Here is a 98,011-nt window from a genome sequence, read left to right as displayed (position 1 = left end):
GATCGGGCCGATGCCGTATCGGCTTACCTTGGCAGCAAGGGCATCGATAGCGGCCGGGTGAAGGAAGCCTGGTTTGGAGAAGAAATACCCGTGAATGACTGCGCTGATGGAGCGCCNTGCGCCGAATGGCAGTACCAGCTCAATCGGCGAAGTGAATTGGTGTTGATGGCTTTTAGTGAGGAGGGGAAGGAGTACGAACTACCAGCAGACCTAATGGACTTATGTGATATTCCTAATTTAGGCGTGAGCATGGATGTGCCCACGGTCTATTTTGATTTTGATCGATCGACCTTACGTCCGAAGAGCATCAGCCAGCTGGATCGGGTGGCGCTACTACTTCATGAGCGTCCAGAGATGGGGCTGAGCCTGGGAGGCCATACCGATATTCGTGGCTCAGAAGGCTATAATGAAGGACTGTCGGAGAGACGTGCAGAGGTGGTGCGAGATTATCTGGTGGGTCGGGGAATAGAAGCCGATAGGATTAGCTATGAGTGGTTTGGCAAAACCCGTCCGGTACACGACTGTACTTCGACACCCTGTACCGAGTCGGAGCATCAGCTAAACCGTCGTACGGAAATTCGACTGATGGTAAATGGCATCAATATTAATAAATAAGACATATAGGTGCAGGGGACAAAAAGCATATGGGAATAGTCACCCACTCGATGCTTAGGATTCTGTATCGACATACATTATAATCAGGGAGGGAAGGTAAAACTTCCCTCTTTTCATTGGTAAGAATACTTAGAAGGTGGATTGATGTCCGCTTGATTAGTCAACTTATGAAAGCTTGTAATAGGGAGTAGTTGGTGGTTTTGATGCCCTAATATTTTTCTGGTTTTAGAAGTGAAGTTTAGCGCATTCCCAATTAGCAATTAGCATCCTATCCTAAACAATTGGAACATTATTTGGTTTAATGGGAGTACTGGTTAGTTAAACTTTATTATTTATGGAGACCATTTTAGGAGTTCAAAAAGAGAAGATCAATTGGATTCACCTCATTTTATGTATCGCAGGGATCGTTATCATAGGAAGCATTTCTGGAATAGCCAATATTGGTAATATTGAGACCTGGTATTCTACACTTGAAAAGCCGGGTTTTAATCCTCCAAACAACTTATTTGGTCCGGTATGGACTATATTATATGGTTTGATGGGACTCAGTCTGTATTTAATATGGGTTTCCCCAGCAGGAAAGGAAAGAAGGGATGCGCTAAAAGTCTTTTTCATTCAGTTAGTTTTTAATTTTTGCTGGAGCTTTATCTTTTTTTATTTCCACCTCATAGGCCTTGCTGCCATAGAGATTCTCATATTATGGGGGATGATTATTTATATGATCCGTTCGTTTGCCGCTATCAATAAATGGGCGGCTTATTTGCAAGTCCCCTATTTGGCTTGGGTGTCCTTTGCTTCAATATTGAATATTAGCATTTGGTGGCTTAATGCTTAAGCTCGCTGTACTTAGTTATCATTTTGGCTTTGGTCATGCTGGCGAAGCGTTAGCTAAAGGAAGGGTAACTATTTGGAGCGCATAGGCTAGGGCGTATCTCAGGTGACAATTCACCGTTTACCAATAATTGTATAATGGTAGGGTTTTAGGAATCCAGAGGGGGAAACAATTTGCAGGTTTACCAGTTATGGAAGGGTCAGGGATGACTATTTAATTTATTGGACTTGGCGTTTGTTTCTTTAGGAGATTGACTTATAAATTTATCGACCAATGGGGCATTATCAATTATTTACCACACAGAAGATTCCGGCGTCCGTGACGGAAGTTTGGGATTTTATTTCCTCTCCACAAAACCTCCGTAAAATCACTCCAGAGCATATGGGGTTTGATATCACCTCCACTAAGCTAGCGGATAAGATGTATCCCGGGATGATTATCAGTTATAAGGTAAAACCGCTGCTGGGGATAGGCTTGGATTGGGTGACGGAAATTACGCATGTTAAGGAAGGGGAGTATTTTGTGGATGAGCAGCGAATAGGGCCTTATTCCATCTGGCACCATCAACATAGGATCAGCCCGATTAAGAATGGTGTATTGATGGAAGATATTGTGACGTATCAGCCGCCCCTAGGGATTTTAGGTGATTTGGCCAATGCACTATTTATCAGAAAACAATTGAAAGACATTTTTCAGTACCGTCACCAGGCGGTGGAGAAGGAGTTTGGCACCTTCCAATAAGTCGCGAAGCGAGCATGGCTGGAGTACTAGCAAGGTATCTTTATTGAAAATTTTAACCAATGTTGGTGCTGTGATTTTAATTCAAGCAATATAAAAAATGAAAGGATTTGAATGAAAATGAAATTGAGGAAATGCTATTACAAACCTAAAACCGCGCTAGAACAGATGTACTATAATAGAGAGGTTCAAAATTCTTAAAGATTAGATCAATATAAGAACTGAGGACAGGGAAAATATAAGACAGAATGCAGAGGTAATCAATAATAATTATTGGAGTGATCAGCGACTCAGAGGTGCATATGCTAGCTGCAGAATATTACCTCAATCAAGGACAAGATGCAATGGCCAAGTCTCACTATGAAGAAGCTATTATCCTATCCATAGATTTCTATCAATACTTGAGAAGTATCAGTAATAATGCTGATGCGGATGCACCAGTGGTTCCTACCGAAAGCTCCATCAATGCTTATCTCATGATGGATAATGTGGCCTGGGACGGCGCAAGTACTTCTGAGGATAGGTTGGGATTAATAGCAGAGCAAAAATGGCTACATTTCAATGTGGTCCAGTCAAATGAAAATTGGAATGAATTGAGAAGGCTCGATGTATTACAATTGGATTTCTGGGTGGATAACTCTAATCAGCAATCATTACCTCCATCAAGATGGATGTATCCGGGGTCTGAGCAGACCTATAATACAGAAAACTATGCTCAAGTACAATCCTCTGATAAATTGTCCAACAGTTTATTTTGGGATGTAAATTAATGTGGATTGCTTTATATATGTGAAAAGCCCTTCGACCACTGGTCGAAGGGCTTTTTTGATTTATTCTTTTGCTCGCTTATTAGTGCTGCTGCGCTTTATTCTGCATAGCGAAGTGATATTACACTGTGCGATGCGGTGAGCGTATATTTTTTCACAGTTTTGTGCCGCGGATCATCTCTTTTTTGCCGGGAGGTCCTGGGAGGGTTTCCACCTGGAGTCCACAGGCTGCAAGATCTCGCTTTACCTGGCCTTTGGCACAATAGGTCACGAATACCCCGCCCGGGTTTAGTGCATCCACCACCTTCTGAAGAATGTCCTTGGTCCATAGCTCCGGCTGTTTGCTCGGTGCAAAAGCATCGAAAAACACCATATCCGTTGGGTATAGCTTTACTTCCTCCAAGGTGGTCTTGTCTTTCTTCATATTAAAATAGGGGGTGACCGAGTCTCCTTTATCCCATTCGGCTCTGTGGAGCTCCTCAAAATACCCTTGGTAGTGACTGATGTCCTCATCCAATTTTGGGTAGTTAAGCTGAGTATAAAGCTCTTCCTCTATTGGGAATGGCTCTATGCTATGATATAAAACTGGGATTTTGTTCTGCTCTGCCCAAACCAAGGACAGCCAGGCATTTAATCCTGTGCCAAATCCTACCTCAAATATCCTGATCGGCTGCTTGTGTGGATGGTGCATATACCAGTGATCCAGTCCATAAAGGAAAAAAACATGGATGGATTCTCGGTATGCTCCGTGGAAACTATGATAGGTTTCATCCAATTCGGGGACATATAAGGAATGCGATCCATCCTCTGTCTCGATGAGCTTTATAGCCTTTTCCATTGTATTATTTTTTATAGATTAAGGCGTTGCAATAGGCGGACACCCCTTCTTCCCGGCCCACAAATCCTAATTTCTCAGTGGTGGTTGCCTTGATGCTAATATCGTCTTCGTCAATTTCCATTACCTCGGCTAGGCATTTTTTTATGGCCTCAATATGAGGGTTTACCTTCGGTAATTGCAGGCAAACTGTGCTGTCTATATTGCCGATCTCATAGCCCTTCTCACGGAGAAGTTTCATGACCTGCCTCAGAAGAATCTTGCTGTCTATGCCTTTGTATTGGGGATCTTGATCAGAAAAGTGGTAGCCTATGTCCCGAAGGTTGGCTGCTCCTAGGACCGCGTCACAGATGACATGAATGAGCACATCGGCGTCCGAATGTCCCACCGCTCCCTTGCTATGGTCAAGCTTAATTCCTCCCAACCAAAAATCGTATCCTTCTTGTAGTTGGTGTACGTCGTATCCAAATCCAATTCTAAACTTATTCATGCGGTGAAGATAATAGATTTATCTCTATTTTGGGAATGCTGTGGGCTCTTTGCTTAGGGAGAATTGACGGGTGGATTTTTCTCAGGGTCAGGCGACTTTTAGACGGTCTGACTTTTATAATAAATTACCGAGCTATTTTCTGGTATGAGCACCTTAGCAGCAGTATCCATGATCTTTTCCCCAGTGATGCAGGTTTTTCGATCATACTCTAGCTGGTAGATGTCCGGGGTGCCCAGGGCAGCAAAATACGCCAAGGTCATCGCTCGATTGATAAGTTGTATCGATTCGTAGGTCTTCATGGCTTCGGCCTGATTCTTCACCTTTTCGATGATGGAGGCTTGGATGGATCCTTGCAAAAACTCACTGACCACCTCGTCCAAGGCCTGTTCTGCCTCCTCAGCGGACTTGCCCTTTTCCATCTTTCCACTGAAGATCATCAGACCAGGGTCCAGCGATCCTGTGATATAGGCATTGCAGGAGGCAAATAGATCAGTATTTTTTACCAGTCGCTGCTCCAGCAAGGAGGAACGGCCAAAACCAAGTATATCAGTGATCAGGTCGCATTCGAGATAGCCCTCATCCATTCGCCCAGGCATATGATAAGCCTTGTATAAAGCATCTGTAGGCACCTCAGCCTCTATTTTTTTGGTTCTTTTCTCAGTTTGAACAGGCTCCTTCTTTACAGAATGACGCTCCTGTGAGGATGGCGGTATTGGTCCAAACCACTTCTTGGCCATCAGCAGGATCTCATTGGGGTTTACATCCCCAGCCACCACCAGGATGGCATTGTCTGGTGCATAATGCTGCTGATAAAACCCACGAATATCTCCCTCGTCAAAAAGCTCAATATCCCTGATCTCCTTGCCTATCGTAGGCCAATGATAAGGGTGCTCCTTATAGGCCATGCTGCGAAGGTGATGCATAGCATCTCCATAGGGTTGGTTTAGATACCGCTGTTTGAATTCCTCAATGACCACCTTACGCTGAGTTTCTATAGACTTCTTGCCTAGATTTAACTGCAGCATACGGTCGGACTCCAGCCAGAATGCAGTTTCGATATTGCAGGCTGGAAGAGTGACATAGTAATTGGTGATATCTGTATTGGTGAAAGCATTGCATTCCCCGCCAACGCGCTCCAGGGCATTGTCAAAGCTCTTCACATTCTTGGAACCACCAAACATCAAATGCTCAAAATAATGGGCCAAACCTGTCTTTCCTTCCACTTCATTGCGCGAGCCCACCTTATAGATGATATTACAGACAGCCATCTTGCTGCTATGATCAGGGTGTATGATTACCCTTAACCCATTTTCTAACACATGTTGTTCGTATTGGATCATGAATATTTTGTGGTTGTTTCAAGGAACTACGATCCAATTCACGAATTGGACTTAGGACGATAAAAACAAGTAAGTAAAATTATTATTTTAGTAAATATCTGTTCCTCTTAAGGTGTTGAGTGGAGGAAGTAACAAATCTAATAAAATCTGCCAATATTCAAGGCATTAGTCCTAAATGGCTTCTGCCGTATAACCCGCTTTTGCTAGGGCGCCTTTCACTTCCTCTGCAGTGGCCGCTCCCTGAAGGCTCAGCACACGCTCGGGATCCTTTAGATCGACCTCCCAGCTGTCAATGTCTAATTTTTCAAGCTCTGGCTTTACCGCATTTATACATGCACCACATTTCAAATTTGTCTTAAATTTCTTCATCTCTATTTCTGTTTTATAGCGTTTATCAATTTCATTTTTTGCTCCTTTTAGGACTTCAACACTTTATTTCTGGTCTCCTACATCCTTTAAAGCTTACACTTACCCTCTGTAATTGTGCCAAAACTGGTAATTTTTTATGTACCTGCTTCGTTCTACCATGATTTACAGATATATGTGTATGATCTCCGCTACTGCAGGCTGGGCCTTGTCATAGCGGAGATCATATAGCTGTTGAGAATGCCTACAATCTGGGTTGATCCATCTCCATAGTAGGGATAATTACCCTCCTAAGGGGCTTTCACATTGGCCTGCCCTCCTTATTTTCTTAATCGTAAGCTGTTAGTAACTACCGATACGGAGCTCAGGGCCATCGCTGCACCTGCGATCATAGGATTGAGCATAAAGCCAAAGGCTGGGTAGAGGGCGCCTGCGGCAATGGGGATTCCGATCACATTATAGATAAATGCCCAAAAGAGATTCTGTCGTATTATTTTGACTGTTTTCTTGGAGAGCTTTATGAAGGACTCCAAAGCGGGCAGCTGCCCATGAATGAGAGTTACCGTCGCCACATCCATCGCGATGTCTGTCCCCTGGCCCATCGCAATACTAAGGTCGGCTAGGCTCAGCGCCTCGCTGTCATTGATCCCATCCCCGACCATGGCCACCTTATGACCTTCCGCCTTCAGTTCGCGGATTTTGCTGGCCTTATCTTCCGGGAGCAGATTAGAATATAACTCATCTACACCCACCGCTTTAGCCACTTTTTGGGCGGAGGCTTGCTGGTCTCCCGTAAGCATGATCACCTTTATCCCCGCATCTTGCAAGGATCGGATGGCCTTGGCGGAGCCTTCTTTCACAGGGTCTTCAAGGCTCAGCATGGCGATCAGCTCCTGATCCTGGGCCATATAGATAATGGTGGCTCCAGCTTGCTCTGCCTCTGCTTCTTTTTGGCTGATCCAGTCGGGGGATGTTACGCCTCGCTCCTCCAGCCAGTTTTTCTTGCCTATGGCAAATGTAACTTTCTGACCTTCCGGTATACCAGAGACTCCCTTGCCAGTGTGAGACTGGAAGTCCCGGATAGAGAGGTTTTTCACTTCCTCCAGCTGATCACAGATGGCCTTGGCCAAGGGATGCTCACTCAGCAATTCCAGGGAGTAGATAATATTTTTGATCTGCGCGGGGTCCTTTACGGCTGGGGCAAAGGCGATGGATTGCAGAGTAGGCTTGCCCAGTGTTATGGTGCCCGTCTTATCCATCGCGATATAGTCCAGCTTGGAGCCGTTTTGGAGGGCTTCCGCATCTTTGACCAGGATGCCCATACTGGCGCCTTTTCCTATTCCGGCGATGATGGCAGTGGGCGTGGCTAAGCCCAGCGCACAGGGGCAGGCGATGACCAGCACCGTAATGAAGGCGAGCATCCCTTGCAGCCAGCTGTTTTCCACTCCACTCAGTCCCCATACCACCATGGCCAAAGTGGCGATCGCCAATACCGCCGGGACAAACCAGGAGGTAATCTTATCTACCAATTTTTGGACCGGAGCCTTGGAGCCTTGCGCTTCCTTCACCCTTTGTATGATCTTTGCCAGGACCGTTTCGGAGCCTTCCTGCTCCACCAGCATCTGGAAACTTCCCGTTTGGTTGAGCGTACCGGCAAAAACTGCGTCTCCCGGGGCCTTCTCCACTGGAATAGGCTCCCCAGTCAGCATACTTTCATCGATGATGCTATTCCCTTGGCTCAGCTTGCCATCGAGGGGGATTTTTTGCCCGGGACGTACCAGCACCGTCTGTCCGAGCTTTACCTCAGCAGTGGCCATGGTGATCTCTTTGCCGTCCACCAGCACAGCCACTTCATCGGGCTGGAGGTTCATCAGCTTCCTTAGCGCCTCTCCCGTGCCGGCTTTTGCCCCTGCCTCTAGCAGCCTGCCTAGCAGGATGAGGAAGATGATGACGGCTGCCGCCTCAAAATAAACATGTGGTACGAGGCCACGACTACTCAGCCACGAAGGAAAGAAGGTGTTGAAAGTGCTATATATATAGGCTACCCCAGTACTGAGAGCCACTAATGTATCCATATTGGCGGTCTTGTGCTTTGCTTGTCGCCATGCTCCAATGAAAAACGTCCGGCCAAAATATAAAATCACCGGGCTGGTAAGCAAAAAGAGGATAAGTGGGGCATGGGGCATTCCCATCATAAACATGCCAATGATAAATACGGGCACCGCAAAAATCCCTGCCGCAATCGTGTTTCTCTTTAGCTTTTTATATTCCTCCAACTGATGCTTCTCGCTGGCTTCGGGTGATTGATCAATGAGTAGGTCATAGCCAGCGTCCTGCACTGACTTACGGATAGATTCCAAATTGGCCTCTGGCTTTAGTGTGACCAATGCTGTTTGGGTGGCAAAATTTACCTGCGCTGAGGAGATTCCTTCATGAGACTGCAAGGCCTGTTCCACGCTGCTCGCACAGCCGGCGCAGCTCATGCCGATTACGCCTATTTCAGTTTTATTACTCATACTATTTCCTTTTTTCTGGGTCCTGATATAAATTTCTTATTATCCAAAACATGCTTTGCCGATTTCCCGGAGCTTGCTTTGTTTTTCTTCTTACAAAATTACCAAGAAGATGCACTGGCCTGTTTATAATATTATGGATACTATTAAACAGGAATAATTCTCTTCCCAAACTATATATTTACCGATTATGGTTTTTGAGGAAAAATGCGAACTTTACCCTTTATAATGGAGTTTAAACACCTAAAGCCCTTTTCAGCCCAGTAAAAATTTTCAATTTATATGTTAAAGTCCACTGTAGAGCCCGAGTGTACCGGACAGTTTTCTTCTTTGTTTTTGGATTATATCGCACAGAAGGATCAGCTCATACCTTTTTATAATGTGTTTCCTACCTTGGAAAACTTCCAAGAACTGATCCAGCAGAAAAACATGGAGGGAGCTCAGCGGGAAGTACTCGCAAAAGCCCTTAAGGACCAATACCTTGATATTAGCTGTCAAGAGGTCACCCTCGCCAATATCGACAGCCTGAGAGATTCCAAAACCTTTACGGTGACCACCGGACATCAGCTGAATTTGTTTACGGGGCCACTTTACTTTATCTATAAAATCGTAAGTACTATCCGCCTAGCGGAGCAGCTCTCACAGCAGTATCCCGACTATCATTTCGTTCCAGTATATTGGATGGCTACTGAGGATCACGATTTTGAAGAAATCAATTATTTCAATTACCAAGGTAAAAAATACCAATGGAATTCCCTCCAAACTGGGGCAGTTGGAGATTTCACCATTGATGAGGAGCTAAAATCCCTGCTGAAAGAACTTAGCTTTGCCCCTGATTTTTTCAAAACTGCCTATAAAAACACCAAAAACCTTTCCACTGCCGTTCGGCATTATGTCAATCACCTCTTTGGAGAAAAGGGCTTACTTATTGTAGATGGACATGATTCAGCTCTGAAGCGCCTGTTTGTCCCTGTAATTAAGGAAGAGCTAAGTGCTCCCGTCGCCAATGACCTGGTGCAGCAGCAAAGTGAAAAACTGGAGGCGCTGGGCTATAAAAGCCAGATTTACCCGAGAGAAATCAATTTCTTCTATTTAGACAAGGGCTTAAGAAGTCGCATATTGAAAACCGATGAGGGCTTTGAGTTGGTGGATAATGGGCAGACTTTCACTAAGGAGCAGATGCTGGAATTGGTGGAAAATGAGCCATGGAGATTCAGCCCCAATGTGGTGCTGAGGCCACTATACGAGGAAGTGATCTTACCTAATATCGCCTATCTGGGAGGTCCTGCAGAGGTGGCCTACTGGCTGCAGCTGAAGACAGTATTTGATCATTACCGGGTGCAGGTGCCGGCGATTATGCCTAGAAACTTTGCTATGATCCTTCCAAAAGGAACAAAACATAAAATCTCTGAATTGGGATTCGAATATCCTCAGCTTTTTGAATCGTATGAAAGCCTAAAGAAGGCTTATGTGCGTGAGCATGCGCAGTCTGATCTGGACTTAGAAGAAGAAAAGAAAGCCTTGGCTGCCATTTTTGAGCGATTGGCGCAGAAGGGTGCTCCTATCGATCCGACATTGAAGAATTCGGCGGAAGCCGCAAAAGTCCGTGCTGGCAAGGTGCTGGATCACTATGCGGTCAAACTGAGAAAAGGCGAGGAGAAACATATGGATATCGCGCTGCAAAGAATCCAGGACGTGAAAAAAGTGCTTTTCCCCGGAGGTACCGCCCAGGAAAGAAAGGTGAATTTCCTGGAGTTTTATCTGGCGGATTCCTCTTTTATCGATAAGTTATACCCTCATTTTGACCCGCTGGAGTTTACCTATATTATCCTGCATGAAGATGAAGGATAAGCAGAGCTTAAGAAATCTCTATAAACAGCGGCGGAAGCAGCTGGGCGATTCCGAGCGTCTCCGCCTGTCAGAGGAAATTACAAGGCAAGCCTTACAGCTGCTTAGTGAACATGCAGAATGGAAGCATATCCATGTTTTTTTGCCGATCAGGCGCTTATATGAAATTGATACTTTAGCCTTGATTGAAGAATTGATTGGGCTTCAAAAGAAGGTATATACCTCCATTGCAGATTTTGCGGATGGAGGGATGTCCACAGTGAAAATCGGCGACCAAACGACTTTTCACGAGGACTCCTGGGGCATTCCTATCCCCGTCCAGGTGGAAGAACTCTCCGATCCCAAATTGCTGCAAGTGGTCTTCATCCCCTTATTGGCCTATGATCGCAGTGGCAATAGACTGGGTTATGGTAAAGGATTCTATGATCGATTTTTGGCTGATTTGTCTCCCTCTACCGTCAAAATCGGCCTGTCCTATTTCCTCCCCGAAGAGCAGTTGGAGGTGGAGGATCATGATGTCCCCTTAGACTACTGCCTGACGCCAGCGGGGATTTTGACTTTTTCATAGCTGACTCGTTAAAAGCGAAATTTAGCTCATTTTTATTATCTCATCGGCAGTATAAGTGAGGCCTCCCTGCCCGATATTGCCATAAGTTATATAGCACCAAAGACCGGTTTCGAGGGATAGATTTTACCCCTGAATAGGACAATTTGTCTTTTTCCCTGGCTAGGGTTGCACTTGTCCTTGAGCAAAACTTTATCGAAATTAGCTGATGTGGATAGCTTCCATCCTTAGGGGCAGATTCTTCCCTGATCACCCATATCGGGTTAATAGTCATGATAATTGCCCACTTTATTTTATCTTGTGGCATAATAAAAACCAACTATGAAAAAATTAGGAATCTTATTATTGCTATCCATAAGCTGGATGCTGTATGCCCCCGAGGCTCAGGCACAGACCTATGGGACAGGCGTGGGCTTACGTGCTGGCGTGACCACAGGACTGTCGGTAAAACATTTTCTAACCGCTGAAGGGGCGATTGAGGGGATCATCCATAGCCGGTGGAAGGGCTTGATCGTGACGGGATTGTATGAATACCATATGGATATTCGCGAGGTCCGTGGTTTGAGGTGGTTCTATGGAGGAGGGGCTCATCTGGGCACCTGGGGAGACCGAAGTGATCCGCCCTTTGATGATCCCGATGAGAGCTATACCGTATTTGGGATAGATGGGATTCTGGGCCTGGATTATAAGTTTGTGGATGCCCCCATCAATATTTCCCTGGATTATAAGCCTGCCTTTAACCTAAACCAGGATGTGGGATGGTGGGGCGATGAAGTAGGGATTTCGATCCGCTATACCTTCCATTGATACCACCGCTTTTCCGAATTTATCTTTTAATTTATTGATTTACTAAAAGTGAAAAATATGCACAGCCCGATATGGATAATGACTTCCGCCTTTGATCAATTGACACTAGACCAGGTGATCCAAAAAGCCCAGCTGGTAGGGGTGCAAGGTTTGGATGTATGTGTTTTCAGAAAGGACGGCACTCGTGATGATTTTGTAGCTACGCATTTGGATTATGATCATTTTTCGCCCGACAGGGCAAAGGAAATTCTCGAAAAATTTAATGCTGCTGGATTACGCCTTTCCTTAGGGGCATTTGACAATATGATAGGTGGTGAGCCTTCGCAGAGGATAAAGAACCAAAACCATATTCTTAAATTGATTCGCATGGCTCATTTGTTGGGAGGCGATGACAATGACGTGAATGTGGGGACTTTTGTGGGCTATAATCATGAACTGGGAAATCAGGAGAATGGTTTTGAGAAGAATCTGGAAGAATATCAGCGGGTTTTTGCACCTATTGTACGTTATGCGGAGGATTTGGGAGTTACGCTTCTGTATGAAAATTGCCCGATGGAGGGCTGGAGGTCTGTGGGATATTCGGGGACTTTCAATAATCTTCCGGGGGTGCTGGCTGCTCGGAAGCTTATGTATGAGCTCGTCCCTAGTGCCGCTCATGGGGAGATCTATGATCCCTCGCATGATGTGTGGCAGCAGACGGACCCTGTGGAGGTGATCCGGCATACTGATATGAACCGGCTAAAACGGGTCCATGTCAAGTCCACAAGGAATAATTCTGACCCTTTCTGGGGCAATATGTACCCTACCCAGCAGGTCAATGCCACATTGGCCGCTAGTGCAGGGGTGCCCCTTCCTCAGAGCGAATGGGACCGGCATCATTATGAAGCGACTTTACCTGGCTTTGGCCTTGGGGACAGCATGGATTGGAGGAAATTTATAAATGTCTTGCAAGAAAGAGGCTTTAGAGGTCCATTTGAAATAGAAAATGAGGCCGCCCTATCCAAGGGAACGGGTAATATGGCTGCGATCATGCAGGGGTATTTAGCCACGGTGCTCAACCTAAGCCCCATCTTATGGCCGCTTACCGAAGAGGGGTACCAGTTTCCAGTAGTTGAGTATAAAGAATTGAAGGCCGCTGCTGCTAAGGATGTTCCAGTGGTGACGATGGAGGATTTATGAAATAATTCAACAAATGTCCTAAGCGTTTTATAGTAATGGTCCAAGGCGGAAGTCCTGGACCATTGTTTTTTATCTATACTAATCCGATAATATTATTTAGTGAATTGAAGAAATTAGACTGCATTGATTTTAAGAATCAATTTTCTTTGCCTATGTATTTTGGTGCTCTATTAAATGGGGGAATATGGCTGGTGATAGGACGTATTATTAAGAACACAAATTTGACGTTTTTTGCGGCAATAGTGATATTCTTAATTGCATCGGGGAATTTCTTTTCCCAAAACCATGATCTGAAGTCGGTAGAAATCAGGACGAGGCCGGATATAGCTGTACCCTTACTACCAATTGCTTTTGCCTTTGTGGTAAATATACTGGGACGCTTGAAGGTACTGGGAAAGAATGTGAAAGAGCTTTGAAATATGCAAGTGAGGGTAGAAGAACAGGCTAAGTGATCTAAAAGAGTTTTCTGATTTTTTTCAAAGTGATAAGAGGCCGCTATTAGGCTTTATTAATACTTAAGGGATATGGAAAGGAAATATAGAAGCTGCATAATTTTTCTGCTTGATCACAATTTTTTATTTTCAATCAAAATTTTTCAGAAATAGACAAAAAAAAGCCCCGCTATGCGAGGCCGCTAACTTCAAGTAAGCTTTACAAAATATTTATTGAGTACCCCCAGATAAATTTTTGCAAAAGTCTTGTAGCACCATATTCTAAATTCCTGAACCTCAGGAGGCGTCAACATGTTGAGGCCTTTCCTTAACTCTTTCTCGAAAAGTTTCTTGTCAAAACTCACCTTGAGCAAAATGGTTTTAACATATTCTATCATGGCTCATACTAATTATTATAGTGAAACAATCTTAATTTTGGCTATGACAATACTTTGAATTTGTTACGTTTAAAATATACTCGTTAATTTGCAATCTAAAGTATGTCGCTTACCTATGAAAATAACGAAAATTTTCTTCTCCCTAGTATTTATATGGACTGCTGTTTTTTCAAATTCCTTTGCTCAGGAAGTGAAAATAGAACTAGGCCCAGATGAAATAGGGTTTAATGAAACGTTCAGTATAAAAATAACTATTTCTGACGAAAAAATAAAGTCCTATGACTCTTTCCCGGAAATCCCCGGTTTCCAGAAGCAGGGGATTTCCCAGTCTTCTTCCATGAATGTGATCAATGGGCAGATGAGCAGTACCAATAGCATCGTGCAGTACTATAAACCTGCCAAAAAGGGTACGTTTAAATTACCTAATTTCACTATTCAGATCAATGGGGAGGCGGTTTCCAGTCCTGGGAAGGCCATCACGGTGGTGGAGCCTAGCCAGAGCAAGTCCAATTCCCAAAAGAGCACCGATCCTTTTGATGAATTTTTTGGGCGGAATAAAAGTGAGGATCAGGAATTTGTAGAGCTTGATGATGAGGCATTTTTTGCGATGAGCGTGGATAAGGACAGCATCTATATTGGTGAGGGCTTCAATGTCAGCCTGGCTTTCTATATGTCCGAAAACAACCAGGCGCCATTTGACTTCTATGAGCCTAGCAAGCAGCTGGAGGCGATCGTCAAAAAAATCAAGCCAACGAATGCCTGGGAAGAGAATTTCAATATTACTAATATTCAGGCTGAGCGAGTGACCATAGATGGTAAAAACTGGACTCGATTTAAGGTCTATGAATCCACCTTTTACCCCTTTAATGAAGGGGCTATAAAGCTTCCGAGTATCAACTGGGAGATGATCAAATATAAAGTAGCGAAGAATCCTTCTTTTTTCGGCTCCAACCGACAGGAGGATTTCAAAACGTTTCATGCCCCGGGCAAATCTGTTTTTGTAAAGGCTCTTCCTCCGCATCCATTGAGGAATGAGGTAAGTGTGGGGAATTACCGCTTGCGTGAGAATTTTGAAACCAAGAAGGTGGAGACAGGTGAGGGACTTACTTATACCTTTGGGATATCTGGAGAGGGCAATATCAATACCATCAAGCCACCGAGGAAGATCAATATTCAGAAATTGAACACTTATGACCCCAATGAGCGCCAGCAGGTCAACCGAGGGCGTGGTCAGGTATCAGGGATCAAGCAATACGAATATTATATTACGGTCAATGAGCCCGGTGAGGTGCGCCTAAGGGATCATTTTGAGTGGATCTATTTCAATACAGAAAAGGAAACCTACGATACCTTGCGGCCACAGGCGGTATTGGATGTGGTAGGGGAGAGCAAAATAAATCAGTCCATTTCATCGACAAGGCTTGGCGGAATATACGATTTAATAGAACTAGCGGATAATAATCTTTTAAACCAGCGATTTAAGTATTATTTTTCGGCTTTTATCAATTTGTTACTTATCGGCGCAGTGATTTTACTGCTCGTGATGATTATTAAAAGGAAGTAATGGGTAATTCATTTGGAAGAGTATTTAGGATAAGCACCTTTGGTGAATCACATGGAAAAGGGCTTGGCGTCATTATAGATGGCTGCCCTGCAGGATTGCCAATAGACGAGGAGTTTATCCGTCAGGAACTGCAGCGGCGTAAGCCAGGGCAGTCAAAGATCACTACGCAGCGGAAGGAGGAGGACGAGTGTCAGATACTTTCAGGGGTGTTTGAGGGGGTAAGTACCGGGACACCTATCGCCATAGTGATCATGAACACTGATCAAAAGAGCAAGGATTATTCACATATAGCTGATAAATACCGTCCTTCCCATGCGGATTTCACCTATCAGGAGAAATATGGCACGCGGGATTATCGTGGTGGAGGCAGGAGCAGTGCCAGAGAAACTGCCGCCAGAGTGGCAGCAGGGGCTGTAGCGAAGCTTTACTTGAAGCATATTGGTGTAGAAATCAATGCCTATGTTTCTCAGGCTGGACATATAAAATTAGATAAACCCTACCAAGAGCTAGATTTTTCCGAGATTGAGAAGAATATCGTAAGATGTCCAGATCCCATCATCGCTCAGGATATGATAGAATATATCGATGAAATCCGAAAAAACCGGGATACGGTAGGCGGAGTGGTGTCTTGCGTGGCCAGACAGGTGCCTGTAGGCCTTGGCGAGCCGGTATTTGATCGGCTGCACGCTGACCTCGGCAAGGCGATGCTGAGCATCAATGCGGTCAAGGGCTTTGAATATGGAAGTGGTTTTGATGGCGTGACCATGTTGGGATCGGAGCACAATGACGCGTTTTATATGGATGAAGGGCGTGTAAGGACCAGGACCAATAATTCTGGGGGCATACAAGGTGGTATTTCGAATGGAGAAGATATATATTTCAGGGTGGCTTTTAAGCCAGTGGCGACCATCATGAAGGATCAAGATAGTGTAAATGAAGCAGGAGAAAATGTGACGGTATCTGGAAAAGGCCGCCATGACCCTTGTGTAGTGCCACGTGCCGTACCGATCGTGGAAGCTATGACTGCATTGGTCCTAGCGGACTTTCTTTTACTGAGTCGAATGAATAAATTGGATGTTTAGGAATTTAACCCAAATAGTATGCTGAAAAAGATACCCCTTCACACCCAGATCATCATAGGATTGATTTTGGGATTAATAGTTGGCCTAGTGGTGGTCAAGGCAGAGCTTTCACCGGATTTTGTTATAGATTATATCAAGCCTATTGGTACGATCTTCATTAATGCCCTAAAGATGATAGCGGTGCCTCTGGTTCTGGCCTCTTTGATAGTCGGGGTGTCTAATTTGGGTGATATTACTAAACTTAGCCGTATCGGTGGCAAGACCATCGGAGCATATATGATCACCACGGTCATCGCCGTGAGTCTTGGCCTCGTTCTGGTTAATGTATTTGCCCCGGGCAAAAGCCTACCGCCAGAGACCCGTGAAAACCTCATGACCATGTACGATGATGTGGTGGGGGATAAGAGCAATCAGGTCGCTGAGCTCCAGGAGCAAAGCCCACTGAAGCCTCTGGTGGACATCGTCCCTCAGAATGTTTTTCTTGCGGCTACTGATAATGCCAGCATGCTGCAGGTAGTTTTCTTTGCTATCATTATGGGGATAGCCTTATTGGAGATTCCCAAGTCCAAAGCCTCCCCGGTCATCGCCTTTTTTGATGGGCTGAATGATGTCATCATTAAGATCGTGGGATATATTATGCTGATCGCTCCCTATGGGGTATTTGCCTTGATGGCTTCTCTGATAGTGGAGATCGCAGGGGATAATCCCGACTCGGCGATAGAATTACTCCTTGCCTTATTGAAATACAGTCTTCTGGTAGTGGCGGGCTTGCTCATCATGATTTTGGTGGTGTATCCAAGTATTCTGAAGCTGTTTACCAAGGTGACTTATAAGGATTTCTTTGCGGCTCTTAGACCGGCTCAGCTTTTAGCATTTTCTACCAGCTCGAGCTCCGCGACTCTGCCAGTCACCATGAGGCAGCTGGAGGAGGAGATAGGGGTGTCTGAGGAAGTGAGCAGCTTTGTATTGCCACTAGGCGCGACCATAAATATGGATGGCACCAGCCTCTATCAAGGGGTCGCAGCCGTATTTATTGCGCAGGCATTAGGCTTAGACCTGAGCCTTTCTCAGCAATTGATGATCGTCCTTACCGCTACCTTGGCGTCCATAGGGACAGCAGGGGTGCCTGGTGCCGGACTCATCATGCTCTTGATTGTATTGGAGTCGATCGGTGTTCCTTCGGCGGGCTTGGCCTTGATCTTGGCTCCAGATAGAATATTAGATATGTTCCGTACTGTGGTGAATGTCACTGGTGATGCCACGGTATGTACTGTGGTGGCGAGTACAGAAGGGGAGCTGCCGGATGGATTGATCCGAAAGTCAAACCCGCTGACCAGCACCGAATAATAAATTGTGGAGAAATAGGAACTAATAATTAGTTCTTATGTTTGAATTGCTATATAGCTAAAATTACCAAACCATGTTACAAGCACAAAAGAGACCAGTTCATCTATATATGGAGGCCAATCCTAATCCAAATTCATTGAAGTTCGTAGTGAACTTTATGCTGGCGGATGAGGGGGTGAGTTTTGATTACCCTACGGCCGAGAGTGCTGAGAATTCTCCCTTAGCTCAGGAATTATTTAATTTTGAGGCGGTGGAGCGAGTATTTATAGCTTCCAACTTCGTCACTGTGACCAAGAAGGAGGAGTTGGAATGGCCTGAAATACAGGATTTCATCAGAGATCATATCAAGCAATACCTGGAGGCGGGCAAGCCTGCGGTGACAGTGGTGCTGGACAGTGATCCATTATTTGATGAAAATGACAGCGAAACGGTGAAGAAGATCAAGGGGATTTTGGATGAGTATATCCGTCCGGCTGTGGAGCAGGATGGTGGAGCCATTACTTTCCATAGCTTTGATGAGGGAGTCGTAAAGGTGCTCTTGCAGGGTTCTTGCTCAGGCTGTCCTTCCAGTACGGTGACACTCAAGGCGGGGATAGAAAACCTGCTGACACGCATGCTTCCTGGAGAGGTAAAATCTGTCGAGGCTGAAGGCGTTTAATTTTCTTAAAAAACTTTAAAAGGTCATTCATCAAGGTGAATGGCCTTTTTTTTTGCGTATATTTTGCCGAGATTTCTATCCAAAAATTATGCTGAAGAGAAACTGGACCTGGGCAGCACTTGGAGTAATATGCCTGGTGATCCGATATTTTGCGAGTCGCGCACCCGAAGAGACAGAAAGGGTGTATTCAAGGGATTTCTTTCCTGCGATCCGTAATATTATTGATATGAGTATCGCTAGGATTCCCTTTCCTACCGTCTATATTTTCTTTGCCTCCATCATCATAGCTCTAGGCTATTATTTCTACCGACTCTATAAGAGCCATGGCTGGAAACAAAAGCTGATTTATACCCTTCAGAGTTTATTGAACTTTGCCGGACTGATGGTATTTGCTTTTCTGATGCTATGGGGTTTTAACTATCAGCGCGTGCCGATTTTCCAGCAACTCGGACTGAAGCCTGTGCCTTTGGATAAAGAAACACTGGTCCAGCAGCTCAGCCTGACCAGAGATCTATTGCATCAAACAAGAAACGATATCTCAGACGACACCCTAGCCATTGGCAGCACCCTTCCCTATACCGAATTGGAGAATGTCGTTCGGGCCAATATCCGTGAAAATCTGTATATGATGGGCCTGAATTTTACGGGTAATCCACGGACCAAGGAGATCATGCCCGGTGGAATGCTGAGAAAACTGGGGATATTGGGAATTTATTTTCCCTTTGTGGGCGAGAGCTATATCGACCCTACGCTGCATCCGCTGGAAAAGCCCTTTACTATCGCTCATGAAATGGCTCACAGCTATGGTGTGACCAATGAAGGAGAAGCAAATTTTATTGGCTGGGTGATCTGCAGCCATAGCGATAATGCTCTGCTCAAGTACTCTGGGCAATTAAAACTGCTCAATTATCAGCTGAATGACCTGTATCGCTTGGACCCCGCTGGCTATAGGCAGTTCCTGACCACCTTCAGCATAGGCCTCAGGAATGACCTGATCGATATGGCAAAAAACCACCGTGAAATAAAAGCATATTCTCTGGAGCTTTCCCGCAAGTCCAATGATATATTCCTGAAATCCCAGGGGGTCAAGGCGGGGGTGCAAAGCTATGCCCAGCTGCCGATGTTAGCCTATGCCTGGCGAAATAAAATCAATGGGCAGCAGTAATGGGCTCTTTCTTCCCCTTCTTCTTCTTTTTGTTTCCTATCCATACGCCCACAATTACGATCAGCATACCAATATAGTGTCCGGTATATAGAACTTCTCCATCCAGAATACCCCAGAATATGGCGACCACCGGAATCAGATAGGTCACCATGCTGGCGAATACCGGGCTGGCTAACTTCACTAGTTTATTGAAGATGATCAGGGCCATCGCCGTGCCTAATACCCCGAGAATACTAAGGTATCCCGCCGCAATTTTGGCATCAGTGCTGGATTTCACCTGATCGACGAAGTCCGTAAAACCAATCAGGTAAATGATGCCAATCGGAAGGACTAAGACCAGGGAAATTGCCGTGATCTCTAAGGGCTTCAATTTCACAAACCAATGCTTAATGAAGTTGAGATTAAAACCATAACATATAGTGGCAAATACTACCAGAAATGCATAGGCATTGATGTCTTTGATAGGGTTAAAACTGCCCTCTGCCTTGCTTCCAATAAGGATGAAAACACCCAATAATGCCAGGATTAAGCCCAGACCATTCTGTTTGGAAATATTTGCCCCGAAAAATAAGGCTCCAATAAGAACAACGCATAAGGGGGTAAGGGCATTCAACACACCGGTGATGCTGCTGCTAAGCTGGGTCTGAGCCGTGGCAAATAGGAATGCCGGGATCAGGCTGCCCGCTAAGCCTACCACAAATAGATTGGCCAGCTGCTTTCGGTTCAGCTTTGAGAGCCGAGGAAGGGCGAGTGGTAATAATACCAAACCGGCACTGACGATCCTGAAGGCTCCCACTTCTCCCGGTGAGAAGACGACCAAGCCTTTTTTGATCAAGATAAAAGAACTCCCCCATACCAGGGAGAGAAATACCAATAGTAGCCATTCTCTAAGACCGGGGTCCTTCTGGACCGTATTTTCCTGCTCTTTCAATTGCTCAAAAATTAGTTGAAATAAAGTAACATGGCTTCCGTGAATATAGTTGCCATGCTGCCTGATATTCTATTTTAGCTTTTTGATGGCGCCCCTTCAGGGCAAAATAAAAGAAATCAAGCCATTGCTATTTTCTCCTGACCAAATGAAGGTCGCACATCAGGCTGTAATCTACTTATTTTAAATCGAAATATGATTTACGGAGTGCAATGACAATAGAAAATGCTAAAAGTCGATGGGTTTGTAAAAATGCATAGTCCTTAGAAAGTAACTTATATATACCATGTCTAGTAGGGAGGAGGTATAGGGTATAAGTCTAACGGACTATAGTTATGCGCTAGGGGAGGTGGATTATGGCTAGGGGCTGCACGGCGTATGAGGCATTACTTTTGGGAGCAGCCAGAAATAAAAACAGGTAAGGGATTCCTCTCTTACCTGTTTATTTATTTTTGTTATGAGTCAGATCTATTACTCTACCGTCACCGATTTGGCTAGGTTTCGAGGTTGATCCACATTGCAGCCTCTCATCACAGCGATGTGATAAGATAGTTGCTGAAGAGGGACCACGGAGATCAGCGGCACAAAAGCCTCATGAGCAGGAGGGATTTCGATCACATGATCGGCCATTTTCTTGACGGTTTCATCCCCTTCAGTGACCACGGCGATGATGATTCCTTTACGGGCTTTCACTTCCTGGATATTGCTCACCACCTTGTCATAGGAGCTGTCCTTGGTAGCGATGAATACCACGGGCATTTCTTCATCTATCAGTGCGATAGGGCCGTGCTTCATTTCTGCAGCTGGGTATCCTTCCGCATGGATATAGGAGATTTCTTTAAGTTTTAGTGCTCCTTCCAGTGCCACAGGGAAGTTATAGCCCCGGCCTAGGTAGAGGAAGTTTCTGGCGTCTTTGTATTGCGCAGCGATTTCTTCTACTTTCTTATTCAGCTTAAGGGCTTTTTCGACTTTGGCAGGGATGGCTTCCAGTTCGCTAAGCAAGGTCATGTATTTGCTTTCTGAGAGGGTACCTCTTTGGTAGCCCAGCATCAGAGCCATCATGGACAATACGGATATCTGGGCGGTAAATGCCTTGGTAGAGGCCACGCCGATTTCTGGTCCTGCATGGGTGTAAGACCCTGCATGGGTAGCTCTGGCGATGGAGGATCCCACCACATTACATACGCCAAAGATCGTAGCTCCTTTTTCCTTTGCCAGCTCTATGGCGGCAAGGGTATCGGCAGTTTCTCCAGATTGGCTTATTGCTATCACGAAGTCTTTGCTGCTAATAACCGGATTCCGGTACCTAAATTCCGAGGCGTACTCGACTTCTACGGGTACACGGGCAAATTCCTCGAAGAGGTATTCTGCCACGAGTCCGGCATGCCAGCTAGTCCCGCAGGCGGTGATGATGATGCGGTCGGCATTTTGGAACTTGTTCATATAGTCCTGCAGACCGCCCAGGATCAGTCGGCCAGAGCGAGCATCAAGTCTCCCTCGCATACAATCGGCAATGGATCGTGGCTGCTCATTGATTTCCTTGAGCATGAAGTGATCGTAACCTCCCTTTTCTATGGCTTCCAGCTCCATATCCAGTTTATTGATATAGGGGTGGGTTTCCACATTCTCGATGGTCTTGATCTGCAATTTGGCGTCGCGGATTACTGCGATTTCATAATCATCAAGATAGACCACCTGGTTGGTGTATTCCACGATTGGGGTGGCGTCAGAGGCTAGGAAGAATTCTCCCTCACCCACGCCGATTACTAAAGGTGATCCTTTCCTGGCGGCAATAAGCGTGTCAGGCTCCTCCCTATTCATCAATACAATAGCATAGGCTCCTACTATTTTGTGTAGGGCCAGGCGCACGGCTTCTTCTAAGCTGCAGTTATTGTTTTGATAAATGTCCTCGATAAAATTGATAAAAACCTCGGAATCTGTTTCACTGTGAAAAGTGTACCCCTTATTGATCAGGTCAGTCTTGAGTACATCGTAGTTTTCAATGATCCCATTATGGATCATCGCAAAGTTTTCAGAGGAGGAGTAGTGAGGGTGAGCATTGACGTCATTGGGTTCACCATGGGTGGCCCATCTTGTATGCCCGATACCAATGTGAGAATGAAGGTGAGGATTGCCCGCCATAGAGGCTTCTAATTTGGCAACTTTCCCCTTCTTTTTGTAAATATTTAGGCCGGCTTCATTTAGTAAGGCCACACCGGCACTGTCATAGCCCCGATACTCGAGGCGTTTAAGGCCTTTTATGATGACAGGCAGGGCTTCCTGCTTGCCAACATAGGCAACAATTCCACACATAAAAATTTATTATTAGGGTCCGAAATTAATTTTATCGCTAAATCATAAGATTAGTTAAGTTTAGAATAATATATCTTGAGTTTGATAGAGTTCTGGTTTACCTCATATTCTCTCATCGAGCGGATTATGTCGTTGGAGTAAGGTGGGGATGCACTGCTGTTAGGGGTACGCGGGTATAAGAGTAGATCAGTGCGCATGACATCATTACGATATAAGCCATCCACATAATCGGTTATTATTTGGAAATAAGTGAATTTTTCGGAGTTAAATATCAGTGGGTTGGTCGTGGTCGTGCCTATATATGGGAGAACATTTCCATCCTCATCGGTCACCACCTGGAAGGATCCACTCTGAATGCTATACAAGGCACCATCAGATTCTCTGGTAAGGATTTTATTGGTGTCATCGGTAAAGTAGGCGATCATATAGCTCGGCACATACTTGCTTTCAGGGAAGTTTTCTACTGGTCCCAGGGATATCTCCGCATAGTTGAATACCACTTGTTGGACGGTATCAAGGAAATTGGAGAGTGGCTCCATATCCAGTTTTACAACCAGTCCACGGAGGGATTTACTCCCTTTTATCTGACCGGGGTCATAGGCGGTATTTTTCTCTTTGATGATCTCGGTAGGCGTGCCTGTGGCATCGTTTACCATGCCATTGAAGTGCCTGGAGTTGCTGGAATAGATAGTGTAAATGCTGCTTACGGTATCTTCTGAGCTATTTCTATAGTAGAATTTGATTCCTGTGGAGACTCCAGGTCTTACATTGATGGTCGTCTGCTGTTCGGGAGCTCCCTTTAGGGCGAAGCCCGGGAAATAATTTCTAAAAGAAAATATATCATGAAATACCGGATCATCAGATTTAAGCTTGGTAAACATATCGTTTGCCAATGCTTCGTCCATATTCATCAGCAGGACGGTATCTGAGTTTTCTTTCAACATAAAACTTCCGGTAGCGAAGGGGCTTTCCTGGTAAGGGATATGGTCAAAGTTATAATAGGTAGTATCCAGGATCTGCTCGGTAAGCATATGAGCCGAGAAGGTCTTGGCATCATCGAGGTCCTCCGCGGTGAGGGAGGTGACATCCACGCTAAATCGGGCAGAATCCAATAGGGCATCCTCATCGGGTACGATGGCGGAGGTGCTAAAGTTCAGCCTGGAATAAGCGGTGGCCTCGGTGGTGCCAAAATAATCACTGATATCTCCCCCTGCGGTAAACACATAAGGGTTGGTAGTATTTAAGCTATCTATATCCACCAAAGAAGCAGAAAGGGGTATTTCTGCATAGAAAACCCCTATTCTGTTAGCATTTGGATCAAGTATTAATCCGATATCAGACGGATCTGCACATGAACTGATAATTGACGTAGATAATACTAAAGCCCCGGCTAGCTTAGCCTGCCAGGTCTGTATAGATGTTGTAATAACTTTCAAAAAGTTGTTCGTCTTCGTCTTCGTTGTTAATCTCACACTTTTTATCTTTAGAGCACTCTTCAATAATTTGATTCAGACTGTCAGAGATTTCGCCTCCTTTGATGACTAGGTCTGCGTATTCCATACCTATCTTAAGGAATCCTTCGAAGTCTTTGGACTTCAATGGGGCCAAAATGCTGTCGTCGATATCCACCATCTTCACCTTTTCTAACAAGTCATCGCCAAATTTATGATTAAATCCGTTATTATAAATAGTGAATACGGATTTTGTATTTTTAAATAATGGCTCGTTTTTGTAAGTGGTCTTCAGATAGAGAGGAATAAGACTGGTCATCCAGTCATTGCAGTGTACCACATCGGGTGCCCAGCCTAGTTTTTTGACCGTTTCTATCACGCCTTTGCAGAAGAAAATGGCTCTTTCGTCATTATCTTCATAGAACTTCTCCTGCTTATCATGGAAAACGCTCTTGCGCTGAAAATAGTCTTCATTGTCAATAAAATATACCTGAAGTTTTGCATTAGGTATTGAGGCTACCTTAATGATCAGGGGCTTCTCTTCATCCCCTACGGAAATGTTGATTCCTGAAAGCCTTACTACTTCATGCAACCTGTTCTTTCTTTCGTTTATCAAACCAAATCTCGGAACAAGAATACGGATTTCCATTCCTTTTTCCTGCATTGCTTGTGGCAAAGCCCTAACGAAGTTAGCGACTTCCGAGGTTTGAAGAAATGGGTTGATTTCACTTGCTACGTAGAGAATACGAAGTTTGGACATATCTTGTTTTTTTTGTTGAGGGATAATACGGGACTACAAAGATACAAAAAAAAATACAAAAACCCGTTGATATTGTCCAGAATAATTTACTTTTGCTCCTATTTTGTCAGTAGTAATCCAAAAATCTGTGAAAATACTCCATACCATTCAAGCGCTTAATACGCAGCTTGCCCAGCCGCGTAAGGAAGGCCTCAAAATAGGACTGGTACCCACCATGGGTGCCTTGCATCAGGGCCATATCAGCTTGGTGAAAGCAGCAAAAAAACAAGTGGATATCGTGTTGGTGTCCATTTTTGTCAATCCCACCCAATTCAATAATCCTGAGGATCTTAAGGCTTATCCCCGCACCATCGAGGAGGATACTGCCCTGCTCCTGGAGGCAGGGGTGGATATTGTTTTTGCGCCGGAAGCTGAGGAGATGTATCCCCTAGCCCCGATGTTGAAATTTGATTTTGGATATTTGGAGTCCATATTAGAAGGAGCGTTTCGCCCCGGGCACTTCAATGGAGTAGGCGTGGTGGTCTCCAAATTATTTAATATTACCAAGCCTGATTTTGCTTTTTTTGGCCAAAAGGACTTACAGCAGGTGGCCATTATTCGTAAAATGGTGGAAGACCTAAGTTTCCAACTGGAGTTGGTCATCGTCCCAACGGTCCGCGAAGAGGATGGCCTGGCTTTGTCCTCCCGCAATAGACGCCTGAGCATGGAGGATCGTGCCAAGGCAATACTCCTGAGCCAGCAGCTGAGGGTAGCCCGTGTGGAACTTTTGGCCGGCAGATCATGGTTTGATATACAGATTGAAGTGACTCATAAGTTTGATCAATGCTCTGGTGTGCGGCTGGAATATTTCGAATTAGTAAAGACAAATAGCCTTGAAATAGCCTCCGAAGCCAATATAGAGCAGGTTGATCTGAAAAATTACTCATTATGTACAGCTGCTTTTGTAGGAGATGTGAGGTTGATCGATAACTTACCAATATAAATCCTTAAATTTGTGGCAAATTCAAAAAAGCGATGCAAATTCAACTATTGAAATCAAAGATCCATCGGGTGAAAATCACTCAGGCGGAGCTTCATTATGTGGGTAGCATTACCATTGATGAAGATTTGATGGATGCTGCTAATCTCATTGAAAATGAAAAAGTGCAGATTGTCAATATTAACAACGGTGAAAGGCTAGAAACCTATGTGATCAAAGGCGAAAGAGGCAGTGGTAATATATGCCTCAACGGTCCTGCTGCCCGCAAGGCGCAGGTTGGCGATGTGGTGATTATTATTTCTTATGCTTCCATGGACTTTGAGGAAGCTAAGCAGTATAAGCCCGTGATTGTATTTCCTGATGACAACAATAAATTGTAAAATTTGAAACTTTCACTAAAGCAGTGGATTCAAGTGGGGATTTCCCTAGGGGTGGCCATTTGGATCTTTTGGTTTTTATATAAAGACGTCAAGATGGACAGCCTGCTGGAAGCACTTCAGCAGGCTTCTCTTTTTTGGATTTCCATGTCTTTTCTTATTTCCATTCTTGGGTTTTATATCCGTGCCTGGCGGTGGAGCCTGCTGATCAATGCAGACCTGCATCATAAGGTGAGTTCTCTCCGAGCCATGTGGGCCCTGATGATTGGCTATTTGGTCAATATGCTAGTGCCCAGAGCTGGAGAGGTGGCCCGGTGTGGGGTGCTCAAGAAAACTGATGGACTGCAGGTGAGCAGCCTGCTGGGAACCGTGATCTTAGAGCGTTCGGTAGATCTGTTATTTATGCTCTTTGCGATGGCCTTGGCTTTTATTTTGGAGCGAGAGGTATTTGTAAATCTCCTCAGCGATCTAGTGTCCATGGATATGCTGCTGCAGGCGGCCAGGGAATATTTGCCCCTGCTCTTGGGTGGACTGGTCCTGATCGGCATCCTTATATACTGGCTGGGAATGCGCTATAGGGACCATGGCATAGTAAAGAAGCTGCAGCATTTCCTTCGGGAGATCATGTTTGGCCTGAGAAGCGTGCAGCGGATGGACAATAGGAGGGGTTTCTGGGCATCCTCGATAGGCATATGGATTATTTATTATTTGATGATGTATTTCGTAGCTTTGGGAATGGTGAGTACTGCCGATCTGTCAGCATCCTCAGTGCTCATGGTGATGGTGATGGGCAGTATTGGCATGATAGCGCCAGTACAAGGCGGAATTGGCACCTTCCATGCCTTAGTTGCTTTTATTTTGATGACCTATGGGCTGGCAGAAGAGGAGGGCAAAATATTTGCTGTTATCGTCCATAGCTCCCAAGTTTTGATCGTTTTGGTCGCCGGTGTCATTAGTTTATTAGCAGTGGCAAAAATATCGGTAAGCCAACAACCACAAAGCTAATTGCTACGTATTAATAAGCGTTTAAACTTAAGAAGAATATGTTACTGATTTTAATTGTTGTAGTATTTGCCATCATGGGTTTTGTCGTAAGCAGAAGACTCAAGAGCAAATTTAAGAAATACTCTCAGACGCCCTTGCAGGCCAATCTTTCTGGTAAGGAAATCGCAGAGCTGATGCTGGCCGATCATGGCATTCACAATGTCACGGTAAACTGCGTAGAAGGCAAGCTCTCCGATCATTATAACCCTCAGAATAGAACTGTAAATCTTAGCCCTGATGTATATTATGGCCGCAATGCCGCCGCTACTGCAGTATCCGCTCACGAATGCGGTCACGCCGTGCAGCATGCCCAGGCCTATACCTGGCTGAACTTACGCTCCACCCTGGTACCCATTCAGAATGCCAGTGGTAAGATATTGAATGTCGTGTTGATCGCCTCTCTTTTTGGTGGCTTGGCCTTGTTCAACCTTCCCCTTCAGGTAGTCGGCGTCGTAGTGGTAGGAGCTTATGGTATGATTACCCTCTTCACTTTGGTGACCTTACCAGTCGAGTTTGATGCCAGCCGCAGAGCCTTGGCCTGGGTTCAGGACCGCAATATCGTGACCCCCGCAGAATACGCCATGTCCAAAGATGCACTCAAATGGGCCGCCATGACCTATGTGGTAGCAGCCTTAGCTTCTCTGGCCACCTTAGCCTATTATGCTTCCATCTTCTTTGGCGGAAGAGACTAAAATTTACATTATTCTATCATTGAATATATCCATAAGGGGATTTGCAGATCAGCTGTAAATCCCCTTTTTTGTTTATTTGCGGATGATTTTCAGTTTTTCACAAAAAATATTTTGGAAGTTAAGAAATCCCCAAAGGAATGGTAGTTCTTAATAATTTGGTGGCTAGCAAAAATAATATTGACCGAAGGTAAATCATATTCGATCGTCAAAAGGATTTTATAAAAGGTAAAAATCCAATTCTATTACCCTATCAGAAATACGTTTATCGATTTCTTGAATTGACACCCTCGGTTTGATGGATTGAAGCATTTTTAAATGGTTATTTCATGATGCTTTCAATAACTTTTTAAGGCGTTTATTCCTTCGATCAAAAAAATGATACCTCGTGCATCATTCCTCTCAGCCGAAGCTTTTCTTCTCAATTTCCCATCACTGTGTCTCACGCATCGCCCAGGAGTCACCCGATGCCGGTAAAAGTCGCTTTTGGTACAATAAGGCCGGCCAGCTGAGGCTATCCCAGGTTGCCAGACAATACGACCAGGCCTCCTATAGTTTCACTAAATATGATGAGCAGGGGAGGATTACTGATGCAGGAGAGATGCTAACAGTGATCAACCCGGACAGTTTACAGTTTTATGTAAACTACCCTCGCTTTCCAGATGCTGCCCAATATAGACTACGTGACCTGACCCTAACCCGATATGATGAGCCTATAGTAAATGCGGACAGTAGCTTCATACAGGAAAATCTACGCAGTAGAGTTTCATGGACGGCTTTAATAGAAGAAGGTGCACAGGATACGGTCCATACTATATATAGCTATGACCCACATGGCAATGTCAAATCCCTGCTTCAGGAACTACCAGGCATCGGTTATAAGCGTACTGACTATGTATATGACCTGATCAGTGGCAATGTAAACTTTGTACTCTATCAGTATAATGAACCTGATCAATTTATCCACCAATACAGCTACGATGCAGATAATCGCATCCAAGAGGTAAAAACCAGTACGGACGGTTTCATCTGGAATAGTGATGCCCGATATATCTATTATCCCCACGGCCCGCTGGCACGCGTGGAGCTGGGCGAGTATAATGTACAAGGCATCGATTATTACTATACGCTCCAAGGCTGGCTGAAAGGCGTAAACATGCCTGTAAATGGCGATCCGGGCACAGACGGACAAGACGGCCTAAGGACGGGGACTGATGCCATGGCCTTCACGCTGGGCTACTATGAAGGGGATTTCAAGTCCATAGGCCAGAATAGTCCCCTTCCTGACCAGCGCGACCAGCTATGGGATCGGTACCGTGAACAGAGCAGTAGCACTGGGCTGTACAATGGCAACATCGCATGGATGGAGACTGACCTGCCGGGATTGGCAAGGGACAATCGCGTGCAGGCCATGTTGTATGGCTATGATCAGCTTCATAGGATCGTACAGGCACGTAGTCTTACAGAATACAGCTTGGAGTCAGGCTTTGCGGCTAGAGGTAATGATCCATCTCCCTATGATGTGGATTATAGCTATGATCCCAATGAGGGCCAAACGTTAAGAAAATGTCCAGAGGACATTTTTAGCTTGGAGCCAGGCTGCGGGTTGATTAACTTTACAGCGTAGGGATCAGGCAGGGGCTATGCAGGAGGACTTCCAGTACAGCTACTACCATGGTACCAACCGCCTATGGCATACGGCCAAGGATGATGGAGACAACTACCAGTACGATCCCATCGGGAATTTGACAAAAGACCTCAAAGAAGGGGTGGACATTACTTGGAACCCATACGGAAAAGTAAGACAGGTTTCCAAATCAGATAATTCCACAACCGGGTTTCGCTACGATGCAGCGGGAAATAGAATCGCCAAGCTAAGCAGAAGCGACTCCAGCGTGTACGTGCGGGATGCCAGTGGGAATGTGATGGCCATCTATAAGAATGACAGTCTGGTGGAGCATTCTATCTATGGCAGCAGCCGTCTGGGTCTTCACCTTAGATCGGCCAAGCCGGGCTATAGGACACTTGGACATAAGACGTATGAGCTTTCCAATCATTTAGGGAATGTGCTTGCTACGGTAAGGGATAGGATTCAACTATCAAGCGATAGCACTTGGGCCGAGGTGAGCAGTATTTCGGACTTTTATCCGTTCGGCTTGACAATGCCCGGCAGGAGCCTTTCGGACAGCACTTACCGCTATGGGTTTAATGGCAAGGAAAACGACAGCAAAGGAGAATGGGGCAACCAGAACCATTACGACTATGGGTTTAGGATTTATAATCCAAGTTTAGGGAAGTTTTTGAGTGTGGATCCGTTGGCTAGTTCATATCCGATGCTTACTCCGTATCAATATGCCAGCAATACTCCAATTGCAAGTATTGATTTAGAAGGAGCAGAAGGATTGTGGTATGTATATGCAAAATCCGGAATGTATGGAGAAAAAACCTCCACAATAATAAATGCGACAGAAGATGGTGTTAAATTGACCGTACTAGAAGCATATGAATTTTTAACAAAGGATGCTTATAAGATATCAACTTGGAAACAGCTTGGATATTTATTAGAGGAAGTTATACTGTCTTCTTCTCCTTATAGCGGGATATATAATCCAAACACTCCACAATTAGATGCTTTGGTAAATAATTTTGAAATTAATGTAATTAATGGTGATTTGTATTCAAGGACTAAGGTATTATCTTCATTTTCTACAGGCTTAATTATTTCTGCATTAAGTGATAAAGGATTAGGGAAACTTTCAGAATTAAGTCATTTGTCAAAATTCAAAAATGGAGCTTCTAAATTAATGTCTACTGGACAGCTTGATGATATCGCCAGACGATTTCCTGATTCTGAATTCTATGGAGATCCAAGAGGAACATTTGTAGCTCCTGCTAGTGAAATTGATGAATTATTAAATTCAGGAGCATCAAGAGTTGAAATTGCAGAGAGATTAGGCATTACGGATGATTTGTTTTTGGAAGGAGACTTAATAAGAATTGATGTATCTCCAAAGGCTTTCGAAAATCTTAGAATCCCAACAGGTAGTGAGAGTGGTGTGAATAATATGTTTAAAAGCGGTGGTAGAACATCAGGGGGAGTACGAGAAGGCATTTTAAATAATATTAGAAAAAAATCAAGTAATATTAATACCAAAATCGTAAATGAAGAATAATCATACGTATATTGAGTTTTGCAAAAAGCTATATTTAGAAGGTTTTACTCCAGCTAATATTCGTTTCAGGGAGCATCCAAAGTTTGAGGAATTTTTAAGGATAGTAAAGCAGGAGGTTTATGAAACAAGCTATGAGATGTTTTATGAGTATACTAAAGAACATAACTATTTTACTAATTTATGGACTTCGCATTTATTGATTGAATATTTTAAAGTTTCAAAAGAAATCAAATCTAGTTGCTTAGAAATAATTGTTAGATATTCAGAAGGAAGGTTAAATCCAAAAGTGGCAAGGGAAGAGCGTGATTGGCTTGAGATGAATAGGTTACTCTATGTATAAATTAATATGCTTTATTTCAATAGAAATTAAGCCTGGACAAGTTTCCTTGCAAATCAAAAAGAAATGTAAAATGTTCAAGTACTTCTTTTTTAGATATGCAGAATTTTCTTAATAATTACTAAGATATTATTTTATAGGAAAATGCCATTCTTATGGAAGAAGTCTTTATATTTTAGTGGGTTAATCTTTCATTTTGTAATGTAAGTAAAAGTGATACAATCGAATACCTTTGCCAACGAAAATGCAACGGCATTTTGGTAGCGTTCTTTGACTGGAAAATGGTGTAGAGAAAAGTGAGCCTAGGGTAAAAAACCGTACAGAGGTTTTAGAGTGTGGATCCGTTGACTAAGTCATTTCCTATGCTGACTCCATTTCAATATGCATCTAATAATCCTATTTTAAATATTGATCTGGATGGATTGGAAGGTATTCCTGCCCCCGTAGCAGAATTTGGATATTATATAGAGCAAAAGACCTTGAATGCCTTTGAGGTAATTGAAGAGAATTCATGGAAAACTTGGCATATTGTGATGGGTGTAGGAAAGGGTTTATATAACGTACTCGGTTCAATTGGCCCACAAGCACGTGTAGTCAATATTAATGACCCATCGCCTTCCCTTAGAGAAGAGTTTATCGATCCAATTGTGAATTTTCCTGCACAGGTTCAAGACGTTTATGAAAACGGAACATTAGAAGAAAAAGCTCAATTGACTACTGAGCTTGGTTTTGCAGCCTTGACAATGGCAAGAAGTGTAAAGGGATTTAGTCTCAGAAATTTCCCTAATTCTAAAGGAATTAGCCTTAAAAATAATACTCCTCAAGTAGGAGCTGCTTTCGAGTCTTTTGCTGCCAATATTAGTAAGGGTAGAGTAAATCTTTCGGGGAGGGCGGTAACCAATGGTACATTTGATTTTGTAATCACAAATTCAGGGGAATTAAAGGTTGGTTTTGGCCACTCTCATTTATCTGGGGGAGCGGAAAGCGTAAAAGCTGCTGGTCAATTAAGTTTCTTTAAAGGAAAAGTTCAGACAATTACGAATAATTCGGGACACTATAAGCCAACTGTTTCAGAAGGACAAGGTTTTGGAGAGCTGTTAAAGCAAGGTGGTGTTGATGTGAGTAATACAAAATTGAAAGTATACAATAGTAATGGAAGTTTAGAAAGTACTAGGATACTCAAATAAAAATTGTAGGGATGACTGAAATTGAAGCACTTTCGGATAAGATAGTTTACAGGGCCATTCGGGAAGCATTAAATGCTCCAATCGATAGGTTTTTTCTTGAAAAGTATCTGCATGAGATTTTAGAGTTAGACTCAGAAAAATTTTTACTATATAATCTGGAAAATGTTAATAATACATATAGTGTTCGCTTATTAGCATGCTTACCTGAATTATGGGAGAATATAGGATTTGAGGAAATGAAAAAGTTGATAGATAGTTTCACAAATGTTTTTTCGTTTTATGCCTTTGTACAATTTACTTACAAATACTTACAAGTAGATATTTTTGAAATGATCTATGAAAATGAAAATGTAAAACTAAGTTTTAAGAAGGAGATTAGTGAGTATTTGATTAATCAATGTGCTAACCTAATCATGGATGAAGATGATTATTTTGAATTTGAGGAGGGGCAAATTGGAGTTAATTTTCAAGAATGGAACTACATAAAGCAGAAACTTCTGTTAGATTCTCGAATCAAGCCCGCTACAAAGTCACTCAATGAGCTTTATATCCGACTTAAATTTTACAATGAAAGATATAATGAGGGTGATAAGACACCCCATTGAATGCTTTATTTCTTTAAATATATTCTGAAATTTATCGTTCAATTCAAAGACCAGGTAAAATTCTTGAGAGAAAGTTCCAACTAAACATAAAGCGTCAAACTGATTAAATTATATCTTGGCCAACGGAAGTGCAACGGCATTTTGGAAGCGTTCTTGGACCGGTGAGCAGTGTAGGGAAAAGTGGGGTTGGGTTGAAAAACTGTACAGAGGTTTTAGAGTGTGGATCCGCTGGCAGATGACTATCCAGAATTGACGTCGTATCAGTTTGCGAGTAATACACCAATTTGGGCAATTGATATAGATGGACTGGAAGCAGGATACACTGTGTCTTATAATGTTGTTGTTGACAAGAGAGGCAACTATGTAACAAATAGAATGCATGAACCGGTTTTAACAACAGTAAAAGGAGATTGGTCTGGAATAAAAACTGCGTACCAATTTTTCTTTAATAATGAAAGATTTACGAGCCAGGGCCAGATTCCTGGCTGGTCCTCTTGGCAACAAATTCAGCAAGCAAAATTTAATAAAAGAGTAGGTTCAATTGGAAAAATTGGGTTAGGGGTAGTTGCAATTGGTGCTGCCATACCGTCGGCAGGCAGTTCTTTATCATTATTTGGCTCATTTGGAGCAGGATTAGCTATATCTTCAGCATCATATTCTGTGGTAAGTGGACTTACTGATTTTACTATTTCATTTACCAATAGGCCTGAAATTTCTGAACAAATTCCAGGCGGAGTTCTGAGTGCAATTGTTGGCTTAAGTATTACTTCTACAATTGACGATAAGGAGATAAATGAAGTTATAAATGCAACTTTAAATGTTGTAGAAGGCGCAGTACAATTAAGTTTTAAAAATGCAACTGATTTAGAAAAATTTGATGCAGCTGCTGGAAATATCAAATTACTATTTGATACTAAATCTTTGATTGATAAGTCAAATAAAACAACCAAACATGATGAAAATTAAAATTCCTTATATGAGTTATAATAAAAGGTTACTATTTCATTTATTTGATTGGGGTAGTTTATATTTTTCATTGTGCGTTTTCGCTTCATGGTATATTCATTTATCAGTTTTTATTTTTTCAATTTTTTTCTTTCTGTATTACTTTTATCGTAGGGCAAAAGAATCATTTATTTACATTACTAGTTGGGGTATAAGTGGTGAATTGATTGAAGTCGAATTGTACAATAGGAATATGGGCCCAAAACTTAATAATTATAATTTAAAAGATATTGATGTTGAGTGTTTTGGTTCTTCACAGGGACAAATCGCTTCTGATAGACTTATTTTGTCTGTCAAGGGGGAAAATAAATTAGTTCAATATGCATGTGGTTATTGGTCTGTAAAATTAATGAAGAGAATTAGTGATTGCACTTTGGATGAATTTCAAAAATCTATAGGAGAAGGCCGTCTTAATAAGTAAAACCTTACAGAGGTTTTTGAGTGTGGATCCGCTGGCACGGGATTTTTCTGATTGGTCACCTTATAATTATACTTTTAATAATCCAATTCGATATATAGATCCGGATGGAAGAGCTCCAGAGGATTGTCCTTCATGTTGGAAGAGACTATGGGGCGGGGTGCAATTTTTAGGAGGAGCCACTGAGAGTGTAGGAGGAGTCGCTTTATTAGTAACCCCAGAACCAACTCTATTAACAAAGGTTGCAGGAGCTGGATTAGTTGTACATGGATCAGATATGATGTCAACTGGTTTGCAGCAGCTTTGGACTGGCAAATCAGAAATGTCTTTAACTCAACAAGGATTATTGTCAATAGGCCTCTCGGAGGATCAAGCAATGATTGCAGATGCGTCCCTTAGTCTTGTAGCCGGAGGAGCAGGCGCTTATTCTAAGGTCGATAGAATGTTAAAGTTAGGCTCAGTAACGAGAAATAGCTATCATGAGGGATTAGGTGCTTTACGGAAAACAGCTGACGAAATGATTTCAAATGGATATTCTTATGAGGAAGTTTTAACTCAAATGGTTCCAGCTAGGAATAATTTAAAGGGTATGGTAAGATTGGCTGATGATGGATTTAATAAGGGGATTGCTGAGTTAAGAAATTATTTTAAGTATGGAAATAAACTAGGGCCCTCGGTAGATGATGTGACTAAGAATTTTACCCAAAATGGTAAAGTTGATTGGAAATCGGCTTTTGATAATCTTTGGAAAACAAGTGCTGATTTTGATAAATTTAAATAAATGAAGATAATTTCGCTTAAATCGATTTCTGTGGATGAAAAAAGCTCCCAAATTATTATTGAAAATAAAAGATTTGACCTTAACGAAATTGATGTCAAATACAGTGAGTCTAAACTGTTTTCATACCTTGAAATAAAAGCTGATGCCGAAACATTTATAATTAAGGGTTTGAAATCTGTTTGGGAACATTTAAGATTGTCAACCTACGATGTAATAGAAAAAAGAGAAGACAATAAGGTTTATAATTTTTATTGTTATTTTAAAGATATTAGATATACTGATAAAAGATTAATTTGATTATTTCAATCATTTAAAAGTAGGTATTTTTGATTTAGTAAATGGTCTTTCAATAAGCAGTCACCTTCAGATAAAAGTGGCTGCTTATTAAATCCATATTTTGGACAAAGGAAGTGCAACGGCATTTTGGAAGCGTTCTTTGACTGGCTGGCCATGTAGGAAAAAGTGTGGTTGGGGTAAAAAACTGCACAGAGGTTTTTGAGTGTGGATCCGTTGACTGCCTCGTATCCAATGCTCACGCCGTATCAATATGCCAGCAATACGCCTATACAGGCAATAGATTTGGATGGTTTGGAGGCAGTCAGGTATCCAGGAGTGGGGACCACAACGGAAATGCTCCAGAAGCCGACCGAACAGGAGGTCAAGGAAGTATACCGGGCATACAGGGGGATTGCTTTAGGTGTCTATGACTTCTTCAACGCTTTCCGTCCCCAGGCGGCTATGGGACCGGGTGATCCCAATTATGTACCCATCTATTCAGAGGCAAAGGAAGCTTATAGGGGAATCACAAATACAATCGAAAACGGCTCGACCGAGGACAGGTTCAGGCTGGGGACAGTAGCTGCATTGAGTATTTACGGAGGAGTTGAGGCACTTTCAAGAATTAAAATACCATCGATTACTTCTCCCAGTAAAATATTGCCTAGTGGTGAGTTTTATTCTGTAACCTTTGAGAGTAATCTCCCAACCAATTTATACCCGGGTGGTAATTACCGAGCACACTTCCAGGCTGCAAATACTTCATTAAGCAACGCACTGTCTTCTGATGCTACTTTTGCAAATTCTATGACTAAATTAGGGATTTCTGTTCCACGTTCATCAACAGGAAGTATTTTAGGTAAGTCACCAAGAAATTGGGTTTGGCATCACGATGTGAATGCTGGGGTTATGCAATTAGTGCCTAAATTCCAGCACCCCAGTATTCCCGGTGGAAAATTTTGGAATACTATGCATCCTGATGGAAAGGGAGGAATGTCAATTTGGAATAAATAACTTGTAATGAATATTATTGAATTAATCCCATACTTAAAAAACCTTCATAAAGCAGAATCAGTTAGCCAGGTTTTTCTTCCTGATATAGAGTTTGACTTAGTTGAGCTTTATGTGAAAGATAAACTGGCCTTAGATTCAGAAGTGGTTTTTCTTGATGCCGACTCGATTCCAAATGAATTGAAAATTGAATTGGACGGAGTTCTACATGAAAACCTATTCCCGTTGTATTTGGCACAGGAAATGGTTGAAGAATATGTGAAAACATATAACGACGAACTATCAGATATAGAAATTGCCAAACGGCTTTTAGAATATAGAATAAATGATGCTTAGACAAAAGCCCCGGTTAGTATTTTTTATTGCAAAAACCTTGTCCACCCGGCCATGCAATTAGTGCACGGGCTTTCTTTTCTTCTTTCGGGGAAGTGACTGTTGAATGGAATGGGTTTTTTCTTCAAATGAAAACATGTTCAAATGAAAGTAAGAAGTTGTTAAATCAATATCCTTGTGAGCTGAGATGCAAAGGCATTTTGGAAGCGTTCTTTGACCGGAAAGCCATGTAGGGAAAAGTGAGTCGGGTTAAAAAACCGTACAGAGGTTTTTGAGTGTCGATCCTTTGACCAAGAGCTATCCCATGCTGACGCCGTATCAGTTTGCGAGCAATACTCCAATACAGGCAATAGACCTGGATGGTTTGGAAGCGTTTTATGTTCAATATGGATTTAGAGGATCGGTTCCACTTTTGGCAAATGGACTTGGAGTAACGGCTAGTTACAACATTGGTGTTGCTTTTGATCTGGACAAAAATATTGGAGTTTACCAAACTCTTTCACTCGGTGGGCAACAAGGAATAGGTTTAACTTTAGGTGGTTCAGGTGGTATAAATTGGCAAGTCAACAATATTCAGGATATGGAAGGGTTAGGGGTTAACGTCGGTGGTTTTATAGGCGGTCCTCCTGGAGTATCCCTTCCATTTGAAGCAAGTGCTGAACTCACGTTGAATCCAAAAGCAGAAAAAGTTTCAGATCTTTTAAGTGGGTTTAATTTTGGTATACCTTCTATTCCTGGAATAACATATGATGCTTCAATTTATGGAGAAGGAGCGTATACAAATTTTTCAGGAATTACTAATTTAGGAGATGATTATCTCGAGTTTTCAAAATCATTTAATAAAATGATTAATGATTTTGAACTGAACTTAGACCATAAATTGAAGAATATCAATCTTGATAGTAAGAAAATTGGATTTGATTCTAAAAACTTCTCTAATCAGATTTATAATTTGTTATATGAAGCAAATCTCGTTCCCGAAATAGATTTACCTGAGGTGATTGTTAGACCCGAAAAATGAAAAAAACAATGATGGTTAAAATCATATTATTAGTTGCTTGTATTTCGATGTATTATATTTTAATAAAACACATAATTTATCTCGCTACGAAAAAAGAGGGTAGGTTAGTGAGGGTTTATCGGTTTATAATAACATTATTTGTGATATTTTCTATTTTTCTTTTTTATTATTTATTTCGAAAATAGCTAAGTCATTTAAATTTTGATCTAATCATTAAAACCAAATTTGAAAGCTGAAGTGCAACGACATTCTGAAAGAGTTCTTTGAGCGGTGAGCTGTGTAGGGAAAAGGAGTTCGAGGTAAAAAACCGTACAGAGGTTTTAGAATGTGGATCCGCTGGCTCATTTGAGAACATGGGTATCACCGTACAACTTCGTCCAGAACAACCCAATAATGAGAACCGACCCGACAGGGGCTTTGGATGACCATTATATAAGTAATAATGGTTTCATTAGAACGGTGCAAACTGAGGATAGTCTTGACAGATTGTACGTTCAGAATAATGCCAGTGAAACAGGTTTTAGGCTAGCCGGACAATTAGATAAAAATGATGTAGGGTTAGTTCAGTTTCCAGCGAGCGGAGAAGGGTTTAGTAGGTATGGCTCCTCCGATGCAGGAGGTAATTCAACCTCCCCATTGGAAACAGTGGGACAGGGAGATCACTTTTTGCAAGCAGAGACAGCGGCCGCATTGTTCGGACTCGTAAATAAATTAAATACAGAGTTCGGGTTTAATTTAAGTTTAGGTGACATGTCATCTTCAAATGGTAGTGACCCTTGGCAACCAAGTTTTCAATCAGCTACAAGTTCAGGGCACCATGCAGGTCATGGGCATTTAGGAAAACTAGTGGATTAGATGTTGACTTTAGATATTTAAATACTGATGGAAATAGTTTTCAGAGTGCAAATGCTTTTGTTAGCAATTCTTTTAGTTCTGTAAAAAATCAAACAGGATATGATGCTGCCGCAACGTTCGGGTTTACCAAAAATTACCAAGGGAAGAGCGGTAATTTAAATGGTGTAACCAAAGTAGGTGGGGCATAATGACCACGGACATTTAGGCTTGCAGTACGGAAAGCTTGATTGGAAGTATGTACCAGTTGCACCTACAAGGCAGTCTAATATTGATTTTAATTGGCTAAATAGATAGGATTATGAAAAGTATATGTTTGTTTGGTTTATTTCTATTAATGTCCTGCCATTATGAAAAAGCAGGTAAAACAACTTCCCTAGGCAGTGTCTTCAAGGAAGGAGTAGAATCTAAAAGTTCTCAAATAGAGCAAGGCGTATTAGAAGGAGCAATAGGTTTGATTAGCACAAGTGAGAATTATCAGTTTGGAGATACGATATTTGTTTTTGACAAAGAAGGAAAAGTGCAAAATCATATTGTTTTTGATGATGAGTATGAGGTGCTTTCACTAAAGTGTTTATCAAAAGACAACTCATTTTATAAAGTTAAGTCTGAAAATAATGAAATAGGTTTTATCCCAAAAGGTGAAAAAGGAGTAATATTCCAAACTTGGGAAGAGCATGTTTTAAGTGTGTTTTCGATAGGTTTTAATGAAGTAAGTAATCCATTATTGGACTCCCCTTTAGAGAATTCCAAAAAAGTCTATTATGACAAAGATGAGTTTTACCATCCTAGTCAGATAAAAGGAGATTGGTTACAGGTGAAATGGGGTTCAGAGGAGGATTGGAAATATGGATGGATAATGTGGAAGGATAGTGAAAAGCTACTCATTGAATTATATTACTTCGCATAAAAACACAAACAAGGCCAGTCCAGACTCTATCCCGCAAAGTGTGTAAATGAATTTTAGGGTTGGTTAGAATTTTAGACGGTTTTCAAACATAATCATAAATTGGTTCAGTTTGAATGGCTTAAGGACGTATTCGAAAGAATCCAGAGCCTAAAGCAAAAAAAAGAATTCTGTCAACTTGCCTTCTAAATGAGGGGTACAACCCTAAATAGTTACCCAAAACATACAAACCTACAAGTCCAAAATTAACTATATGGGTTCGTCGGATGCTTACCTTTAAATGGGCCAAAAAATTCCAGGACAACTTTTCTACACTTACACACCTAATGGGACGCTACCTTTAATATTCGCCAAAAAGCATTTTAGTTTAATAGACACTTTTTGGGATAGTGTCGTTTTTGGCCGAACGCCTGTTATGGGGTCGGTTTTTCATTTGATTGTTAAGTCTTTTGATGTTCGTTTAAGTCTCGCTAAACCAGTTCTACTTGAATTACATTCTGTTCTAACAATTCTCAAACTTGCCTTTTCCATATGATATTTTCTAAATTGTCCTGTCCAAGTATCGTTTTTAAAAATTATTTGATTTTGGTCGTTTGAAATATATTCAATCAAATTCAATTCAACTCTATTTACTTCTTTAAACCTATCGACTATAACCGAAAATGTGTTAGGCTGTCTATGGTCAATGACTAATTCAGTCCATTTTGATAGTATTCCAGTTTCTTGACATTTAACATGTCCTTTTACTGAATTTTTGTCAAAATACTCTTGTTTTACAGCTTTAATATCATCGTGAATAGAGTTTCTACATGCAACATAAAATAATTTTTCAGGAGTATATTTAGTGTTATTAATTATCATTAGGTATGAAATATATGCACTTGTTTTGTCACTGTAAAAAATTTCAAAACATTTAGTGTTAAACTGAACTCTTGCGATTTTTATATCTTCAATTGATAATTCCGCTTCATTATTTTCATTACCTACTTCGCTTTCAACTTCATTGCTTATTTCTTCTTCACTATATTCATCAGTCGTTTCCAGTTCATCTAAATTATTAAAATAGTTATAATTCAATAAGTCAATAATGTCGTCATAATCGGAATCATTTAGTGATTGTCCAAAGTCGTAAGAATTTAAAATAAATCGATAATGCATAATTGCATCTTTTTTGAATTTATATTCTTTTTGTCCTATTTTAAATGGTTTTCTCATTGTCGTTGTCGGTTTTATACTGCCCCATAACGTAAAATGATAAGCAGAATGCCCTTCCTGTAGGAGAGTATTCTGCTTATCTATTGATATCTGCTGGCTCATTTAGCATTCTAATTCATTCTTATTTTACAGCTATAGAATAATTCAAAATTCTGGTGAACGATTCGGCATGATTATGCTTGTCATCACAACAATGGTCAGCTGTAAGGTCTTTGTATTGTGGGTGATAGACCCCTGTTACCATTATACCTATATGCTGAACTCCAGGTGTTTCTACTTTTCCAGCATCTAAGGTCCATGTTTGGCCTTTCTGCCTTTTAAATATGACTTCCTTATCCACAATAAGGGACTTATTTTCTTGATCACGGAGTCTTCTTGCAATTTCGATTGCAGGATCATATTTATTAGAATACCGTTTGTACTTTTCTGCCTTATGTTTAAGCTTCAATATTTCATCCTGGGAGATGATCTTGTTGATATCGAAGGATGGTGAAATTAATCTGGCAAATGTACTTTCAATTTCTACCATACCAAGGTTACTCGAAGCAACTAGGTTTACATCGAGCGCACAGCCTGTTTTCAGTATCGAGGTTTTAGATCCGATATCCAACTTGAGATTGGTTCGGGCATAAATATTAACCACTACATTGCATGCTTCCCGATCATTGCTGTTGGTTCCTACTGCACGCGTATCTAATGAGTTACGAGAAATTGCAATCATATTTCTGCTCGCCTGACGTTGTTTGGTTTTAGTCAATAATCTGTTGTACTGGTTACCTCTAATCAGTCCTGCAGAAACAGGGAAAATAAGTTCACCTATGACCGGCATCATCATTTTGTCCATATCTCTGGTTTTATAAGCAATCATCAATTGCCATTTCCCAACCCAACAATGTTTAGACGCATGATCACGCTGTACGACCAATGTCAATCTTCCATTGGATACTCTATTGGTAACTATAGGCAATGGACAACAATGATTGCAGCTTTCATGACCATTATGCTGGTGATCCCCGTAAAGAATATCACCGCTAGGAGATTTTAAAACATAAGACCAATTCTTTGACGAGAAATCCATACCCTGACAGGTAATCAATAATGCATCGTCTGCAGAAGTAGCATAATAGTTGAGATGTGCATGTTCGCCTTCAAAAAGCTCGAGTACTGGGTCAAAAACACTTGTAAATCCTATTGCTGCAGCCAATGCATTAGAATAAAATTTATCTATAGTTCCAGCATTTTCTCCGTGAAAAACTTGTGTAGTGGGAATGCTTTGTCCCTTGCTTACCATATCGGCTATGGTTGCATAGTCTACTGCTGCACCATTTCCGAAACCCATACCAAAGATTACTGTCCTGTCCAGACTTCCTGCTGATATAGTCGACATAGCTGCACCACTCGTAAGAATTCCATCTGTCAACATGGCCAAATATCTTCTTTCATCAGCAGGAATTCCCCCAAAGACAGGATCTACCAGTGTGTTTTCCACATCGAGTAAAGCATCTGCCAATGGAGTACCTCCACCAGGCGACATGGCCGCGATTGAAGAATCGAAACTGGCTTTGCTGAAGGATGTCCCTTGCTTAATCAATCCATAACCTGGACTTGTAAACACATTGTCAAACTGATTTCCTCCTGAACTTCTGAATGTCTTAACTCCTCCTGTAACATATATAGTTCCACTGTCCTGAACCGTCTCACAATCTTGCAGAAATGCTGAAACTCCACGCTTAGCGGCTTCCCACTTGGTGACATCTGGATTTGTTACAACCATTGGGTCAGGCGTCAGACCATTCATACTGCCTGTCCTGTCAAGTCCTATGCCTATAACTGAGATACAATCATAGGTATAACCAAACGCATTCCTATAGTCTAGGGTGTCTTCATTTGACTGAGGACCCAAAGCAGAATAGTCAGGCATTGGAATACTTGAGGAAATAGAGGAAGAAGTGCCATAACCTGCAGTAGTTCCTACCCAAGGATACATTAGGTCCGTGCGATGGTGTTGGTTGTCGCCACCCGAAGAGGGATAGACAGTGTCATGACCATCCACCTGCCACATAGCCCATAATCGGTCTATATTGCAATGATGTAGATAGAAGAATGGATCAAAAGGTGAAGCTGTCGGGTCTCCCATATGTCCACCTATCCAAATATGCATACCATTGTGCATTTGATTATGACCAGAAGGTAAACCACTACCGCTCTCAACTGCGTTTTGAAATGCAGAATAAGTCGTTAGAGCTAAAGCCGCACTAACCGCAGAGGCTGAAGGTAAGCCAGATACACTGCCTATACTTCTTTTCAGTCCGCCATCCCAGAAAGAGCCGAAGCTTGAATGTAATGTCCAACCGCTTAGTCCTGCTGGCCACCACGCTGGAGAAGCGGTTGTATTGCTTCCAGTGCCTGGGGCGCTTTCTGCGAAATATCCAGTTTGGACGACAGTGCCCGTACCGCCATCGGGCCCTAAGAATGTATCAGTCATAATAGAACTTGGATCGGTCCAGTCCCAATAAGGTACCATGACACCAGGAACATAGGATTGAAGTTGCTGTTCGAATTGATATAAATAATAGCGATGCCAACTGTAAAAACTATACGCACCTGAGCCACCATGGCCAAAGTTTACAGACAAGCCTCCTGCCAGGCCTTGTTGGATCATCAAGTGCAATGCTACACTTTCATCCCATTTACTGTATTGCTCTGAAGCAGGAGCTCCAGGATTGACGATATCTGCCTTCATTAAGACACAAGCTTTGACAAAATCTTCCCTCTCCAAAGCGGTTAGGAATTTAGCATTTTTACGTACACCCATAATTAAAAATTTATTGGTTAGTAATTTATTTAGTTTTAAGTCATGCTTGCAGATAACGTTTTTTGGCTTGGCGATTTGGCGGATTTTAGCACAAAAGTTTAATAGAACTACCGCCTTTGAACCTTGCACAAATGTTACATAGATGCACTTCAGCTGCTATTTTGCCAGACCGATTTTATCGGTAATGCTTTTAATAGGTCCAGTTTTTGATTTTTCCGTTATCCTCAATCCACGTTTCAATATAAATGTCTTCAGATATTGGTATTCCCTTGTCTTTAATTATGTCAAATTTTAAGTCTTTCAAAGAATTGAACATTTTGCTAATACAAAAAGTAAACTCTTCTTTCTCATAATATTTTTCAATTTCTTCGTCAGTATGAAGCATTCTAACTTTTGATACATTTCCATTTTCGTCTATTGTCACTAAATATTTGTCACCACAGTCAAAATCATTATTGTTTTTCCATTTTGTCTTTTTAAGTTTTTTGAATAAGATGTCAGAAACCTTATTTCCATCTCGTCTGTCGATTCTTTTTGGGTCGTCAATATAGTTGTCAAAATCTTCCTTACTACCAACAAGTCCGTTTGAAATAGTGATAACTTTTTCTCGCTCAAATATCTTGTAAAAAACTCCGTCCCACCTCAGTACTTTATTTGTCAAAGGAAAATTTACATAGCCGTCAAACCAATCAAAAAAAACTTTTTCGTTTTTTAACTTGTTCCCAAAAATGGATTTTATTTTTTCATAGGATTGAGCCTTATCAATTTTTTCATTTCCCAATTGACCACAATTTATAATGTCAACAAGGAATAAACTGTCGTTCTCAATTTTATAAATTGCTTGATAACCTCTCCAACAATTAAAAGATGCCCCGTCCCTAAATGCAAGTCCATAAAGTTGTTCTCTATTTGCTGAGTCTTGTCGTTGTAAATATTGTTCAAGAATAAGGTGGTAAGTCGCAATTGTATCTTTGCCATAAATCACATAGTCTGGCATTTGTGGACTAGCTAAAAGTTCGGTAGTCCAAAGTGTCAGAATAAATACGATTATATATTTAAGTGATGTTGTCATAGCATTCTGACTAACATTGGTGTAAGAAATGTGAGGGGTTTTAAAATAAATCAGTATCAATCTATGCAAGTACCAACACGCTTGCTTAATAAAAATAGTGCGCGTTGAAAGCACTGTCCTTAACTCTTCTCCATCAGCCAAGCATATTTTTTACACATTATGTGTGCCTGGCATGGGCATCTGGTACCTAAGATACCTAATTATTCCAAAGGGTGAAAGTCCCTTAGGTGCGGGAGTAGTTTTCCGAAGCATTAGCAAGTCGCAAGCCCGTATGCTGTAAAGCATGGAGTGAAGCCCCTCCCGGAGGACAGGGAAGCAAAACGGTAAACCCCGATACCAACGTACAAGATCTGGATACTGAGGCTTGACAGGCCGGATGAAGTAGCATATCCTACTGACATCCCAAGGTGGGAAACCAACAAGCGCATAGTTGGTAGATCCAGTGGGTATTGAGGGAAGGAATATGCTCTTACCTGAGGAGATCTCTGGATATCGTGAACATCTAAGAGAAGTCAGCAGTAGTCATAGCACCATCATTGTCCCATTGTAAAAGCCGAATTTGATTACCTTGCTTGCCAATAATGAGTATTCCACTCCATAGTATACCAGTATTCCAGAGCAAAGTTTACCAGTGGTTCCAGGGGAAAGTATACCAGTAAACAGGTTTTCGATTTGGTATTATTTCCTGTTTGCATAAACAGGTTTTATCTGACATTCCGGCATAAAGTATACCACTGAATTTTTTTAACCTGTGGCTATTTATTTTGGGGATTGAAATCAATTTTCACCAAAGTGTATGGCCGATAATCCGATCAAAATGCACCGATTAGGAAAGATGTAATTGTTTTTTGGCAGGGGTTTTTCAGAAAGGGCAATCAGCCACGGGCTTAGTTTTTCCAGAATTCATTTGAGTCGATTCAAGAGACGTTTCCTTTCTTCAGGCCTTCTTTAGAAGGTTTTTTAAGATAGAATGTGGATTTTTATGCGGAAGATTAAATCCTCTACCACTTGCAGCAAGTTTGGTCAGAGGCTAACGTAAGCATCCCACCCAATACAAGTTTCTACAAACTGAGCTAATCCATAGTTTTGTGTACACAAGCAGGCAAATGGAGGAGAGAGAAGAAATGATTTTATGGATCGATGAGTTTGAGGGCGGTGGTCTTAGCAAAAAGAATTATAGAACCTCCTAACGGTATCCCTTACCCACTCAAATTCATTGATTGGGTCTTAGTGTAGCTGGCCATCGAAGAATATATGGCAGCGGTCATGCAGGTGTGCCGCTGGAAGATCCTTTCATGGGAACTATCAAACAGTCAAAATACCAAGTGGTGCAAGCAGGTGCGCCAAGAAGTTAGCCCTGATACGGCCAAGCGGAGATAATCAATTCCGATCAGGGAAGCCAGTACATGTGAGCCTTGCGGATCAAGTTCCTTGAAGGGCTGGAGATCAAAGTGTCCAAGGGCCGAAGATAGCGTTTGGGCTAATTGAATATAATGGTCTTGTTTCCCATGACCATTACTTTTTTGGCCAGGTGATATTTGATGGCTTTCGAAAGCACCACTTTTTCCACATCTTGGCCGATTTGCACCAGCTCCTCCACCGTATTATGGTGCTTTACTCGGGCTATATCTTGCTCGATAATCGGCCCTGCGTCCAGCTCCTCGGTGACATAGTGACCCGTGGCCCCAATGATTTTCACCCCCCTTTTATGTGCAGCATGATAAGGTTTGGCTCCCACAAATGCCGGCAGGAAACTATGGTGAATATTGATGATTTTATGTGGATAAGCACTGATGAAGGTCGGACTCAGGATCTGCATATACCGCGCTAATACCACAAAATCAACCTTATGCTCCTCTAATAGCGCAAGCTGGCGCTGCTCTTGCTCCTGCTTATTGTCTTTGGTAATGGGGAAATAATGGAAGGGAATTCCAAATGCCTCGACCACTGGCTGGAGGTTTTCGTGATTGGATAGTACTAATGGGATTTCTACTTGGAATTGCCCCGAAAAATACCGCGACAATATATCAAATAAACAATGCGATAGCTTAGATACAAATATGGCCATCCTTGGATGTGGCTCATTGAAGTGAAGGGTGAAGTTCATCTCAAACTTACTGCCCACCGTCTCGCCGAATATTCGATGGATGTCCTGCTTCTGTATTGCAAAACTAGCCAATTCCCACTTCGCTCGCATAAAGAAATCCCCCGTTTCACTGTCAATATATTGGTCCACTTCCAGCACATTGCCATTGTGAAAATATAGAAACTGACTGACCGCAGCGACTATTCCCTTTTGATCTTTGCATTGGATGATAAGAATTGCAGAATCCATGTTATTAATAAAAATTGGTTGTTTGGATGTTTTAGCCACTCAAAGCTATTTCTTTGTTTCTTCGAGCGGCTAAAAATACCAGTATTTCCTTAAAAAATAAGGATAAAATGTTTCTTTATGCAGGAACTGATGATCAGCCCAATAGAAAGGCCCCACTGGCTGACCAGCTGGAGGCCCTGGTTCTTCTAGTTTTCTTAAGTAAAAAGCCCATATCACGGATTTTTAGGAGGCTTTACCTCGGTCGGATCGCAGCTTTTCTCTTTTTATAATTCGCATCATGCTCGCCGTAGCGAAAGAGTAAGTAGAAAATGCCAGCTTACTTTATCCCCAATTTTTCGCTAATAGCGCTTGCTTATTTGTCAGGAATAATATGATTCCCTGACAGTTTTTAGGTCAGCAAGGCTTTGATATCATCTTGGTTAAGACGTTTCATGAAGCTTTCCTCGGTACTAATCAGCTCGTCTGCGAGGGCCATTTTTCGCTCCTGCAAGGCCATTATTTTTTCTTCCACGGTATTGTGGGTGATGAATTTATAGATAATTACCTTATTCTCCTGACCGATCCTATGTGCCCTATCGATAGCCTGAGCTTCCACGGCAGGATTCCACCACGGATCGAGTAGGAATACATATTCGGCTTTGGTGAGGTTTAGCCCTACGCCACCGGCCTTGAGCGATATAAGGAAGATTTTTACTTTATCATTGTCCTGAAATTCATTCACCTGTGCCTGCCGGTCCTTGGTGGTTCCGTCCAGATAGGTGTAAGCGATTTTTTCTTCATCCAGATGCTCCTTTATGATGGCCAGATGCTTTACAAATTGGCTAAATACGAGCACCTTATGGCCTTCTCGCGCTGTGGAGTCGAGCATATGAGTGATATCTTCCATCTTGCCGGAGTCTCCCGTATATTGCGGGTCGGTGAGGCGTGGATGGTTGGCGATTTGGCGAAGCTGGGTAAGTCCCCTGAGCAGGGTAAACGTCTGCCGCTTCATCCCAGGAGTATTCATCTCCTCCACGATCTTATCGCGGTAGTATTCCTTCACTTCATTATAGGCCTTTTCCTGCTCCTCCGTCATATTGGAATATTTGATATTTATGACTTTTTCAGGGAGATCAGTGGCCACCTGGGTTTTTAGCCTTCGCAGGATGAAAGGCTTGATCATCGCGTGCAATTTGGCGGCTTTGTCCAGGTCATTCTTCTTCTCTATGGGCTGCAAAAACTGCTTTTTGAAGCTCCCTTGTGTTCCCAATAAGCCGGGATTGATGAAGTTCATCTGGGACCAAAGGTCCATCGTGCCATTTTCTACCGGCGTACCCGTGAGGATCAGCCGATGCTTGCTCGTCAGCTGGCATACCGCTTTAGCGATATTACTGCCTGGGTTTTTGATCGCCTGGGATTCATCGAGAATTATATAGTTAAAAAAGAATGCTTTTAGGATGTCTATATCCAATCGCACGATGCCATAAGAGGTCAATACCAGGTCGTATTTGGCAAATAGCGCGCTGTTTTTGACCCTGTGGGATCCCGTATAAACTAATATTTTTAGTTTAGGGTTAAATTTCTTGGCTTCTACTTCCCAGTTGTATATCAGAGAAGTGGGCATCACCAATAGCGAGGTAGCCCCTTCTGTGTTTTCTTTTTCCAAGGATAGCATGGCTAAGGTCTGTACGGTTTTACCTAAACCCATATCATCCGCCAGACAACCTCCAAAGCGGTATTCATTAAGAAATCGCAGCCAATCGTATCCCGCCTTTTGGTAGGGTCTTAGGGTGCCCTTGAAGGTTTCCGGGAGCTCATATGACTCCATTTCAGAGAAGTTTTGGAGCTTCTGTAGCTTGCGGCTCAGGGTTAAGTTGATCAGATTATCCTTCTGAAGCTCTTGCGCTAGCGCAATATGATGCTTCTTCAAGGTCATATGACTCCCTTTCTCTTCGCCATTTTCCAGAAAAGAGAAGATCTCTGAATAGCTTACAAACCAACTATCAGGAATTACCGCAGTCTGCCCATTAGGAAGTTGGAATTCCGGCTTGCCTTTGACCATAAGTTTCCTCAATTCGGAAAAGCTTACTTCGTATTCCCCGAAGGTAATCACCGCCTTGACATCAAACCAATCAATATTTTCCTTGATATCCACCTTGATGGAGGCATTCCCAATGAAGTATTGCTTGCCCTTACCACTTTGGTTTTGCAGAATTTTTACCCCTTTCTCTTCCAGGTCTGTACGATGGCAGTTTAACCAATCAAAGGCCTTGGCTTTGCTTAGCGAAAAGCGGGAGGCTTTCACCGGGAGCCCCAGGTCTTTGAGATAGTCACCATAGGTTTTTTCTCTTTCCAGGTCACGAATGACCTTATGGAAGATATAGTTGTCTCCTTTTTGTTCTAGCTCAACATTATTTGCCCTGCTTTCTTCACTGCGAAAGGCGTAATCACCATATTGGAATTTAAGGTCAAAAACTATTTTGTCCTCCGCCTCAGATCCATTTTCCTGACCAAAGAGGTCCGTCTTAGCGGGATTTCCGGGGAGATCACTCAGGCTCAGCAGGGGCTCAGGCTGGCTGCGCTGCACCCGGATATCAAAACCCTTAGCATAGACATCAAAGGAGGCGACCAGCTGGGTGATGAATTTTTGGTAATAGGATTGCTCGACATTCTTGGGGATCACGATGAATTTCTTATTCAGGAATGGCTTTAATTTCTTGCCATCCACCCCTTTTTCAAAGTTATATAAGCAGCTATTGACGACTAGCCATGCGGGCTCGTCACAGAGAAGATAGCCCCCCTGGTATTGCCAATCCAGTTTTTCTCCCTCATACTTGATGGTAGGGAAATAATGTGTGTTTTCTTCATTTCTACGGAAGTGAAATAAGACGGTGGCTTTCTTGGGAAGCACATTGATTTCCTTCCAGATGGGGTTGCCATCATTCCCCATTTCAAAAAGCCTCTTGCCTTTTACCTTATTTAGGATTTTGGCACGGATGCCTTCCAGCCTTATCTCGATCAGGCGGCGGATTTCCTTATTAGCGGAGGTCTCGCTATTCGTCTCAAATACCTTGGTCAAAAACTCCTTAGGCTTGAGTTTTTTGGTGTTGAACTTCTTGATGATAGAATCGTGCTGCATGCTATCCATCAGCTTGATGAGCTCATAGTCCTCCTCGTCAAGCCCAGAAGCAAATTCACGGGCGTTCTGAGTGGCTATATTCTGGTGGGCATAGGATAGCCTTCCTTTTTCATCATGCTGAATAACAAAGGACTCAAACAATATCCCTAAATATTCATGGCTGAAAAGTGAATAAATGATTTCAAACGATTCGTCAGGAGAAACTTTCATAGTTCAAGGGTCAAATTCACCACTTAAAATCCCAAGTTCAAGTGGAAATTTTAATTTATACTAGCTTGCAAAGTAAATAATTATTTCAACTTATAATAGAAAAAAGACGTGAAATAACGGTATTTATACCAGTTGCATTTTAATTTATTGAAGTATTGTTTTGGCGGATTTCTAGGAAAAGCTTGCTCCCCATTTATAGTTGGCTGTCCAGAAGTGCCTTAGCAAATACCGGTGATTCCAGCCTTACTTTGGGGTGGTTTGTCGCCAGGCAGCCGCCTAAAATAGAGGCCGAAAACCCAGTAGAGGTAGTCTCTCAGCCACCTGTAGGGATTCCTAGCCCTAGGCCATACCTGCATCGCCTGGCTTAATGCCGTGGGCAGATCTCACTGCCTTTAATTCGCTTCCTCAAGCAGTCAAATTTACCGGATAGTATGGCGGGGAAAGGCTTATAAATGCTCTATGGTATTGACCCGGGAGGCTATGCTCGCAGGCCTGTAGGAGGCGAGTAAGGTGATGAATACCAAGCTGATGGCGGTCCATAAGAAGTCCGTCCAGATCATCTTGATGGGGTAGCTGTCCACTACGGAGGAGGAGACTCCAAGGCTGATAAGGCCGTATTTCTCCTGAACCCAGCAGATTGCAAATCCCAGCACCAAGCCTATGACTGCACCAGTGGCGGCGATGATGATTCCTTGTTTTAGATAGATGGACTTGATCAGGCTATTGCTGGCTCCCATAGCTTTGAGCACCGAGATGTCCTTCTTTTTTTCGATCGCCAGCATGCTCAGACTAAAGAAAATATTGAAAGAGGCCAAGGCCAAAATAAAGGTAAGGGTGATGAAGACAAATAGCTTTTCGACCCGAATAGCCCGAAGCATGCCCGCATGCTGTTCATCGGTGTTTTTGACAGAAAATCGATCACCTAGCAGTCCCTGAAGCCTGGACTGCACCGCGGCCGTGCTCTGATTGGCCGTCGATTTGATCTCCAGCGAGGTTCTTTTGACCCCATAGTCCATTAGGCTTTGAGCAAAGTCCAGCGGGACAAGGACATAGTTATCATCAAAACTCTTATCCACACTATAGAAGCCGGATACATCCAGTCGGGCAGAATTATACATATTACGTGGGTCCAGGCTGCCTGCTCTAGGCGCCTTGGGATAGTACATGCGGAGGTTGTCGAATTCATTGTCTGGATTCACACCTAGCATAAAGGCGACCCCTCTCCCCAATATGGCGCTGGGATTTTCGGGCGTACCGAGATCCAGTTCGCCGGAGAAATGCCCTTGAGCGAAGCGCTCCTTGTCCAAAAAGCTATCGCTAACCCCCTTCATGGTGATGACCATCTGCTCTTCTCCATAGCGCAGCAGGGCATTGTCTTCGATGACCTCGGTCACCTGCTCCACCCCCTCTATGGCCCTGAGGCTGTCCAGAAATTCCCCAGATACCTCAAAGGATTTTCCTTTGACAGTTTCGATCTTAAGCTCGGCATCGAAGGAGGCGTAGATTCCACGTACCAGGTCCTCGAGTCCGTTGAATACAGACAAAACGATGACCAGGGCCATGGTGCCCACGGCCACGCCTACCATCGCTATCCGCGAAAGGATAGCGATGAAGTTTCGCTTTTTCTTGCTTTTGAAGTACCGGGAAGCTATAAAATAGGAGATATTCACCTAGGGATTGTGTTTTTTGGTTAGGGATTAATCCTCCTCTTCTTCCTCGTCTGTGGAGCCATCAGGGATATTCAGATCGCCGATGACCTTATCCATATGCTGAGCATAGGCAGAAGAGTCATCAGGATAGAATACCAGTTCAGGGATAATTCTCACTGACTTTCCTATTCTTTTACCCAGGTTTTTGCGGACTTCACTTTTATGCTTGGAGATTTTATCAATAAGTTCCTTATTGTTTGCCATCAAAAAGCTCAAGGAGATCTTGGCCACGCCCAGGTCCGGGCTCATGAGCACTCTGGTGACAGTGACCATTGCATTGCCCACGAGGGGTTTTGATTCCCGCTGAAAGATCTCGCCAAGCTCCTTTTGGATTAATTTTGCGTACTGTTGTTGTCTTTTACTTTCCATATAAAATAATTATCGGTACAAATTTAGTGATTTAATCGACTAAGCTTTAATTTCGTACATTCAGAATCCTCAAATTACAACAAGATTTACCATTGCTTAGTTTTTTTAGAATAAACGATCCTTTTAGAATCATAGGAATTGCCCTGCTCTTTATGGTGCTGAGCGCTCCTTATGTATTGATGGGGATCCCCCTTTTGAGCCCAGAGATGTCCTGGATGCTTGTGGGAGAGAGGTTGAGCCAAGGGCATTACCTCTATCTGGACATCGTGGATGATATAGGCCCCCTGTCGGCTTATGTCTATTGGATGGTGGACCTTGCCTTTGGGCGGTCCTGGCTAGCCTATAAGGTGATCGCCGCCCTCCTGATCTTATTTCAGATTACCTATATCAATCGCCTTTTTATCGCTTATCGCTCCTTTGATCATACCAGCTATTTGCCTGCCTTGGTGATGCTGGTGTTATTTCATTTTTCCTTCGACTTACTGACACTCTCCCCAGCGCTGATGGGAGCCACATTCATCATCCTGGCTTTGGGACAGCTGTTTTCCCAGACCCTTATCAATGAGGAAAATACCGAGTCAGTTTTGTTGGTGGGCATATTCGGTGGACTAGCCGCCTGCTTTCATTTTCCCCTCGTGATCTTTCTTCCCTTCCTCCTAGTGGCGGGGATTACAGTCAGCGGATTTAGTTTTAGCCAGCTGATACTTTCTTTGGTGGGGTATTTTCAGCCCTTTATCATTTGCTGCATTTATTTCTTCTGGATCGATGGGCTAGAGGAATTTATTTCCGAATTTATTCTGGCCACCAGGATTACTGGGAGCTATCCACACGTCAGCTATCTGGACCTCCTGACCTTAATCTTCCTACCCATCCTGTTTTCTATTATTGGGTATTTTGTAGGCACCGTCACCACCAGCATTACCGTAAATCAGCAAAAACAAAAACAGCTGATGTTATTGTTTTCCCTATTTGCTCTAGGCTCGGTTTTTATCGCTAACAGACGCACCCCTTTTCAGATGGTGGTCATCTTGCCCGGGCTTACTTACTTTATTAGCCAGATTTTTATTTACCTGAACAATAAAAAACAACTCAAAATACTGTTCTATACCTTCCTGCTCTCCGTGCCAGTGGTGGGCTACTCATGGACCATCTATAAAATTCAATCTCATCGAACATGGAATTATACCTTGGATCCTAACATAACTGCCGGTGCCAAGAGGATCGTAATCCTTGGGGATGAGATAAGCGCTTATCAAACCGCTAGCCTCGCTAGTCCTTACCTGAACTATAGGCTTTCTAAAAGGGTCCTAGGAGATTTTTCTGATCATGAGAAAATGATACAGGTGTACCTTGATTTCCTTAAAGAAAAACCTGAATTGATTTATGATCAGGAAGGCGTCTTTGAGGAATTGATTAAACATATGCCGGCATTGGGAGAACTGTATCAGCAGCAGCAAGCCGGGATTTATGAGCTAAAACCTTGATTTCAGCAGTTATATTTGCTTGCTTTTCACCTCCTTCAGCTAATTATTCTTGCCTCGATGGCCACTACCTATAGGACTGGAGAGGATCCATCTCATGGGAAACTGCGGGGACTTTAGAGCAAAAAAAAGATTCAGACTTGATGCCTGAATCTTTTTTTTGTCCGGAGTGAATAGCTGATTCACAAAATTATACTCCGGGGATTAAGAGTGTTGTTTGCTCAGGGGCAGCACTTATTACTGCTTTAGTCGAGCGAGAGGAGTTATCCCCCCTTTAGTTTTGTCGTCTATATTCACGAGGATTTCTGCGTCCAGAGGGACAAAGACATCCACTCGGGAACCGAATTTTATAAATCCAAACTCCCCACCTTGTACGATAGGGTCACCTTCTTTGACATAAAAACGTATCCTTCGGGCCACTGCTCCTGCGATCTGGCGCACCAATATTTTCACGTCTGTCTTAGTGTTTCTTACCACCATCGTGGTACGTTCATTTTCGTAACTGGCCTTTGGATGCCAAGCTACCATATATTTGCCCGGATGATATTTGAAATAATCCACAATCCCGCTGATAGGAGAGCGGTTGATATGGACGTTGACAGGTGACATGAAGATGCTGATTTGCCTTCTTTTCTCGTGTAGGAATTCTGTTTCCTCGGCTTCCTCGATCACCACGACCTTCCCTTCTGCAGGAGCATAGATGATGGTCTCATTATCCGGCATGAGGATGGTGGGGTTTCTGAAAAACTGCAAGATCAGCAGGTAGAAAATGATGCTGCTCAGTAGGATCAGATTTAGCACCGTTTCCTGTTCAGGAAATAAATAATGAGTGCCAAAATTAATTCCAGCTAAGATCGCCAACAGCCAAAATAAAAGTGTACGTCCTTCCTTATGTATTGTCATTAGATATGGGTTAATTCAATGATATTTAATGGATTTACCATTTTTTAGACCGGTTTCTCAGGCCATACCGATAAATCCACCTGCAATTTGCCAATATTTATTGGTATGTTAAAGAAAAAATTGCGCTTCTGTACCAATTACCCAATATTATATCAAAAGTGCTCTTCTCTAAATTTTAGTCTATACATGGCAAAAGCCAGCCATATGATGCCAGAGATTATAAGGTTTTAGCCCTTTATCTCTGTGCATTCTCGCAGTCTAGCATTCGCCCTTCCTTGCGTTCATGGAAGGTTTGCCACTTTAGATTGGACAGGAATTTGGAGAAAAGCCATTCGGGCTGGCATCGCTTTCTATGGAAACCGGAAGTCTCCAGGTGGCTTGAGAAGAAGCAATAAAAAAAGCCTCTCCCAAGGGCGAGGCTTTCCTGATAGAATTATATTTTACGATTAGAAGCCACCTCTGAATTGGTAGGTTTGTGCTACCTTGTCGATGGCCACGATATAGGCTGCGATTCTCATAGGGACCTCATGCTTGATGGAGGTTTTGTACACCTGATCAAAGGCCTCTTTCATGATCCTGTCGGATCTTCTGTTTACCCTTTCGGCAGTCCATTTATAACCCAGGCGGTTTTGAACCCACTCAAAATAAGAGACGGTAACACCGCCCGCATTGGCGAGGATATCAGGGACCACCATAATGCCTTTTTCATTGATGATCTTATCGGCATTGAAGGAGGTGGGGCCGTTGGCACCCTCCACGATTAGCTTGGCCTTGATATTATCCACATTTTTCTTGGTGATCACATCTTCCACGGCGGCAGGTACCAGCACATCTACGGCTAGCTCGAGCAATTCTGCTGGGTCAGCAAGTTTGTCGGCTCCGGGAAATCCCTCAAGGGTTCCTTTATTGCTGTCTCTATAGTTGATCGCTTCACGGATATTGATGCCCTGGGCATTGTGATAGGCACCGGAGATATCGGATACTGAGATGATCTTCAGACCTCTTTCTTCTAATAGCAATGCGGCCCAGGAGCCCACATTCCCAAAACCCTGAACGGCGCAAGTGGCTTGAAAAGGATTGATTTTTAGTTTTTCCATGGCTGACAGCGCAGAGACCATTACGCCCCTTCCGGTGGCTTCTGTTCTGCCGAGAGATCCACCGAGTACCAGGGGTTTTCCTGTTACGACGGCATTGACAGTGGTACCTTTGGCTTTGGAGTACTCATCCATTAGCCAGGCCATTTCTCTTGGTCCTGTGCCCATATCAGGAGCGGGGATATCCTTATCTGGACCGAATACGTCGATCATCGCAAGGGTATATGCTCTCATTAGACGTTCGATTTCTCCAGGAGACATTTCTCGAGGATTACAGCGTACGCCACCTTTTCCCCCGCCGTAGGGGATGTCCACCACGGCGCATTTCCAGGTCATCCATGCAGCTAGCGCCCGGACTTCATCGATATGCACGTCGGGTGCAAATCGGATTCCGCCTTTGGCTGGGCCGAGGATATTGGAATGAATCACGCGTATGCCTTCGAATACCTGGATCTTGCCACTGTCCATGGTGATCGGTAGCGAGACAATAACCTGTTTTGCGGGGTTTTTCAGCACATTATAGACCTCATCAGATAGGCCAAGTTTTTCTGCTGCAATGTTAAACCTCTCCATCATTGACTCCAAAGGATTTTCTTTGTCCTTTATAGGAGCCGGTTCAATGTAAGCCATAATTGGGTCTTGGTTTATATAGAAGATAATTCTGGTGCAATATTAGGCACATTTTCAAAATCCACCTATGTTTTTTAAAATATTTTCAAAAACGCAGCAATAAAAGGGGCTGAAACTAACAATCCGTCAAAACGATCCATGAAGCCTCCATGTCCTGGAAGGCCCTTGCCGGAGTCTTTGATGGCGATGCTTCGCTTGAATAAAGACTCAATTAAGTCTCCATAGGTGCCCGCTATTATGATGATCCCTCCAATACTTAACCACTTCCACTGGGGAATCACACCGAAATTCGTGCTTAGCATATAGGCTGTCGCAAATGCTGCCACTGCGCCCCCCAGACTTCCTTCCCATGACTTCTTCGGAGATACCCGCTCAAATAACTTCGTCTTACCGAATTTCGTTCCCGCAAAATATGCTCCCGTATCACTGGCCCATAGAATAAATAATGAGCCAATAATCAACTCGTAATGAAAGGTGCCATCCACAGAGAATGCCGCCAAATTTAATAATGCAAAAGGTACAGCTACGTAAAATATACCGAGAAACGTGTACGCAATACCAGTGAATGGTTTTTTGTCAGATTTACGGTAGAGTTTAATGAAAAAGATAAGGGAAACCATCGGGAAAATCAAGAAATAATAGCGGTCACTCATATGATTCATCTCCACCAAAAAGGACATCAGAAAGATCAAAAATCCTAAGAAGGTCCCAAATGACTTCAGTGGAAGCATCCCATCCAGGCCGCAGAGCTTATAAAACTCCGCCTGCGCCAGGATCAAAATGATCCCAAAAATCCCAAAATATATCCAAGGGCTATACATGGAACCCACCACGATGATAGCGGCTCCTATGAGGGCGGTGATGATACGTTGGGCTAATTCACTGTAATTGGATATATTAAAACGATATCTCATTCTTGATAATATTAATGGCCCTAAGGGCATGTTCCGGGGCCACCATCACCTGATAGGTCCCGTTGATTTGATATACAGACTCCTTTTTATTCAACACGATCGCACCTATCTCGTGCTCGATGAGGACTCCCTTGACGATTTCTGCACGGATCCCCGTGTCAGTCTCAAATACTTTCTGCCACTTGTCCATGGGTCTGTTGTTTTTGGTTATGTTGAATAAATAATCTTAAACATATTATGAATAGCAAGGATCCTGTGGCGACCACTAGCCAATTGACCTGGTCCGGGCTTTCGATATCAAACTCCACTAGCCCTAACTTGTTTAGATAAACCATCAATACCGTTAGGGAATTATTTAGAATATGTGCAAGCATAGGGTACACTAAGCTGCCAGAAAACCAATATAAATAGCCAAATAGCGCTCCAAGAAGCATTCGTGGAACAAAACCGTAAAACTGAAAGTGAATTGCCGAAAATATAAAGGCCGTAATCCAGATACCCGCATGATGGCTGCCCGTATAAGCTCTCATCTTTGGCTGCATCACCCCGCGGAAGAAATACTCCTCGCCAATGCCTGCAAAAACCCCAATCACCAATAATCCCGCAATAAACTCCCCGAAGGACTGGAAGTCAGTCAGGTAGATGGTGAGCTTCATCGCCGATTCCTCCATCGATTTTACCATCTCCTCGAAAGTCCTTAAGGCTTCAGGGAACTGGATGTTTGCATTCCACTCTATAATAAGGGTATCAAACATGACAAAACCTAGCAATAAAGGAATCGTAATTAAAATACTAGTGAACTGAACCCTGGCCAATTGTTGTTTCCATCCAAGGCTGGCTTTTTCTACCAAATGTGAAAATAGCCATCCCGCAAGTAGAAAAGCGAGGCCTCCACCGAGGCCTTGAAGAAACATCATGGCCATTCTTCCGTTGGGATGCGTAATATCACCTGAAAATAACGGTAGAATCTCCTCATAAGGGATGTCAAAGAGTAAAGGTATAATTGCTATTGCAATGCCTTGTGTCAGTGCTAGTACGCCAAATGTGATCAAAATCAATACAACTAGTGATAATAACCAGTTTTGTTTTGCAGCAATTTGGCTTTGGGTTTTATAAATCTCCATAATTGGGGTAAATTTACAGGAAAATTATAAATCAATCGTGGTAAAAATAGGAAACTTAAGCTTAGGGGAATTTCCATTACTGCTTGCACCGATGGAAGATGTGAGCGATCCGCCCTTCAGAGCGGTATGTAAGGAAAATGGTGCGGACTTGATGTACACAGAATTTATCAGCTCGGAAGGTTTGATCCGGGATGCTGCCAAAAGTGTACAAAAGCTTGATATTTTCGAATATGAACGCCCCATCGGCATTCAGATATTCGGCAATGAAATAGAATCTATGCGCGAAGCTGCCGCCATCGCGGAGGCTGCGGGCCCAGATATCCTCGATATCAATTATGGCTGCCCCGTCAATAAGGTGGCCTGCAAAGGCGCCGGTGCCGGTATATTATTGGATATCGACAAAATGGTCGAGATGACCGCCGAGATTGTCAATGCGGTCAAAATCCCCGTCACCGTAAAAACCCGGCTAGGATGGGATCAAAATACCATCAGGATCGTCGAGGTCGTCGAAAGACTCCAGGATGTCGGCATCCAAGCCATCAGCGTCCATGCCAGGACCAGAAAACAAATGTATAAAGGGGAAGCCGACTGGACCTACCTCGCCAAAATCAAGGAAAATCCGCGGATTCATATCCCCCTATTTGGGAATGGAGACATCGATAGCCCCGAGAAAGCTCTCGATTATCGTAATCGATTTGGGGTGGACGGAATGATGATCGGCCGCGCCGCCATCGGATATCCATGGATCTTTAATGAAATAAAACACTTCTTCGAAACAGGTGAGAAGCTTTCTGCACCAGGATTGGATGAGCGAATTCGAATTACCAAAAAACACCTGGACTTCTCTGTCAAGTGGAAAGGTGAAAAACTCGGTATCCTCGAGATGAGGAGACATTATACCAATTACTTCCGTGGTATGCCAAATTTCAAGCCTTTTAGAACCCAAATGGTGACTGCCGATACCTATGAGGAAGTGGCTGCGATCCTGGATGAGGTGGCAGAGGTGTTTGCCGATTACCAGTTTGCTGCACAAGGCTAAACTTAGCTTATATAGGGAAGGAGTAATGGTCGGTCTCGCTGGGCTTATTTTATTAAGTAGCCTTGCTTTGCCGATTTATTTTATGCTGTTGGAGTGCTGGTCCTTACAGGACAAAATTGTTTGAAGTCATAATAGGAAATTCCTAGCCTAAATATAAAGGCTTCTGTCGAGCCATAAAGCGTGCTGAGTTTTGACCTTAGCACGCTTTATTTTTTTAGCTGCCTCCGGAGGCTTTGCCCCGTCCTTATTCAGCTAATAAAATTTTAGAATCGAATAATAGTATAAAAAGGTTCTCCTCATTTTAAGCGCTGCTTTCTTTAATAATAGTTGCCTGAAAAGTTGAAATACGATCTTAGGCAGCAAAAGAAGGGGCGCTTGCATTAAAAATGGGAGCCTATCGTGAAGGAAACCACGCAATCCTAAGAATTACGTGGTTTCGAGGTATTTGGAATTAGAGCCCGTATGAGCTAATATTCCAGCTGTTATGGGTTATTTTTTCTGCTCAAACTCCACGGTGATGTTTCCGTCTTTGTCGAAGAACACCATGCGATTGGCTGTAGTCGTATAGGTAGCGCTATTTTCGAGTGAACTCAGGTAGGCACTTTGCAGGGCACCTTGGTCACAGGAATTTTGGTCGGTATATAAGGTGGTAAATTTCACCTTGTCTTTATTATAGACCGCCTTGCCCCGAAATTCATCGCAGGGAGCCTGGCCAGTAACCTTAGACTCCGCCTCAAACTTCAAGGATAATTTTGCGAGTTGCTCCTGGGTAGCTGGGGCGCCATTGATTTCTCTTACACTCCACTCATATTTGCCAATATCAGTGGGGCCACCACAAGAGAATAGTCCGAAAACAATCATTACCAATGCTGGTATCGTGTTTTTGAATGTCATTTGTACTGTTTGATTTGGTTAAACAAAATTAGAATTTAAATGCTCGTCCTTACGTTATTGCAGTGCTGCTTTTCTTTGCAGAAAAATACCTAAGCAATAAGTGAAATGACTTATATTTTTTGGTTCATTCCTGCCACAAAGACCATACAATTATGAGGCTTGCCAGAAAAAAAATGACAGAAATTATTCGATCGGTTCTCTCAGCTGCTGAGTGATGCCTGTCAGTCTTGCCTGTGAAGCCTCCTCTGACAGATTAGACCCATTGATTGAAAAAAAATCCCATGAAATATCGAGCCATTAAATTTTCGTCGAAGAGATTTTCAGAGCAAAATCTATAGCATTATCTTAAGGCCTGAGTCTTATTTATGAGTCAGTGTATTGGGGCTGATAAAAGTTGTCAGTTTTTGGGGCTAGTAAATAGCATATCGGTAGAGAAGCTGGGAGCGGAGTAAGAGTGCCTGAGTCTGGGCTTGGCTTTGTAAGATTAGTAAACGATTTGTCTAGGGATGTCTGAGGGGAGGCGGGTGAGGAGTTCGTAGTTCACCTGTTGGGTAGTTTCGCTGAAGGAAGCCACGGTGATTTCATTCGATTTCTGTTTGCCAATAATTACCACTTCATCTCCCTTTTGGACGCCCTTCAGATCGGTGACATCGATGGATATGGAGTTCATGGTTACATTTCCGACCACCGGCACCCTTTTGCCATTGATCAGTACTCTGCCCAGGTTGCTCAGCATTCTGGAGAAGCCATGGCAATAGCCAATGGGAACGAGGGCTATTTTCATTTTTCGAGGAGCCATATAGGTGGTGCCATAGCCAACAAACTGCCCCATGGCAACTTCCTTGATACTCATAATGCTGCTTTTCCAACTTATTAGCCGCTTAAGTGGGTTTTTCTTGCCAGCTGCTAGCTCAGGAAACTTGCTCATATAGGTCTCCTGACTCGGCCAAAACCCGTATTGCACGATCCCTATGCGGACCATATCCATGATGGTCTCGGGGAAGCTTAAGGAGGCTGCCGAGCAGGCGGTGTGATAGCTGGCGAAGTTTATCTCATTCTCCACAAACCAATTTTTGAATGTATGGTATTGCTCGATTTGTTTCTTTACCCGTAGGTAATTCGCGATGCTCTCCGCTCCTGCAAAATGCGTACAAAGGCCTGAGAGCTGGATATGCTCGGCATTATTAAGGAGGAGTTTGGCTAGAGCCTCCTTTTCCTGCCATTCGAAGCCTGTGCGGTGAAATCCCGTCTCCACCTCGATATGAATCCTGGCCACCTTATTCATCACCTTAGCCTGCTGGATCGCCTGCTTTAGTCGGTCAAATTCAAAGCAATAAAAGCTAATTTCATTCTCTATAATCCATGGCAAGTCCTCGGTGTGGAGCATTCCCATGATCATAATTTGACTCCCTTTGCGCGAGCTGTTTTTTACCCTTCTAGCCTCATCGGTGCTGAAGGCGCTAAAATGGCGGATGCCCGCTTCCTCGGCTATGGGGACGATATTCTCGATGCCATGACCATAGGCATTGCCCTTGATGACGGCACTGATGATAGGGCTGCTGCCTATTTGGTTTCTGATAAATCGGATATTCTTTCGGTAAGCTGAGCGGCTAATTTCTAGCCTTGAGGTATGTGTCATAAGGTACTTATTCTCTAAGCGGTAATTAGGATCCTCCGTGGAGGCTGCGGATTGTTTTTTCAAATAAATCCACCCCTGTTTTCATGATTTCATCTGGGAAGTCGTAGTCTCCATGATGCAGAGGAGCTTGTTTTTTGCCTGCGCCAAGGCCAAACATCATGGTTTTGGTCCCGGCAGAAAACCTCCCAAAGTCCTCAGACCATCTAAAAGGATTCCTGATATGCGAGGTTTTTAACTTCAAGCTTTTGGCGGCCTCATTGACTATTTGCCATGCCTCGGGCTCGTTGCTGGTGGCCTCAAACTCCTCGGTATAGTCGATGGTATAGCTCAATCCAGCCTCCTTGGCGAGCAGCTCCACTAATTTCTCTATATAGTGGCTCAGGCGCTGGATGCTGGGATTATCATAAGCCCTCAGCGTTGCCAATAGCCTGGCCTCCCCTGGGCTGGTGCCAAAGGACCTTTCGCCCATCCAGGCATGTACGACGGTAATCATAGAAAATTCCTCCAGCGATTTGGGAATGGCCTCCATGCCGACCATAAGTTTCGCCAAGGTGATGCTGGGACTGATCCCTTCCTCCGGATGCGCAGCATGGCTGGTTTTTCCAGATAGACCAATGATGATCCCCTTGGATGCGGCCGCAAATGTTCCCTTTTTCAGGATGATTTGGGAGCGCTCATAGCCCGGAAGATTGTGTAAGGCAAAGGCGTAGTCGGATTTAATCTTTGAGTACTTTGGGTCATTAATTATTTTTTCAGCTCCTTCTCCCGTTTCTTCAGCAGCCTGGTAAAGTAGGACCACCCTGCCTTTTTGGATGGGGGAGTCCTGAAGCTGTAAGCCTAAGCCAGCGACGATCGCCATATGTCCATCATGCCCACAGCTATGGGACTGGCCAGGGTGTTGGCTGCTATAACTCGGGCTACCCGTTTCGGCTATGGGCAGCCCATCCAGCTCACAGCGTACCATGCTGGTGGGGCCCGCAGTGGAAGACTCATGGATCAAGGCCAAGCCATGCCCGCCGAGGGATTTAAGGACCTTGAAATGGCTGAGACCTCCAAAAAAATCGGCAATGGTCCTGGCGGTAGATTTTTCTTCTCCCGATAGCTCAGGCTCCCGATGTAGCCTATGCCTGAGTTGCTGAATGGAGGTGAAATGTGCTTTCTTCATATCCTTATCGATTCTTATTCCCCTTGCTTGCCCTCTTTCTTTACTTGGGACTAGTGATGTAAATGATTAATTTACTGTTTTATTTTACCAAGGACAAGCTCTCTATGCTTATATTCATGCTGCAAGAGCCCTTGCTTGATTTCAAAGAAGTTTCCTGACTAAGATTCAATTACTTAGCGGGAGAGTTTGAAAATTGAAGAATTTGGGCGAACTTATTCTCTGACAATTTTGCTTTTTTAAACCAAGAAAATTTTAACGCCATGACAGCAGAACAACAACAAGCACTGAGTAACAAAATTGAAGAATTGAAGGGCTCCCTAACCGGGGATATGTTTAATGATATGGAAATCCGTGACCAGATTCATAATTTGGAGATGCAGCTGAATGGCACCAAGCCTTCAGATAGTCATTTTGATTGTGTGGGCTGCGGAAGCTGATATCCCATAGCGTAAACTGCTATCCAGAAAGCCGGAAAGGAATAGCCTTGCCGGCTTTTTCTATTAGAATGAGAATTACGCATGGTGGCTGTTGATTCACTCTTGGTACTTAACTGAGGTTTTGGAATAAAAATATCCACCAGCTACTTGCGAGCATTAATTTATAAGAGGAGAAAATCAGTTAATAGGGAGTACTTTTTTTGACTGAAAGATTTTGCGACGATTACTTTTTACTACTATGCATATCTTTAAGTCCTACTCTTTATAGGCCACCTTCATGCTCCGGAGATAGGCTGCGGGGCTTTGCTGAAAAGTATTCTCTATGGAGCATGCTTTTGAAGGGTATTAGTTAATATTGGTGATCAACTCTATCCATCAGATTCATTGTTAAAGACAAAATATCATACTTTTGACCAGCCACTGGGAAGATGGGTTTATTATTTGTTCTCCATTGTAGAGCGTTTTTTGGAAGAAAAGGTGGATGGTAAGGAGATATAGGGTTTTGGTAGAAGTGTATATCAGTTTTAGGGTCAAATTTTAGAGATAATTAGCGCAGTGATTTTGTTCACGGAAATTTTATTTTCACTATTTTGCAAATACTGAGAACTTTTAGTTCTCTTTTTTATGAACTAACAAAACCTTTCGTATCTTTGCATCGTTAGGTCTTCACAGACAAGAGGAGGAAATATGAAGTTAACATCTGAACAACAGGAGATTATAGAACGAATCGGGGTCTTTTTCGAGCGAAAAGGGAATCAGCCGATTTTGGGAAGAATTATGGGGTTGTTATTGGTGCTGGAAAAAGCGGAAGCGACTTTTGATGAGATTCAGGACTATCTTTCTGTGAGCAAAAGTGCGGTCAGCAATGCGCTTACCCTGCTTCAAACCCAAAACAAGGTCGAATATACCACAAAACCTGGAGAGCGAAAGCGCTATTTCAGGCTTAGAGTAAGGAGCTGGAGGCTCGATATGCAGGAAGATCTCGAAGGCATCTTCAGGATCAATGTCCTGTTGAAGGACGTTTTGGCCGCTCGTTCCAGCCAAAATAGGGATTTTAACAATTGCATCTTTGAGTTTCAGAGCTTCATTGAATTTATGAGAATTGAAATGCCAAAACTTATCGAAAAATATGATCAGCAAAATAGCTGATATATTTTTTTGTATAAATGGTTCTTTAAATTCTGAACTAAGTAATTTATAAGGAAATAACTATATAATAATAAAATGAAGAAACAAGTTTGGATCGGGTTATTTGCGATGTTCCTTGGGGTGAGTCATCTCCATGCGCAAGAGACCATTACCGACGGAGAAGTGTTGACCTTACAGCGATGCATAGAGCTGGGCCTAAAGCACAATACGGAAATTAAGAAAGCGCGCCTCGATGAGGATGCCGCCGCATACCAGCGTAAGGAGATTACAGGTACGGGATTGCCGCAGGTGGATGCCTATGGGAATTATAATAACTTTTTGGATGTCTATCCGCAGGCTGTTCCGGGGGGATTTCTCAATCCCGACTCGGATCCTAATGGCATAGATGTGATTTCATTTGGCGTACCTCAGAGCCTCAAGGCAGGGGTGCAGGTCAGCCAGTTGATTTTTAGCCAATCCTACTTAGTGGGGCTGAAAGCCTCAAGGACTTCGGAGGAGTTTTATCGTCTGCTGACCCAGATGACTGAGGAGGATATCATATATGATGTGGCTTTGAATTATTATTCGGTATTATCCACGCAGCTGCAGATGGACAACCTAAAGGCCAACCACGATCAGCTAAAAAGGCTGGAGAGCATCATCAAGTCACAGTACGAAAATGACCTTGCCCGAAAAGTGGATTATAACCGTGTGAAGGTGAACCTTACCACGCTGGAGACCGAGATGGACAATATGGAGATCATCATTGAGCAGCGCACCAATTACCTCAAGTTAGTAATGGGCCTTCCAGTCCAGCTGCAGGTAGGACTTGCCCCTTATGATTTCGAAAACAAGTCTTTGCCCTTACAGGCATTGCAGTTGGATGATGATATCAGCCAGCGATATGATCTGCAGGTGCTGGACAAGAAGCAGGAGCTGAATGGCCTTAATATCAAGAATATCAAATCGGGTTATTACCCTACATTGTCCGCTTTCGCAGATGTAAACTATAATGCGTTTTCAAATGAGTTTGACTTTATCTCCACTGGCCATGAGTGGTACCGGGGTTCCTTGATAGGGCTGAAACTTTCCATTCCGATTTTTGATGGGTTCCAGAAGAGAAATAGAGTGGCTCAGGCCAGGATAGAGTCTGAGAAGATCGGCTATGATCATTATATGGCAGAGCAGAATGCCCATGCTGAATTCCTCAATGCTCAGAAGAAACTGCGGAATAGCATCCGAAGTTTGCAGGCTCAGGAATCCAATTTGGACCTGGCGGAGGATGTCTTTAAGCAGACCGGCCAGCTATATCGGGAGGGCTTATCACCATTGACGGATCTGCTGGATTCGGAGACCTCGCTGAGACAGGCTCGGTCCAGCTATTTCAGACAGGTGATAGCCGTGAAGACCGCCGAGGCAGACCTATACAAGTCCCAGGGTCAAATCGAAAAAATACTTACCAACTAACATAAAAATACTTTGGGAGAAATCCCTAAAATAAATATCAGGAGCTATGAAAAAAATTATCACACCCTTAGTCCTAATCGCCATTGCAGCAGCAATAGCTTTTACCTTATATAAGAATAAGCAGGAGATGGAAGTAAAAGCTGAGGAAGCCATGAAAACCAGTGAGGCCATTCCTGTAAGGTCTGAAGTGATTCAGAAGAAACCGCATAAGATATCCTTTACCAGCAATGGGACTTTTGAGCCTAGTCAGGAGCTTACGCTGAAGTCTGAGGCCAGCGGCAAGGTGCTGAAGATTTATAAGGAAAAGGGGGATTATGTCCGTAAGGGAGACCTTATCGCCTTATTAGATGACGAATTGCTTCAGTCTGAATTGACCATAGCCGAGGTGAAGCTTTCTCAAGCAACGAAGGACCTGGGCCGTTATGAAAATCTGGCTGGTACCGAGGCGATCACTGAGAAGCAGCTGGAAGAGATCAGCAATGCTGCTAAAATGTCCCAGTCGGATGTGAAGATGATCAAAAAAAGACTGGCAAATACCAGGATCACCGCCCCCATCTCCGGATATATAAACGATGACTTCATCGAAATAGGAACGCTCATGAGCCCGGGCATGGATGTGGTCGAGATCGTGAATGTACAGCCTATGAAGTTGGTGGTAAATGTCTCCGAACTTGAGATCGCCCGCATCGCGGTAGGCGATGAGGTGAAAGTGAAGGTAGGCGTATTGCCAGAAAGAGACTTTACCGGCAAAGTAAGCTTTACCAGCAATAAGGGTGATGCTTCTTTGCGCTATGAAGTGGAACTGACCTTAGAGGAGAATACCGATCAGATCAAGCCAGGGATGTTTGCTTATGCCTCATTCGATTATCCCGCGGAGGAAGCTATCCTTATCGATAGAAGAGCGCTGGTGAACGGAGTGAAAAACCCTGAGGTATTTGTGATCGAAAATGGAAAAGTGGTCTTGAAGAAAGTGAAGCTGGCTCAGGTAGGAGAAAACAAACTGGTGCTGCTCGATGGGCTGAATGAAGGAGAGAAGCTCGTGACCTCTGGTCTGATCAATCTGAAGGATGGCACAGCAGTGACTGAGCTATAATCATCAAAACCCACGATTATGAAAATTACTAAAGTTTCTATACAACGCTCCACCATTGTGGTGGTGCTATTTACGATACTGACCACGCTGGGGATATTTTCTTATACCCAGATGTCATACGAATTGCTGCCGAAGTTTAGCCCTAATGTGGTGACGGTATCGACCCTCTATCCGGGGGCTGCACCTGCCGAGGTGGAGAACTCGGTGTCCAGAAAGCTGGAAGATGCCTTGGCCTCCCTGGAGGGGATAGACGTCATGAAAGCCACCTCGCTGGAGAGTTTTTCCATTATCACCATTGAGTTGGATGATGATGTGGATGTGGATATCATATTGCAGGATGCTCAGCGGAAGATTGATGCCGTGATGGGCGACTTGCCAGAAGATGTGGACCCACCTTCCCTAGGCAAATTCAGTTTGGACGATATGCCTATCATGCAGATGGGAGCTTATTCCAATCTTACAGCCACCGCTTTTTATGACCTGATGGACCAGCGTATCCAGCCGATGCTCGCCCAGATCGATGGGGTGGCTCAGGTCAACCTGCTAGGGGGATCCGAAAGAGAAATTAAGGTCAATTTGGACCTAAATAAACTGAATACTTATGGGGTATCTCCCCTTCAGGTGAATCAGGCTATTGCGCAAGCGAATTTAGATTTCCCTACGGGCAAAATCAAAAGTGATGAGGAGCAGATCCTAATCCGTCTGGCGGGAAAATTCACCAATGTCGCCGAGATCGGGGAGCTGGTAGTGAGCTATGCGGATGGCTCGCCCATCAAAATCAAGGATGTGGCTGAGGTGATCGATTCGAGTAAGGATCCCGAAATCCTCAGTCGTCTCAATGGCAATACGGCCATCGGGATCAGCATCCAAAAACAATCAGATGCCAATGCGGTGGACGTGGCGGAGCGCGTAAATGCAGCTTTGGCGACCTTGGAGTCCACCTATCAGAGCAATGACCTGAGCTTTGAGATCTCTCAGGATAGCTCGGAATTTACCCTGGAAGCCGCCAATGCGGTGATTCACGACCTGATCATTGCGGTGGTGCTGGTAGCGGTCATCATGTTATTGTTTTTGCACAGTTTCCGGAATGCGATCATTGTGATGATTGCAGTACCTGCTTCGATCATCGCGACATTTACAGTGATGTATCTGGCGGGCTTTACACTTAACCTGATGAGTTTGCTGGCCCTATCCTTAGTGGTGGGGATCCTGGTGGATGATGCCATTGTGGTGATAGAGAATATTTATCGACATATGGAGAAGGGCAAGACGGCCGTGCAAGCATCCTATGATGGGATTCGTGAGATAGGCGGCACCGTGACCTCCATCACCCTCGTGATTGTGGTGGTATTCGTGCCTCTGTCTATGACTGGAGGCTTGATTTCCGGGATCCTTACCCAGTTTAGTATTACCGTGGCTGTGGCCACCATGATGAGTTTACTGGTAGCCTTTACCCTGATTCCTCTCTTGACTTCTCGCTTTTCCAAGCTGGAGCACCTGGATCCTACCAGTGTTTTTGGGAGAATCGTCAATGGCTTCGAAGGCCTGCTGGATTCATTTATTGCTTGGCTGACGGGGATATTAAAATGGGCCTTTAATCATAAGATTGTAACCCTGGTGGTGACTTTGCTGATGTTCATCTCCTCCTTTATGCTCGTGAGTAATGGCTTTATAGGAAGTGAGTTTGTGAGTGAAGGGGATAAGGGTGAGTTTATTATGAGACTGGAACTGCCAAAGTCATCGACCTTAGAAGAGACCAATTTCACCACTCGGGAGACGGAGAATTTCATTCGAAAGAATCCCTTGGTGACGAGTGTATTTACCACCGTTGGGCAGACCACTGGTAGCATGTCTGGCAGTCAGGCCACGCCCTATGCCGCTGAGATCACCGTGAAGATGGTGGATGCGGAGAAGAGAAGTATCTCTGCGCCAGAGCTGGCGAAGGAAATGGAAATCGCTCTGGAGGAGAATATCATCGGGGCGGAATTTACCGCGGTGCCGATCAGTATTACAGGTACTGCTAATGATGCGCCTATCCAGGTGGTGCTTTCCGGCCCTGACCTGGACACGCTTAAGGCCTTCTCCGAAAGAGTGATGGCCCAGGTGGCCAATGTCCCGGGGACTCGTAAGGTACAGTCCACCATGGAAGATGGTAATCCGGAGATCAGAGTGGAGGTAGATCGTGCAAAGATGGCTGATCTAGGCTTAGACATGGCCATGGTCGGCGGCACCATGCAGGTCGCCTTCAATGGTAATACCGACACCAAATACCGTGATGGTGATTACGAATATGATATCAACATCCGTATGGATGAGTTTGATCGTAAGTCAGTATCGGATATAGAGAACCTTGCCTTTATCAATAATAGAGGACAGACGATCCTTCTGAAGCAGTTTGCACAGGCCATTCCTTCCGAGGGGCCGAGTGAGCTAAACCGTCAGGATAGAATAGGCTCGGTGACCATAAAGTCTCAGGTGTCAGGCAGGACCACCGGTACGGTAGGGGCAGAGATTCAGGCGGCGATCGCCGCAATGTCGATTCCTAATGAAGTGAGTATCTCTTATGAAGGAGATATGAAAATGCAGGAAGAAGGATTTGGAAGTTTGGGGATCGCCCTTTTGGCCTCCATCTTACTGATTTACCTGATTATGGTAGCACTATATGATAACTATGTGTATCCATTGGTGGTGATGTTTTCCCTGCCATTGGCGGTGATCGGAGCCTTATTGGCCCTAGCCTTATCCAGCTCCTCCCTGAGTATATTCAGTATCCTCGGGCTGATCATGCTGATGGGCCTTGTCGCAAAGAACGCCATTATGCTAGTGGACTTTACCAATCAGCTGAAAGACGCTGGCCTGGAAGTGAAGAAAGCTCTGATCAAGGCGGTAGAAATTAGGTTTAGACCTATCCTCATGACCACCCTGGCCATGGTATTTGGGATGCTGCCGATCGCAATGGCCTCAGGTGCCGGCTCGGAATGGAAAAATGGCCTCGCCTGGGCACTGATCGGTGGATTGATCTCCTCCATGTTCCTGACCATGGTCGTGGTGCCTGTGATCTATTATATTTTCGATAGAATACTCGCCAGATTTGGCAAAGATAAGAAGGTCCTCATTGAAATTGAGGAGACAGAACTGTCTGAGACCGAGTCCGAGGTGGCCGAATATGTATAAAGCTGATTCCTGATGAGGCATGATAGGCAGAGCCAAAGTGATTTGCCCCCTGCTTAGTGGGGAATGTAAATGCTCTCTTGGGAATAAAAATAAGATTGCGAAGCAATAAAGTAAAGCTGCTTGGCGATAAGAAACGCCAGTGGGGAATAGGAATAAATAATTGAAGACCTACTTCTTTTGGGAATGATTTCCTTTTTCTCACTGGTTTTTTCTTTACCCGCTAAGGGGAAATTGTCATCAGCGTGTCACAGAATAAAGATTATCAACGTTTTGGTGGAAATATTCCTCCAAAAAATTAAACCCACAGGTATGAAAACGAATAATTTTACCAAGCTAAAAGCCATCATAGAAGTAATGGGGAAATACGGTATCCATCCGATTTCTAAAGTAAAGTCCGCTGATTTCGTCAAAGACCTAGGCTTTGACAAGGTATATCTCAATGGGCTGATCTATGATGTGGAAGATGCCCTGCACCTGGAGCTGCAAGAGGAGGTGATCTCCAGCATCACCAATCCCGATGCTCTCATCAAAAATATGCTTCAACACCAAAACTAGGTGGTTTAATTGATTATGAAGGTAGATTTAGTCATTAACCCGAAGTATCATTATTTAGAAGAGTATATTAAAAGCATTCCCCAGACCTTTGACCACAAGGGTCAGCTGATCTATGACCTCAGAAATCATGTGAGGGTGGATCAGGTGTCAGGGGCCAGGCTAGTGATCAAGAGCTATAGGAAAATCTATTTGGCCAATCGGCTGATCTATAATTTCCTCCGACCTACCAAGTCTAAGCGAGCTTATTCCTATGGATTTGCCCTGCAACAACGCGGAATCAACACCCCGGAGCCGATTGCTTATATTGATTATTATAGATTCGGGCAGTTGAAAGGAGGGTATTTTATATCCCTTTTTTCTGATTATGAGCCTCTGACTCACTTTAACCTCGAGCAGATGGATCATACCGTGCAGATGCTGGATGCCTTAGCGGTATTTATCCATAGACTCCATCAAAACGGGGTTTTTCATGAAGACTTCACACTGAATAATATCCTCTATAAGGAGGAAGATGGACAGTTTGATTTTATGGTTATTGACAATAATCGGCTGAAACTCCGAAAGGTGAGTATGAGAGATGCGATGAAAAACCTAAATCGGCTGAACCTCAACCCTGAGATGATGACTTACCTTATCCGTAAATACTCCGAAGCCAATGGCCTGGATACCCTAAAGGAGCTGAAGCTTTACTATGATTTCAAGTATGAGAAAAGCCTGCAAGGGAAAGTGAAACAGCGACTAAAACAGTATAAAAGATTAATTGGAGGCTGAGTTTATCTATCCGTCTCACGCTGCTGGAAGGAGGGGAAAGCTAAGGAAACAATAGAAGAGGAATGGGGTGATTTATGAGGTGTAAAGAGTTTTTAACATTTTTTAGGAAGGAATTCGAATAATTATTTTGAAATGGCCAGTTGTGGCTTGGTTTTAGCAAATAACCTTTTGTGTTTAGCTTCGTAAAATAAGCTTAAACCGACTGGGATAGCCGTTTTTTGGAAGGCAACTGTCCTTTTTACCCTTTTAGGACTTATAAGTTCTAATATGAATTTTATTTAAAGTTAATAAGTATATATCATTATTTTTGCTTTAAATACTATGAAAATTGCATAAAAATAGTGTTTATTGTAATTATTATTAGGGTAAGGATTAAACTTGTTTTCCTTCAAAAGCGTAAAGACCGATGTACTACTTTTGAAAGCGGTACTTTTTAGTGATTCAAATTATTATTTTAAAAGAAACAGACATGATGAAATCAATGATTATTGCAGCACTGGCAATCGGGGTCGTATTGACCAGCTGTGAGAATACCAAGAAAACAGAAGAAGTAACAGAAACAGAAACAGGCACAGAGATGGCAGCGCATCATTCTGAAGCAAAAGAGGTGACCTATAAGGTAGCCGAGAAGTATTTCATCAAGAATGACGCAGGGGAGGTTTCTCAGGTGAAATTCGAAACTGCTGAGGAATTTAACAGTGTCTTCGGGATGGCCACAGTGATGGGAGAGGGCGGAAAGCCAACGGCGATAGACTTTGAAAATGAGTATGTAATCGCAGTGGTAATGCCTGCTACCAATAAGGCCACCAAGCTAGAGCCAGTAAGTCTGATGGAGGATGATCATGGTCACCTGACCTTCTCTTATGAGGCCATCGATGGGGAGGAGCAAACCCACTCTATCAAGCCAGTTCTATTGGTGATTGTAGATAAAGACCATAATGGCGAAGTGCACGTCGAGAAAATATAATAGAATAGTACCCAAATCTGGTAAACAGAGATTAAGATAGTTGCGAACACCCTGACCTTCATTAGAGTCAGGGTGTTTTTTTATTCCCCCTTTCGTAATTGGCCATCCTCCGCTATAGTATGGAATGGTACTTCACCAATTTTTGAAGTATAGGAGGTCTGACTGTGGCTGCTGGCGGTTCATTATTATACTTCTAAGGCCTTAAGTTATTCCACTTTGGTGCGGGGGAGAGAGGTTGCATTTGACTGGGATAATAAGCACCTTTGTCTGGTAAAAAATGTAATTATGCCTCGATATTTTGTGATCTATAAGCCCTTTGGGATGCTAAGCCAGTTTAGTGGTGAAAGAAGTACGTTAAAATCGCTCAGTGATTTCCCCAAAGAGGTATATCCTGTGGGTCGTCTGGACAAGGACAGTGAAGGTATGCTGTTGATCACCGATGACAAGTCCCTGAACCATTATCTGCTGGATCCTCAGTATGAACATGCAAGGACCTATCTGGCACAGGTGGAAGGTGAGCCTCAGGAAGAGGCCTTGGAGAAGTTGGCCGCAGGAGTGGACATTACGGTGGATGGTAAAAACCATCATACCCGTCCAGCGGAGGTTTTATTGAAAAATAATCCACCTGAATTACCCGAAAGAGACCCTCCCATTCGTTATCGTAAAACAGTTCCTGACGCATGGTTGGAGCTGAGCATCACCGAAGGCAAAAACAGACAGGTGCGAAAAATGACCGCAGCGGTGGGATTGCCGACCTTGCGACTGGTGCGCTGGGGAATGGAGAACCTCACCATAGAGGGATTTGCTGTGGGAGAGGTGCGAGAGTACAGCCAATTTGACCTCTATAAACTATTGGAGATAAAGAAGCTCCCAAGGAAGTACAGCAACCGCCCTGGGCAAAGCAGAACCTCTAGGTTTAATAAGAAATAATATTGGTCTGCGTTATGGCGTATTCCTTTGGGCATAAATTGTGATAAAGACCAAAAAATCATAATTTAGGCCTCCTATCACAGCGACTATAGTCGAGTTGGAGGAGATCGTCAGGATGGCAGGAGAAATGAATATTGGCCCGAAGGGCTGAAAAGATTAAAAATATAAAGGACAAATCATAAATCATAAATAAGGTAATGCATCAGGAAAAAATTCAGGAAGTAATCAAGGAGGTCCGTAAGATCGTGGTTGGTCAGGACAGAATGGTCAATCGTCTATTGATAGGATTATTTACGAACGGTCATATTTTATTGGAAGGTGTACCGGGATTGGCAAAGACGCTGACGGTAAATACGCTGGCCAAGGTGCTTCACCTGGATTTTAATAGGATTCAGTTTACCCCCGATTTATTGCCTGCTGATCTGATCGGAACCATGATCTATAATCAGCAGAATGGTGATTTTGAGGTGAAGAAGGGCCCGATATTCTCCAATTTGATATTGGCGGATGAGGTAAACCGTTCTCCTGCCAAGGTGCAGTCAGCGCTTTTGGAGGCAATGCAGGAGAAGCAGGTGACCATCGGAGACACTACTTACCCGCTGGATCGGCCATTTTTGGTGTTGGCCACCCAGAACCCCGTGGATCAGGAAGGGACTTACCCGCTGCCAGAGGCTCAGGTGGATCGATTTATGATGAAAGTGCATATCGAATATCCTGGCAAGGCGGATGAGCTGGAGGTGATGCGCCGCATGGCGAATATGAGTTTTAGCTCTTCGGTGGAAGCTAAGCTGTCCAAGGAGGATATTTTCGCAATAAGAGAAGAGATCAATAAGGTGCAGATTTCCGAATCACTGGAGCATTATATTATTGAACTGGTTTTTGCGACGAGATTTCCTGAAAAGTACGGCCTGCAAGAGGAGGCGAAGTATATCCAGTTTGGGGTTTCGCCAAGGGCAAGTATCAACCTAAATCTGGCCTCCCGAGCGGTGGCATTTATGGATGGCCGTGATTATGTCCTTCCTGAGGATATCAAAAATGTCGCAGAAGATGTGCTAAATCACCGTATAATTCTCAATTATGAGGCAGAAGCGGATAATATCAACACCCGGGATCTGGTTCAAATTATCCTAGATAAGATACCAATTAACAAATCGGTAACATTGAAATAAGCGATAACTGCGCAAAATGAGGAGCCTTTGAGAGATCAAAGGCTTTTTTTTGTCCTTTTTGTTAAAGCAATATTAATCTTCATCCAGTTTTATTAAAAAATACATAATTGGAAAAATTCTAAGAGCAGGAAAAATTGGGTCAGTTTTGTGGAGCAAAATCAAAGCAGCAAACAAACTAAATCAATTTCATAATCATGAAAAAACTCAATCTACTGTTCTTAATGTTGGTCGGAGCATGCATCATGTTCACTTCTTGTACTGATGACAACACCGATCCGGATCCTATTACTGAGCCTGAAGATGAATTTATCCTAAACGCTAATATCACTGAGGATCTTACGCTGAAAAGCGGTAATGTTTATACATTGACCACTAGGGTTTTTGTATTAGACGGAGTAACCTTGACTATCGAAGAAGGAACAATCATCAAAGGTGAAGCCGGTTCTGGCGCAAACGCTACCGCCCTGGTAGTGGCTAGAGGAGGAAAAATCATGGCAAACGGTACTGCCGAGAAGCCTATCATCTTTACCTCTGTAGCTGACCGTGTAGAGCCAGGTCAAATTTACTTCCCTGACGGACTTTCTGCTAACCAAAGCGGCCTATGGGGCGGACTATTGATCTTAGGTAAAGCAAACGCTTCCCTTAAAGGTAATGTAACTGAAATGCAAATCGAAGGTATCCCACCATCCGACACCAATGGCCTGTATGGCGGTTCTGATGATGAAGATAACTCTGGTGTATTAAAATATGTATCTATCCGTCATGGTGGTGCTAATATCGGTGACGGTAACGAAATCAACGGCCTTACTTTAGGAGCTGTAGGTTCTGGTACGACCATCGAAAACGTGGAAGTTGTAGGCAACCAGGATGATGGCATCGAGTGGTTTGGCGGAACTGTAAACGTAAAAAATGCAGTGGTATGGAATGCAGGTGATGACGCTATCGATGCTGATCAAGCTTGGAAAGGTACTTTGGACAACTTCATCGTGGTAAGTGCTGGTGACAAATTATTCGAACTAGACGGCCCTGAAGGTGCTTATATCAATGGTAATTATACCCTTACCAATGGATCTATCATCGCTCAGACTGCAGCCGGTCTTGTGGACAATGATGACAATACTAATGTGGACATGTCTAATATCTACTTCACTAGCCTAGCTGCTGGTCAGACGTTTGACCAACTTCCTACTGTAATGTCTAACTTCTCTAACTTCCAGGTGACCCTTCCAGAAGGTGCTTCTGTATCGGATTTCTTCCTTGGTGGTTCTGATGCCTTTACCACTGCTGTCGCAGAAGGTGCAAACACCGTAGGTGCAGACAAGTCTGTATTCGCTGGTTGGTCTTGGGCTTATGTGTCTGGCGAACTAGATATCTTGAAATAATACGATCATCCATAAAAGAAGGGATCTGCAAGATCCCTTCTTCTTCACTTTTTTATCTTCTTAATCGTTAGCTGTAACAAATAATATCATAAAGATGAAAAAACTTATCGTGGCCCTTACCATCTTGGTATGTGCTGCCATTCCAACTCTAGTTCTTGCTCAGCAAGGGACTATCCGAGGAAATATCATCGAAGAAGGCTTGGGAGAGCCTCTTATTGGGGTTTCTGTTTTGGTAAAAGAAACACAAACCGGCGCTGTAACGGACCTGGACGGAGATTTTGAAATCAAATTGGCTCCAGGAACTTATACCATCGTGGCATCATTTATCTCTTTTAATAAGCTTGAAATCAGTGGTGTGGAAGTAAAACCCAATCAGGTAACACTTCTTAGTGACTTGCAAATGGGCGAATCCACCGAAGAACTAGAGTCTGTAGTGGTGACCGCTCAGGCCATCAGAACTACCGAGGCCGCCCTGATGACGGTCAAGAGAAATGCAGCAAGCATGATCGACGGTATCTCTGCCTCTACCTTCCGCAAAATCGGCGATAGTGACGCCGCCTCAGCCATCAAAAGGGTGACCGGCGTATCCATAGAAGGTGGGAAATATGTCTATATCCGTGGCCTTGGCGACAGATATACCAAAACAGTACTGAACGGGGTGGACATCCCTGGTCTGGATCCAGACCGAAATTCCATCCAGATGGATATCTTCCCTACCAATGTGGTGGACAATATCATCGTATCCAAGTCCTTCACCAGTAACCTGCCAGCAGACTTTACCGGCGGTGTCGTGGATATCGAAACCAAAGATTTTCCTGAGGAAAAAACATTCAAAGTAAGCCTTAGTGGTGGGTATAACCCTTCCATGCACTTCAACAAAAATTACCTAAGTGTACAAGGTAGCAAAACTGACTTTTTGGGTTATGATAATGGATACCGTGCCATCCCCACTGGCGGAAGCACAGATATCCCCCAGTATGCCGAGGTGGTCACTCAGCCTAATAGCCCTGAAGGGCAAGAATATCAGTCCATCCTGAGAGGATTTAATCCTACCATGGGCGGAACCAGAGGCCGTAACCTGATGGATATGAGCTTAGGTATTTCCTTCGGAAATCAAATTGCCGTAGGCAATGATAATAAACTAGGCTATAACTTTGCGCTGACCTATACCAACGAAACTTCTTACTACGAAGGCGCACAGTATAACCTGTATGGTAAGCCAAGTGATGCCTCCGATTACCAATTGACCCCATTGGAAACCCAGGTGGGTGATTATGGAACCAATAACGTCCTATTGGGCGGCCTGGCTGGCCTGGCCTATAAAACTGGACTCTCTAAGTTCAAATTGAACGTGCTTAGACTCCAGAATGGAGAATCCACCGTGGGCCAATTCGACTTCGAATCCAATAACGTGGGTACCGTATATGGCGCAGATCAGTACAATATCGAATACAGCGAGCGCTCTCTTACCAATGTACTGTTGAGTGGTGAGCATAAGCTAGGACCTACCAATGACTGGGAATTGGGATGGAAAATCAGCCCTACTCGCTCAGTGATCGAAGATCCTGACGTGAGAATCCTGCGCTTCAGAGATGGCAATAACGATATCTCTACCGAAGTAGGTCTGCCAGAAAGAATCTGGAGATCCCTCGACGAAAACAACCTCGTGGGTAAAGTCGATATTACCAAGAACTATTCCTTCATGAACGAGCCGGCCAAATTTGGTTTTGGTTCCAGCTATGCCTATAAAGAAAGAGACTTCCTGATCCAAAGCTTCCAGTTCCCTACCGGTAATACGGAATTTGACGGCGATCCTAATGCCGTGTTTGATGAGGAAAACCTCTTCTCAGCAGATAATATCAATGGACTGAGATACGATCCCTTGTTTATCCCTAATAATCCTAATGCCTATAATGCCAGCATCAATAACCTAGGCTTATATGTCAATACTGAGATCAAGCCTGTGGAAAACCTGAAGGCGATCATCGGGGTAAGAATGGAGAAATATGAGCAGTTTTATACCGGCTCAAACCAAACCAGAACCATCGTCCTCAATAATGCCAAAGTGCTGGATGATACAGATTTCTTCCCGACCTTGAACTTGATCTATGATCTGGGAGAAGTACAAAACTTAAGATTCTCCTATTCCAGGACCATCGCCAGACCTTCCTTTAAGGAGCTGTCTTTTGCTGAGATCCTAGATCCGATCACAGGCAGAACCTTTATCGGTGGATTGTTTGAAGAAAGAACCAACGGAGGTACAGAAGTACTATGGGATGGAAATCTACAGGCCACTCGAATCCATAACGTGGATGCACGCTGGGAAATGTTCCCTAAGCGCGGTGAGATCGTCTCTGCAAGTGCCTTCTATAAGCAGTTTTCTAATCCTATCGAAATGGTGCAGTTTCTCTCCGACCCAGGAGCTTTCCAGCCACGAAATGTGGGTGACGGCAAAGTGCTGGGTTTGGAATTAGAAGTAAGAAAATCCCTCGATATCATCAGCCCTGCTGCGAAGAACTTTTTCTTCAACGCCAATGTGACGGTAACCAAATCCTCCATTGAGATGTCTGAATCAGAACTGAGGTCTAGAGAGCTTTCTGCCCGTGAAGGCGAGGATGTCTCTGCCACCAGGGATATGGCTGGCCAGGCGCCTTTCATTATCAACACTGGTATCGCATATGAGAATTTCGAAAATGGCTGGGAAGCTGGCGTCTATTATAATGTGCAGGGTAGCACCCTCTCTTATGTAGGTTTCGGAAATAGAACAGATACCTATACCGTCCCTTTCAATAGCCTTAACCTGAACGTGAATAAGTCCTTTGGCTCAGATGAGCGATTCCAGACTGGGCTCAAAATCAGCAACCTGCTGAATGATAAGAAAGAGGAAGTATTCAGATCTTATGAAGCCGATGATCAGATATTTACCAGCCTCTCTCCAGGTACTAAGATCAGCGTAAAGCTAGCTTATACTTTCTAAGAGGAATATAAATCAGAGATTGACGCATTCAATACTAATAGCACGGACCCCAGGTCCGTGCTTTTTTTGTTTGGCTATGTTTACCTATTTTCTGGTGTATTTCACCTGCCAGGAGAAGACTGTGTTTTTATTTCTTTTAAGCCTTCGGCTCAAAAATATGGATTCATAAACTGAAGATTGGGCTGATCGAGAAAAGCGTAGCATTAGAGGAGATAAGGGGGACGGGCGCCCCTGCCAGGAAGTAAGTCGGCCCACCCGGGAAAGTTTTGGCTATAGGCTGGAGGAATGAATAGGCAGAATTAGTCCGCCTCCCTGACTTTCACCATCTTCCAGCTATTTTGTGGAAACTGACAATAATTATTTCTTTTAAGGTATAATATTCCTTAATATTGTTTACTTTTTTATATGTATAGGCATATTTTAAGATTTATTTGAATTTTATGAAAAACACTTCCATGGAAAAGAGTTATCCAAGCAGTATAATTCTAGCGGCTAAATTAATAGTCTTATGCTTGACCATTGTCCTCGCCTATACGCTGAGGAGTGTGCTGGTGCCATTGATGTTTGCGGTGGTGATTTCTATTATGCTATATCCGGTTTGCCATTGGCTGGAGCGGATGAAGCTTCCTCGGGCTGCGGCCTCGATCATTTCGGTGATTTTGGCCACCTTGATCCTCTCTGGATTATTGTATTTTATTGTTCATCAGGTGATCGTTATTGGTAGAGATGGGCAGGATATTGCGGATAATTTTGGTAAAATTTACGATAGTATTCAGCAGTTCATCGCTAGGCGATTTGGCGTGGAGCCGGGGACTATTACTTCCCAGATCCGTGAGCAGGCACACCAGTCCTTAAGTGGAATGGGCAAGTACCTGACCTCTGCATTTAGCTCTGCCGGCGGCACGCTGGCCAGCGGGGTGTTGGTGCCTATTTACACCTTCTTCTTCTTATACTACCGGGACTTCTTTAAGGATTTTCTGATTCAGGCCATGCGTGGTGCTGGAGCGACCAAGGTCCTGGAAACTATCAATAGAATCTATAATGTCATCCAAAGCTATCTTTTAGGCTTGGTAACTGTAATGGGGATCGTGGCCGTGCTCAATACCGCAGGGCTGATGGTTCTAGGAATAGAGTACGCTTGGTTCTTTGGGACCTTGGCCGCCATCCTGATCTTATTACCTTATATAGGGGTGGCTGTGGGCTCCATAGTGCCTGCGCTTTTTGCCCTTGCCACCATGGATAGCTATTGGTATGCGCTAGGAGTGATCGGCTGGTTTCAAGTGGTTCAGTTTCTGGAAGGGAATTTTATCACCCCAAATATTGTGGGAGGCAAGGTAAGCCTAAACCCACTGATCGCCATTATCTCCTTATTGCTTGGCGGCATGCTGTTTGGTTTAGGGGGCTTGATCCTGGCCATCCCTATGGTGGCGGTGATGAAGATTATCTTCGATATGACCGATTCCACCAGGCCATTTAGCTTCCTTATCGGCGAGCCCGATAAAGAGCACCTTAAAAAAGATTCCTATGATCACCTCATCGATAAACACGATGTACAGAAGAACGAGGGATTACCCTTGGACTAGGGTGTAATAAGATTTATTCTAGAAATTTTATTGTAAAAAGATTGATCTTGGCACAATTGTGGATTTATACTCTGTGTAATTCATTTTCAAGCTCCGCTTTTGTTGAGCGCTGCAGAAGGAAAAGCACTAGCTGATTTTCGCTTCTGCTGATGGCCCGGCAAATAGGCGTTTGAAGTAAACCACTAAACATTGTTACCATGAGCGATTTATTAAGAATAGTTTTAGCCGTGATTTTGCCTCCTTTGGGAGTGTTTTTTACCGTGGGTATTGGTAAGCATTTTTGGATCAATATCCTTTTAACCCTTCTGGGCTTCATTCCAGGGATTATCCATGCCGTATGGATTATCAGCAAGTCCGGAAATGCCCATGCAGTATAAAAAATATGTGTAGATTTACTATATGATAATTTCCAGAAAACGACTGGCACATATAGTATTCGAATCTGAAGATGCCGCATCAAAGCGATTTGATGTGGCATTACTCATTGCAATTCTCGGTAGTGTCACCATCACCATCTTAGATTCTGTAAGTTCACTTCACAATGCTTATGGATCTGTTTTTTATGTGTTGGAGTGGAGTTTCACCATTCTGTTTACGATCGAATATTTTTTGAGGGTCTGGCTTAGCCGCAGGACCATGGGCTATGTGCTCAGTTTTTATGGTTTAGTGGATTTGCTGGCCATTCTCCCCACTTATATTAGCTTCTTTGTGGTCAACAGTCATTTTCTTGCCGTGGTGAGGGCACTGAGATTTTTGAGGGTGCTCCGGGTCCTGAAGCTCGGCCGATACCTGCGGGAAGCACAGGTGCTTACCGAGGCTCTTTATAATAGCCGTTTGAAGATCCAGGTGTTCTTAGGATCGGTGGTGACCGTGGTGCTGGTCATGGGCACCGTCATGTTTTTCATTGAAGGTCCCGAGAGTGGCTTTACAAGTATTCCTACCGCCATGTATTGGGCCATTGTCACCCTTACCACTGTGGGCTATGGCGATATCTCACCTGCCACACCACTGGGACAGTTTATGGCCTCTCTGATCATGCTTTTGGGATATGCCATCATCGCCGTGCCCACAGGGATCGTCACCTCCGAAATCAACGCCAGCCAAAAACGCCAGCTAGACCAGCAGCGCGGATGCCATACCTGCAATGCCAAAGGCCATGATGAAGATGCCTACCATTGCAAATATTGCGGTACTCGACTCTAAGCCAGTCGGAATACTAGTGGAGCTTGGACCTAATTATGGATTTTATGTTCAGCAACACTTCTACAGGTACTTTTGCTATTCTGCCAATGACTCCGCATCTTCTAAGACCTGCTTTACGATTACTTTAGCTAGTTAGGACTGGCTTCTTTCTGCTTAGACCTCTGGAAGCAATACTTAATTTGTGGCGTGGTTTTCATGATTTTGGCTCGCCAGAGCCAATAGCTTTAGATAGGCATAAACTTTAGTCCAAGTGCTGCTTTTATAAATGATAAGTTCACGTAACTTTACCTTTTTACTTTGACGCCATGATTTTGAACAAAAAGCTGATAAAACGGATCATTGAAAAGGTCATCCTGATAGTAAGCATGGTGGGTTTCGCTTTTTTGATTTATGAAGAGGGTTTTGACAAGCCTCTTTTCAGCCCAGCCGATTCTACCGTTGTTTTAAAAGTCCTGCTAAGCCTGATTCTTGCTGGATATTTAGCCCTATACTTTATGCGGAAATGGGGCAATATCTTCAATAAAAGGAGGATTGCCGAGCTGGTGGCCATCCTGCTGATCTGCATGGTGCTTCTATTTGTATTCTCCAGCTATAAGGTCCCCGGCCTCCAGGCCTTCACCCAGCTGACCACCGATCGGTTTTTGGTGGATCTGCTGATTGCTGCGGTATTTCTGATAGAGCTCTCCAAGATCAGCCTGGGCATCAATTCCCTTCAACTGAATCCTCCCATTATCTTTGTGCTTAGCTTTTTGGTACTGATCCTGCTGGGGACCTTTCTGCTTATGCTCCCCAATGCGACTAATGGCCCCATCCATATGGTGGACGCCCTATTTACCGCTACCAGCGCCGTTTGCGTGACGGGCCTTATCGTCCTGGATACCGCCAATGACTTTACCCTTTTCGGGCAATTGATTATTATGCTGCTCTTTCAGTTGGGAGGCCTCGGCATGATGACTTTCACGAGTTTCTTCGGGTTTTTCTTCAGAGGGAAATTCTCTATTCATAACCAGCTTTTCCTGCGGGACTTTATCAATGAAGATAATTTTGACCAGATCTTCAATACCCTGGTGAAGGTGATCATCTTCACCTTCATGGTGGAGGGGCTAGGAGCTGTGTTTATCTATATGAGTCTTGATCGCAGCATGTTTCAAGGCTGGGGGGAGATGCTATTCTTCAGTGCCTTTCATAGCATTTCGGCTTTCTGTAATGCGGGCTTCAGCATTCTCGGCAACGGCCTATATGAGGAAGGCTTCCGCACCAATTATAATATGCATCTGGTTTTGGCTTTTGGGATCATCCTAGGAGGAATAGGCTTCCCAGTGGTGCTGAGCTACTATAAATACCTAAAGCATTTTGCGAAGGGGATGTTTCAGAAGGTCTTTTATAGAAAGAGCTATCGTCACCTTCCACGTGTGGTCAATGTCGGCACGCGGTTGATTCTGCTCACGACAGGCATCTTGCTGCTGCTGGGTTTCGTCTCTTTTTGGATCCTAGAGTCGGATTATACCCTGGCAGATAAGTCCGGCTATGGCAAGTGGGTGACGGCTTTCTTTGGGGCGGTTACTCCTCGTACGGCAGGTTTCAATACCGTGGATATGGCGGCCTTGTCCGTCCCCACCGTGCTGGTATATCTGTTGCTGATGTGGATCGGTGCCTCTCCAGGCTCGACTGGTGGCGGGCTAAAAACCACTACCTTTGCCGTGGCCATTTTGAGTGCTTTTAGCATTGCCAGAGGCAAAGACAGAGTGGAGTTTTTCCGGAGAGAAATCGCCAGCTCCACCCTGCGCAAGGCCTTCGCAGTCACCTTCCTGTCCATTATGGTCATCGGTACTTCGGTTTTCTTTATCACCTTATTCAATAGAGATTTGCCCCTATTGAGTGTGGTGTTTGAGGCCGTATCCGCCTTTTCCACGGTGGGCTTGAGCCTTGGGATCACTTCTTCCTTGAGCTTCGGCAGCAAGATGGTGCTCATCCTTACCATGTTTGTGGGAAGGGTGGGGATATTGACCTTGCTGATTGGCCTGAGCAGAGAGGTGAAAAACCTCAGCTATAGGTATCCGGAGGAGAATGTATTCATTACCTAAAGGCCTGGGATCCTCTCGGAATAATGATTATTAGTGGCAATATTAAGAACATACTTAGATAAGAAATATGAAATTTATCATCGTAGGAATGGGGAATTTTGGGGCCTATCTGGCCGCAAGGCTTACTGATAAGGGCCACGAAGTCATCGGCGTGGATAGCGATATGGCCAAGATCGAGGCGGTAAAAGAAAAAGTGACACACTCCATAAATCTGGATGCCACCGACCGGCAGGCCGTCAAAAACCTCCCTATCAAAGATACCGATATCGTACTGATCGCAATAGGTGAAGATATGGGCGCCTCCATCATGTCCACCGCAGTATTTAAGGAGCTAGGCGCAAAAAGAATAATCAGCCGTGCCATCACTCATACTCATGAGACGGTGATCAAGGCCATTGGTGTGGATGAAATCATCCATCCCGAAGAGGAAACCGCCGAGCGTCTATCCAAAAAACTAGAGATGAAAGGGGTGATCGATAGCTTTGACATCTCTGATGGATACAATATCGTGGAGGTAAACACTCCGAAGGAGTTTGAAGGAAAGTCGATCAGAGAAACGGATATTCGGAATAAATATCAGGTCAATATCCTCACCATCATCAAAGTGCGCAACCGTCCCAACCTATTCGGGAATATGCAGGAAAGACAAAAGGTCCTGGGTGTGGTAAATGGAGATACCATGATAGAGCCTGGAGATATACTAGTGCTCTTTGGAGATATTAAGGATATCCAAAAAATCCTGGATCTTAATGAGGACGCATAAGTCTCATTAATTCTGAACTTTCCATTCCCGCTCCGTGGGCCCAGCGCTATAGCAGCAAATACAATACTTCCACGGCAGCCGAAAGCTACCCTAAAAATAGGTTACCGGTCCGAGACCAGTAACCTTCTTATCGTTTTATCCTTAGGATTTTCTTAATAGAAACACCGTGAGGCTCCTGGGGCCATGGGCGCCGATCACGAGAGACTGCTCGATATCGGCGGTTTTGGAGGGGCCTGCGATGAACACTCCATAGCCACTTTCTGCAACATTTACCTTTTGGTAGGCCTCATGCATATTGGTGAGCAGGGTTTCCTCCTCGATGATGATGATGAGATGCTGTGCGATGAAGGGCAATACCCTATGTACTACATTCGCTTCAGGCATCCAGATGGCGCCATTTTCGGCTACGCCTAGCTCTCCGCGGACCACTGCCACTTCCACATGCTCGAGGTCATGAGGGTCGGAGATCTTTCTTACATCCACATTTCCACTTACCTCATCCACGAGGGAAGCGACCAGCTGATCGGCGGTATAGTGGCTGTTGACATACTGTTGGACCTCGGCGAGAGACTGCACCTGCTGCAGCTTTCCACCATTGCCATTGAGGCCTTTTTCATAGCGTTCTATCAGCTGAGGTTCCTTGGGGAATACCAGTAATTCTGGCAGGGCCGTAGCCTCCGGTTTATGGTTTTTTATAGCATTGAGTATGCTTTCTTTGCTAGTCATTAGTTGCGATTTTTCTTATACCACTCTTTGAAACTTTCCTTGGGCACCTCAGGGAGGTCTCTGTGCTTACCCCAGACATTGAGGCTGCTATAGACGAGACTGTCTGGGGTGAATTTTAGCGCTGTGCGGGCCATTTTTCCCGCCAGGTCATAGAGCACGGGCTTCCCAAAGGTCGCTCCGGCCACCCTCATAGACAGGCGTTTGCTGGCACCCATATCCACATTTTCAGTGATCACCTGGCGCCATTTATAGAGTTGTTCGTGAATGTTGATTTTGACAGGGCAGACGTCAGAGCAGGAGCCACAGAGCGTGGAAGCAAAGGGCAGCGTACTGAATTTCTTGAGGTCTTTGCCTGGAGATAGGATGGAGCCGATAGGACCAGGGACGGTGCTATTATAGCTGTATCCCCCACTGCGGCGGTATATCGGACAGGTATTCATGCAGGCGCCACAGCGTATGCATTTCAGGGAGTTTTTGAAATCTTCCCTTGCCAGCTGCTCCGTCCGGCCATTATCCACAAGGATAATATAAAGCTTCTTGCCCGGCGCAGCCTTATGAAAATGCGAGGAATAATTGGTGATGCTCTGGCCAGTGGCGCTTCTTGCCAATAGTCTCAGAAATACCCCCAAATCAGCCGCTCGCGGGATGAGCTTTTCTATGCCCATACAGGCGATATGGATATCGGCCAGGTGCGTGCCCATATCGGCATTGCCCTCATTGGTGCAGACCACAAATCCCCCAGTTTCCGCAATGCCGAAATTCACCCCCGTGATCGCCGCATTCGCTTCCACGAACTTCTTGCGGAGATGTTGACGGGCCGCTTCTGTAAGGTATCCCGGGTCACTAGCGCCCTTATCGGTGCCAATATGCTTATGGAAAATCTCCCCGATATCCTGCTTTTTTAGGTGAATCGCAGGCAGCACAATATGACTTGGCGCTTGCTTGGCAAACTGGATGATGCGCTCTCCCAGATCGGTGTCCACCACATCATAGCCCTTATCTTCCAGGTAGTGATTTAGCCCACATTCCTCTGTCAGGATGGACTTACTTTTGACGATATTTTCGACCTTATTTTCCTGAAGGATACGATACACATGCTCATTATGCTCCTTCGCATCTTTGGCCCAGAGCACTTCCACTCCATTGGCGAGTGCATTGGACTCAAACTGCTCCAGCAGCTCTCCCAAGTGGCTCAGGACGTAATCTTTGGTGGCCGAGGCACGGTCTCTTAGCGTTTCCCATTCGGGGATTCCCTGCGCAGAGAGGTCCCTTTTTGAGCGTACATGCCAGAGCGTTTCATCATGCCAGTGGGTTCTGGCATCGTCTTTTATAAATTCAGCTGCCGCTTGGGCATGGGTATGTTCTTTCATATTTAGCTTATCTTATAAATAAGAAGTCCGTCGCCTGCCCGCTTACAGGCTGTTTTATTGATTTCTCATTGCCCTGACGGGCAAAATTAATTCTCCTACCCCCTCAGCATTCACCATGCCCATGAGAGGGTACAGCCGAAGACCACTAGGGAAGAAATTAAACGGGATTGCCATTCAGTATTTCTGCAATATGCATGACCTTGATCGGGCTTTTCTGTCGCTTGATCAGACCTTCCAGGTGCATCAGGCAGGACATATCTGCACCAGTCAGCACCTCTACACCCTGGCGCTGATGATCAGCAAGGCGGTCGTTGCCCATGGTGACAGAGACGGCTTCCTCTGCTATCGCAAAGGTCCCTCCAAAGCCGCAGCACTCGTCCTTGCGGTCTAGCTCGACCATCTGGATGTTTTGTACTTTGTTTAGCAGGGAAAGTGGCTTATTGAATTCTGGATCCATACGTTCGGAGCATTTCGCGATCCTCAATCCACGCAGCCCATGGCAGCTGGAATGAAAGCCGACCTTATAAGGGAAGCTCGCTTCTACATGCTCCACCTTGAGCACATCAGTGAGAAACTCACAAAGCTCATAGATCTTGGGGCTGGGGGCTTCCTTCGGCAGCACATGATCCTTGACATGCAAGGTGCAGCTGCCCGATGGGGCGACGATATAGTCAAAATGCCCAAAATTCTTCAAAAATAGGTCAGAAGAAGCTTTCCCAAAACGCTCATAGCCTGAGTTGGCCATAGGCTGGCCACAACAGGTCTGGCCCAGTGGATATTCCACTTTCACATTATATTTTTCTAACAGCTCCAAGGTGGCTTGCGCCGCTTTTGGATAAAACTGATCGACATAACAAGGTATAAATAGTCCTACTCGCATAGCTTATTTTTTCAATGTTCTAAGATAGAGCATTGGGTTGATTGGTTCATCCTGCACCATACTGCTAGGGCGTCCATATGGATCGGTACAGGTAAGTAAAGTACACCATTTGGTGCATATTCGCTTATATTTCCCTTGAGAATTCCCCTTGGGAGGATAGCAATGATAAAGTTACCGTAAATAATCCTATATAATCAATTAATAGCTTCATGAATACTAAACAATTCTTTGCAGCTTTTTTCATTTTGTTGGCCTATTCCGGCCAGCTTTTTGGCCAAAGTACCGCAAATAACCTGAGCCAATCCAAAAACAGTTATGTGCTAAGCTCCGGCCAAAGGGTCTTAGTTCTTGAGTTCCACTCCCCGGAAGTCTTCAGGGCCCGATATAGCTGGGACGGAAATTTTGAAGATCGATACTCCTATATGCTGGCACAGCAGGAGTTTCCCCTGATCCAAGTGAAACAAAGCCAAAAAGATGGCCAACATACTTTTGATACGGGAAGGATCAAGGTGATTGTCAACGAAAACCAGCAAATATCCGTGTACGATCAGTCGGGAACCTTACTTTCCGGCGAAGGAGGGGACAGCGGGTCGGGCGCTTTCCAATCAGATGCCGCCGTGGGAGCCGTCAAAAGCCTTCATGCTGATGAGCATTTCTTTGGCTTTGGTGAACGAATGGATTTTGTGGATCAGCGCGGGAAGGAACTGAGCCTGAATGTGGGTAGAGGCCTTGGCCGTCCACATATCATCGGCGCCTATAATGTGCTGGAAGCAAACTATGCTCCTGTGCCATTCTTTATGAGCACCAGAGGTTATGGTATTTTCTTCCATAATACCTTTGCCAGTCATTGGGACCTCGGGTCCAGCGCTGCGGAGGAGATCCGCTTTCAGGCCGATGGCGGTGAGCTGGACTACTTTTTTATGTATGGACCTGACTTTTCCAGATTATTGAGCCATTATACCGGGCTCACAGGAAGGTCACCTTTAGTACCACGCTTTGCCCATGGGCTGCATGTGGGGACTTATAGCGGGGGCACCTGGGGACATGAGGAGATGACCTCTACCCACTATGTGGTGGAGCTGGCGAGAAGGTACCGTGAAAAGGGCATTCCCTTTGACGTGCTTCACCTGGATTCTACCTGGCGTATGTTTGGTAAAAACGGAGGCAGTGGAGCGACTTCCTTTGAGTGGAGGGAGACTTTTAAGGATCCCCAGAGCATGTTTGACAGCCTATATGCCATGGATGTAAATATGGTGGGGCTGCATGTCCGCCCGAGATTTGACAATGGAAATGAGCTCGACCTGCTGGATCAGGCCAGAGCCAAAGGCCATGTATATCCCGAGGAGGATAACCCTGGTGAGTTTGTAAATTTCTTCGATGAAGAAGCTGTAGATTGGTGGTGGGAAAATGGCGTGATGCGCATTGCCGAAACCGGAGCGATGTTCTTAAAAACGGATGAAGGAAGTGCTTTTGGCCGACAGGCCAATGAAAGTAATAAAACAGGTCCCACCTCCCTGGAGGCAAAGCGGCTACATAATGTCTTCCCCGTGGCCTATGCCAAGGCGCCTTATGAGAGATTTAAAGAATATAACGGCATGCGTGGCATGAATCATACGCGCGAAGGCTATGCCGGCATCCAGCGATACCCTTTCATCTGGGCAGGAGACTGGCCTAGCGAGTGGCAATATTACGGGCCAGTGATCAAAGCAGGTATTAATATCGGACTCTCAGGCGTGGGCTATTGGTCGCATAATATGGGTGGATTTGAGCATTTGGCAGACCCTGAGCTCTTTGCCCGTTGGGTGCAGTTTGGGATGTTTAGCCCCGTCGCCCATGTCTTCGGTATGGACCATCCTGGATATAAGGAGCCGTGGAATTATGGCGCTGAGGCCGAAATGATCTTCACCAAATATGATAAGCTTCGCTATCAGTTAATTCCCTATATTTATACCACTGCCTTCCAGCAATATAGCACCGGCAAGCCGATCATGCGGGCCCTTGTTTTGGAGCATCAGGAAGACTATAATACCTATGGGGTGGAGGACCAATATTATTTCGGCGATCAGATGATCGTTGCCCCGGTTCTGGAAAAAGAAGCCCAAACACGAACCGTCTATCTGCCTGAAGGCACCTGGTACGATTACTGGGATGGTACGGCCTACCAAGGGAAGGATTACTATAACATCGTGAGTCCACTCGAAAAACTTCCCCTCTTCGTCAAAGCTGGAGCCATCATCCCCATGCAGGATGAGGTGGCTTATGATAATAAGCAAGCTTATGGCACTATTACCTTTGATATATTCCCGGGAGAGAATTCCAGCTACGAATTATTTGAAGATGACGGGCTGTCCGAAAAGTATATGGAGGGCGGCTATAGCCTCACCAAGGTGGAGCTGGAAGAGCATCCTGAAGCTTTACATATAAGCATAGGGGCGAGCCAGGGAGACTATGACCCCGGAAAGCGCGCCTATATCATCAAGGTACATCTTCAGGATCAGCTCAGTGCGGTGCGGGTGAATGATCACAGCCTGGCAGCGATCGGGCTGCAGGAAGTTTTGGCAGGTAAAACGGGTTATTTCCATGATCCGGAGCAGCAAATCGTCTATGTTTCCCAGACCAAAGCACCTGAGTCAAGCCTGTCTTTTATCCTAGAATAATATGACTGACGATCAATAACTTATATGAGTGGTTCTTATCAGTACAGAACAGGATAGTATTGTCAACAAAAAAAAATAAATTCGCCTTAGATTATAACTAAATTGAAATAAATAAATCAAAAAATAATGAGCACAGCACAACGTACTTTTAAGCATGTAAACTACCTCTGGGATGAGCAGAAAGCCCAGGAACTGGAAGGAGACGAGGTAGCCCTTCTTATTTACCGATCCAATATCTTGGGCTCGGACCTTAGAATTACCAATTATGGTGGGGGAAATACAAGTTGTAAAACTACGGAGATCGACCCGCTGACGAAGAAGGAAACGGAAGTGATGTGGGTGAAAGGCTCTGGTGGAGACATCGGTACCCTAACCAAAAGTGGTCTGGCTGGACTTTATCTTGAGAAATTACATGCTCTGAAGAATGTGTACCGCGGATTGGAATTTGAGGATGAGATGGTGGGATTGTTTAATCATTGCATCTATGACCTTGATTCCAAAGCGCCTTCTATCGATACGCCCTTGCATGCTTTCCTTCCCTTCAGTCATATCGATCACCTTCATCCGGATGCGGCCATTGCGATAGCAGCGGCAAAGGATGGGGAGAAGATCACCGAGGAGCTCTTTGAGGGACAGATAGCTTGGGTTCCATGGCAAAAGCCAGGCTTCGACCTTGCTTTGCAATTGGAGAAAGCCCTTGCCGATAATCCGGGGATCCGTGGCATCATGCTTGGCGGACACGGTTTATTTACCTGGGGAGATACGGCTTATGAATGTTATATCAATAGCCTTGAGGTTATCGACAAAGCTTCTCAGTTCTTAGAGGACAATTATGGCAAGAAGCGTCCGGTGTTTGGCGGTCAGCGTATGGAGTCTCTGGCTCCTGAAGCGAGATTGGACCAGGCTGCGATCATCGCCCCTGTACTCCGAGGCTTGGCTTCTGGGTCTAATAGAATGGTCGGTCACTTCACCGATGATGAGCGCGTATTGCAGTTTGCCAATAGCCATGATATGGAGAAGTTGGCGCCTCTAGGTACCAGCTGCCCTGATCACTTCCTGAGAACGAAGATCCGTCCTTTGGTATTGGACTTCCCGGCGGACATCGACTTGAGCGATGCCGAGGAGATCAAGACGAAGTTGGAAAAGGATTTTGAGGATTATAGAGCTTACTATACGAAATATTACGAAGATCATAAGCGTGACAATAGTCCTGCAATTCGTGATGCCAACCCGGTGATCATCATTTGGCCAGGGGTAGGGATGTTTAGCTATGCTAAAAACAAGCAAACGGCCCGAGTGGCAAGTGAATTTTATATCAATGCCATCAATGTGATGCGAGGAGCGGAGGCGGTTTCCGAATACGTTGCGCTGCCATTGCAGGAGGCTTTTGACATTGAGTATTGGTTGCTGGAAGAAGCAAAACTTCAGCGTATGCCAAAAGAGCAGCCACTATCCCGAAAGGTCGCACTGGTGACTGGTGGAGCAGGCGGCATCGGCAAGGCCATCGCAGACAAGCTGGCCAAAGAAGGTGCCTGTGTCTTTATTACAGACATCAACCAGGAGCGTCTCGATGAGGCGGTAGGTTCTTACTCTAAGGACGTAGGTGGTGGAGTGATGATGGATGTGACCAAGGGTGATGAGATTCTGAAAGCCTATAAAGCCGCTGGACTGAAGTTTGGCGGGGTGGATATCATCGTAAACTGCGCAGGTTTGGCGATTTCTAAGCCGATCGAGCAGACCTCTGAGCAGGATTGGGATTTGCTGCAAGACATTCTTGTCAAAGGTCAATTTGCAGTTTCTAAAGCAGGTGTGGAAGTGCTAAGAGCACAGAAACTTGGTGGAGATATCATCAATATCGCCAGTAAAAATGCTTTGGTATCTGGTCCTAATAATGTGGGCTACGGTACGGCCAAGGCTGCACAGGTTCATATGAGCCGCCTATTAGCCGCTGAGCTGGGCAAGGATAAGATCCGGGTGAATGTGGTCAACCCTGATGCGGTCATCGAAGGAAGTAAAATCTGGGAGGGCGAGTGGGCCAAAGGCCGCGCCAAAGCCTATGGTATTGCGGTGGAAGAACTTCCTGCCTTCTATGCCAAACGTACCATTTTGAATGAAATTATCGGTGTGGATGATATTGCTAATGGGGTTTTTGCCTTCGTAGGCGGAGACCTGAGCAAGAGTACGGGTAATATTCTGAATGTGGACGGTGGTGTTGCTGCCGCTTTTGTGCGATAATTATGCGAATAGAAAAACAACAGTTAGCATCCATAAACGAGCAGGCTCTTCCGGAACACCGGGAGAGTTTTGCTCATCTTGAAAAAGTCCTGAACAATAAAGGGCTCCAGGCGGATCAGATCGTCACTAAACTTAAGGACTTCCAAGTGGCCGTACCTAGCTGGGCTTTGGGCACAGGCGGTACCCGGTTTGGGAGATTTTCTGGCGGTGGAGAGCCTGCGACTTTGGAAGACAAAATCGCCGATGTGGGCCTTCTCCATCAGCTAAGTCAGTCTGCCGGTGCCATCTCCCTGCATATCCCCTGGGACATCCCCGGAGATGTGGAGGCGATCAAGCAGCTGGCAGATTCTTATAACTTGGTGTTCGATGCTGTCAATTCGAATACCTTCCAGGATCAAGCAGACCAAGAGCTTTCTTATAAATTCGGTTCTCTATGTCATGTGGACCAGGCGGTGCGCAAGCAAGCCGTGGATCATAATATAGAGGTGATCAAATACGGTGAAGCTCTAGGCTCAAAATCCCTCACCGTATGGCTGGCGGACGGTTCTTCCTTTCCAGGTCAATTGAATTTTAAGAAGGCCTTTCAACGGACCTTGGACTCCTTGCAGCAGATCTATGCCAGCTTGCCTTCCGACTGGAAGCTTTTCGTGGAGTATAAGCCTTACGAACCCAATTTCTATTCGACTGTGATCCAGGATTGGGGTACTTCCCATATGCTGGCGGATAAGCTAGGAGATCGGGCGTATAGCCTGGTAGATCTTGGCCACCATCTTCCCAATACCAATATTGAGCAGATCGTTGCCACCCTAATGATGGTGGGTAAGCTGGGCGGCTTCCACTTCAACGACTCCAAATATGGCGATGATGATCTGACAGTTGGGGCACTGAAGCCTTATCAGCTTTTCTTGATCTTCAACGAACTGGTGGATGGCATGGAAGATCCTAGCTCCTCCAACCCTTATCCAGCATGGATGATAGATGCAAGTCATAATCTCAAGGATCCTATGGAGGACCTTTTGCAGTCGCTGGAAGCGATCAGAATCGCTTATGCACAAGCTTTATTGGTGGATAGGCAAGCGCTGGAAGAGGCTCGGGAGAATAATGATCCCACCCTGGCCCAGGAGATTCTGCAAAATGCCTATAGGACCGACGTGAGACCTTTACTGGCAGAAGCCAGAATACAAGCTGACGGTGCATTGGATCCGATCGGGGCGTATAGAAAGCTGAATGTGCGCAAAGAACTTATTGCAGCGCGCGGTGCGAAAAGCATTTCCACCGGCTTATAAATTTAAATCATCCTTTACCCGCCTTCAGCGGGCAAAGAAAGAATATTCCGGCAGTCCATTCCTTACTTTTGAAAAGGGTTTAATAGGTTTGAGAAATTTTCTTCGTAAAAAGAATGGGAAGGATTGCCGGTTTTTTTATTCCCCGGAGGGGGGAATTCATAAATATAAAACCAATATGCCCGTACCAGTAATAGCCATATTTGACATAGGAAAGACCAATAAAAAGTTCTTCTTGTTTGATGAAAATAGTGTGGAAATCAAGCAGGAGTATTTTAAGATCCCTCTGACCGAGGATGAAGACGGTTTTGAATGTGATGACTTGGAAGTGCTGACAAGCTGGGTTTTATCGACGGTGGAGGCCATTTGCCAGTCCCCGGAATATCATCTCAAAGGGGTGAATTTTTCTACTTACGGCGCATCTTTTGTCCATATTGGACAGGATGGAAAGCCACTGACTCCCTTATATAATTACCTGAAAGAGGTGCCAGAAGAGATCTTTGAGGAGTTTTACAGGAGCTATCCCGAGGAGCAAAATAGCCTCGAGACAGCCTCGCCTTCACTGGGCATGCTCAATTCGGGCCTTCAACTCTATTGGCTAAAAAAGACGCAGCCGGAGCTATTCGACCGGGTGGTTTATTCCCTTCATTTCCCTCAATACCTAAGCTATATATTTACTGGTATAGCCGTTAGCGAGCCCACCTCCATAGGCTGTCATACGCGGTTATGGGATTTCGAAAAGGGTAAATACCATCGTTGGGTGGAGGATGAGGGTATCAGCAGGGTATTGCCAGAGCTGGTTCCCACCGGGCAGATGTATCCGGTGGAATTGTGCGGTCATGCGGTGGATATAGGCGTGGGCATTCATGATAGCTCCTCTGCCTTAGCCTCCTACCTGGTGCGCGAAAGAGATCCGTTTTTATTGATCTCTACCGGGACCTGGAGCATCTCTCTTAATCCCTTCACTCAGGATGCACTGACCAAAGAGGAGCTGAATAGCGATTGTCTGAATTTCCTCAGCATCAGTGGAAAGCCTGTAAAAGCCTCCAGGTTTTTTATGGGTTATGAATTCAATTATCAAATTGACCAGCTCAACGGGATTTTTGGTAAGCCTGAGAAGTATTATAAGTCCATTCTGCCAGATGCAAAAATTTTGGAGGAGATAAAATCGGGTAAGCAGTCCTGCACCTTCCATCCCAGGCATATTGCTGATACCCCCCTAGTTCAAGGCTTATTCTCCGGGAATAATTGGAATCCAGAAGCTTTTGGAAGCTATGAAGAGGCTTATCATCACCTGCTGTGGGGGCTTAGCTTGCTGCAAGTGGAGTCATTGAAAATGGCTCAGGGAAGCGCCGAAATATCAAAAGTGTTCGTCGATGGAGGTTTTGTCCATAATACGGTGTTTATGGACCTGTTGCGGTTTTATCTGCCGGATCACGAACTGATATTTTCTGACTTACCACTGGGCTCAGCCTATGGTGCAGCTTTGGTGCTGGAGGCAAGTGAAAAGAAGGTGGTCTGATAGAGGGATATTCTTCTTTCCGTTATTCTCCACTTTTGGCCCTATTGGGTTTTAAATGTGCTACTCAGCAAAGCCGTAAAAAAGCATTGTTTTTAAACGAGCTCTTAGTGTCTGCTTTTGGTAGAAGTGCAGGCGTTTTTTCTCTATTGACAATAAAAAAAAGTCAGCCACAATATTTCTATTGCAGCTGACTTTGGTAATGGGAAGGAATTATTCTTTCACCTATTCTCTGATAAGTACACCTGGGTAAAAAGTGCTATCATCCAGATCCATATTTAATTCTAGAAGATGATTTACCAGTGCAGCCACATCGGTGAGGTGCATTTCAGGGATGTTTACCCCCGCCTTGATGCTGGCACCATAAGCGACGAAGCCTGTTTCTATTTCGTCAAAATCCGGGTAAAAACCATGTGTTCCACCGCTGGCAGGCCCGAGGGCGGCGCCATTGGAGCTGGAGGAGCAGGATATTCCTTTGATAGGAGCCAGGGCAAGAGCAGCAGTAGGATCAGCACCTATTTCGTCTAGCTCTGCGCGGTCCACTACTCGGAAGAGGTTCTTATACTTGGCAGGGAGGTTTTCCAATAAATTATTCACCTGATCCAAAGTATTCTGATCCTTAGGATCTTTGAGATGCAGGAATGCGGAGGCCCCAGAGGTGTGGAAAGTGGCTTTCCAATCGCCACGATCCTTGGCATCTTCCATTAGTCCCGCTTCCACGAGCCATACATTAGGCTTCAGGGCGCTGTGGATATCCACAAATCCATGGTCACCAGTGATGATAAAGGTCGTTTGATCAGCGATTCCAGCTCTTTCGGCAGCTTCCTGGATTTTCCCTATAGCACGATCCACTGCGGCTATGGATTTCCTCACCATGGGTCCATCGCGGCCTTCCTCATGTTGGAAGTGATCGGTGGCGATAAGGTGAAGCGTGATGAGATTGGGCTTATACTTTTCTAAGGTATAGGCGGCCATCTCTCCCGAGCGATCTTCCCTATTGAGGTAGTCACCGTTGAAGGTGGTATTATTCATCTTACCAAGGACCTCAGTTTCCATTTCCTGAAGGAAGCCCTTTGGTGTTTCTTTAGAGCGCATGGATTCTATGCGGCCATAGCCTCCATCCAAGGTCCAGAATTCAGGGATATTATAGTCGATCGGTGCATCCACAGATACCGGCCAGATAAAACTCGCCGACTTCATTCCGGCCTCGCGGACGGCGGACCATAAGGTAGGCGCTTGGATCTTCTCGTATTCCCAATACCATCTTCCAGTCTGTCCCTCCGGCTCAAAAGGCGCATTATAATAAACGCCATGCTCTGCGGGGGTGGTGCCAGTGATGATGGTGGTGTGAGAAGGGTAGGTGACGGAGGGGAATACCCCCGTCACACCTTCTGACTGTGCACCAGCGGCTGCCATCTGGTGCAGGTTTGGCGCTGGCCACTTACTTTCTCTATAGAAATCAGGTCGGAATCCATCGATGGATATTAGGACCACATGCTTAGTCTTGCTTTCCTGCGCTTGGGCAGTGAGGCTCCCCCATAGGAGTAGCCCGCAGATTGCGATAATTTTACTGTTGATTATATTCATGAGTTAGATTCGATTAGAAGAATACCTTAGCAGAAATCTGCAGCTGGTAAGGAGTACCACCCGGATAAGCAACCCCTACGTTTGAATTGATATTGTAGGTGTACTGGGAGCTGGCAGGATCAAAACCAGTGATAGTGGTTAAGTTCTGATTGGAGAGGTTCTTAGAAGTACCCCAGTTTTTGCTCAGCAGGTTGGCCACATTGAAGATGTCACCACCTAGCTCTATGCCCTGTCTCTTGTTTGGGTTAAGGTAGAATTTCTTAGAAAGCCTAAGGTCCCAAGTTCCATAATAACCATTGATTCCGCCGTTTCGGGTAGCAACCTTCCCTAGGTTTTGCTGGATATAATCCTTTGCAAG

General features: G+C 44.2%; 84 protein-coding genes (1 of these 84 cut by a window edge). 54 read left to right on the top strand and 30 right to left on the bottom strand.

Annotation, left to right across the window (positions count from 1 at the left end; genetic code table 11):
- Positions 1-165: 165 nt before the first annotated feature.
- The 4 genes from B050_RS0118750 to B050_RS0118730 all read left to right on the top strand — a co-directional run bounded on the left by B050_RS0118750 (position 166) and on the right by B050_RS0118730 (position 2,955).
- A complete protein-coding gene (locus B050_RS0118750) occupies positions 166-615 on the top strand; it encodes an OmpA family protein (RefSeq protein WP_455423234.1) in 450 nt (149 codons plus the stop codon).
- Positions 616-949: 334 nt separating this feature from the next.
- A complete protein-coding gene (locus B050_RS0118745; protein WP_018475502.1) occupies positions 950-1,450 on the top strand; it encodes a TspO/MBR family protein in 501 nt (166 codons plus the stop codon).
- A 270-nt stretch (positions 1,451-1,720) separates the two neighbouring features.
- A complete protein-coding gene (locus B050_RS0118735; RefSeq protein WP_018475500.1) occupies positions 1,721-2,188 on the top strand; it encodes an SRPBCC family protein in 468 nt (155 codons plus the stop codon).
- 275 nt (positions 2,189-2,463) lie between these two features.
- Complete coding sequence (locus B050_RS0118730) at positions 2,464-2,955, top strand: SusD/RagB family nutrient-binding outer membrane lipoprotein (RefSeq protein ID WP_229802468.1); 492 nt, start codon at positions 2,464-2,466, stop codon at positions 2,953-2,955.
- 151 nt (positions 2,956-3,106) lie between these two features.
- Here the strand turns inward: B050_RS0118730 and mnmD are convergent, their stop codons facing one another.
- The 5 genes from mnmD to B050_RS0118705 all read right to left on the bottom strand — a co-directional run bounded on the left by mnmD (position 3,107) and on the right by B050_RS0118705 (position 8,499).
- Complete coding sequence (gene mnmD, locus B050_RS0118725; RefSeq protein ID WP_018475498.1) at positions 3,107-3,790, bottom strand: tRNA (5-methylaminomethyl-2-thiouridine)(34)-methyltransferase MnmD; 684 nt, start codon at positions 3,788-3,790, stop codon at positions 3,107-3,109.
- Positions 3,791-3,794: 4 nt separating this feature from the next.
- A complete protein-coding gene (ispF, locus tag B050_RS0118720; protein WP_018475497.1) occupies positions 3,795-4,277 on the bottom strand; it encodes a 2-C-methyl-D-erythritol 2,4-cyclodiphosphate synthase in 483 nt (160 codons plus the stop codon).
- Between the two features lie 98 nt (positions 4,278-4,375).
- Positions 4,376-5,617, bottom strand: a complete 1,242-nt coding sequence (locus tag B050_RS0118715; protein WP_026236016.1) for a M16 family metallopeptidase — start codon at positions 5,615-5,617, stop codon at positions 4,376-4,378.
- 171 nt (positions 5,618-5,788) lie between these two features.
- Positions 5,789-5,986, bottom strand: coding sequence for a heavy-metal-associated domain-containing protein (locus tag B050_RS0118710; RefSeq protein ID WP_018475495.1), 198 nt, complete (start codon positions 5,984-5,986; stop codon positions 5,789-5,791).
- Between the two features lie 317 nt (positions 5,987-6,303).
- Complete coding sequence (locus tag B050_RS0118705) at positions 6,304-8,499, bottom strand: heavy metal translocating P-type ATPase (RefSeq protein ID WP_018475494.1); 2,196 nt, start codon at positions 8,497-8,499, stop codon at positions 6,304-6,306.
- A gap of 279 nt (positions 8,500-8,778) precedes the next feature.
- Between B050_RS0118705 and bshC the strand changes: the two genes are divergently transcribed.
- From bshC to B050_RS0118685, 4 genes are all read left to right on the top strand, one after another.
- Positions 8,779-10,347, top strand: coding sequence for a bacillithiol biosynthesis cysteine-adding enzyme BshC (gene bshC, locus B050_RS0118700; RefSeq protein WP_018475493.1), 1,569 nt, complete (start codon positions 8,779-8,781; stop codon positions 10,345-10,347).
- Positions 10,337-10,912: a 5-formyltetrahydrofolate cyclo-ligase gene (locus tag B050_RS0118695; RefSeq protein WP_026236015.1), complete on the top strand. Its 576-nt coding sequence runs from the start codon at positions 10,337-10,339 to the stop codon at positions 10,910-10,912. Before bshC ends, B050_RS0118695 begins: the two co-directional genes overlap by 11 nt.
- A 318-nt stretch (positions 10,913-11,230) precedes the next feature.
- Entirely contained in the window at positions 11,231-11,716 is a 486-nt protein-coding gene (locus B050_RS0118690; RefSeq protein ID WP_018475491.1) for a hypothetical protein, read from the top strand.
- Between the two features lie 57 nt (positions 11,717-11,773).
- Entirely contained in the window at positions 11,774-12,895 is a 1,122-nt protein-coding gene (locus tag B050_RS0118685) for a sugar phosphate isomerase/epimerase family protein (protein WP_026236014.1), read from the top strand.
- 640 nt (positions 12,896-13,535) lie between these two features.
- On the opposite strand, the gene B050_RS23715 is transcribed toward B050_RS0118685, so the two are convergent.
- Entirely contained in the window at positions 13,536-13,724 is a 189-nt protein-coding gene (locus B050_RS23715; RefSeq protein ID WP_018475488.1) for a hypothetical protein, read from the bottom strand.
- Positions 13,725-13,839: 115 nt separating this feature from the next.
- Between B050_RS23715 and B050_RS0118670 the strand changes: the two genes are divergently transcribed.
- From B050_RS0118670 to B050_RS0118650, 5 genes are all read left to right on the top strand, one after another.
- The gene (locus B050_RS0118670; protein WP_018475487.1) at positions 13,840-15,288 is read left to right on the top strand and encodes a BatD family protein; all 1,449 of its coding nucleotides are present in this window, start codon (positions 13,840-13,842) and stop codon (positions 15,286-15,288) included.
- Positions 15,288-16,370, top strand: coding sequence for a chorismate synthase (aroC, locus tag B050_RS0118665; protein ID WP_018475486.1), 1,083 nt, complete (start codon positions 15,288-15,290; stop codon positions 16,368-16,370). Before B050_RS0118670 ends, aroC begins: the two co-directional genes overlap by 1 nt.
- Positions 16,371-16,388: 18 nt before the next feature.
- The gene (locus B050_RS0118660) at positions 16,389-17,717 is read left to right on the top strand and encodes a dicarboxylate/amino acid:cation symporter (RefSeq protein ID WP_018475485.1); all 1,329 of its coding nucleotides are present in this window, start codon (positions 16,389-16,391) and stop codon (positions 17,715-17,717) included.
- 73 nt (positions 17,718-17,790) lie between these two features.
- On the top strand, positions 17,791-18,375 hold the full coding sequence (locus tag B050_RS0118655) for a NifU family protein (protein WP_018475484.1): 585 nt from the start codon (positions 17,791-17,793) through the stop codon (positions 18,373-18,375).
- 88 nt (positions 18,376-18,463) lie between these two features.
- On the top strand, positions 18,464-19,540 hold the full coding sequence (locus tag B050_RS0118650; RefSeq protein ID WP_018475483.1) for a DUF3810 domain-containing protein: 1,077 nt from the start codon (positions 18,464-18,466) through the stop codon (positions 19,538-19,540).
- Here B050_RS0118650 and B050_RS0118645 read toward each other — a convergent pair.
- The 4 genes from B050_RS0118645 to B050_RS0118625 all read right to left on the bottom strand — a co-directional run bounded on the left by B050_RS0118645 (position 19,524) and on the right by B050_RS0118625 (position 24,992).
- Positions 19,524-20,471, bottom strand: coding sequence for a DMT family transporter (locus tag B050_RS0118645; RefSeq protein ID WP_018475482.1), 948 nt, complete (start codon positions 20,469-20,471; stop codon positions 19,524-19,526). The two genes, B050_RS0118650 and B050_RS0118645, sit on opposite strands and share 17 nt — an antisense overlap.
- A gap of 468 nt (positions 20,472-20,939) precedes the next feature.
- Positions 20,940-22,781: a glutamine--fructose-6-phosphate transaminase (isomerizing) gene (gene glmS, locus B050_RS0118635; protein ID WP_018475480.1), complete on the bottom strand. Its 1,842-nt coding sequence runs from the start codon at positions 22,779-22,781 to the stop codon at positions 20,940-20,942.
- A gap of 50 nt (positions 22,782-22,831) precedes the next feature.
- A complete protein-coding gene (locus B050_RS0118630; RefSeq protein ID WP_083923303.1) occupies positions 22,832-24,217 on the bottom strand; it encodes a hypothetical protein in 1,386 nt (461 codons plus the stop codon).
- Positions 24,177-24,992 carry a glycogen/starch synthase gene (locus tag B050_RS0118625; RefSeq protein ID WP_018475478.1) on the bottom strand — a complete coding sequence of 272 codons (816 nt, stop codon included), beginning with the start codon at positions 24,990-24,992 and terminating at the stop codon, positions 24,177-24,179. The genes B050_RS0118630 and B050_RS0118625 overlap by 41 nt, the downstream gene beginning before the upstream one ends.
- 127 nt (positions 24,993-25,119) lie before the next feature.
- Here B050_RS0118625 and panC point away from each other — a divergent pair, with 127 nt between their 5' ends.
- From panC to B050_RS0118530, 18 genes are all read left to right on the top strand, one after another.
- Positions 25,120-25,974, top strand: a complete 855-nt coding sequence (panC, locus tag B050_RS0118620) for a pantoate--beta-alanine ligase (RefSeq protein WP_026236013.1) — start codon at positions 25,120-25,122, stop codon at positions 25,972-25,974.
- Between the two features lie 32 nt (positions 25,975-26,006).
- Positions 26,007-26,351 (top strand): aspartate 1-decarboxylase, encoded by a 345-nt coding sequence (gene panD / locus B050_RS0118615; RefSeq protein ID WP_018475476.1) that lies wholly within the window; start codon positions 26,007-26,009, stop codon positions 26,349-26,351.
- A gap of 3 nt (positions 26,352-26,354) precedes the next feature.
- Positions 26,355-27,353 (top strand): lysylphosphatidylglycerol synthase transmembrane domain-containing protein, encoded by a 999-nt coding sequence (locus B050_RS0118610; RefSeq protein WP_018475475.1) that lies wholly within the window; start codon positions 26,355-26,357, stop codon positions 27,351-27,353.
- 38 nt (positions 27,354-27,391) lie between these two features.
- The gene (locus tag B050_RS0118605) at positions 27,392-28,084 is read left to right on the top strand and encodes a zinc metallopeptidase (RefSeq protein ID WP_018475474.1); all 693 of its coding nucleotides are present in this window, start codon (positions 27,392-27,394) and stop codon (positions 28,082-28,084) included.
- Between the two features lie 385 nt (positions 28,085-28,469).
- Positions 28,470-29,708, top strand: a complete 1,239-nt coding sequence (locus B050_RS0118600; protein ID WP_018475473.1) for a hypothetical protein — start codon at positions 28,470-28,472, stop codon at positions 29,706-29,708.
- A 16-nt stretch (positions 29,709-29,724) separates the two neighbouring features.
- Positions 29,725-31,254 carry an RHS repeat domain-containing protein gene (locus B050_RS0118595; RefSeq protein ID WP_018475472.1) on the top strand — a complete coding sequence of 510 codons (1,530 nt, stop codon included), beginning with the start codon at positions 29,725-29,727 and terminating at the stop codon, positions 31,252-31,254.
- Positions 31,244-31,594 carry a hypothetical protein gene (locus B050_RS0118590; protein ID WP_018475471.1) on the top strand — a complete coding sequence of 117 codons (351 nt, stop codon included), beginning with the start codon at positions 31,244-31,246 and terminating at the stop codon, positions 31,592-31,594. Before B050_RS0118595 ends, B050_RS0118590 begins: the two co-directional genes overlap by 11 nt.
- Before the next feature lie 359 nt (positions 31,595-31,953).
- Positions 31,954-32,778, top strand: a complete 825-nt coding sequence (locus B050_RS0118585) for a hypothetical protein (RefSeq protein WP_018475470.1) — start codon at positions 31,954-31,956, stop codon at positions 32,776-32,778.
- Between the two features lie 11 nt (positions 32,779-32,789).
- Entirely contained in the window at positions 32,790-33,383 is a 594-nt protein-coding gene (locus B050_RS0118580; protein WP_018475469.1) for a hypothetical protein, read from the top strand.
- 219 nt (positions 33,384-33,602) lie between these two features.
- Positions 33,603-34,349, top strand: a complete 747-nt coding sequence (locus B050_RS0118575; protein WP_018475468.1) for a hypothetical protein — start codon at positions 33,603-33,605, stop codon at positions 34,347-34,349.
- Positions 34,336-34,809: a hypothetical protein gene (locus B050_RS0118570; protein WP_018475467.1), complete on the top strand. Its 474-nt coding sequence runs from the start codon at positions 34,336-34,338 to the stop codon at positions 34,807-34,809. Before B050_RS0118575 ends, B050_RS0118570 begins: the two co-directional genes overlap by 14 nt.
- A gap of 16 nt (positions 34,810-34,825) precedes the next feature.
- Positions 34,826-35,587: an RHS repeat-associated core domain-containing protein gene (locus B050_RS22995; protein ID WP_052308763.1), complete on the top strand. Its 762-nt coding sequence runs from the start codon at positions 34,826-34,828 to the stop codon at positions 35,585-35,587.
- Positions 35,588-35,884: a hypothetical protein gene (locus B050_RS0118560; RefSeq protein ID WP_018475465.1), complete on the top strand. Its 297-nt coding sequence runs from the start codon at positions 35,588-35,590 to the stop codon at positions 35,882-35,884. It begins immediately after the preceding gene.
- Positions 35,885-36,115: 231 nt separating this feature from the next.
- Entirely contained in the window at positions 36,116-36,877 is a 762-nt protein-coding gene (locus B050_RS0118555; RefSeq protein WP_018475464.1) for an HNH endonuclease, read from the top strand.
- Positions 36,878-36,883: 6 nt separating this feature from the next.
- Positions 36,884-37,210: a hypothetical protein gene (locus B050_RS0118550; RefSeq protein WP_018475463.1), complete on the top strand. Its 327-nt coding sequence runs from the start codon at positions 36,884-36,886 to the stop codon at positions 37,208-37,210.
- A gap of 301 nt (positions 37,211-37,511) precedes the next feature.
- Positions 37,512-38,228 carry a hypothetical protein gene (locus B050_RS0118545; RefSeq protein WP_018475462.1) on the top strand — a complete coding sequence of 239 codons (717 nt, stop codon included), beginning with the start codon at positions 37,512-37,514 and terminating at the stop codon, positions 38,226-38,228.
- 393 nt (positions 38,229-38,621) lie between these two features.
- Complete coding sequence (locus B050_RS0118535) at positions 38,622-39,083, top strand: hypothetical protein (protein ID WP_018475460.1); 462 nt, start codon at positions 38,622-38,624, stop codon at positions 39,081-39,083.
- Between the two features lie 298 nt (positions 39,084-39,381).
- A complete protein-coding gene (locus B050_RS0118530) occupies positions 39,382-39,990 on the top strand; it encodes a hypothetical protein (RefSeq protein WP_157492897.1) in 609 nt (202 codons plus the stop codon).
- Between the two features lie 426 nt (positions 39,991-40,416).
- Here the strand turns inward: B050_RS0118530 and B050_RS0118525 are convergent, their stop codons facing one another.
- From B050_RS0118525 to rbfA, 7 genes are all read right to left on the bottom strand, one after another.
- Positions 40,417-41,304 (bottom strand): hypothetical protein, encoded by an 888-nt coding sequence (locus tag B050_RS0118525; protein WP_018475458.1) that lies wholly within the window; start codon positions 41,302-41,304, stop codon positions 40,417-40,419.
- Positions 41,305-41,323: 19 nt separating this feature from the next.
- Entirely contained in the window at positions 41,324-44,146 is a 2,823-nt protein-coding gene (locus B050_RS0118520; protein ID WP_018475457.1) for a tyrosinase family protein, read from the bottom strand.
- 61 nt (positions 44,147-44,207) lie between these two features.
- Positions 44,208-45,089, bottom strand: a complete 882-nt coding sequence (locus B050_RS0118515) for a hypothetical protein (protein ID WP_157492896.1) — start codon at positions 45,087-45,089, stop codon at positions 44,208-44,210.
- 1,480 nt (positions 45,090-46,569) lie between these two features.
- Positions 46,570-47,424 carry a formyltetrahydrofolate deformylase gene (gene purU, locus B050_RS0118500; RefSeq protein WP_018475454.1) on the bottom strand — a complete coding sequence of 285 codons (855 nt, stop codon included), beginning with the start codon at positions 47,422-47,424 and terminating at the stop codon, positions 46,570-46,572.
- A 388-nt stretch (positions 47,425-47,812) separates the two neighbouring features.
- Positions 47,813-50,752, bottom strand: a complete 2,940-nt coding sequence (locus B050_RS0118490; RefSeq protein ID WP_018475452.1) for a DEAD/DEAH box helicase — start codon at positions 50,750-50,752, stop codon at positions 47,813-47,815.
- A gap of 446 nt (positions 50,753-51,198) precedes the next feature.
- Entirely contained in the window at positions 51,199-52,422 is a 1,224-nt protein-coding gene (locus tag B050_RS0118480) for an ABC transporter permease (RefSeq protein WP_018475450.1), read from the bottom strand.
- A gap of 27 nt (positions 52,423-52,449) precedes the next feature.
- Positions 52,450-52,830 carry a 30S ribosome-binding factor RbfA gene (gene rbfA, locus B050_RS0118475; protein WP_018475449.1) on the bottom strand — a complete coding sequence of 127 codons (381 nt, stop codon included), beginning with the start codon at positions 52,828-52,830 and terminating at the stop codon, positions 52,450-52,452.
- 92 nt (positions 52,831-52,922) lie between these two features.
- Here rbfA and B050_RS0118470 point away from each other — a divergent pair, with 92 nt between their 5' ends.
- A complete protein-coding gene (locus tag B050_RS0118470) occupies positions 52,923-54,314 on the top strand; it encodes a hypothetical protein (RefSeq protein WP_018475448.1) in 1,392 nt (463 codons plus the stop codon).
- A 234-nt stretch (positions 54,315-54,548) separates the two neighbouring features.
- On the opposite strand, the gene B050_RS0118465 is transcribed toward B050_RS0118470, so the two are convergent.
- The 5 genes from B050_RS0118465 to B050_RS0118440 form a co-directional block, all read right to left on the bottom strand.
- Positions 54,549-55,214, bottom strand: coding sequence for a phosphatidylserine decarboxylase family protein (locus B050_RS0118465; RefSeq protein ID WP_018475447.1), 666 nt, complete (start codon positions 55,212-55,214; stop codon positions 54,549-54,551).
- Between the two features lie 446 nt (positions 55,215-55,660).
- Complete coding sequence (locus B050_RS0118455; RefSeq protein WP_018475445.1) at positions 55,661-56,938, bottom strand: Glu/Leu/Phe/Val family dehydrogenase; 1,278 nt, start codon at positions 56,936-56,938, stop codon at positions 55,661-55,663.
- A 74-nt stretch (positions 56,939-57,012) separates the two neighbouring features.
- On the bottom strand, positions 57,013-57,852 hold the full coding sequence (locus B050_RS0118450; protein WP_018475444.1) for a phosphatidate cytidylyltransferase: 840 nt from the start codon (positions 57,850-57,852) through the stop codon (positions 57,013-57,015).
- On the bottom strand, positions 57,836-58,042 hold the full coding sequence (locus tag B050_RS0118445; protein WP_018475443.1) for a putative signal transducing protein: 207 nt from the start codon (positions 58,040-58,042) through the stop codon (positions 57,836-57,838). Before B050_RS0118445 ends, B050_RS0118450 begins: the two co-directional genes overlap by 17 nt.
- On the bottom strand, positions 58,017-58,976 hold the full coding sequence (locus B050_RS0118440; RefSeq protein ID WP_018475442.1) for a CPBP family intramembrane glutamic endopeptidase: 960 nt from the start codon (positions 58,974-58,976) through the stop codon (positions 58,017-58,019). Before B050_RS0118440 ends, B050_RS0118445 begins: the two co-directional genes overlap by 26 nt.
- 37 nt (positions 58,977-59,013) lie before the next feature.
- Between B050_RS0118440 and dusB the strand changes: the two genes are divergently transcribed.
- On the top strand, positions 59,014-60,015 hold the full coding sequence (dusB, locus tag B050_RS0118435; protein ID WP_026236011.1) for a tRNA dihydrouridine synthase DusB: 1,002 nt from the start codon (positions 59,014-59,016) through the stop codon (positions 60,013-60,015).
- 489 nt (positions 60,016-60,504) lie between these two features.
- On the opposite strand, the gene B050_RS0118430 is transcribed toward dusB, so the two are convergent.
- From B050_RS0118430 to B050_RS0118420, 3 genes are all read right to left on the bottom strand, one after another.
- The gene (locus tag B050_RS0118430) at positions 60,505-60,909 is read right to left on the bottom strand and encodes an META domain-containing protein (protein ID WP_018475440.1); all 405 of its coding nucleotides are present in this window, start codon (positions 60,907-60,909) and stop codon (positions 60,505-60,507) included.
- 484 nt (positions 60,910-61,393) lie between these two features.
- Complete coding sequence (gene alr / locus B050_RS0118425; protein WP_018475439.1) at positions 61,394-62,548, bottom strand: alanine racemase; 1,155 nt, start codon at positions 62,546-62,548, stop codon at positions 61,394-61,396.
- 25 nt (positions 62,549-62,573) lie between these two features.
- Complete coding sequence (locus B050_RS0118420; protein ID WP_018475438.1) at positions 62,574-63,713, bottom strand: amidohydrolase; 1,140 nt, start codon at positions 63,711-63,713, stop codon at positions 62,574-62,576.
- Between the two features lie 260 nt (positions 63,714-63,973).
- Between B050_RS0118420 and B050_RS23590 the strand changes: the two genes are divergently transcribed.
- The 17 genes from B050_RS23590 to B050_RS0118330 all read left to right on the top strand — a co-directional run bounded on the left by B050_RS23590 (position 63,974) and on the right by B050_RS0118330 (position 85,396).
- Positions 63,974-64,150: a hypothetical protein gene (locus tag B050_RS23590; RefSeq protein ID WP_018475437.1), complete on the top strand. Its 177-nt coding sequence runs from the start codon at positions 63,974-63,976 to the stop codon at positions 64,148-64,150.
- Positions 64,151-64,837: 687 nt separating this feature from the next.
- The gene (locus tag B050_RS0118410; protein ID WP_018475436.1) at positions 64,838-65,299 is read left to right on the top strand and encodes a GbsR/MarR family transcriptional regulator; all 462 of its coding nucleotides are present in this window, start codon (positions 64,838-64,840) and stop codon (positions 65,297-65,299) included.
- A gap of 75 nt (positions 65,300-65,374) precedes the next feature.
- Positions 65,375-66,745, top strand: coding sequence for a TolC family protein (locus B050_RS0118405; protein WP_157492895.1), 1,371 nt, complete (start codon positions 65,375-65,377; stop codon positions 66,743-66,745).
- Between the two features lie 46 nt (positions 66,746-66,791).
- Entirely contained in the window at positions 66,792-67,838 is a 1,047-nt protein-coding gene (locus B050_RS0118400) for an efflux RND transporter periplasmic adaptor subunit (RefSeq protein WP_018475434.1), read from the top strand.
- A gap of 18 nt (positions 67,839-67,856) precedes the next feature.
- Positions 67,857-71,012 (top strand): efflux RND transporter permease subunit, encoded by a 3,156-nt coding sequence (locus B050_RS0118395; RefSeq protein WP_018475433.1) that lies wholly within the window; start codon positions 67,857-67,859, stop codon positions 71,010-71,012.
- Between the two features lie 309 nt (positions 71,013-71,321).
- Entirely contained in the window at positions 71,322-71,567 is a 246-nt protein-coding gene (locus B050_RS0118390) for a hypothetical protein (protein WP_018475432.1), read from the top strand.
- A 15-nt stretch (positions 71,568-71,582) separates the two neighbouring features.
- The gene (locus B050_RS0118385) at positions 71,583-72,338 is read left to right on the top strand and encodes a lipopolysaccharide kinase InaA family protein (protein ID WP_018475431.1); all 756 of its coding nucleotides are present in this window, start codon (positions 71,583-71,585) and stop codon (positions 72,336-72,338) included.
- Between the two features lie 469 nt (positions 72,339-72,807).
- On the top strand, positions 72,808-73,305 hold the full coding sequence (locus B050_RS22675; protein WP_157492894.1) for a hypothetical protein: 498 nt from the start codon (positions 72,808-72,810) through the stop codon (positions 73,303-73,305).
- 285 nt (positions 73,306-73,590) lie between these two features.
- Positions 73,591-74,235 carry a pseudouridine synthase gene (locus B050_RS0118375; protein WP_018475429.1) on the top strand — a complete coding sequence of 215 codons (645 nt, stop codon included), beginning with the start codon at positions 73,591-73,593 and terminating at the stop codon, positions 74,233-74,235.
- 197 nt (positions 74,236-74,432) lie between these two features.
- Entirely contained in the window at positions 74,433-75,404 is a 972-nt protein-coding gene (locus tag B050_RS0118370; protein ID WP_018475428.1) for an AAA family ATPase, read from the top strand.
- A gap of 194 nt (positions 75,405-75,598) precedes the next feature.
- Positions 75,599-76,786: a hypothetical protein gene (locus B050_RS0118365; protein ID WP_026236010.1), complete on the top strand. Its 1,188-nt coding sequence runs from the start codon at positions 75,599-75,601 to the stop codon at positions 76,784-76,786.
- Between the two features lie 94 nt (positions 76,787-76,880).
- The gene (locus B050_RS0118360) at positions 76,881-79,763 is read left to right on the top strand and encodes a TonB-dependent receptor (RefSeq protein WP_018475426.1); all 2,883 of its coding nucleotides are present in this window, start codon (positions 76,881-76,883) and stop codon (positions 79,761-79,763) included.
- Positions 79,764-80,203: 440 nt separating this feature from the next.
- Positions 80,204-81,346, top strand: a complete 1,143-nt coding sequence (locus tag B050_RS0118350) for an AI-2E family transporter (protein WP_018475424.1) — start codon at positions 80,204-80,206, stop codon at positions 81,344-81,346.
- A 197-nt stretch (positions 81,347-81,543) separates the two neighbouring features.
- A complete protein-coding gene (locus B050_RS0118345) occupies positions 81,544-81,723 on the top strand; it encodes a YqaE/Pmp3 family membrane protein (RefSeq protein ID WP_018475423.1) in 180 nt (59 codons plus the stop codon).
- 22 nt (positions 81,724-81,745) lie between these two features.
- Positions 81,746-82,549 carry an ion transporter gene (locus B050_RS0118340; RefSeq protein ID WP_018475422.1) on the top strand — a complete coding sequence of 268 codons (804 nt, stop codon included), beginning with the start codon at positions 81,746-81,748 and terminating at the stop codon, positions 82,547-82,549.
- 305 nt (positions 82,550-82,854) lie between these two features.
- A complete protein-coding gene (locus B050_RS0118335; protein ID WP_018475421.1) occupies positions 82,855-84,633 on the top strand; it encodes a TrkH family potassium uptake protein in 1,779 nt (592 codons plus the stop codon).
- 67 nt (positions 84,634-84,700) lie between these two features.
- Positions 84,701-85,396, top strand: coding sequence for a potassium channel family protein (locus B050_RS0118330; RefSeq protein WP_018475420.1), 696 nt, complete (start codon positions 84,701-84,703; stop codon positions 85,394-85,396).
- Positions 85,397-85,537: 141 nt separating this feature from the next.
- On the opposite strand, the gene B050_RS0118325 is transcribed toward B050_RS0118330, so the two are convergent.
- From B050_RS0118325 to B050_RS0118315, 3 genes are all read right to left on the bottom strand, one after another.
- Positions 85,538-86,122 (bottom strand): LutC/YkgG family protein, encoded by a 585-nt coding sequence (locus tag B050_RS0118325; RefSeq protein ID WP_018475419.1) that lies wholly within the window; start codon positions 86,120-86,122, stop codon positions 85,538-85,540.
- Positions 86,122-87,492, bottom strand: a complete 1,371-nt coding sequence (locus B050_RS0118320) for a lactate utilization protein B (RefSeq protein WP_018475418.1) — start codon at positions 87,490-87,492, stop codon at positions 86,122-86,124. The genes B050_RS0118325 and B050_RS0118320 overlap by 1 nt, the downstream gene beginning before the upstream one ends.
- A 157-nt stretch (positions 87,493-87,649) precedes the next feature.
- Positions 87,650-88,372: a (Fe-S)-binding protein gene (locus tag B050_RS0118315; RefSeq protein WP_018475417.1), complete on the bottom strand. Its 723-nt coding sequence runs from the start codon at positions 88,370-88,372 to the stop codon at positions 87,650-87,652.
- A 209-nt stretch (positions 88,373-88,581) separates the two neighbouring features.
- Here B050_RS0118315 and B050_RS0118310 point away from each other — a divergent pair, with 209 nt between their 5' ends.
- The 4 genes from B050_RS0118310 to B050_RS0118295 all read left to right on the top strand — a co-directional run bounded on the left by B050_RS0118310 (position 88,582) and on the right by B050_RS0118295 (position 96,069).
- On the top strand, positions 88,582-91,029 hold the full coding sequence (locus tag B050_RS0118310; RefSeq protein WP_018475416.1) for a glycoside hydrolase family 31 protein: 2,448 nt from the start codon (positions 88,582-88,584) through the stop codon (positions 91,027-91,029).
- 126 nt (positions 91,030-91,155) lie between these two features.
- Entirely contained in the window at positions 91,156-93,264 is a 2,109-nt protein-coding gene (locus B050_RS0118305) for a bifunctional rhamnulose-1-phosphate aldolase/short-chain dehydrogenase (protein WP_018475415.1), read from the top strand.
- Positions 93,265-93,266: 2 nt separating this feature from the next.
- Positions 93,267-94,550: a TIM barrel protein gene (locus B050_RS0118300; RefSeq protein WP_018475414.1), complete on the top strand. Its 1,284-nt coding sequence runs from the start codon at positions 93,267-93,269 to the stop codon at positions 94,548-94,550.
- 175 nt (positions 94,551-94,725) lie between these two features.
- The gene (locus B050_RS0118295) at positions 94,726-96,069 is read left to right on the top strand and encodes an FGGY-family carbohydrate kinase (protein WP_044203018.1); all 1,344 of its coding nucleotides are present in this window, start codon (positions 94,726-94,728) and stop codon (positions 96,067-96,069) included.
- Positions 96,070-96,291: 222 nt separating this feature from the next.
- Here B050_RS0118295 and B050_RS0118290 read toward each other — a convergent pair whose 3' ends face one another.
- Together B050_RS0118290 and B050_RS0118285 are read right to left on the bottom strand one after the other, a co-directional pair.
- Positions 96,292-97,653 (bottom strand): alkaline phosphatase family protein, encoded by a 1,362-nt coding sequence (locus tag B050_RS0118290; RefSeq protein WP_018475412.1) that lies wholly within the window; start codon positions 97,651-97,653, stop codon positions 96,292-96,294.
- Positions 97,654-97,666: 13 nt separating this feature from the next.
- A protein-coding gene (locus B050_RS0118285; protein ID WP_018475411.1) for a TonB-dependent receptor crosses the window boundary here: on the bottom strand, positions 97,667-98,011 show its end. 2,802 nt of this gene lie beyond the right edge of the window; only the last 345 of its 3,147 coding nucleotides appear in the window; the start codon falls outside the window, past its right edge — the gene reads right to left on this strand; the stop codon is at positions 97,667-97,669.

Origin of the sequence: Echinicola pacifica DSM 19836 (assembly GCF_000373245.1) — a bacterium.
GTDB lineage: Bacteria > Bacteroidota > Bacteroidia > Cytophagales > Cyclobacteriaceae > Echinicola > Echinicola pacifica.
This window is presented reverse-complemented; position numbering and strand designations above follow the sequence as displayed.

Coding starts and splice junctions, on each gene's coding strand:
- B050_RS0118750 (WP_455423234.1), top strand. CDS start 166: ATGGCTTTTAGTGAGGAGGGGAAGGAGTACGAACTACCAGCAGACCTA.
- B050_RS0118745 (WP_018475502.1), top strand. CDS start 950: ATGGAGACCATTTTAGGAGTTCAAAAAGAGAAGATCAATTGGATTCAC.
- B050_RS0118735 (WP_018475500.1), top strand. CDS start 1,721: ATGGGGCATTATCAATTATTTACCACACAGAAGATTCCGGCGTCCGTG.
- mnmD (WP_018475498.1), bottom strand. CDS start 3,790: ATGGAAAAGGCTATAAAGCTCATCGAGACAGAGGATGGATCGCATTCC.
- ispF (WP_018475497.1), bottom strand. CDS start 4,277: ATGAATAAGTTTAGAATTGGATTTGGATACGACGTACACCAACTACAA.
- B050_RS0118715 (WP_026236016.1), bottom strand. CDS start 5,617: ATGATCCAATACGAACAACATGTGTTAGAAAATGGGTTAAGGGTAATC.
- B050_RS0118710 (WP_018475495.1), bottom strand. CDS start 5,986: ATGAAGAAATTTAAGACAAATTTGAAATGTGGTGCATGTATAAATGCG.
- B050_RS0118705 (WP_018475494.1), bottom strand. CDS start 8,499: ATGAGTAATAAAACTGAAATAGGCGTAATCGGCATGAGCTGCGCCGGC.
- bshC (WP_018475493.1), top strand. CDS start 8,779: ATGTTAAAGTCCACTGTAGAGCCCGAGTGTACCGGACAGTTTTCTTCT.
- B050_RS0118695 (WP_026236015.1), top strand. CDS start 10,337: ATGAAGGATAAGCAGAGCTTAAGAAATCTCTATAAACAGCGGCGGAAG.
- B050_RS0118690 (WP_018475491.1), top strand. CDS start 11,231: ATGAAAAAATTAGGAATCTTATTATTGCTATCCATAAGCTGGATGCTG.
- B050_RS0118685 (WP_026236014.1), top strand. CDS start 11,774: ATGCACAGCCCGATATGGATAATGACTTCCGCCTTTGATCAATTGACA.
- B050_RS23715 (WP_018475488.1), bottom strand. CDS start 13,724: ATGATAGAATATGTTAAAACCATTTTGCTCAAGGTGAGTTTTGACAAG.
- B050_RS0118670 (WP_018475487.1), top strand. CDS start 13,840: ATGAAAATAACGAAAATTTTCTTCTCCCTAGTATTTATATGGACTGCT.
- aroC (WP_018475486.1), top strand. CDS start 15,288: ATGGGTAATTCATTTGGAAGAGTATTTAGGATAAGCACCTTTGGTGAA.
- B050_RS0118660 (WP_018475485.1), top strand. CDS start 16,389: ATGCTGAAAAAGATACCCCTTCACACCCAGATCATCATAGGATTGATT.
- B050_RS0118655 (WP_018475484.1), top strand. CDS start 17,791: ATGTTACAAGCACAAAAGAGACCAGTTCATCTATATATGGAGGCCAAT.
- B050_RS0118650 (WP_018475483.1), top strand. CDS start 18,464: ATGCTGAAGAGAAACTGGACCTGGGCAGCACTTGGAGTAATATGCCTG.
- glmS (WP_018475480.1), bottom strand. CDS start 22,781: ATGTGTGGAATTGTTGCCTATGTTGGCAAGCAGGAAGCCCTGCCTGTC.
- B050_RS0118625 (WP_018475478.1), bottom strand. CDS start 24,992: ATGTCCAAACTTCGTATTCTCTACGTAGCAAGTGAAATCAACCCATTT.
- panD (WP_018475476.1), top strand. CDS start 26,007: ATGCAAATTCAACTATTGAAATCAAAGATCCATCGGGTGAAAATCACT.
- B050_RS0118605 (WP_018475474.1), top strand. CDS start 27,392: ATGTTACTGATTTTAATTGTTGTAGTATTTGCCATCATGGGTTTTGTC.
- B050_RS0118595 (WP_018475472.1), top strand. CDS start 29,725: ATGCAGGAGGACTTCCAGTACAGCTACTACCATGGTACCAACCGCCTA.
- B050_RS0118590 (WP_018475471.1), top strand. CDS start 31,244: ATGAAGAATAATCATACGTATATTGAGTTTTGCAAAAAGCTATATTTA.
- B050_RS0118585 (WP_018475470.1), top strand. CDS start 31,954: ATGCTGACTCCATTTCAATATGCATCTAATAATCCTATTTTAAATATT.
- B050_RS0118580 (WP_018475469.1), top strand. CDS start 32,790: ATGACTGAAATTGAAGCACTTTCGGATAAGATAGTTTACAGGGCCATT.
- B050_RS0118570 (WP_018475467.1), top strand. CDS start 34,336: ATGATGAAAATTAAAATTCCTTATATGAGTTATAATAAAAGGTTACTA.
- B050_RS0118560 (WP_018475465.1), top strand. CDS start 35,588: ATGAAGATAATTTCGCTTAAATCGATTTCTGTGGATGAAAAAAGCTCC.
- B050_RS0118555 (WP_018475464.1), top strand. CDS start 36,116: ATGCTCACGCCGTATCAATATGCCAGCAATACGCCTATACAGGCAATA.
- B050_RS0118550 (WP_018475463.1), top strand. CDS start 36,884: ATGAATATTATTGAATTAATCCCATACTTAAAAAACCTTCATAAAGCA.
- B050_RS0118545 (WP_018475462.1), top strand. CDS start 37,512: ATGCTGACGCCGTATCAGTTTGCGAGCAATACTCCAATACAGGCAATA.
- B050_RS0118535 (WP_018475460.1), top strand. CDS start 38,622: ATGAGAACCGACCCGACAGGGGCTTTGGATGACCATTATATAAGTAAT.
- B050_RS0118530 (WP_157492897.1), top strand. CDS start 39,382: ATGAAAAGTATATGTTTGTTTGGTTTATTTCTATTAATGTCCTGCCAT.
- B050_RS0118525 (WP_018475458.1), bottom strand. CDS start 41,304: ATGAGCCAGCAGATATCAATAGATAAGCAGAATACTCTCCTACAGGAA.
- B050_RS0118515 (WP_157492896.1), bottom strand. CDS start 45,089: ATGACAACATCACTTAAATATATAATCGTATTTATTCTGACACTTTGG.
- purU (WP_018475454.1), bottom strand. CDS start 47,424: ATGGATTCTGCAATTCTTATCATCCAATGCAAAGATCAAAAGGGAATA.
- B050_RS0118490 (WP_018475452.1), bottom strand. CDS start 50,752: ATGAAAGTTTCTCCTGACGAATCGTTTGAAATCATTTATTCACTTTTC.
- rbfA (WP_018475449.1), bottom strand. CDS start 52,830: ATGGAAAGTAAAAGACAACAACAGTACGCAAAATTAATCCAAAAGGAG.
- B050_RS0118465 (WP_018475447.1), bottom strand. CDS start 55,214: ATGACAATACATAAGGAAGGACGTACACTTTTATTTTGGCTGTTGGCG.
- B050_RS0118455 (WP_018475445.1), bottom strand. CDS start 56,938: ATGGCTTACATTGAACCGGCTCCTATAAAGGACAAAGAAAATCCTTTG.
- B050_RS0118450 (WP_018475444.1), bottom strand. CDS start 57,852: ATGAGATATCGTTTTAATATATCCAATTACAGTGAATTAGCCCAACGT.
- B050_RS0118445 (WP_018475443.1), bottom strand. CDS start 58,042: ATGGACAAGTGGCAGAAAGTATTTGAGACTGACACGGGGATCCGTGCA.
- B050_RS0118440 (WP_018475442.1), bottom strand. CDS start 58,976: ATGGAGATTTATAAAACCCAAAGCCAAATTGCTGCAAAACAAAACTGG.
- B050_RS0118430 (WP_018475440.1), bottom strand. CDS start 60,909: ATGACATTCAAAAACACGATACCAGCATTGGTAATGATTGTTTTCGGA.
- alr (WP_018475439.1), bottom strand. CDS start 62,548: ATGACACATACCTCAAGGCTAGAAATTAGCCGCTCAGCTTACCGAAAG.
- B050_RS0118420 (WP_018475438.1), bottom strand. CDS start 63,713: ATGAAGAAAGCACATTTCACCTCCATTCAGCAACTCAGGCATAGGCTA.
- B050_RS23590 (WP_018475437.1), top strand. CDS start 63,974: ATGACAGCAGAACAACAACAAGCACTGAGTAACAAAATTGAAGAATTG.
- B050_RS0118410 (WP_018475436.1), top strand. CDS start 64,838: ATGAAGTTAACATCTGAACAACAGGAGATTATAGAACGAATCGGGGTC.
- B050_RS0118405 (WP_157492895.1), top strand. CDS start 65,375: ATGAAGAAACAAGTTTGGATCGGGTTATTTGCGATGTTCCTTGGGGTG.
- B050_RS0118400 (WP_018475434.1), top strand. CDS start 66,792: ATGAAAAAAATTATCACACCCTTAGTCCTAATCGCCATTGCAGCAGCA.
- B050_RS0118395 (WP_018475433.1), top strand. CDS start 67,857: ATGAAAATTACTAAAGTTTCTATACAACGCTCCACCATTGTGGTGGTG.
- B050_RS0118390 (WP_018475432.1), top strand. CDS start 71,322: ATGAAAACGAATAATTTTACCAAGCTAAAAGCCATCATAGAAGTAATG.
- B050_RS0118385 (WP_018475431.1), top strand. CDS start 71,583: ATGAAGGTAGATTTAGTCATTAACCCGAAGTATCATTATTTAGAAGAG.
- B050_RS22675 (WP_157492894.1), top strand. CDS start 72,808: ATGATGAAATCAATGATTATTGCAGCACTGGCAATCGGGGTCGTATTG.
- B050_RS0118375 (WP_018475429.1), top strand. CDS start 73,591: ATGCCTCGATATTTTGTGATCTATAAGCCCTTTGGGATGCTAAGCCAG.
- B050_RS0118370 (WP_018475428.1), top strand. CDS start 74,433: ATGCATCAGGAAAAAATTCAGGAAGTAATCAAGGAGGTCCGTAAGATC.
- B050_RS0118365 (WP_026236010.1), top strand. CDS start 75,599: ATGAAAAAACTCAATCTACTGTTCTTAATGTTGGTCGGAGCATGCATC.
- B050_RS0118360 (WP_018475426.1), top strand. CDS start 76,881: ATGAAAAAACTTATCGTGGCCCTTACCATCTTGGTATGTGCTGCCATT.
- B050_RS0118350 (WP_018475424.1), top strand. CDS start 80,204: ATGAAAAACACTTCCATGGAAAAGAGTTATCCAAGCAGTATAATTCTA.
- B050_RS0118345 (WP_018475423.1), top strand. CDS start 81,544: ATGAGCGATTTATTAAGAATAGTTTTAGCCGTGATTTTGCCTCCTTTG.
- B050_RS0118340 (WP_018475422.1), top strand. CDS start 81,746: ATGATAATTTCCAGAAAACGACTGGCACATATAGTATTCGAATCTGAA.
- B050_RS0118335 (WP_018475421.1), top strand. CDS start 82,855: ATGATTTTGAACAAAAAGCTGATAAAACGGATCATTGAAAAGGTCATC.
- B050_RS0118330 (WP_018475420.1), top strand. CDS start 84,701: ATGAAATTTATCATCGTAGGAATGGGGAATTTTGGGGCCTATCTGGCC.
- B050_RS0118325 (WP_018475419.1), bottom strand. CDS start 86,122: ATGACTAGCAAAGAAAGCATACTCAATGCTATAAAAAACCATAAACCG.
- B050_RS0118320 (WP_018475418.1), bottom strand. CDS start 87,492: ATGAAAGAACATACCCATGCCCAAGCGGCAGCTGAATTTATAAAAGAC.
- B050_RS0118315 (WP_018475417.1), bottom strand. CDS start 88,372: ATGCGAGTAGGACTATTTATACCTTGTTATGTCGATCAGTTTTATCCA.
- B050_RS0118310 (WP_018475416.1), top strand. CDS start 88,582: ATGAATACTAAACAATTCTTTGCAGCTTTTTTCATTTTGTTGGCCTAT.
- B050_RS0118305 (WP_018475415.1), top strand. CDS start 91,156: ATGAGCACAGCACAACGTACTTTTAAGCATGTAAACTACCTCTGGGAT.
- B050_RS0118300 (WP_018475414.1), top strand. CDS start 93,267: ATGCGAATAGAAAAACAACAGTTAGCATCCATAAACGAGCAGGCTCTT.
- B050_RS0118295 (WP_044203018.1), top strand. CDS start 94,726: ATGCCCGTACCAGTAATAGCCATATTTGACATAGGAAAGACCAATAAA.
- B050_RS0118290 (WP_018475412.1), bottom strand. CDS start 97,653: ATGAATATAATCAACAGTAAAATTATCGCAATCTGCGGGCTACTCCTA.